The 115,343-nt window shown below is 29.8% G+C and carries 86 protein-coding genes, 2 tRNA genes and 1 pseudogene (2 of these 89 only partly in view); 60 read left to right on the forward strand and 29 right to left on the reverse strand.

The window, feature by feature from the left end; all coding sequences use genetic code 11:
* The 8 genes from IPH62_09675 to IPH62_09710 form a co-directional block, all read left to right on the forward strand.
* Positions 1 to 377: the 3' portion of a hypothetical protein gene (locus IPH62_09675; protein ID MBK7105540.1), read on the forward strand. The gene continues 244 nt to the left of window position 1, outside the view; the window shows 377 of its 621 coding nt (coding positions 245–621); its start codon lies off the left edge, out of view; its stop codon occupies positions 375 to 377.
* Complete coding sequence (locus IPH62_09680) at positions 370 to 1,278, forward strand: DUF91 domain-containing protein (protein MBK7105541.1); 909 nt, start codon at positions 370 to 372, stop codon at positions 1,276 to 1,278. The genes IPH62_09675 and IPH62_09680 overlap by 8 nt, the downstream gene beginning before the upstream one ends.
* A gap of 5 nt (positions 1,279 to 1,283) precedes the next feature.
* Positions 1,284 to 1,658, forward strand: a complete 375-nt coding sequence (locus IPH62_09685; protein MBK7105542.1) for a hypothetical protein — start codon at positions 1,284 to 1,286, stop codon at positions 1,656 to 1,658.
* A 169-nt stretch (positions 1,659 to 1,827) separates the two neighbouring features.
* Positions 1,828 to 2,292 carry a mobile mystery protein A gene (locus IPH62_09690; protein ID MBK7105543.1) on the forward strand — a complete coding sequence of 155 codons (465 nt, stop codon included), beginning with the start codon at positions 1,828 to 1,830 and terminating at the stop codon, positions 2,290 to 2,292.
* The gene (locus IPH62_09695) at positions 2,283 to 2,879 is read left to right on the forward strand and encodes a mobile mystery protein B (protein ID MBK7105544.1); all 597 of its coding nucleotides are present in this window, start codon (positions 2,283 to 2,285) and stop codon (positions 2,877 to 2,879) included. The genes IPH62_09690 and IPH62_09695 overlap by 10 nt, the downstream gene beginning before the upstream one ends.
* A 598-nt stretch (positions 2,880 to 3,477) precedes the next feature.
* The gene (locus tag IPH62_09700) at positions 3,478 to 3,801 is read left to right on the forward strand and encodes a hypothetical protein (protein MBK7105545.1); all 324 of its coding nucleotides are present in this window, start codon (positions 3,478 to 3,480) and stop codon (positions 3,799 to 3,801) included.
* Between the two features lie 276 nt (positions 3,802 to 4,077).
* Positions 4,078 to 4,335 (forward strand): hypothetical protein, encoded by a 258-nt coding sequence (locus IPH62_09705; protein MBK7105546.1) that lies wholly within the window; start codon positions 4,078 to 4,080, stop codon positions 4,333 to 4,335.
* A 110-nt stretch (positions 4,336 to 4,445) separates the two neighbouring features.
* Positions 4,446 to 5,129, forward strand: a complete 684-nt coding sequence (locus IPH62_09710; protein ID MBK7105547.1) for a hypothetical protein — start codon at positions 4,446 to 4,448, stop codon at positions 5,127 to 5,129.
* Positions 5,130 to 5,322: 193 nt separating this feature from the next.
* On the opposite strand, the gene IPH62_09715 is transcribed toward IPH62_09710, so the two are convergent.
* Both IPH62_09715 and IPH62_09720 read right to left on the reverse strand, forming a co-directional pair.
* Complete coding sequence (locus IPH62_09715; GenBank protein MBK7105548.1) at positions 5,323 to 5,655, reverse strand: YegP family protein; 333 nt, start codon at positions 5,653 to 5,655, stop codon at positions 5,323 to 5,325.
* A gap of 671 nt (positions 5,656 to 6,326) precedes the next feature.
* Positions 6,327 to 6,400: transfer RNA gene (locus IPH62_09720), tRNA-Asp, on the reverse strand.
* A 240-nt stretch (positions 6,401 to 6,640) separates the two neighbouring features.
* Here IPH62_09720 and IPH62_09725 point away from each other — a divergent pair.
* A pseudogene (locus IPH62_09725) lies at positions 6,641 to 7,781 on the forward strand (integrase).
* Between the two features lie 213 nt (positions 7,782 to 7,994).
* On the opposite strand, the gene IPH62_09730 reads toward IPH62_09725, so the two are convergent.
* The gene (locus tag IPH62_09730) at positions 7,995 to 9,134 is read right to left on the reverse strand and encodes an ATP-dependent 6-phosphofructokinase (protein MBK7105549.1); all 1,140 of its coding nucleotides are present in this window, start codon (positions 9,132 to 9,134) and stop codon (positions 7,995 to 7,997) included.
* Between the two features lie 60 nt (positions 9,135 to 9,194).
* Positions 9,195 to 10,112 (reverse strand): ribonuclease HIII, encoded by a 918-nt coding sequence (rnhC, locus tag IPH62_09735; GenBank protein ID MBK7105550.1) that lies wholly within the window; start codon positions 10,110 to 10,112, stop codon positions 9,195 to 9,197.
* A gap of 119 nt (positions 10,113 to 10,231) precedes the next feature.
* Here rnhC and IPH62_09740 point away from each other — a divergent pair, with 119 nt between their 5' ends.
* The 8 genes from IPH62_09740 to IPH62_09775 all read left to right on the forward strand — a co-directional run bounded on the left by IPH62_09740 (position 10,232) and on the right by IPH62_09775 (position 26,052).
* Positions 10,232 to 13,468, forward strand: a complete 3,237-nt coding sequence (locus IPH62_09740) for a hypothetical protein (protein ID MBK7105551.1) — start codon at positions 10,232 to 10,234, stop codon at positions 13,466 to 13,468.
* A 19-nt stretch (positions 13,469 to 13,487) separates the two neighbouring features.
* Positions 13,488 to 14,126 (forward strand): response regulator transcription factor, encoded by a 639-nt coding sequence (locus tag IPH62_09745; GenBank protein ID MBK7105552.1) that lies wholly within the window; start codon positions 13,488 to 13,490, stop codon positions 14,124 to 14,126.
* A 125-nt stretch (positions 14,127 to 14,251) separates the two neighbouring features.
* Entirely contained in the window at positions 14,252 to 14,833 is a 582-nt protein-coding gene (locus IPH62_09750; protein MBK7105553.1) for a response regulator transcription factor, read from the forward strand.
* A gap of 184 nt (positions 14,834 to 15,017) precedes the next feature.
* Positions 15,018 to 16,955, forward strand: a complete 1,938-nt coding sequence (locus tag IPH62_09755) for a T9SS type A sorting domain-containing protein (protein MBK7105554.1) — start codon at positions 15,018 to 15,020, stop codon at positions 16,953 to 16,955.
* A 110-nt stretch (positions 16,956 to 17,065) separates the two neighbouring features.
* On the forward strand, positions 17,066 to 18,601 hold the full coding sequence (locus IPH62_09760; protein MBK7105555.1) for a hypothetical protein: 1,536 nt from the start codon (positions 17,066 to 17,068) through the stop codon (positions 18,599 to 18,601).
* A gap of 65 nt (positions 18,602 to 18,666) precedes the next feature.
* Positions 18,667 to 21,477 (forward strand): TonB-dependent receptor, encoded by a 2,811-nt coding sequence (locus IPH62_09765; GenBank protein ID MBK7105556.1) that lies wholly within the window; start codon positions 18,667 to 18,669, stop codon positions 21,475 to 21,477.
* Between the two features lie 20 nt (positions 21,478 to 21,497).
* Positions 21,498 to 25,040 (forward strand): hypothetical protein, encoded by a 3,543-nt coding sequence (locus IPH62_09770; protein ID MBK7105557.1) that lies wholly within the window; start codon positions 21,498 to 21,500, stop codon positions 25,038 to 25,040.
* 10 nt (positions 25,041 to 25,050) lie between these two features.
* Positions 25,051 to 26,052, forward strand: coding sequence for a PorV/PorQ family protein (locus tag IPH62_09775; protein MBK7105558.1), 1,002 nt, complete (start codon positions 25,051 to 25,053; stop codon positions 26,050 to 26,052).
* A gap of 7 nt (positions 26,053 to 26,059) precedes the next feature.
* Here IPH62_09775 and IPH62_09780 read toward each other — a convergent pair whose 3' ends face one another.
* Together IPH62_09780 and IPH62_09785 are read right to left on the reverse strand one after the other, a co-directional pair.
* Positions 26,060 to 27,937: a tetratricopeptide repeat protein gene (locus IPH62_09780; GenBank protein MBK7105559.1), complete on the reverse strand. Its 1,878-nt coding sequence runs from the start codon at positions 27,935 to 27,937 to the stop codon at positions 26,060 to 26,062.
* Between the two features lie 8 nt (positions 27,938 to 27,945).
* On the reverse strand, positions 27,946 to 29,916 hold the full coding sequence (locus IPH62_09785; GenBank protein ID MBK7105560.1) for an SGNH/GDSL hydrolase family protein: 1,971 nt from the start codon (positions 29,914 to 29,916) through the stop codon (positions 27,946 to 27,948).
* A 93-nt stretch (positions 29,917 to 30,009) separates the two neighbouring features.
* Here IPH62_09785 and IPH62_09790 point away from each other — a divergent pair, with 93 nt between their 5' ends.
* Both IPH62_09790 and IPH62_09795 read left to right on the forward strand, forming a co-directional pair.
* On the forward strand, positions 30,010 to 34,110 hold the full coding sequence (locus tag IPH62_09790; GenBank protein MBK7105561.1) for a T9SS type A sorting domain-containing protein: 4,101 nt from the start codon (positions 30,010 to 30,012) through the stop codon (positions 34,108 to 34,110).
* Positions 34,111 to 34,264: 154 nt separating this feature from the next.
* On the forward strand, positions 34,265 to 34,423 hold the full coding sequence (locus tag IPH62_09795; protein ID MBK7105562.1) for a hypothetical protein: 159 nt from the start codon (positions 34,265 to 34,267) through the stop codon (positions 34,421 to 34,423).
* A 79-nt stretch (positions 34,424 to 34,502) separates the two neighbouring features.
* On the opposite strand, the gene IPH62_09800 is transcribed toward IPH62_09795, so the two are convergent.
* Complete coding sequence (locus IPH62_09800; protein ID MBK7105563.1) at positions 34,503 to 34,646, reverse strand: hypothetical protein; 144 nt, start codon at positions 34,644 to 34,646, stop codon at positions 34,503 to 34,505.
* A 150-nt stretch (positions 34,647 to 34,796) separates the two neighbouring features.
* On the opposite strand from IPH62_09800, the gene IPH62_09805 reads away from it, so the two are divergent.
* The 19 genes from IPH62_09805 to IPH62_09895 all read left to right on the forward strand — a co-directional run bounded on the left by IPH62_09805 (position 34,797) and on the right by IPH62_09895 (position 65,052).
* Positions 34,797 to 34,883: transfer RNA gene (locus tag IPH62_09805), tRNA-Ser, on the forward strand.
* A gap of 1,151 nt (positions 34,884 to 36,034) precedes the next feature.
* The gene (locus IPH62_09810) at positions 36,035 to 38,221 is read left to right on the forward strand and encodes a T9SS type A sorting domain-containing protein (protein ID MBK7105564.1); all 2,187 of its coding nucleotides are present in this window, start codon (positions 36,035 to 36,037) and stop codon (positions 38,219 to 38,221) included.
* A gap of 1,758 nt (positions 38,222 to 39,979) precedes the next feature.
* Positions 39,980 to 41,398 (forward strand): T9SS type A sorting domain-containing protein, encoded by a 1,419-nt coding sequence (locus tag IPH62_09815; GenBank protein MBK7105565.1) that lies wholly within the window; start codon positions 39,980 to 39,982, stop codon positions 41,396 to 41,398.
* 148 nt (positions 41,399 to 41,546) lie between these two features.
* On the forward strand, positions 41,547 to 44,522 hold the full coding sequence (locus IPH62_09820) for a TonB-dependent receptor (GenBank protein ID MBK7105566.1): 2,976 nt from the start codon (positions 41,547 to 41,549) through the stop codon (positions 44,520 to 44,522).
* Between the two features lie 10 nt (positions 44,523 to 44,532).
* The gene (locus IPH62_09825) at positions 44,533 to 46,497 is read left to right on the forward strand and encodes a hypothetical protein (GenBank protein MBK7105567.1); all 1,965 of its coding nucleotides are present in this window, start codon (positions 44,533 to 44,535) and stop codon (positions 46,495 to 46,497) included.
* Positions 46,494 to 47,519, forward strand: a complete 1,026-nt coding sequence (locus tag IPH62_09830) for a PorV/PorQ family protein (GenBank protein MBK7105568.1) — start codon at positions 46,494 to 46,496, stop codon at positions 47,517 to 47,519. The genes IPH62_09825 and IPH62_09830 overlap by 4 nt, the downstream gene beginning before the upstream one ends.
* Positions 47,520 to 47,568: 49 nt before the next feature.
* Positions 47,569 to 48,816, forward strand: coding sequence for an ROK family protein (locus IPH62_09835; protein ID MBK7105569.1), 1,248 nt, complete (start codon positions 47,569 to 47,571; stop codon positions 48,814 to 48,816).
* Between the two features lie 26 nt (positions 48,817 to 48,842).
* Positions 48,843 to 49,928 (forward strand): Gfo/Idh/MocA family oxidoreductase, encoded by a 1,086-nt coding sequence (locus IPH62_09840; protein MBK7105570.1) that lies wholly within the window; start codon positions 48,843 to 48,845, stop codon positions 49,926 to 49,928.
* An 11-nt stretch (positions 49,929 to 49,939) separates the two neighbouring features.
* The gene (locus IPH62_09845; protein ID MBK7105571.1) at positions 49,940 to 51,583 is read left to right on the forward strand and encodes a family 20 glycosylhydrolase; all 1,644 of its coding nucleotides are present in this window, start codon (positions 49,940 to 49,942) and stop codon (positions 51,581 to 51,583) included.
* Positions 51,584 to 51,609: 26 nt separating this feature from the next.
* Positions 51,610 to 53,076, forward strand: coding sequence for a Na+:solute symporter (locus tag IPH62_09850; protein MBK7105572.1), 1,467 nt, complete (start codon positions 51,610 to 51,612; stop codon positions 53,074 to 53,076).
* Positions 53,077 to 53,082: 6 nt separating this feature from the next.
* Positions 53,083 to 54,408, forward strand: a complete 1,326-nt coding sequence (locus tag IPH62_09855; protein ID MBK7105573.1) for an amidohydrolase family protein — start codon at positions 53,083 to 53,085, stop codon at positions 54,406 to 54,408.
* Positions 54,409 to 54,410: 2 nt separating this feature from the next.
* The gene (locus IPH62_09860; protein ID MBK7105574.1) at positions 54,411 to 55,646 is read left to right on the forward strand and encodes a T9SS type A sorting domain-containing protein; all 1,236 of its coding nucleotides are present in this window, start codon (positions 54,411 to 54,413) and stop codon (positions 55,644 to 55,646) included.
* Between the two features lie 5 nt (positions 55,647 to 55,651).
* Positions 55,652 to 56,788, forward strand: coding sequence for a DUF5009 domain-containing protein (locus IPH62_09865; GenBank protein ID MBK7105575.1), 1,137 nt, complete (start codon positions 55,652 to 55,654; stop codon positions 56,786 to 56,788).
* Positions 56,789 to 56,808: 20 nt separating this feature from the next.
* Positions 56,809 to 57,558 carry a glucosamine-6-phosphate deaminase gene (locus tag IPH62_09870; GenBank protein ID MBK7105576.1) on the forward strand — a complete coding sequence of 250 codons (750 nt, stop codon included), beginning with the start codon at positions 56,809 to 56,811 and terminating at the stop codon, positions 57,556 to 57,558.
* A 28-nt stretch (positions 57,559 to 57,586) separates the two neighbouring features.
* Positions 57,587 to 59,626 carry a family 20 glycosylhydrolase gene (locus IPH62_09875; GenBank protein ID MBK7105577.1) on the forward strand — a complete coding sequence of 680 codons (2,040 nt, stop codon included), beginning with the start codon at positions 57,587 to 57,589 and terminating at the stop codon, positions 59,624 to 59,626.
* Between the two features lie 688 nt (positions 59,627 to 60,314).
* Complete coding sequence (locus tag IPH62_09880) at positions 60,315 to 60,719, forward strand: T9SS type A sorting domain-containing protein (protein ID MBK7105578.1); 405 nt, start codon at positions 60,315 to 60,317, stop codon at positions 60,717 to 60,719.
* Between the two features lie 35 nt (positions 60,720 to 60,754).
* Positions 60,755 to 61,771 carry a Gfo/Idh/MocA family oxidoreductase gene (locus tag IPH62_09885; GenBank protein MBK7105579.1) on the forward strand — a complete coding sequence of 339 codons (1,017 nt, stop codon included), beginning with the start codon at positions 60,755 to 60,757 and terminating at the stop codon, positions 61,769 to 61,771.
* Positions 61,772 to 61,786: 15 nt separating this feature from the next.
* The gene (locus IPH62_09890) at positions 61,787 to 63,223 is read left to right on the forward strand and encodes a sodium:solute symporter family protein (GenBank protein ID MBK7105580.1); all 1,437 of its coding nucleotides are present in this window, start codon (positions 61,787 to 61,789) and stop codon (positions 63,221 to 63,223) included.
* Positions 63,224 to 63,249: 26 nt separating this feature from the next.
* A complete protein-coding gene (locus IPH62_09895; GenBank protein MBK7105581.1) occupies positions 63,250 to 65,052 on the forward strand; it encodes an alginate lyase family protein in 1,803 nt (600 codons plus the stop codon).
* 637 nt (positions 65,053 to 65,689) lie between these two features.
* Here the strand turns inward: IPH62_09895 and IPH62_09900 are convergent.
* On the reverse strand, positions 65,690 to 66,562 hold the full coding sequence (locus tag IPH62_09900; GenBank protein MBK7105582.1) for a metallophosphoesterase: 873 nt from the start codon (positions 66,560 to 66,562) through the stop codon (positions 65,690 to 65,692).
* Between the two features lie 185 nt (positions 66,563 to 66,747).
* Here IPH62_09900 and IPH62_09905 point away from each other — a divergent pair, with 185 nt between their 5' ends.
* From IPH62_09905 to IPH62_09955, 11 genes are read left to right on the forward strand one after another with little or no spacing between them, the layout of a single operon-like run.
* Positions 66,748 to 67,755, forward strand: coding sequence for a hypothetical protein (locus tag IPH62_09905; GenBank protein ID MBK7105583.1), 1,008 nt, complete (start codon positions 66,748 to 66,750; stop codon positions 67,753 to 67,755).
* A gap of 3 nt (positions 67,756 to 67,758) precedes the next feature.
* The gene (locus IPH62_09910) at positions 67,759 to 68,553 is read left to right on the forward strand and encodes a glycosyltransferase family protein (protein ID MBK7105584.1); all 795 of its coding nucleotides are present in this window, start codon (positions 67,759 to 67,761) and stop codon (positions 68,551 to 68,553) included.
* A complete protein-coding gene (locus IPH62_09915; GenBank protein ID MBK7105585.1) occupies positions 68,543 to 69,400 on the forward strand; it encodes a transketolase in 858 nt (285 codons plus the stop codon). Before IPH62_09910 ends, IPH62_09915 begins: the two co-directional genes overlap by 11 nt.
* The gene (locus IPH62_09920) at positions 69,390 to 70,325 is read left to right on the forward strand and encodes a transketolase (protein ID MBK7105586.1); all 936 of its coding nucleotides are present in this window, start codon (positions 69,390 to 69,392) and stop codon (positions 70,323 to 70,325) included. Before IPH62_09915 ends, IPH62_09920 begins: the two co-directional genes overlap by 11 nt.
* The gene (locus tag IPH62_09925) at positions 70,303 to 71,637 is read left to right on the forward strand and encodes an aminotransferase class III-fold pyridoxal phosphate-dependent enzyme (protein ID MBK7105587.1); all 1,335 of its coding nucleotides are present in this window, start codon (positions 70,303 to 70,305) and stop codon (positions 71,635 to 71,637) included. Before IPH62_09920 ends, IPH62_09925 begins: the two co-directional genes overlap by 23 nt.
* Positions 71,637 to 72,440, forward strand: a complete 804-nt coding sequence (locus IPH62_09930) for an SDR family oxidoreductase (protein ID MBK7105588.1) — start codon at positions 71,637 to 71,639, stop codon at positions 72,438 to 72,440. Before IPH62_09925 ends, IPH62_09930 begins: the two co-directional genes overlap by 1 nt.
* Positions 72,441 to 72,487: 47 nt before the next feature.
* Entirely contained in the window at positions 72,488 to 72,964 is a 477-nt protein-coding gene (locus IPH62_09935) for an HAD-IA family hydrolase (GenBank protein MBK7105589.1), read from the forward strand.
* A complete protein-coding gene (locus tag IPH62_09940) occupies positions 72,965 to 73,864 on the forward strand; it encodes an N-acetylneuraminate synthase family protein (GenBank protein ID MBK7105590.1) in 900 nt (299 codons plus the stop codon).
* A 3-nt stretch (positions 73,865 to 73,867) separates the two neighbouring features.
* On the forward strand, positions 73,868 to 74,665 hold the full coding sequence (locus IPH62_09945) for a sterol desaturase family protein (protein MBK7105591.1): 798 nt from the start codon (positions 73,868 to 73,870) through the stop codon (positions 74,663 to 74,665).
* Between the two features lie 6 nt (positions 74,666 to 74,671).
* Positions 74,672 to 74,995, forward strand: a complete 324-nt coding sequence (locus IPH62_09950) for a multidrug efflux SMR transporter (GenBank protein ID MBK7105592.1) — start codon at positions 74,672 to 74,674, stop codon at positions 74,993 to 74,995.
* A 6-nt stretch (positions 74,996 to 75,001) separates the two neighbouring features.
* Positions 75,002 to 76,747, forward strand: coding sequence for a lysophospholipid acyltransferase family protein (locus IPH62_09955; GenBank protein MBK7105593.1), 1,746 nt, complete (start codon positions 75,002 to 75,004; stop codon positions 76,745 to 76,747).
* A 5-nt stretch (positions 76,748 to 76,752) separates the two neighbouring features.
* Here the strand turns inward: IPH62_09955 and IPH62_09960 are convergent, their stop codons facing one another.
* The 10 genes from IPH62_09960 to panB all read right to left on the reverse strand — a co-directional run bounded on the left by IPH62_09960 (position 76,753) and on the right by panB (position 88,018).
* The gene (locus IPH62_09960) at positions 76,753 to 77,058 is read right to left on the reverse strand and encodes a hypothetical protein (GenBank protein MBK7105594.1); all 306 of its coding nucleotides are present in this window, start codon (positions 77,056 to 77,058) and stop codon (positions 76,753 to 76,755) included.
* Between the two features lie 318 nt (positions 77,059 to 77,376).
* The gene (locus IPH62_09965; protein ID MBK7105595.1) at positions 77,377 to 78,438 is read right to left on the reverse strand and encodes a phytase; all 1,062 of its coding nucleotides are present in this window, start codon (positions 78,436 to 78,438) and stop codon (positions 77,377 to 77,379) included.
* Positions 78,439 to 78,492: 54 nt separating this feature from the next.
* Complete coding sequence (locus tag IPH62_09970) at positions 78,493 to 81,231, reverse strand: TonB-dependent receptor (GenBank protein ID MBK7105596.1); 2,739 nt, start codon at positions 81,229 to 81,231, stop codon at positions 78,493 to 78,495.
* A 209-nt stretch (positions 81,232 to 81,440) separates the two neighbouring features.
* Positions 81,441 to 82,586, reverse strand: a complete 1,146-nt coding sequence (locus IPH62_09975; protein ID MBK7105597.1) for a glycosyltransferase — start codon at positions 82,584 to 82,586, stop codon at positions 81,441 to 81,443.
* A gap of 27 nt (positions 82,587 to 82,613) precedes the next feature.
* On the reverse strand, positions 82,614 to 83,882 hold the full coding sequence (locus IPH62_09980; GenBank protein ID MBK7105598.1) for a glycoside hydrolase family 1 protein: 1,269 nt from the start codon (positions 83,880 to 83,882) through the stop codon (positions 82,614 to 82,616).
* A gap of 250 nt (positions 83,883 to 84,132) precedes the next feature.
* Positions 84,133 to 84,474, reverse strand: a complete 342-nt coding sequence (locus tag IPH62_09985) for an aspartate 1-decarboxylase (protein ID MBK7105599.1) — start codon at positions 84,472 to 84,474, stop codon at positions 84,133 to 84,135.
* The gene (locus IPH62_09990; protein MBK7105600.1) at positions 84,474 to 85,253 is read right to left on the reverse strand and encodes a type III pantothenate kinase; all 780 of its coding nucleotides are present in this window, start codon (positions 85,251 to 85,253) and stop codon (positions 84,474 to 84,476) included. The genes IPH62_09985 and IPH62_09990 overlap by 1 nt, the downstream gene beginning before the upstream one ends.
* Positions 85,254 to 85,263: 10 nt before the next feature.
* On the reverse strand, positions 85,264 to 86,484 hold the full coding sequence (coaBC, locus tag IPH62_09995) for a bifunctional phosphopantothenoylcysteine decarboxylase/phosphopantothenate--cysteine ligase CoaBC (GenBank protein MBK7105601.1): 1,221 nt from the start codon (positions 86,482 to 86,484) through the stop codon (positions 85,264 to 85,266).
* A complete protein-coding gene (gene panC / locus IPH62_10000; protein ID MBK7105602.1) occupies positions 86,471 to 87,232 on the reverse strand; it encodes a pantoate--beta-alanine ligase in 762 nt (253 codons plus the stop codon). Before panC ends, coaBC begins: the two co-directional genes overlap by 14 nt.
* Entirely contained in the window at positions 87,233 to 88,018 is a 786-nt protein-coding gene (gene panB / locus IPH62_10005; protein ID MBK7105603.1) for a 3-methyl-2-oxobutanoate hydroxymethyltransferase, read from the reverse strand.
* Positions 88,019 to 88,609: 591 nt separating this feature from the next.
* Between panB and nadB the strand changes: the two genes are divergently transcribed.
* Genes nadB through nadA form a run of 3 tightly spaced genes read left to right on the forward strand, consistent with a single transcriptional unit; the run spans position 88,610 to position 92,000 of the window.
* Positions 88,610 to 90,196, forward strand: a complete 1,587-nt coding sequence (gene nadB / locus IPH62_10010) for an L-aspartate oxidase (protein MBK7105604.1) — start codon at positions 88,610 to 88,612, stop codon at positions 90,194 to 90,196.
* A gap of 4 nt (positions 90,197 to 90,200) precedes the next feature.
* Positions 90,201 to 91,046 (forward strand): carboxylating nicotinate-nucleotide diphosphorylase, encoded by an 846-nt coding sequence (nadC, locus tag IPH62_10015; GenBank protein MBK7105605.1) that lies wholly within the window; start codon positions 90,201 to 90,203, stop codon positions 91,044 to 91,046.
* A gap of 15 nt (positions 91,047 to 91,061) precedes the next feature.
* The gene (nadA, locus tag IPH62_10020; GenBank protein MBK7105606.1) at positions 91,062 to 92,000 is read left to right on the forward strand and encodes a quinolinate synthase NadA; all 939 of its coding nucleotides are present in this window, start codon (positions 91,062 to 91,064) and stop codon (positions 91,998 to 92,000) included.
* Between the two features lie 363 nt (positions 92,001 to 92,363).
* Here nadA and IPH62_10025 read toward each other — a convergent pair whose 3' ends face one another.
* On the reverse strand, positions 92,364 to 92,927 hold the full coding sequence (locus tag IPH62_10025; GenBank protein ID MBK7105607.1) for a toprim domain-containing protein: 564 nt from the start codon (positions 92,925 to 92,927) through the stop codon (positions 92,364 to 92,366).
* 557 nt (positions 92,928 to 93,484) lie between these two features.
* On the opposite strand from IPH62_10025, the gene IPH62_10030 reads away from it, so the two are divergent.
* The 7 genes from IPH62_10030 to IPH62_10060 all read left to right on the forward strand — a co-directional run bounded on the left by IPH62_10030 (position 93,485) and on the right by IPH62_10060 (position 100,341).
* Positions 93,485 to 93,694 (forward strand): cold-shock protein, encoded by a 210-nt coding sequence (locus tag IPH62_10030; protein MBK7105608.1) that lies wholly within the window; start codon positions 93,485 to 93,487, stop codon positions 93,692 to 93,694.
* A gap of 141 nt (positions 93,695 to 93,835) precedes the next feature.
* Positions 93,836 to 94,252, forward strand: coding sequence for an ATP-binding protein (locus IPH62_10035; protein ID MBK7105609.1), 417 nt, complete (start codon positions 93,836 to 93,838; stop codon positions 94,250 to 94,252).
* 26 nt (positions 94,253 to 94,278) lie between these two features.
* Positions 94,279 to 95,811 carry a sel1 repeat family protein gene (locus IPH62_10040; GenBank protein ID MBK7105610.1) on the forward strand — a complete coding sequence of 511 codons (1,533 nt, stop codon included), beginning with the start codon at positions 94,279 to 94,281 and terminating at the stop codon, positions 95,809 to 95,811.
* 182 nt (positions 95,812 to 95,993) lie between these two features.
* Positions 95,994 to 97,457, forward strand: coding sequence for a HAMP domain-containing protein (locus tag IPH62_10045; protein MBK7105611.1), 1,464 nt, complete (start codon positions 95,994 to 95,996; stop codon positions 97,455 to 97,457).
* A gap of 6 nt (positions 97,458 to 97,463) precedes the next feature.
* A complete protein-coding gene (locus tag IPH62_10050; protein ID MBK7105612.1) occupies positions 97,464 to 98,996 on the forward strand; it encodes a response regulator in 1,533 nt (510 codons plus the stop codon).
* Positions 98,983 to 99,762 carry a hypothetical protein gene (locus IPH62_10055; GenBank protein ID MBK7105613.1) on the forward strand — a complete coding sequence of 260 codons (780 nt, stop codon included), beginning with the start codon at positions 98,983 to 98,985 and terminating at the stop codon, positions 99,760 to 99,762. The genes IPH62_10050 and IPH62_10055 overlap by 14 nt, the downstream gene beginning before the upstream one ends.
* 240 nt (positions 99,763 to 100,002) lie before the next feature.
* Positions 100,003 to 100,341 carry a hypothetical protein gene (locus tag IPH62_10060; protein ID MBK7105614.1) on the forward strand — a complete coding sequence of 113 codons (339 nt, stop codon included), beginning with the start codon at positions 100,003 to 100,005 and terminating at the stop codon, positions 100,339 to 100,341.
* An 84-nt stretch (positions 100,342 to 100,425) separates the two neighbouring features.
* Here the strand turns inward: IPH62_10060 and IPH62_10065 are convergent, their stop codons facing one another.
* The 8 genes from IPH62_10065 to IPH62_10100 form a co-directional block, all read right to left on the reverse strand.
* Positions 100,426 to 101,802, reverse strand: coding sequence for a sigma-54-dependent Fis family transcriptional regulator (locus tag IPH62_10065; protein MBK7105615.1), 1,377 nt, complete (start codon positions 101,800 to 101,802; stop codon positions 100,426 to 100,428).
* 2 nt (positions 101,803 to 101,804) lie between these two features.
* Positions 101,805 to 103,835 carry an ATP-binding protein gene (locus IPH62_10070; GenBank protein ID MBK7105616.1) on the reverse strand — a complete coding sequence of 677 codons (2,031 nt, stop codon included), beginning with the start codon at positions 103,833 to 103,835 and terminating at the stop codon, positions 101,805 to 101,807.
* Between the two features lie 12 nt (positions 103,836 to 103,847).
* The gene (locus IPH62_10075; GenBank protein ID MBK7105617.1) at positions 103,848 to 106,922 is read right to left on the reverse strand and encodes an efflux RND transporter permease subunit; all 3,075 of its coding nucleotides are present in this window, start codon (positions 106,920 to 106,922) and stop codon (positions 103,848 to 103,850) included.
* Positions 106,923 to 106,936: 14 nt separating this feature from the next.
* Positions 106,937 to 108,154 carry an efflux RND transporter periplasmic adaptor subunit gene (locus IPH62_10080; protein ID MBK7105618.1) on the reverse strand — a complete coding sequence of 406 codons (1,218 nt, stop codon included), beginning with the start codon at positions 108,152 to 108,154 and terminating at the stop codon, positions 106,937 to 106,939.
* Positions 108,155 to 108,184: 30 nt separating this feature from the next.
* Positions 108,185 to 109,447, reverse strand: coding sequence for a TolC family protein (locus IPH62_10085; protein MBK7105619.1), 1,263 nt, complete (start codon positions 109,445 to 109,447; stop codon positions 108,185 to 108,187).
* Between the two features lie 79 nt (positions 109,448 to 109,526).
* Positions 109,527 to 110,363: a DUF4405 domain-containing protein gene (locus IPH62_10090; GenBank protein MBK7105620.1), complete on the reverse strand. Its 837-nt coding sequence runs from the start codon at positions 110,361 to 110,363 to the stop codon at positions 109,527 to 109,529.
* A 74-nt stretch (positions 110,364 to 110,437) separates the two neighbouring features.
* Positions 110,438 to 111,553 carry a hypothetical protein gene (locus IPH62_10095; GenBank protein MBK7105621.1) on the reverse strand — a complete coding sequence of 372 codons (1,116 nt, stop codon included), beginning with the start codon at positions 111,551 to 111,553 and terminating at the stop codon, positions 110,438 to 110,440.
* 23 nt (positions 111,554 to 111,576) lie between these two features.
* Entirely contained in the window at positions 111,577 to 112,044 is a 468-nt protein-coding gene (locus tag IPH62_10100; GenBank protein ID MBK7105622.1) for a hypothetical protein, read from the reverse strand.
* A 351-nt stretch (positions 112,045 to 112,395) separates the two neighbouring features.
* On the opposite strand from IPH62_10100, the gene IPH62_10105 reads away from it, so the two are divergent.
* Positions 112,396 to 113,085: a DUF2202 domain-containing protein gene (locus IPH62_10105; protein ID MBK7105623.1), complete on the forward strand. Its 690-nt coding sequence runs from the start codon at positions 112,396 to 112,398 to the stop codon at positions 113,083 to 113,085.
* Positions 113,086 to 113,191: 106 nt separating this feature from the next.
* On the opposite strand, the gene IPH62_10110 is transcribed toward IPH62_10105, so the two are convergent.
* Positions 113,192 to 114,610, reverse strand: a complete 1,419-nt coding sequence (locus tag IPH62_10110; GenBank protein MBK7105624.1) for an amino acid permease — start codon at positions 114,608 to 114,610, stop codon at positions 113,192 to 113,194.
* A gap of 484 nt (positions 114,611 to 115,094) precedes the next feature.
* Positions 115,095 to 115,343: the 3' portion of a hypothetical protein gene (locus IPH62_10115; GenBank protein ID MBK7105625.1), read on the reverse strand. The gene runs 231 nt beyond the window's last position; only the last 249 of its 480 coding nucleotides appear in the window; the start codon falls outside the window, past its right edge; it ends in the stop codon at positions 115,095 to 115,097.

Here is a 115,343-nt window from a genome sequence, read left to right on the forward strand (position 1 = left end):
CTCAAATAATTTTTGTACTAATGGCTTTTATAGTACTTAACATGGGTTATAATTATAGACAGGATCAAAAAGTTAATTATAATATTCGTATCAAAGCTTTAGGAAAACCTTTAAATGATATTATTTTCGATGTAAAAGGATTTAAACCAGCCGAGCTGAATTTCTTAGATTTTTTACCTGGTTTTCACAAAATATTTTATTTGATTCTACTGACTTTTGAGTTTTTATTTTTTATTTCAATTCTGATTAGGTTTAATAAATTTCTTCATTATAATTCTCGTCTTTTTGTTATAATATTTCTTGCACCAATATTAGTTTCGTTAATAAGTTATCTATTTTATTTCAATAAATATAATACGCGTATAAAAAATGTCTGATATTAAACTCTTTCAAATCAAAATTAATTCGGTAAAAGAATTAGAAGGTAAATCTGTTCAAGTCGAAAAATCCCTTCAATCGTTAATTGAGAAAAACTTAGAAACATTTCTTGGTGTTAAATTTTTAGCATCAGAATATTCCACTGGACAAAAACATGCTGGTCGTATAGATACACTTGGAATAGATGAAAATAATTGTCCTGTAATTATTGAATATAAACGTGCAACAAATGAGAACGTAATTAATCAAGGATTATTCTATTTAGATTGGCTTCTAGATCATAAAGCAGAATTCCAATTACTTGTACAAAAATCACTTGGTTCAAAAATCTCAGAAGCAATAGAATGGTCTTCAGCACGTACAATCTGTATCGCTGGCGATTACACAAAATATGATAGTTACGCTGTTGATCAGATTAACCGCAACATTGAACTGTACCGCTATAAAAAATTTAATGATATACTTCTTTTAGAATTAATAAATTCTATCTCTGTAAATTCAAAACCGGAGAAACAAATAAAAGATAAATATGAACCCAAACGATACAGTACCGTTTCAGAACTGTTGGAAAAATCATCAAAAGAAATAAAAGATTTATTTCATATAGTCAAAGATTATTTGATGGCACTTGGAGACGAAATTCAATTCAAAGAATTAATGTATTACTTTGCATTCAAAAGAATAAAAACATTTGCATCAATAGAAATTCATCCTAAATCAAATAACATTATTATCTATGTTTATATAGATGCAGCAGCAATAAAATTAGAAAAAGGATTTACAAGAGACGTATCAAAAATCGGTCATTTAGGAGTAGGCAACATAGAAATTAGAATTAACAACATTGATGATTTCGAAAAAGCCAAACCACTAATAATTAAAAGCTATGAGAGAAGTTAAATTCAATAGGAGTCATTATGCTGTTTGATATTGATAGCGGTCAAGAAGTAAATTACATACCTCATCAAAATAATTTCAATTTATGGCGTAGTAGATTATCTGAAAAAGAATTTGATTCAATAACTGATAAGTTAAACTCACTCATTGATAAAGATGAAATCCACACCTCAAGTTGGATTCCCGGTAATAACTGGTCCAATACTGTTTTTGAACCAATTTACGCAAAAGCTTGCAATATGGATGAAAATTTATCTGGCTTATGTTTTGGTTTATTCGTGTGGTATGTTTTTCAAGAACGTGATGATGAATGGTATTTTGGTCGTTTTGAAAAAGACGGTTTTCCAATTAAAGGTATGACATATTTTAGGAAAAAATCCTAAAAATCTTTTTTATTCTGGTAAATTATTACAAAAATACCTGTATTTAACGCTTATCTTAGAAAATTTTCATATTATATTTATTATTTATCAAGGTCATAACCATAATTATCCCTTGACAAAATAAGGCTATAACCTTATTTTAGGTTAGCATTTTTAAGGATATAACCTTATGAAAAATTTGAACAAATCCCTTGCTTTAGAGCAATTAGATAAAAAAATGAAAAAATTATCTTCATTAAGTGATATTTCCCTTCCTTCAAATGGCTGGGTTAATCTCATTAGAACAACTTTAAATATGTCTCTTAAACAACTTGGCAAAAAACTAAGAATCACTTCCCAAAGTATTAGAGAAATTGAAGCTCGTGAAGCAGATAAAAAAATTACTTTGGAAAAATTAAACGAAGTTGCAGAAGCACTAAACCTTAAACTTGTTTATGGTTTCATTCCTAAAGATGGTTCTCTAGAAAGAATGATTGATAAAAGAGCTTTGGAAATTGCCAAACAAATTGTTCTTAAAACTTCACATACTATGGCTCTTGAAAATCAGCAAAATGAGCCTTCACGCATTAAAAAAGCAATTAAAGATCGTGCTCAGCAAATTAAAAACGAAATGCCAAAATACTTATGGGATTAGAACTAAATTATATCAGCGGTCAAACTCCGCTTGATGAAGATGAAAAAGAAGGGCTTCTTATTAAAACAATTTCTACTCGTGGTGAACTTGATGAATTTGAACAACTTAATATTGAAGAAGCAAAAGTCTGGTTGCTAAAAACTAAACTTAGTATCGCTAGAATTGTTTCGGAAGAATTTATAAAAGAACTACATACTAAAATGTTTGGTACTGTTTGGAAATGGGCTGGCACATATAGGAATTCAAATAAAAATATCGGTGTAGATAAATTTGAAATTCCTATTCAAGTAAGACATTTAATAGACAATACAAAATATTGGCTTGAGAATAAAACCATCTCAGAAGATGAAATCGCAATTCGTTTCAGTCATAGACTTGTTCAAATACACCTTTTCCCAAATGGTAATGGTCGTCACTCAAGATTAATCGCAGATGTTCTAATCAATAAAGGATTTGGGAAGGAAGAATTTACTTGGGGAAGCACAAACCTTACTGCTGCTGGTGATACAAGAACTCAATATTTAAAAGCTTTAAGAAATGCTGATGAAGGAGACTTCACCGCCTTAATTACCTTTGCCAGATCATAAACTTTTTTGAACATTTCATAACATCACACAAGTAAAAAATCACAAAAGAATTACATTATTCATTCTAAGATTTACATTTGTGGAATCACTTCACCCTGATATTGTCAGCCAGTTTTACATAATGAACATTATTTAACTAACTTTGGTCAGTCCCAACTTTTCAAACTCAATTACAATCATAGCCAAATAATGTGGCATTATGTAAACTCGGCACTTGCCCGCTTGCAATTTATTTTCACCTTTCACTTTTGCCTTTTCACAACATACAATTTCAGCGGTCAACAAAATCGCTAATCCATCGCTTCATTTCAGCGGGTTAAAAAGCATCTGCCCGCTTCCATTTCGCTTATATGTATTTATGGGCTTCGGGTCGTGCTTAATTATTAAAAATTAGTTTTTGGCACTCCACTCATTCCGCAAAAGTATTTTTATTTTTTTGTGTCTCAAATCTTGGTTCTCAAATCTTTCGTCTATTGTTCAAAATACATTTGCTCCATTTCGTCTGCCTCGCCCTTTTTAGTTAATTTTGATTTTTAAATTTGACACTATTATATATTAGTCTTATATTTGTTAGTATAATAATATAAGGTAAAGTAAAATGATAAATTATTCACCACATCAATTTTCTGACTTATTCAATACACCTTTTGGTAAAGATTTATGGGGTTTCCTAAATGAGCATGATAATATTATTAGAATGATAACCGCTTCTGATTTACAGCGTCCAGCTGTTGAACCATTATCAGAGGTGCTTTTAAGTAGATTTGGTAAAAAAATAAAAGATGATAGAACCAAACAAATGATAGGTCATATGGTTCGTCAAATAATGGAAGCCTATCATTATTATTATGTGTCAAATAATATAAAAATTAGATTTGGTTCTGTTTTTAATAGAGCATCAAAATATTCTCGTAATAAATAATAAGCAGTAAGGTTCAATTTTTGTCGCATAACTGGACACTTTGGACACAATTTTTCCATCAATTCAATTACTAATTAAAATTGCTAAAATTTCCGTCCTTTCCGTCCAATAAATATGATCCAATTGATCAAAATTCTTAACATAATTATGTATAATAAATATTATCTCTGTAAAATTCATTGAAAGTCAAATAAAGGAAATACAAACTATAATATAGATTGTTGTAAAATTTATATTCAGTACTTAAATTATTAATAAATAGTTTAGACTTTATAAATGAACAATACATTAGATATAAACTCAATTGTTGCCACAAATTATTTTCAACATTTGCGCTCATTAAAATTAATTGATGAAACGGAATTACGAAATCTTAAAATCAGAAATGAATACAAAGAATTAAGAGAAAAATTTTCATCGTCTAATTCTTTTGAAATATTAATGTCTAAATATTCACTTTCTGATTCTACACTTAATACAATATTATTCCGTAAAAGAAATTCAAAGTTAAAAATTCCATTAGTATATTCTTAGCCTATAACAAGCCCATAATAAGCCTCACTTTCAAAACATTACAGTGTGTTATAATATTTTAATTTATAGTATTGCACCATATTTTTAACAAATCAAAAAGAGGTAAAAAAATGGCTATTGTAAATGGAAATGTATTAGGTAACTTGCGCGGTAAACTTGGTAATCTTTCTGCAAGAACTGTAGAAGGGAAAACCATTTTAGCAGCACGACCTTCAAGTTTCAATGTCAACTATGATCCATCGGTAGTTGAAGTTCGTCAAAAATTTGTTGTAACTGCAAATCTTGCTAAAAACATATTTGCAAATCCTACTCTAAGTGAAATCTGGAAGAACTTAAAAGAAAATGGTATTTCAGTATTTAATACTATTTTCAAAAAGAACTTTCAATATTCGGCTGTTGATAAACCTACTCTTAATAATATCATTACACCAGATGGTTTTAATCCTCCGGTTACATCTGCGTTGGTTAATGCTTCTCGTTTAACTGTAGAGTTAAACGCTCTTGATTCTGCAGCCCTTATTTCTACTGCGGAAAAATCCATTACATTGGTATCGTTGGTAGTTTATCATAATCCAATATCTCCAGATGATGAAGCATACAAAATTATTAAACTAAGTAAAGATGAATTAAATTTTGATTATTCTTCAGCTTATTCTGTTACAGTTGATTTAGATGTAATTCAGCAAGCAGTTGCAGCTAAATATCAAAATAAAATAATTTATGTGGCACTTGCTTCTAAGGATGTAACTGGAAAGATTATTCAATATTCAGCAACATATTCCCATAACGGTTAATTTGTTAAACTAAGCTCCTTCATTTTGAGGGAGCTCTTTAAATAATTCAACTCATTTCTACCCTTCGCCCTTATTCATTCGGTTCACTCACTCATAAAGGCTCTCAAATATCTTACATCGTCATCATTCAATGTAGCTATGTTGCTATCGCTCCATAACTACATACAAGCATATTTATTTTACATCCTTGTTTTTAGGCATTATCTTTAATAGTTGTAGTAGTTCCATTTACTTTAACAGAAGCGATTCCATTCTCCATTGCAGTTACTGATGAATACATTTCGCTTCTTCCTAAAATTTCATTGTTGACTGCTTTAAGAACAAAATATGGTTCATTTCTGGATGATTTTCTCCTTTCATATCTAGCATCATTCGTACAATTATTCTGTACGGCTTTTATACCATTTTGCGCAGAAGCTTTAGTAGTATAACGTTCACTTGTTAAAATAGTTTCGTTGTTTCCAGCTTTAAGATTAAACATAAATTGACCATCGGTACTTTTTTTAAGTTCATAATAACCAGCCATAATTACCTCGATTTAATTGTTAGCTTATTTAACTAAAAACTTAGAATTAAAAATATCTTAATATGTTAACTAAATAAATAAATTATAGATAATAAAAGTTTTATCTAAATTAACTTACCTTTATAATAATAGCAAGATTAAATTTAATCCTTATATTTAGCTTTATTTATTATTTTACAGCTACCCAAAACACCACTTTAGTATGTTACTCCTAAAGTCGTAACTTTAAAGCATATTATGCCCGCTAAAATAAAAGCTTAGTCTTTACCTTTCATATTCATAAATCGGGCAAGGGTATATAAACGAAGTAGGGTAAAACTCTACTTCGCCCTTGCCATACATAATAAATTTAATCTTTACATTGTCACAATAACCTAAAATAAATTCGCCGGAAAGTTTGTAGCGGGCAAAATATGTTTTTTGCGGAGTGATCTATATTTTTGAATTCAGCGATATTATAATATTATTGATAAAAAGGTAAGTAATCACTAATTTAACTTTAGAATGACATTAAATTTAACTAACCATATTAACCAACCAATTAAGTCAAGGATGTATTGGCAAAAAGTCGGTACACAGTCGGTACATTTTCGGTACAATGATAGTGGGATTTTAAAGAAGTGCAGAAATAAAAAAAGCCTCAAAACAATCTGTTTTGAAGCTTTTTTATGCGGGGCCGACGAGACTCGAACTCGCGACCTCCTGCGTGACAGGCAGGCGTTCTAACCAACTGAACTACAACCCCAATAACAAAAAACTAACAAGTCTTGAATATAATTTTTGTTGCGCTTTAACTTCCATCAGTTGACAGATGAACTATGACTTCAATAAAAATAGTTGCTAAAAATAATATTTTTTACTCAAAAAGCAAAGTATTTTGATATCTTCTTAAAAATATCGAATTGACTCACAATTAAAGTAACCGAAGTTAATTAGGAAAACAATACGTTGCCTCATAATATAAGTAACCGAAAAAAGCGGAAATATTATGAGCAAAAAGTCGAAACAAGAGTATATTGCAGCTATACGAGCAAGATATTTAAGTTCAAATAAGGCAGAAAAACAGAAACTTCTTTATGAAATATGCACTACTTGTGGATATAATAGAAAATATATAATAAGGGTATTGAATAAAAAAAGAAATAAAAGGAACCCCAAAGAAAAAAGCCGGCAGAAAGAAAAAATTTGCTCACAATGAGATAATAGCAGCATTAAAGAATATTTGGAAATCAACTAATCTTATTTGCTCAAAAAGATTAAAATATGCAATACCACTATGGCTTCCATTTTATGAGGGAGAACTAACAGAAGAAAATAGAAAACTTCTTCTCAGAATTTCACCAGCAACAATAGACCGACTCTTAAAACCGATTAGGAATAAATTTAAGAAAAAAGGATTATCAACAACCAAACCGGGTTCTTTAATCAAAAAACAAATTCCAATAAAAACAAACCAGTGGGATGAGAGTTCCCCGGGATTTATTGAAGCAGATACCGTAGCTCATTGTGGAGACTCGATTACTGGTAGTTTTGTCTATACAGTTAACACTGTTGATATTGCCTCCGGATGGACTGAAGCACGTGCTATATGGGGCAAAGGACAACAAGGAACTTTTAAGGCTATTGAATCTATTGAGAATTCTCTCCCTTTCAAAGTTCTTGGTTTTGATTCTGATAACGGTGGTGAATTTCTTAACTGGCATCTATTGGCTTACTTCACGAAACGTAAACAACCGGTTGACTATACTCGTTCACGAGCTTATATGAAAAACGATAATGCACATATTGAAGGTAAAAATTGGACTCACATCAGGCAATATTTTGGTTATCATCGCTTCGATAATATTAAAATTGTTGAGCTGATGAATGATATTTTTACTAATGAATGGTCTTTGTTTTTTAACTTCTTTATTCCTTCTTCTAAAATTATTTCCAAAGTTCGCGATGGCTCTCAAGTTATCAAAAAACACGATCAGCCTAAAACCCCTTTTCAAAGAATTTTAGACTCTACGGTTGTCTCTAAGAAAACTAAAATCCTCTTGACAAATAAACACACAAAATTAAATCCCTTTTTGCTACAAAACTCAATCTCTCGTAAAATAAATGAAATCTTGAAGTTGATTTGACGTTATCAACATATTAACAAAGAAAGAAAAAAAGTAGCAAAAAAAGAAAGAAACAATTATTATTACTTTTTATTATCTATTTGGAATTTTTATGAACTCTTTTTTCAACATTTTTTCTTTACCATAGTTACCTTTTATTTTGAGGCAACTGGATATCATTGGCATTAAATATTATTTAATAAAATATCTTTTACACTCTCAAAAAAATAAATTTTAGTAAGCTCCAATCCATCTTATTACACTATGATCCATCTCTTCTACACCAAAACTTGCACCAACTTGTAATGCTGCATGTACACTTTGATTTTCTGATGTTACTAATTTTTGTCTTTTAATTGCATCTTCAATTTTTACGCTTGTAATATCAGAACCTTTTAGAGCTACCATCATACCAAACATTTTATTCATAGCTAAATTAATTGCATAAGTTCCAAATCTTGTTGAAAGAATTCTATCAAATGGTGTTGGACTTCCACCTCTTTGCAAATGACCTAAAACTGTATATCGAGTTTCAATTTTTGTGTTTTCCGAAATTCTTTTTGAAACATGTTCAGCAATTCCACCAAGTTGAATTGGATCTGTACGTTTAATATCTTTAGCTTTTATTACCATTTCTTCATTTTGAGCTTTTGCACCTTCAGCTACGCAAACTATGCTAAATCTTTTTCCTTGCATACTTCTTTGTTCAACTTTATCGTAAATCACTTCCCAGCTAAATGGAAATTCCGGAAGTAGAATTATATCTGCGCCACCTGCCAATCCGCCGTTTAATGCAATCCATCCGGCATAACGACCCATAACTTCAATTACCATAACTCTATGATGTGTTGATGCAGTTGTGTGCAGTCTGTCCAAAGCTTCCGAAACAACAAAAACAGCAGAATCGTGCCCAAATGTTTGATCTGTTGCTTCTAAATCATTATCAATTGTTTTGGGCACTCCGACAATGTTCATTCCCATTTCGGATAATTTATGTGAGATGTGCATAGTTCCATCTCCACCAATAGCAATAACAGCATCTAAATTCCATGCATCATAATTTTTCATTGCTTTTTTAGAACGGTCCACTATTTGAATTTCATCGCCAATATCTTCCGGCCAATGAAATGGGTCTCCTTTATTTGAGCTTCCTAAAATACTTCCGCCTTGAGCTAAAATACCGGAAACATCTTTGTTGTAAAGCTCAATTGCTTTTCCTTCAACTAAACCTTCAAAACCATCTTGAATGCCAAGAACTGTTAAGCCATTGTCATGAGCTGGTTTTGCTACTCCTCTTATTACTGCATTTAATCCCGGGCAATCACCACCTCCGGTTAAAATTCCAATGCGCTTAATTTGATTTGACTTTGCCATTATTTACCTAATTAAATGTATTTAAATATATATTTTTAAAAGTAATTTCTAAAATATAAACTAATTCTCGAAAATTTTTTGTGCAGTTTTAAAATGCATCTTAACTAATTTTTCTAAAGTTTCTTTACCATACTTAATAAAAATATTTTTTGCTGAAATTTCCACTTCTTTTGAGGCGCCTTTTAATACATTATACCCATCATAATTTTTTTTATTAAACCACTTATTTAATTCATTTCTTGCCAAAATTGAAGCAGCAGCAACTCCCACATATTTCTCAGCTTTTGGAATTTGTATAAAATTTACATTTGCAAAATTATTTTTCAAAGAAATATTTAGAGGTGTTTTACTAAACTGATCAACAATAATTGTTTGCGGTTTAAAAATTGGATAAAGATTTTCTATAACTTTTGAGTGTCCCCAATTTAATAATTTATTTAAATTTTTAAATTCGTTATAAAGCTGATTATATTTTTCCGGGTTAATAATTACAATTGAATAATTTTTAGGGAATTTAGTTTTTATAATTTTTGCAAGTTCATCAATTTTTGAATCATATAATTCCTTGCTGTCTTTAACTCCTAAATTTAAAAGAAATTTTTGAATTTCTTCATTTGCAAAAAATCCGGCAATAATTAACGGACCAAAAAAATCTCCTTTCCCGGTTTCATCTGTTCCAATGTATTCATCATAATTAGCAGCCAAATCATTTCTAAAATCTAAAATGTAATTGCCATTTATTATACCATTTAATTCATCAAACTCTTTAGAAGAATTATTTCCTTGAAGAATAGTTTTTAATCCTTTCTTTCCAAAATAAACTAGAATTTTTATTTTTTGTTTATTCTTTAAAACTTCAACTTCATAATTGTATTGTTTAAGCTCAATTTTACTTGTTTGGTAATTTTCATTCTGAACAATATCAGAAAGTTCAGTAATTTTTTTTAATGCCGAAGTTTGAATTTGATTTTCATTCATAGATAATAATTGAAGAAATTGAATGTGAATTGTAAGTGAACGACAATTTAATTTATATGTTATAAATATAATTATTTATTAGTATTTTAATATATTAAATAGGCACTAAAGAATCTAAAATGCTTTCAAATCAATATTTAAAAATATTATTTTCCACTTTTTTATTTGTATTGATTTTCAATTCGCAAAATATAGTTTTTAGTCAAAGTAATTTTATTTTAAACAAAAATGAAATTTATAAAGATTTAATGTTTGATAGATTATCTATCGAAAATGGACTTTCGCAAATAACCGTTCACGCAATTTTGCAAGACAGCAAAGGATTTTTATGGTTTGGAACTGAAGACGGATTAAATAGATACGATGGTTATGATTTTTTAGTTTATAGAAATGATCCTTCGGATACAAATTCAATTTCCGATAATTTTATTTGGACAATCTTTGAAGATTCCGATTCGAATTTGTGGATTGGAACCAATGGCGGCGGGCTTAATCGATATATTTATGAGACAAATAGTTTCACACATTTTCTAAATGACCCACGGAATAAAAATTCGATAAGCGAAAATAATATCAGAACAATTATCCAAAATAAATTAGGCAATTTAATTTTAGGTGCAAACAGCAAAGGATTATCTGAATTCAATTACAAAAAAAATATATTTAACAAAATTTCACTTGAAAGAAAATCTACAAAGGGAAATGATGCAAATGCAGTAAGAGTTTTGCATTTAGATAAAAATAATATTTTATGGATTGGAACAGAAGGCGGCGGACTTTTTGAGTTTGATCAAAGTAAAAATGTTATTACAAATTATTTAAGCAGCGGAAATGAAAACAGCCTAAGCAGCAACACAGTTTGGGCTTTAACATCATTTGAAAATAATTTGTGGATTGGAACTTACAACGGCGGATTAAATAAATTAAACAAAATCACAAAAAAAATTACGCAATATAAAACAGCAAATTCTAACTCTTTTTTGATAAATAATAATATTACGGATTTAGATTTTGATAATTCTAATATGTTATGGATTTCTACTGAAGGCGGATTAAGTTTATTTGAAGAAAAATCAAATCACTTTATAAATTATTCTAATTTATCTGATTTAAAAAGTTTAAGTAAAAATTTGATAAGAACAATTTTTATTGATAAGAATAATCTTGTTTGGATTGGTACAGTTGGCGGAGGAATAAATAAAGTAAACATAAATAGAAAATTTAAGCATTTTAATCATAATCCTTCCGATGAAAATAGTTTAAGTCACAGTATGATTCGAGAAATTTCTGAAGATTCATTCGGAAATATTTGGATTGGGACTCTTGGAAAAGGTTTAAACAGATTTAGCAAATTAGAAAATAAGTTTCAACATTTTGGAACTTCGATAAATAATAAGTTTAGTTTAAGTGAAAATAATATTACTTCAATTTATGAAGATTCGCCTGGTAATTTGTGGGTCGGAACTTGGTCCGGCGGTTTGAATAAAATTACATTTAAACCAAATTCAAGAAATTCAATAATCGAAAATGTGAAAGTTTTTAAAAATAATCCGAATGATAAAAACTCAATCAGCAATGATATTATCCAATCAATTTTTCAAGATTCAAAAAAGCAATTGTGGATCGGCACAGAAAATGGTTTGGATGTTTATAATGATAAGTTTAAAAAAGTTTTTCACTTTTCAAGCGATGATTCAACTCAGACAAATATCAGCGATAACAGAATTCAATCAAAATGTATTATTGAAGATAGATTTGGAAATTTGTGGATAGGCACTTGGAAAGGTTTAAATCAAATTATTTTCCCTAACAAAAATAATTCGAATGATTTTTCTAATATCCAAATAAATAAATATTTAAATATTCCGGGAAATGCAAAGAGCATTAGTGATAACAGAGTAATTTCGTTATACGAAGACAAATCTAAAAGTTCGGGAAATAAATTAATTATTTGGGCGGGAACAATTGGCGGCGGATTAAATAAAATTATCATAAATGGAAATAATGAAAATCAAAATTATACTATAAAACATTTTACAGAAAAAGACGGTTTACCCAACAATGTTATTTATGGAATTATTGGTGATGAAGATGGAAATTTATGGCTGAGTACAAATAACGGAATTTCCAAATTTAATATTGCGCATGAAAAATTTAAAAATTATGATACGCGCGATGGTTTGCAGAGTAATCAATTTTTTTGGGGAGCTTATCATAAAGCAAAAGACGGAACTTTTTATTTTGGCGGAATAAACGGATTAAATTCTTTTGTTCCGAGTCAGCTAATTGAAAACAATAACGAACCGCCGGTTTATATTACAAATTGCAATATTGTTCCAATTGATTTTCCAAATCAGCAGAAAATCATTAATATCAATTCATTCAGCAAAACAAAAATTATAACTTTGCCTTATAATCAATATAAAATTGATTTTGAATTTGCTGCCTTGGATTATGTAACTCCGGAAAAAAATCAATATAAATATTTCCTAGAAAATTTTGATGAAAGAGCAGCACTTACTCAAAATAACAAAATATCTTATACAAATGTTTCTGATGGAAAATATATTTTTCACGTAAAAGGATCAAATAATGACGGCGTATGGAGTAAGAATGATGTAATGCTAACAATTATAATTAGAACACCATATTGGAAAACTTGGTGGTTTGTTTTATTAATTGCAGCAACAATTTCAATTTTGGTTATTTATTATATTACTTCACAAGTTAGAAATCTGCTTTCGGTAGAAAGATTAAGAACAAAATTAGCTGCTGATTTGCATGATAATATTGGATCAAGCTTAACGGAAATTTCAATTCTAAGTGAAGTAATTAATACAAAACTAAAAAGTAAGGATGAAGAAGTTGTAAAAAATCTGAACAAAATTAGTTTAAAATCTCGTTACTTAATTGATAAAATGAGCGATATTGTTTGGCTTGTAAATCCGCAAAGAGATTCTTTATATGATTTAATTTTACGATTGCAAGATACCTATTCGGAACTTCTTGCAGATACATCAATTTCATTCAGATCGGAAAATTTAAAATCGTTGGAAAAAGTAACTCTTTCTATGGAACACAGACAGCATTTATTTTTAGTTTTTAAAGAAGCAATAAATAATTCAATTACGCACAGCAGTTGTTCGGAAATTTTACTTAATGCAAAAGTTGAACGCAAAAAATTAGAAATGATTTTAACGGATAACGGTAAAGGTTTTATTGTTAATAATAATGATGAAAATTTAGGAAACGGTTTAACAAATATGCAGAAAAGAGCAAAAAAAATCGGCGGAAAATTATTTATAAATTCTGAAGTTGGTAAAGGTACCGTAGTTAAGTATATTGGTCATATTTAGTTAATTAAAAAAGTATTTTATGATAAATGTTGTAATTGTAGAAGACAGCAACACAATTAGAGAAGGATTAAAACTTCTAATAGATGGAACTGAAGGTTATTCTTGTATGGCTGCATTTTCTAATTGTGAAGATCTTCTTGAAGTTGTTGCAAAATTAAAAGTTGATGTAATTCTAATGGATATTGATCTTCCGGGAATTTCCGGAATTGAAGGAATTAGAAGAATAAAAAAAATCTCAGAAGAAATATTAATTTTAATTCTCACAATTTATGATGAAAATGAATTAATATTTGAAGCGCTTTGTGCAGGAGCTTCCGGATATTTGGTAAAAAAAACTCCTCCATCAAAATTGTTGGATGCAATTAGAGACGCTTATGAAGGCGGCGCGCCGATGACAAGCAACATTGCAAGAAAAGTTGTTGATTATTTCCAAAAATCAAAACCAATTCAAAAAGATTTTGAACATATAACTTTAACAAAACGAGAAAAAGAAGTTTTAAGCGGATTAGTTGAAGGAAACAGCTACAAAGCAATTGCCGATGAGTTAAATGTAAGTCTTGATACGGTTAGATTTCACTTTAGAAATATTTATAAAAAAATGCACGTCCACTCACAATCGGAAGCTGTTGTAAAAGCATTAAAAGAAGGCTTAGTATAATCCTACCAATAAATGCAGTAATTAATTTGTAAATTCGAAAATCCTCAAAAAAACTATCCTTTTATGTAGTTACAAAAATATTAAATTCTGAGTAACTTTTGGCTACTAAATCCGAAACGAATTTTATGAAAAAAGTAGTAATTGTTGAAGATGTAAAAAATATTCGTGAAGGTCTAAAAACATTAATTGATACTTCTGCAACATTTAAATGTATTGCCACTTTTGAGAACTTTGAAAAATTTGAAAAGAATTTAAAAAATCTAAATCCGGATATTATTCTTATTGATTTGGATTTGCCCGGAATTTCCGGAATAGAAGGAATTGAAAAACTTAAATCAATTTCAGAAAAATTCATAATTATTGTTCTTACTCTACACGAAGAAAACGATAGAATTTTTGATGCTCTTTCTGCAGGAGCAAGTAATTATTTGGTTAAAAATGCTTCACCCGAAAAAATAATTAATATTCTTGAAGATGCAGCAAATGGTAAAGTTCTTATGAGTTCATATATTGCAAGAAAGACAATTGAATTTTTAAGAAAGAAAAATTCTTTGCAAAAACTTGATAAAAAAGAAGAAGAAATACTAAAAAAAATTACGGAAGGAAACAGTTTAATTGCAATTGAAAATTCATTAAAAATAAGTTCCACAGAAATTAAAAGTAGTTTTAAAAATATTTATGATAAACTCTATGAACTTCAGAAATAGGAATTTATTAAATATACTACCCAAACAGACGGGAATTTTTACTATTTCTTTAAAAATTGATTAAAAAACAGTAGAAAAAGGTAGTTACTATATATAATAGAATTTTGTAAATTTATTTACATGTTCATTTATCAAAAAAAATACATTCAATAAAACTAACTGATTATTAATTCAAGGAGGCATCATGTTAAAAAAAGTAACAAGTATCATACTATTATTGATGTTCGTCTGCTCAGTAAGTAACCTAAAAGCTCAGGATTCACTTGATATATCAGTAACATATCAAGTTGATATGGAATTAGAGTTTTTAAAAGGAAGCTTTGATCCGGCGACAGATACAGTAGAGGTAAGGGGTTCATATTTTGGATGGGGAAGTGAAGCACCAGATATGGTTCAAAGTGCAGTAAATCCAAATATCTATGAACACACTGAAACCCAAAGAGCAACAGTTGGAGATAGTTTACCGGCATATAAATTTTATTATACCCAAGGTAATTGGGAAGGCGGAGATAATAAATATTATCAAATCACACAAGCAGATTATGATAATGGCTATGCAGTAGTAGCAAGACCATTTAATGATGCTACATTAGACGATGTAATAAATCAAGATGCAACAATACTATTTACAGTAAATACAGCAGGAGCACTATCTTCAATTAATAACACAGCATTTACAGCGGTAAATACAGTGCATTTAACAGGAGCAGTAACCCCATTAAAATGGCCTGATGGCGGATGGCCGGATGCTCAAATAGACAGAATGATAGCAATGTATGATAATGGAACTAATGGTGATGAAACATCTGGAGATGGAATATTTTCAGCAAATGTAACATTTCCACAATATACATCATTTAGAATACAGTATAAATATGGAATAAATTATGGAGATGCAGCCAATAATCAAGGTGGAAATGATAATGAAAACGGAGTTGGTGCAGATCATTTCATAAATTTAACAGCTGATTTAGTAACTGCAAAAGTTGAAAATGTTTTTGGTACAATGGGAGACCATAACTTAGTAAATGTCGTTACAAATCAATTGGATTCGATTGATATATCAGTAACATATCAAGTTGATATGGAATTAGAGTTTTTAAAAGGAAGCTTTGATCCGGCGACAGATACAGTAGAGGTAAGGGGTTCATATTTTGGATGGGGAAGTGAAGCACCAGATATGGTTCAAAGTGCAGTAAATCCAAATATCTATGAACACACTGAAACCCAAAGAGCAACAGTTGGAGATAGTTTACCGGCATATAAATTTTATTATACCCAAGGTAATTGGGAAGGCGGAGATAATAAATATTATCAAATCACACAAGCAGATTATGATAATGGCTATGCAGTAGTAGCAAGACCATTTAATGATGCTACATTAGACGATGTAATAAATCAAGATGCAACAATACTATTTACAGTAAATACAGCAGGAGCACTATCTTCAATTAATAACACAGCATTTACAGCGGTAAATACAGTGCATTTAACAGGAGCAGTAACCCCATTAAAATGGCCTGATGGCGGATGGCCGGATGCTCAAATAGACAGAATGATAGCAATGTATGATAATGGAACTAATGGTGATGAAACATCTGGAGATGGAATATTTTCAGCAAATGTAACATTTCCACAATATACATCATTTAGAATACAGTATAAATATGGAATAAATTATGGAGATGCAGCCAATAATCAAGGTGGAAATGATAATGAAAACGGAGTTGGTGCAGATCATTTCATAAATTTAACAGCTGATTTAGTAACTGCAAAAGTTGAAAATGTTTTTGGTACAATGGGAGACCATAACTTAACTGATATTGTTACAGACATTGAAATTATTGATCAATTGCCTACTCAATTCGAATTAGCACAGAATTATCCAAATCCTTTTAATCCGGAAACAACAATAAATTTCCAAATAACAAAACAAGAAAATGTTTCATTGAAAATTTACAACCTACTTGGACAAGAAGTTGCTACTTTAATTAATGAACCAATGGGAGCTGGCGTTTATCAAATTGGATTTAATGCATCAGAATTATCAAGTGGAATATATATTTATTCTATTACAGCTGGTGATTTCCATGCTTCTAAAAAAATGACTCTATTAAAGTAAAATTGATTATTTATTAAAAGCCGATTTAACAATCGGCTTTTAATCTAAATTAGTAATATGTAATTATCATTTCTTTTACTGAATGAATTTATTTAAATAATGAGAATTAATTGTTTAATCAATCTTTAAAATATATTTCTTTTCTATTTATATTTATCTCCATTCTAACTCACATTCCAGTTTTTCCGCAGGACGTTAATGAAAAAGTTATTGCCAGTATTGGTGATAATTATTTGCTGGAATCAGAATTTGAAAATAGATTGAATTTTTCTCCTAAAGAGGGAATTCAGGATAAAAACAATTCAGACGGCATAAAAAAAGAACTATTATATACAATAATTGCAGAAAAATTATGGTCAAATTATGCACAAGAAATTGGGTTTGAAAATAATATTTCTATAATTACTGCAAAAAATGTTATTGAAAAAATGTTAGTCCGTGATGAATTATATAAGCGTGAAATAAAAGATAAAATTTTATTTAATGATGACGAAGTCGAGAAAGCGGAATTTAAATTTAGTAGAATTTTAAAAACAACAATTTATTCATCAGTTGACAAAAATAAATTAATAGAACTTCAAAAATTATTTTCAGCAAACAAAAATTTAGAAAGCATTTCATCTTCAATCGATCCCAATCAAATTATTGTTAAAAATATTGAAATTACTTTTGGTGATCTTCCGGAAGGAATTGAGAATTTATTATATAATTTAGAACCTAATTCTGCTTCTGCTTTAATTCAAATGGATTCAATTTGGAATATTTTTTATATCAACGAAATTATTGATAATAAAAGTATAAATGCAAAAAACAAAAATGATGTAACTAAAAAAATATATAAAGTACTTAAAGTACGTAAAGAAGAAACATATTATAATCGATTTTATGCAGATTTTTTTAAAGATATTACAGTAGATGCCGATGGAAAGTTATTTAATATAATATCAGAAAATTTGAGTACTGTATTTAATAAAAAATATCAAAACGGAATCTTTGAAAAAGATAAAAATGGAAATACACTTATTACGTTTGATACTAATGATCTAAATATGATTTTAGATACATTAGGTACAAATTTAATTAAAGAGCCATTTCTTCTTTTTTCTCAAAACCCTATTGATGTTGAAACTTTTTTAAGAGAAATAAGATTTTTGTCTTTTAATGTAACTTCGCCGCAAATTGATATTATTAAATTGAAATTAAATGAAGAGATAAAAAATTTTATAAAGTATGAATTGCTTGCAAGAAAAGGTTTTGAATTGAATTTGCAATATGATTCAAATGTAAAAAAATGGTTAAAAGTTTGGATTGATAGTTATTTGTATCAAGGAATAAGAAACACAATCTTAAATATTGAAAATACCATCTTAACGGAAAATTTAAAAATAGAAGATATAATAAATAAAAATTCTAGCAATGAAAGTTTAGATAGATATAAAATATTTGTTGATAAAACAATTGAACTTAGTGATAGATATAATATAAATATTGATTGGGAACTTTTTGCAAAAATCAATATAGGCAACATAAATTTATTTGTTTTTAGAAATATAGGTTTTGGAGGAAGAATATCAGGTGTACCAACTTCTGAACCCTTTATTGATTGGTATTTGGAAAAGCAGAAAATAAGTTCACAAAATTTATAACGTTTTTTAATCTCAATTTTGATTGAAAATTCATTACAGCAAAAATTCTTCTGAATGGAGGAAATATGAAATTTAAAATAAGATGTTTTCTTGGTTTGTTTCTTTTTTCAATTAATATTTATGCGGGAACTACTGGCAAAATAGTTGGACAAATTATTGATGCGAACAATGGAGAGCCAATTCCTTTTGTAAATATAATTTTAATGGGAACAAGCCTTGGTGCTGCCTCGGATATTGATGGACATTTCTCAATTTTAAATATTCCTCCAGGAATATATGAGGTTAAAGTATCAGCTATTGGCTATAATTCAGTAATAATGCAAAATGTAAAAGTTTCAATAGATTTAACTACTAGTATAAACTTTCAGTTGAAATCTGAAAGCATTGAACTTGGTGAAGATGTTATTGTTGTTGCAACCAAACCACTTATTCAAAAAGATCTGACATCTTCCATAGCAATTGTTGGTGATGAATTAATTGCCGAATTACCTGTAACTGATATTTCAGATGTACTTTCTTTGCAATCTGGAATTGTTGTTGCGAGTGATGGTGGTCTTCATTTAAGAGGTGGAAGAGCCGGACAAGTTACTTATCAAATTGATGGTGTCCCTGTTACTGATTCTTATGATGGAAGTACAATTGTTGATGTGAACTCAAGTTCAGTTCAAGAATTACAAGTTATCAGCGGTGCATTTAATGCTGAGTATGGTCAAGCTCTTTCTGGAGTTATAAATTTAGTTACAAAAGATGGAGGAAGTGATTTTCACGGAAGTTTTCAAACCTACGTTGGTGACTATATATCAAATAATTCTGATGTATTTTGGAATATAGATAAAATAAATCCTGTAGCAATTCATAATATTGAAGGTAGTTTAAGCGGTCCTGTAATTACTGATAAAGTGTATTTTTTCACTAATTTTAGATACTTATATAATGACGGCTACATTTATGGTCGAAGAACTTATTTACCCAATGATATTTCATTTGAAGTTGATGGAACTGGTGGAGATGAATTCTTTATCACACAAAATGGTGATAATAAATTTGTTTCAATGAATTGGAGTGAGAATTATTTCGGTCAAGGAAAATTATCATATGTAGCTTTATCAGGATTAAAACTATCATTTAATTTTTTATATGATAAAAGAGATTATCAGGAATTTGACTATGGCAGCTATAATTTATTAACTCCTGATAATAATTTGCAAAAATTTGACGAATCTTATTCAAATATCTTCTCAATCAATCATGCTATTTCCGATAAAAGTTTTTATACAATTAACTTAAGTTATTATTACAAAGATTTTCATCAATATTTATATGAGGATATTTATACTGGGGATCCCAATAACCCTACAAAATATGTTGATAATGATATTAGACAAAGACCGGCTCACAATTTTGCAATCGGGGGAACAAATGATCAAAGATTTGAAAGGAATTCCGGAACCTTTAGTGCAAAATTAGATTGGACTTCACAATTAAATAAAGAAATCAATTTGCAATTCGGCGGTGAATTTAAAAGGAATGAATTATATTTTCATGATATAAATCTTGCTCCAATGACTGATGAAAGTGGTCAACGTGTAACACCATACAATGTAATTACTCCGCCACTTACTTCCTTAGATAATGATGAGTATTTGCACAATCCTGTTGAAGGCGCAGCATATGTGCAATCAAAATTTGAAGCATTTAATATTATTTTTAATGCCGGTGTACGATTTGATGTTTTTAATCCCGATGGTCAAGTTCTAAGTGATCCATCTGATCCCAATATTGTTAATCCGCTTAAACCAAGTAATAGATTTAATGATATAAATGGTAATGGAGTTTTGGATGCAAATCTTGGTGAAACTGTTAAAACCGTTGAAGATAGAGAAAATTACTGGTATAAAGATGCCTCTATAAAAACACAATTTAGTCCAAGACTTGGTTTAGCTTTCCCGATTTCTGATGCAGGCGTTATTCATTTATCTTACGGTCATTTCTTTCAATTACCAAGGTATCAATATTTATATGAAAATCCCGAATTTGAAATTGCTGACGGTTCAGGAAATGTTGGATTAATGGGTAATGCTGATTTAAGACCACAAAAAACTGTGAAAGGTGAAATTGGATTGCAGCAGCAACTCAGTGAAGATATGGCAATTGATTTCACAGTATTCTTTGAAGATTTTCGTGATTTGAGCGGAACACAAAATGCTGAAATATTAGTCTTTGGTGGAGATAAAACTTATAGTAAATATCAAAATTCTGATTTTGGTTTTTCTCGCGGGCTAATTTTGAAATTCACAAAACGTTTTGGCGGAGGATTTGCCACAAATATTGATTATACATATTCTGAAACAAAAGGTAATGCTTCTAATCCAGCCGATGCAAGAAATGCAATTACCGGCGGAGCCATTCCGGAAACATTTATAGCACCACTTAATTGGGATCAAACTCATACATTAAATATTTCCGCAGCATATACAAAAATTAACGATTATGGATTTTCAATTATTGGGAATTTTTATTCTGGTCAACCTTACACACCGGGTGTTAATAAAAATACAAGAATTACTCAAAATGGTTTCCCAAGAAATAGTGATAATAAACCATCACAATTTAAAATTGACATGAGGATTTATAAAGATATTTTAATTAGCAATTTAAAACTTACAATTTTTGCTAAAGTATTTAATTTACTCGATTCGGAAAATCCGGTAAATATTAATTCCGATTCGGGGGATCCTTACTTTAGTTTTACAAAACTTGAAGCAGAAAAAATAAATCCCGTACTTTATAATAATACTTTAGACGAATTTTATACCAATGCAAGTTTTTTCTCTGAACCACGTAGAGTTGAACTTGGGGTATCATTTAATTTTTAATACAGCTAGGAGTAACTAATATGAAATTTTGGAAAATATTTATTTCTCTTTTCGTTCTTCTCCAAGTTAGTATTCAAGGACAATATAGTGATCCTTCACTTCGTTCAATTGGTTATCATACTGGAAATAGGACAGGTATTTCTTTTTACAATGATGGACAAATTGCCGGTTTCAGTGTTGGAATCGATATTCGAGGAGAATGGCCACTTGGTTCTGGAGAGAATTATATTGGAGATTGTATTCCTTTAATTGGAGTAGAGTTTATTAATGATTTGAATGATACACTTCATTCAGTTGTAATATCAAGAGGACCAAGAAGAGGGCAATTTGATGAAAAACATCCCACTCAGAATTATTTTTGGGGTTGGAATCCTACACCGGGCTTCAGAAATCCTAATTATCAATCTGTTGCAATGAGTCATTTACCAGATTCATGGCCAATTCAAGGTTGGAATGATCAAGTTGCAAATTCATGGAAAGATGAGCAAGGAAAAACCCAATGGTTTGGCTTCTTTGGTAGAGGTATTGCTAATGCTGATCAAGAATCTTTTTTTGAAGCGGATGATCAGTGGGATGATGAGTTTAATTCACATTTTAGTCCGGATGCCAATGATCCAAACAGAAATGGTATGGGATTAAGGATGAGACAAAGAGGATTTCAATGGTCAAGTTTTCTAGCAGAAGATGCACTTTTTTGGCTTTATGATATTACAAATGATGGAACAACAACTTATAGAAAAGCAAACTTTGGAACAATTGTTGGAACTTTAGCTGGAGGGGATGGGGATAGCCAAGATGATTTAGGTACATTCGTAGTAAATGAGTCAATAACTTACTCATATGATGCCGACAATAGCGGAAATAAGGGGCAAGAAGTTGGATGGGTTGGGTACGCATTTTTAGAATCACCAGGAAATCCGTTTGATGGAATAGATAATGATAATGATTCAAAGGGTGCTTCCCCAAGATTTGTTTCAAATGATTTTTTGGCAAAAGTTTATAATGCAGGAGATAAAATTGTACTTATAAGTGAGAATGGTAATCAAAGTTATGAAAGAGAAGTTTATACGGTTAGATCTAATACTGATACAGTATTTTCTTTGGGAAAACAGTTTATCATTGAACCAGGCATAAGTTCATTTAGAGAAGGACATATTGCAAGAACAGTAAATGGAATTGCGATACCGGATATTACAGCTAATGACGGAATTGATAATGATCTTGATGGATTAATTGATGAAAATGAAACTGTGCATTACCTAACAAGAGTTAAACGATTTGATTTGCCGGTAAGTTATATTAATTATATCACTGGTGCAGGTCTAAATGACCCACTTATTGATGAAAAAAGAGACAATGATATTGATGAAGATGGTGATTGGACAGCTGAATTTGATGATTTGGGCGAAGATGGTTTGGGATCTGAAGATGATAGTTACCCTGGTCCAGATAGAGGAGAGGGAGATGGAATTCCAACGCAGGGTGAACCTAATTTTGGTAAAACAGATCCTGATGAATCAGATCAAATCGGATTGACAGCTTTTAACTTTTTCGAAAATAGTTCTTCACCTGACTTGAGTATCGATTCATTAGTTTGGGATAGAATGACTCCAGGCAGATTTGATATTATTCCTGGTCAACCACAAGATGGTGATTTCATTTATGCTTCTGGTTATTTTCCTTTGTTCCCCAAAACAACTGAAAGATTTTCAGTTTCTTTGCTTTTTGGTGAAGATGAAAATGATATTAATAATAATAAGGACATTGTTCAAAAAATTTATAATTCAGGTTATGTTTTCCCGCAAGCTCCGCAAAAACCGGAATTAACAATTTCTCAAGAAGATGGTAATGTAGTTTTATATTGGGAAGGCGAACCTTCGGAAAATTCTAGAGATTTTGTAAGTAAGGAAAAAGATTTTCAAGGTTATAAAATTTATAGATCTACAGATGCAAATTTTAGAGATAATAGGACTATTACAAATGCATTAGGAGTTTTATCTTTTGATAAACCTCTTGCTCAATTTGATTTGGTTGATTCTTATAGTGGATTTTATTACCCAAGTCCGGATTTACTAGAAGCATTTGGAGGAGTAACATATTTCTTAGGTGAAAACAATAATGGTCTTGAATCAAATGACGGCATAACAAATATATTTGTTGATACTACCGCAATTCCCGGTCAAACATATTATTATGCTGTTACTGCATATGATAGAGGAGATGAGGAATTAGATGTTTTTCCGGAAGAAAATTCAAAATTTATTTTTAGATCAAATACTGGTGAAGTAATTACTGATATTAATACCGGATTTATTACACCTGGAAGAAGACCGGCTGGTTATGTTTCTGCCGATGCATCAGAAATGACTAAGTCTGAAAACTTTATTGGTACCGGCAATGGATTTGTTGAAGTGATCGATGATTCAAAAATTAGGGATGGATTTAATTATAAAGTAATATTTCAAGATACTTCATTAATAAATTTAACCGCAAATTGGTCGTTAATTGATTTGCAGACTCCGGATACTGTTTTAATACCAACTAATAACGAAGTTATTGTAGTTAATCCACTAGAATCAATAAGTTTTCCTGAAAATATTGATACAATTTTTGTTAATAATGAACCATTTGCAGTAAAATCACCCGGTTCTTATACAGCATCATTTGATACTTTAGTTAATAAATTTGAAAATTTTAGAGGATCTACTCCGGTTAGACATGGTTTTAGAGTGCAACTACTTAATGACCCAATTGCATTGGATTCAGCACATACTGGATTTGATGGAGTAATTGATACTTTGCTCCCAAATTTTGATATAAAAGTTTTCAAATCGAACCAAAGAGACGGTATTGGTTTTCCTGGTAATTATAAAATTGAATTTTTCCCAGAAGTTGTTGGTCAATCTGTAGCAGATACGTTATTCCCTCCAACACCATCTAATATAATTCCTGTTCGCAATATAACATTTAAGGTAACAAACCAAACAACGGGACAAGTTATTGATGTTGTACATAATATAATATCTACATCAACAAGTATAACCTATAATATGTGGTTTAAGGAAAATATTAATGGTGAATACTGGCGAACATGGTGGGTAATTTTTAGATATTCGAAACCTAATATTCCATTACCAAAAGATGGTGACTTTTTATTAACGTTTTTTAAGCAGTTTAATAGTAGTGATTATTTTACTTTTTCAATGAAAGGTGCTACTTTAGAAGAAGAAATTGCGAAAGAAAATTTAAATAAAATAAGAGTTGTGCCTAACCCATATGTTGTAACTCATTCAGCAGAGCAAAGTTTGTTGAGTACTCAAACAAGTGGCAGAGGTGAACGAGAAATAAGATTTACCTACGTTCCTCCTGGTTCTAAAATTTCAATTTTTACTGTGCGGGGAGAATTAATTAAAACTTTATACCATAATGATCTATTCTCAGGAGATGTATTTTGGAATTTAAGAACAGAAGAGAATATTGATGTTGCTTATGGAATATATGTTTATGTTGTTGAAGCTCCTAATATAGGTACTAAAATTGACAAATTTGCTCTTATCAAATAGTGGGGATAAAATGAAGAAATTTATTATCATATATTTATTTAGTATTGGATGCATGTTTTCCCAATCAAAAGTTGGATCAACAGCAGCACCATTTCTAAATGTTGCAATTGGAGCTAGACCAATTGCAATGGGTGGTGCTTTCTCTGCTACTGCAAATGATGTAAGTGCGCTTTTTTGGAATCCTGCTGGAGTTTCAAGAATAAATGGTAGTGAAGCATTATTTTCATATTCCAATTGGTTTGCAGACATTAATTATAATTGGAGTGGAGCTGCAATAAATCTTAGTGACATGGGAACTTTAGGTTTAAGTGTCACATATTTGGATTATGGAGAAATGGAAGTTACAACACTTTCCGAACAAGATGGTACAGGTCAAATGTTTGAAGCTACTGATTTAGCTTTAGCATTATCTTATGCATATAATTTAACCGATAAATTTTCAGTCGGCGGATCTGCAAAATATGTTCAGCAAAGGATTTGGAATTCTTCGGCTTCATCTATTGCCTTTGATTTAGGAATATTATATTATTCAGATATTATGGGTATTAGAATTGGAGCATCAATTTCCAATTTTGGTCCTGATATGAATATTGACGGTAAAGATCTACTTGTTCAACATGATATTGATTTGCAAATCGAAGGTAACAATGATGAAATTCTTGCAAGATTAAATACAGATGCTTATCCATTACCGCTATTATTTAGAATTGGATTGGCTGCCGATATAATAAATACTGAGGATCATGTGTTTACAATTGGAGTAGATGCACTTCACCCAAACGATAATGATGAATCTTTGAATGTTGGTGCTGAGTACGTACTATATGATTTGATTGCTTTAAGAGGTGGTTATAAATCATTATTTCTTGAAAATTCTGAAGAAGGTTTAACTTTTGGCGTTGGTATTAAATATACTTTTGCTCCTGGTTTAGGAATCTATTTTGATTATGCTTACCAAGATTTTGGAATACTTGATTATACACAAAATTTTACTCTTGGACTTAGATTTTAAATTAATTTTACAAATTATTTTTTGAAGCCGACTTTTTAGGTCGGCTTTTTATTTGTGTTAAAAGCTGTTCACGTAATAATTTTGCATTTGGATAATCAGATTTTAGATCAATACATGCAGTTATTGTCTTAAATGCCTTTTCAATTTGATTTGTTTTAGCATATGCGATGCAAAGGTTATATAATACTTGAGGATCATTCTGGTTTAGTTGTGCACTCTTTTCAAGAAAATTGATGGCTTCTAAAGACTTACCTTGAGATAAATAAATATTTCCCAACCATTTTATTGAAAAATCATCTGGATTTATTGCAAACCGTTTTAATAAGAATGTTAATGCATTATTATATTTTTTTTGATGTATCAGTTCTTGTGCTGCAAAATTATAATAAGTTAATTTATATGGAAATTGTGAAATAAGTACATTCATTTCCTTAATAAATTTATCAATTTTATTTGCAGAAAGATAATATTGATAAGCCTTTTGGTGTGCAATTTCCCAATTTAAATTATTCTTAACTATTTTTAGCGCTAAACTATCAATATGAGTTTCAATATTCAATTTATCAAATATTGTTGGATCTTTTTTTTCAACAAATGGCCAATCGTTAAATAGATTAATTATTCTAAAATTAGAAGCAATAGAATCCAAATCTGAATTAGCAAAATTAACTTTAACAATACTGTCTTGTTGATTATTCGGAAGATTTTTATTTTCGACCAATAGTAATTTATTCTCTATAATATTTTCATAAAGTAATCTTCCCATAATGAAATGTCCTTCCAATGTTGGATGTAAATGATCAATCATTATATTATTACCTATAATCCCGTTAGGGCTTAGTTTGCTTAATTGTTTAGAAAAATCAACTTTGAAGCATTTGTGTTTTTTTGATAATTCTAAAATTACTTTGTTAAAATCTGAAGGAGCTCTGAATCGTAAACCATCTAAATCTTTTGCCAAAAAGAGTAGCGAATCAGCAATTTTATAATTACCCAATTTTAATTTATTTAAACCCAATTGATAAATTTCTAATGCTGATTTATCGGAATTTTCATTTAAATCAACGAATGGTTTTTGATCCAGAATATTGCTTGCTAAAGTTCCAATAATTGTTGGTACTTTTGCTTCTGCTAATTTTAAAAGAATTTCATCTATATTATTTCTGAATTGTTCGACACCTTTTTTATAAATATCTGAATTGAGTTTTATTGCTTTTTCTGATGCCATTCTTGCCATCAGTGTTGTTCCTTCAGATTTTATCTTTTTGGGAACAAATAATTCTATTGTTCCGTTAATGAGATTCTTTAATAATTGAGTTATTCTGAAATTATTAAGATAAAGATATGCATCAATAATAAATTTTGAATTACCTACAGATTCAGTTGATCCAACTCCCAAAGCCCCGTAATATTCATTATGTCCTGAATAAATTATTACTAAATCGGGTTTTTGTTCAATAACTCCGGGTAATAAATCAACAATTGTATTAGTGTTTGAAGCTGTAATTCCTAAATTTATTACTTCAATGTTTTTAGATGGATTTACTAAAATAAGTCTGTCTCTTAAATATCTTGAAAAACTACCATTTGGTTGATATGGAAATCCTGCTGTAGAACTACCCCCAAAAACAAATACTCTAAATGTATTTATGCTTTTTTGTTTATTAAATGAATCATGATTTGAATGCGGGTAGTTTTTTATGTTAGAGAAATATCTGGCTCCAATATCTGGATTGAGAATTAATTTATCTTCTGTTATTTCAACCCATTGTTCTAAGTTTTTTCCGTAATTAATAAGATTGAGTGAAATTTCTAAAAATACTATTAACAGAATAGGAATTATTATTGCAACAAGATAGAACCATAAGGGTGCTTTTTTCTTCATCTTAGAAATTATTTATTTAACAATTTTGAAAGCTGAGTTTTAAGAATATTTGCATTTTTATAATTCGACGAAATTTTAATACATTCCAAAACATATTTATAAGACAAATTATAATTTTTTTTATTGTAATAAACTCCAGCCAAATTGAATAAAACTTGAGGATCCAATGAATTAAATTTGTAACTCTTTAAGAGATATTGTAATGCATCATCATTATTGTTGTTTGATATATTCATTATTCCTAGCCATTTTGTATTAAAAGCATCGGGTTCAATTAGGTAACTGGCATTTAACAACTTTCCGGTATATTGATATTTTTCATTTATTATTAAATCACTAATTAAATCATTCAGTCTTTTATGTTCAGTTGGAAATTCGTCAATCAGTGCCAATAATTCTTTAACATAAAGTTCAAATTGATTTTGTCTAAAATAGTTACTTGATAATTTGAGACGAGCATCTAATCTTGATAAATTACCATCTAAAACAGCTTTAGCAATTTGAGTTTCATAAGAATTAATTTTAATAAGCCTACTATTTTCAATTTTATTTTTTGTGTCTATAAATGGCCAGTCATTTTTTAATGTTTTTACGCGAATATCTGCAATGGTGGAATCGTATTTTGTAAAGTTGTAATTCACTTTTACAAGACTATCCAAATCAGATTTTATTGAGTAATTTGAAAAATAATCTTTCACTATTCTCTCAAAGAAAATTTTCCCAATAATTTGATAACCTTCTAAATTTGGATGAAGATGATCAACCATAAGTTCATTGCCAATTATTCCATCTCTACTTTTTGAATTTAGAACAGAATCTACATTAACGATTGAAAAATTAAATTTGTCTGCTAAAGAATTTATTATTTCATTAAATACTTCAGGAGCTCTAAATTTTAAACCATCTAAATCTTTAGCAAATCTGAATAATGAATCAGCTTTAGTAAAATTTTTCTCTTCTAGTTTTGATAAAGCTTTATTAAAAATTTGTTGCGCATTACTATCCGAATTTACATTTGAAGAAATGAAAGGTTTTAAATCTTTTAAGTTTGATGCAAGTGTCCCGACAATTACAGGAATATTATTAGACTTAAATAATGAAAAAATATCTTTTAAATTTTCTTCATATTGCTCTATACCTTTAAAAAATAAATCAGAGTTAAGCTCAATCAATTTTTCACCGGCAAGTTTAGACATTAAGGTTCCATCATTTGACTTAATTTCTGATGCATTTTTAGATTTAACATAATTTACCAAATTTTCAATAAGTTGAAATAATCTTAATCCCTTAAGTTCTAAAACTATTTTGATTAAGAATCTACTATTCCCAATTGACTGATTTGAACCAACACCCAAAGCTCCATAATATTCGTTATGACCCAAATACAATAAAATGAGATTAGGTTTCTTTTTAATTATACTTGGGATTAGATCAAGAATTGTGTAAGAATTAATAGCAGCCATACTGATGTTAGCTACTTCAACTTTTTGTTCGGGGAAAGCAATTTCAAATGCTTTTCTGATATATTTTGAAAATGAACCGGAATTTTGATATGGATAACCGGCTGCCGAACTAGCTCCAATTGTGATAATTCTAAAAGAACTATCCGGTTTTTCTTTAAGCAGAAATGACTCGGTTGGAAAAGGAATATTTTTAATCCCAGTGAAATATTTTAAAGAAATCTCCGGGTTTAAAATTTCATATTTATTATCTAAACTTATCCATTCCTCAAAATCATTACCATAGTTAAATGCTCTTAAAGAAAATTCAACAATAAGTATTAGTAAAAAGGGTAGAAAAATAATTACGAAATAATACCAAAATGGTGTCTTTTTTATTGGTAGTGTGCTTAAAAAATTTTCTACTTCTTCTATGTTTAAATTTAGATATTCTGCAATTTTCTTAGCTGATTTTTGACCTCTTATTTTTATAATAATATTTTTTTGTTGATTGGTTAACATCAATAAATATAGTCTCATTCCATAATAATATTAAAATGAAAGATATATTATTTATCACTGAATTTCAGTAAATTTATGTACTTATTTGAACTCTAATTTGGAGGCAACAAAATGAATTTTTCAAAAAAAATAATTTTATTTTTAATTGTTTTTTCTACTCAATTATTTACTCAAACAGTTCCTATTACACTTCATTATAAACCAATTATTGATCAATTTACTACATTAAGATTAGTTGGTAATTTTAACGGATGGAACAATAGCGATCCAACTATGGTAATGACTGATCTTGATGGAGATGGAGTTTATGAAATAACAAAAGAGTTTGCTACTGGAGTTGAACATATGTATAAATTCGTTTTTGATGCAAACTGGTCTTTTGCATGGAACGATCCTGATAATCCTAAAATTAAATTAACAGATAATAATAATTCAATATTAAATGCTACAGATCCAATGATAACGTATTTATTGCCGCGAGATAAAAATTCCGCTGGAAATATGTATGTTGATACAACTATAACTGGTGAACCTATTAGAGCAATTTTTGCATATACCGCCGCCAACCCGATTGATTTAAATTCTTTAAATGTTACAATTGATAATGTTACAATAGAAAATCCTTCTCAATATTATAATGAAGCAGAGAAAGAATTTAACTATCAACCAATAATTGCTTTATCAGAAGGTGAACATACAGTTGTTGTTTCGATAAGCTCTAATGCTGGAACAACCTCTAAATCTTCTACTTTTATGAGAACTCCAGGTCTCACTATATATAAAGCGCCGCTAGATTTTTATTTTGATGAAAATAATACTGGTACTTCTGTAATTCAAAATATAAACTCAGTTGCACTCGTTGGTGATTTTAATAATTGGAATGAACTTTTTGATCCTTTGCAAGATAATGACAACGATGGTCTATGGGAGGTTACTTCACATTTAGAGAAAGGTAATTATGAATATAAATTCAAATTAAATAACTCTCTTTGGATAAATGATCCTGACGAACCCAATTTTAGTACAGTAAGTGATAATAATATTTTTACGATAGTTATAGATTCAATTCCTTCAATTAAACTTATATCGCCTAATGAAAGTTCAGTTTTTAATCAAGAAGGTATAGAAATAAATTTTAAAGCTTTATTAAGGGCTGGCGTAAAATCAAGTGGGATTGATGTTAATTCTATTTTAGTTGATTTAGATGGTACTTCGGTAACACATACTTTTGCTTCTGATTCAAATATCGTTAGTGCAAATATTGTCTTAAATGGAGAAGGGAACCATTTAGTTACCATTAGTTTTTCAAATAATGAAGGATTATTAACAACCGCAAGTTATTCGTATGGTGTTTATTTGGGCACTACTGGATATTACTATGCGGACGCAATAAATGATGAACCTTATTCTTACCCTTCTGGTGTGTCAGAGGGGAGTGCAGATATTATTTCTCTTTTAATTGATGAGGTTTCAACACACGATTCACTAACTTTTTCAATTTCTTTAAAAGATATTACAGACCGCAGTAGAGTTGGAATAATAATTACTAATCCTGTATCAACAAGTATTGATGATCCTTTATCTCTTGATATATTAACAGAGAATTGGGAAAATAATGGAATTTTTATTCCAATTGGCGCACCGAATAATGCTTATGAAAATCAAGAAAACGAAAATAGAGTTTGGCTAAACTTGAATTCACTCGGCAGTCAATTAGAAATAAATTCAGATGCAATAAATTCTGATAAGTTTAATTTTGCAATTAGTTTGGCATATCTTGATAGTTTATTAGGTAGTTGGACAAGAGAACGTAATTTTTATTTGTTCTCTTATTTAGCCAACGAAGATAAAAGCGGTAACGGTTTTGAAGTTACTTCTGCCGAAGGCGGATCAGATGATTTAGAAGATCCCGATATTTACGATGCAGCGTTTTTCAGAAGTGGATTTTGGCAAGGTAGAGTTTTTGCAAATTATATTCCCACTGGCGGTAAAATGGGTCCAAGATTAGTTTCTCTTGCAGGTGATAAAAGAGGAAGAAAATCTTTTTCGGCGGGTGATATTTCTGATAGTTTAGAAACATACGGTCCGGCAATTACTTTTTTAACTCCTTCTGTTAGTTATTGGAAGTCTGATTTAACAGTGAAAGGTACTTTAAGTGATCCCGAAATAACAAACATAACATTTTCATTTAATGGAAATGAAACAACTGAAAATGTTATTGATTCTCAATTTAGCGTTCCTGTAAAACTTGAGGAAGGTGACAATATAATTTTTGTTAAGGCAACTGATAGTAAAGGTTTTGAATCAACTTCAAAAAATCTAGTTTTAACTTTTGTGAAAAATCATGATCCGGAAGTAAAAATTATTGGATTGGTAGAGGGTAGATCTGTTACATTAACAGCTGAAGCAACTTCTCCAGATAGTTTATTATTCACATATTATTGGACGGATGATGACGATATTAACCCTGCAAATTTAATAGGAGCATCCGCAAATCAAACAATAAATTTTAATCTCCCTCAAAATGAAGGTGAATATTATATTAATGTTAGAGCAAGAGATTCTCAAGGACGACTTGCATATGCCCGACAAATGATTGTAGCAAAAAATGATTCGGTTTATATAGCAGACATAAATGATCATTCAGCCTGGATTGATGACGCTATATTTTATGAAATTTATCCCAGAACTTTTAGCTCTTCTTCAAATTTTCAAGGAATACAAAACAAAATTCCGGAAATGTTAGATCTTGGAATAAATGCGGTTTGGTTAATGCCAATCTATAAAGGACCAACAACTCATGGATATGAAATTACTGATTATTATGATTTTGAAGAAGACTATGGAGATTCAGAAGATTTTAAAAATCTTGTTACTGCACTTCATAATTCAGGTATAAAAGTAATTCTCGATTTTGTAGTAAATCATACTTCCATTCAACATCCATTTATGCAAAACACTTTACAATATAGTTCAAATTCACCATGGGCTGATTTTTATATTTGGGATGGAGAGCCTGGTAATTCTAATTACGAATACTTTTTTGATTGGGCAAGTTTACCAAACTTGAATCATAATAATGAAGATGTTCGAAAATATTTCATTGATGTTGCAAAATACTGGGTACAGCAATTTGATATTGATGGCTACAGATGTGATGTAGCTTGGGGAGTTGAGCAAAGAAATTCGGACTTTTGGCAAGAATGGAGAACAGCTTTAAAAAATATTAAACCCGAACTTTTTTTAGAAGCAGAAGCTTCATCTTCTGAATCGGTTTATTATCAAAATAGATTTGATTCTGCAAACGATTGGGACCTGAGAACCAAAATTCTCAATGTTTCTAATGGTACGCTGGCTATTGATGTTTTTGATGCTGAATTAAGAAAGAACTATCCAAGTTATGCAAGACCATTTAGGTTTTTGGAAAATCATGATGAAGTGAGAGTTGCTTCTTCTTATGATACACAAAGGTCAAAAATGATGCATACTATAATTATGACTTCCAACGGAATTCCTCTAATTTATTCTGGCGGTGAAGTTGGTGAGCATACAAATAGAGATATGATTGATTGGAGTGATCCAGATAGTTTAAGACCATATTTCAAATCAATTATTAACCTCAGAAAAAAATATTTAACAAATCCTGTTCTAAATAGAATAACTACATCACTTCCTTCCGATGTTTATGCTTACATGTCAACTTCTGAAGAAAATAATGTTTTAACAATTGTTAATTTTAGGGATTCCGATAAAAGTGTATCTATATATATTGGCGATCTTCCTGAAGGAACAAAATATCTTACTAATCTTATTGATGGAAATGTAATTGATCTTCAGCCAGTTAGCGGACCAGTCTTTATTGATTTAAGTTCTTTTGAAGCAAAAGTTTTTTATTTAGGTGAAGAGCCGGTTAGTGTTGAGTCTAACCAAACGAATAATTTAATAATTGATGAATTTAAATTATATCAAAATTATCCAAATCCTTTTAACCCAACAACTAAAATAAGTTTTCAAATACCAGAACAAAATCATGTTGTTTTAAAAATTTATGATGTTTTAGGCAAAGAAGTACAAACACTATTAAATAAAGAAATGAAGAAAGGTAAATTTGATATCGATTTTAATGCATCAAACTTAACAAGCGGTGTTTATTTTTATAGAATTCAATTTGGAAACAAAATCGAAACAAAGAAATTATTATTGATGAAATAGTTTATTAAATTAATTAAAGGACAGATTTTATAAATCTATTCATTTTTCAAAAATGATTTCAGCATATTATTTAATTAAAATTGTAATTTCTATTTTACAAAAGGTTATAATTTAGAATAATGAACTAAAAAGTATTTAGAAATAAGGAAAATTTATGAGTAAAGTAAGAATTATAGTTGAACTTTGGGAATTTCTTAAAATAAGAAAAAAATGGTGGTTATTACCTATTGTGTTCTTTCTAGTACTTTTGGGTGTACTTATTGTGCTGACTCAGGGTTCAGCATTAGCACCATTTATTTATGCAATTTTTTAATTTTTTTCTTTTATTATTAGTAACAAGTAAAATTACAATTGAAAATTTTGATTAGTGTTTAAAAACTAATGTCAACTAATTATTCAATTGAAAATATCTTATACCAAACTGCGGATTTGGCCCAACTTGGAACTCTTTCTACTTTTTTTGAAATGTTTTCTGAATTGCATGAAAAAGTGGAAAGGAGAAATAGAAAAATAAATACGAGTGAAATTTTTTTCATAAGAACTCCTTTTTAGCGAATAATAATCCAATAAAATTACTAAAAATTGGTTATAAATTATTTTCTATTTTTCTTGGTCTTGATAAAAAAAATATTTAGTTTTTAACTCTTTACTTAAGAAAATTCATTAATTTTCGAATATAAGATTTTGGAGAGTTGGCAGAGTGGTTGAATGCGGCGGTCTTGAAAACCGTTAAGGATGTAAGTCCTTCTGGGGTTCGAATCCCTAACTCTCCGCATAGAAATTAAGAAGCCCGAATACAGTAAAAATAAGCTATTTTCGGGCTTTTCATTGTATAAACTACCGTTATAACCGCCCAAAATGACCCTCTGTGATATGTGTTGGGCACTTTTGGGGCATTAAATTCAAATCAAAATTTTCAATTTGTCCATATGCGATCCATTTAAGTCACCCAATTTATTTCATAAAATTTTAATTAATTCTTCAAAAAATTTATCGTTCCTATGATTAAATCAAAACCCTATTTCTTTCAAAAATATAAAAAGATAACTTAGTTTTGTACCTCGATAATTATACAATCTTGTTCTTGCAAATCACCAAAAGTAATTTATCTGGAAAGGAAAACTATTTATCTTTCTGACAAGAGTTCTTGAACTAATTTGGTTTTGTTTAAAAGCATACGAAGCTTCTTTACTTGTGATTCTTGATCTTTTTAATTGGATAATTTACTATTTATGATGACCATACTGAAGTAAATTTTGTTATTTTTATAATCTATTTGAATTCTTGTGTTATTTTTTATTAAAACATAATCAAATTGAATATAACTCTAAAGGAAAATTTAAATGCTATTATCTATATTATTGAAACAGTAAATAATATAGTAAATATTATTTGTACTTTAAAAGTGTATTAATCCAGCAAAGTTTTTACTACAAATTCGATTTGACATTTTATCCGTAAAACTCAAAATTCTCATTTAATAATTACAAAGTTTTATAAATCATGAATTTTCAATCTCTTTTTTTTAGCAAAAAAATATTAAAACTTATAATAATTGTAAAAAATATAAAAACAGTATTATAAATCTATCGTTTTATCGTAACTTATTATAAATAAAATAAAAAGTTCTTGACAATTGTACCTTAAATGGCTACTTTATTATTGAAAAAATAAAATTATAGGACTTGGATATTTTTTTATAATCTTATAATAAATTCTGAAAGGTACAATTAGCAAAATCAAGATACTAAAATCTTTTTAAAAAAAAGGGAGGCGGAATGAATAATGATTACTATTGTGTTAATAACACAACTTAAGTTTTTTACATTGATTTTAATGATAAAAAATCACGGTGTGAAAATCTTAAAACAATATTTGTAAATATTCCTCAATCAAAAATCTCAGTATTAAGTGGAGATAGAATATGAAGAAACAAAAATTTTTAATCCCTCTTTTACTCTTAATTTCATTTACCTTACTTTCAATTTCAGAAAGTAAAGCCCAAACAAAAGTTTTAGATAATTTTGAAAATTATGCAACCAATGGTGAGCTTGGTCAGCATTGGAGGGTTTTTGGATATGCATCAAAAGATTTTGAAGTAATTATCGATACTGCAGCAAAAGCCGCACCTGGTGGTGATAACTATCTAAAATATGTTTACAGTTCAACTGAAAGCACTTGGGGCGGTGTTCTTGAACGATTAACAACAGATGCCGCATTTTTTCCACTCGATTTAAGCACAACAAAAGCTGGTATTCAATTTTACTTAAAAGGCGATGGTACTAATAATAAAATTAGATTTAGATATTACAACCAAGTTGATACTTTCTATGCTATTTGGAGATCTAATCCTATATCATTAAAAGATTCATCGTGGCATGTAGTTTACGTGCCATTTAAATTAGATGTTACAGATAAATATGGCATGCACTTGTGGGATGGAAATGGACTTTTTTCCGAAAATGAAGATGATTTGCTAGCTAGCCAAAGTGCTATCACTCGTTTCCAAATAAATATTGATTATCCAGACACAAATGATACAAATACTCATAGAATTTACTTTGATGATTTCCGCGCTGTTGATTTTATGCCGCCTGTTGGTGTAAATGCAATTAAAATAAGTGATTATGAAGAATTCACTGCTTCGGCAGATTTTCAAGAAAAATGGCAAGGTTTTGGCTATGGCACTTTGGATTATGAATTAGGTCGTGACAATTTAGCGCCAGAAGGCTATAAATATGCGCAATGGATTTTTCAATTGGAAGAAAGAACAACTTGGGGAGTAGCTTTCAGAAATCGTCAAGTTCTTTTCAAGCTTCCAAATTTGTCCAATGTTAGCCCGGAAGGTGGAATTCAATTTTTATTGAAAGGTGATGGAACAAAAGATTTATTCCTATTTAGATTTATGGATACAGAAATAAATTATTGGGGCTCAAATTGGATTTCTGTTGAAGATACTAATTGGAGAATGGTAACTATTCCGTTGAAGGCTAGTGCAACAAATGGGTTTCGTTGGTTAGGAAACAGTCCAGATTACACCTGTTGGGATTGTGAGATTGGAACCGACGAACAATTAAAAACAAGCATGGGTAAACTAATAGAAATGCGTGTGGATAAAAGATTTTTTACAACTCCTATTCCTCCGTATATTCCAGATTCTTATCCAGCATATATTGATACAGTAACTCGCTCAATTTGTGTAGATGGAATTTATGCAGTTGATAAATTTCCTGCTTTACAACCAAAAAATGCAGATGATTTTGAAACTTATTCTGACGCAGAAAATTTAAAAACTGTGTGGAATCTTTTTGGCACTGGTGGTGTTGATTTAACTCTTTCTCAAGATACAAAAAGTGGTTCACAATCAATGGCTATTAAATATAATGGATCATTAGGTTATGCTGCAGTTAGAAAAAGAAATATTATTCCTGGATTAGATTTTTCATCGCTTAAAGCGGGAATGCAATACTGGTTAAAAGGTGACGGGTCTAACAACAAGATAACCTTACGATTAATGAGTGGAAATGAAATGTGGGAAAGCGCACCATTCGAATTGAAAAATACCGATTGGAGTCATGTTGGGGTTAAATTTAAAGCAGATACACTTGAAGGATTCAGATATTTAGGAAATAATCCTGATGAACCAATCTGGTCGTCTGACATTGGTACCGACGAACAACTTTATGGAGATATTGCAAATATTGATCAATTAAGATTCTATATAAGAGAACCAGAGATAACAAATATTGAACATACTGTAATTATTGATAAACTCGAAGGTGTAGATGAATTTTCACAAAATATTGTAATTACTGATGTTAAGAATGATAGGAAAAATAATTTACCTAACCATTATGAATTGATGCAAAATTATCCGAATCCGTTTAATCCAAGTACAAAAATAAAATTTAGTTTGAAAAACTCTGAATTTGTTTCGCTAAAAGTATATAATATGCTTGGACAAGAGGTATCTACAATACTAAATGAATCCAAAAAGGCAGGGCAATATATAGTTGATTTTATTGGGGCTAATTTAGCTAGCGGAATGTATGTATATCAATTACGAGCAGGTTCATTTGTAAGTGCAAGAAAAATGATGCTAATCAAATAATAGAAAAAGGTTGAAGAGAAATGAATATTAAATTATTCATTTCTCGTGTTCATTTAAATTTTGTGACTAGAGAACTGTAGTATTGTTTAACAACTTAATGTCGTTAATTTTTATAATAAATATAAAAAGTTCAGTAAAAAGCGATTTTATTGAGATAAAAACTTCATTAGTTGAAATAAGTTGTTGTAAAAATAAAATATCGTCAATCTTAATAAATAATGAATTCAGCAAAGTAGCATTGAACAATATGAAAATCATAATTCAATATTGCTCATTTAAGTCTATAGGAGGATTTTAATGAAAAAGTTTAAACTGCTATTATTAAGTATTTTCTTTATTCCACTTTTATTGGTTGGACAAAATGTATTATCTAATCCAGGCTTTGAAGAAGGAGCAGATTCAAATGGTATACCAATAGGATGGATTGGTTACGCTCAAGCCGGCGCTAGTATAGAGTTTATGAGTGATGGCAACGCTCACGATGGTTCAAATTGGGTAAAATGCACAAGTACCTTGGGCGGTTACTATTTATTGTATCAAGCAACATTTCCGGCAAAAGAAGGGGATGTTTGGAAGTTAAGTTCGTACTTTAAAGATTTATCACCAGTTTATCCAGGAGCAAATTTTGCTGCATTGAAGATCTCTGCTAAAAGTATAACTGGTGCAACTTTTCAAGCATGGGAAATATACCCAGATAGTGTAACAACAGAATGGGTTAATTATTCAAATACCAAGACAATGCCGGAAGGCACTGCGTATGTACAAGCTGTAATTGTAATACATGCTGCAGACAGCGCACCAGAAGCCGTTTATGGTATTGATGATGTTTCTTTTGAATTGATACCCGATATTGGTGAAAACAATGTTCTGCTTAATCCTGGTTTTGAAGAAGGGGCAGATTCAAATGGTGTTCCTTTAGGTTGGATTGGATATGCACAAGCCGGTGCAAGTTTTGAATTAGTAAATAATAGTGCTACTGCTTATTCCGGCGATTATTGGGCTAAATTGACCAGCACTCTCGGTGGATATTATTTGTTGTATCAAGCAACAGCTCCAACTAAACAAGGTGATGTTTGGGAATTTAGTTCATTTATAAAAGATGTTTCTCCCGCCGATCCCGGGACTGTTTTTGCAGCATTAAAAATTTCAGCTAAAAGTGTTACTGGCTCAACTTTCAAAACATGGGAAATCTTTCAAAATGATGTAACAAATGAATGGCAGAAATTTTCAAATATTCAAGCTATGCCAGAAGGTACTGAATTTATACAGGTCGTCATAGTAGTGCATGCTGCAGATGGAGCACCTGAAGCTTCTTATGGATTTGATAATGTTAAATTAGAATTAATTTATGAGGAACCAACTGTATCTGCAAGACCTAATTATTTGGCTAATCCTGGTTTTGAAGAAGGAGCAGACTCAAATGGAATACCAATAGGATGGATTGGTTATGCGCAAAACGGTGCAAGTTTGGAAGTTATAAATGATGCAGCAACTGCCCATACTGGCGAATATTGGGTAAAATCAACAAGTACGCTCGGAGGTTATTATTTATTGTATCAAGCCACGTTCCCAACTAAACAGGGGGATATTTGGGAGCTTAGTTCATTTATCAAAGATATTTCTCCAGAATATCCTGGAGCTAGTTTTGCAGCATTGAAGATTTCAGCAAAAAGCGTTACGGGTGCAACATTCCAAGCTTGGGAAGAATACCAAGATACTGTTTCAACATACTGGAGAAAGTTTTCGAACACAAAGGAAATGCCGGAAGGAACTGCTTTTATTCAAGCCGTAATTGTAATACATGCAGCTGATGGTGTTCCTGAAGCTTCTTATGCTTTAGATGATGTAAGTTTAGAATTACTTAATCCTGTTGAAGATGAATCTAATTATTTAGCTAATCCAGGATTTGAAGAAGGTGCAGACAGTAACGGAGTACCTTTAGGATGGCTGGGTTATGCACAAGCTGGTGCTAGCATTGAATTTATGAATGATCCTCATAGTGCTAATAGCGGAGTTAATTGGGTGAAATGCACAAGCACTGAAGGCGGTTATTATTTATTATATCAAAATACATTTCCAACAAAAGAAGGTGATGTTTGGAAATTAAGTTCATACTTTAAAGATTTATCACCGGTTTATCCAGGTGCAAATTTTGCAGCATTAAAGATATCAGCAAAAAGTATTACTGGTGCAACTTTTCAAGCATGGGAAATATATCCGGATAGTGTTACTACAAAATGGGCAGAATATTCGAATACCAAAACAATGCCAGAGGGTACGGCTTATATTCAAGCTGTAATAGTAATTCATGCTGCTGATGGGGCACCTGAAGCTGATTACGGAATTGATGATGTAAAACTTAAATTAATTGCGCAAAAAGATCCTGCAAATTATTTAGCTAATCCTGGTTTTGAAGAAGGAGCAGATTCAAATGGTGTTCCTTTAGGTTGGATTGGATATGCGCAAGCTGGGGCAAGCTTAGAAGTAATGAATGATGCTGAAACAGCCAACACTGGTGATAATTGGGTAAAATGCACAAGCACTGAAGGCGGTTATTATTTATTATATCAAAACACATTTCCAACAAAAGAAGGTGATGTTTGGAAACTAAGTTCATATTTTAAAGATGTTTCACCATCGGATCCGGGAGCTGTTTATGCCGCCTTAAAAATTTCTGCAAAAAGTATAACAGGACAAACTTTTCTTTACTGGGAAGAATTTCAGGACAGTGTTACTTCAGATTGGTTAAAATGCAAAAATACTAAGGTAATGCCTGAAGGCACCGCATATATTCAGGCAGTAGTAGTAATTCATGCTGCAGATAGTATGCCTACAGCAAGTTATGGAGTAGATGATGTAAGATTGATTAACAAAGGAATAATTGATGATGTTAAAAATTATGACATAATACCTCAAAAATATGTTCTTGAACAAAATTATCCAAATCCGTTTAATCCATCTACTACAATTAGGTATAGCATAAAACAACAAGGAAAAGTATTATTAAAAATTTATAATATCATTGGGCAAGAAATAGCAACGTTAGTTAATGAAATTAAGAATGCAGGTAATTATGAATTCAATTTTGATGCAAGTAACTTAGCTAGCGGAATGTATATATACCAATTGCAATCTGGTTCATATGTCGATGTTAAAAAGATGGTTTTGTTAAAATAATTTATTTGAGATTCTGTCTATTTAGATAGAATCTCAATCTATTTTTATTAAATACTTTTTTATAATTCCTTTGATTTGTATTGACAAAATATGAATTATAATAGCTTAGAAGTTTAATTATTTCTTAATAAAATTTTGAGTGTTTGGTATGATCAATCACTTATTGAGCAAAAGCTTTTTCCATATTCAATTTATCTATTTAATATTTTTATTTGGATCTGAAGGGATACATGCATCTAATACTGGTAAAATAAATGGATTAGTTATAGAAGCTGCAACTAAAGAACCTTTAATTGGAGTTAATATTTACATAGAAAGTTTAAATAGAGGAACCGCTTCCGATATCGATGGAAAATTTATTATCCTTGCAATTCCTCCTGGCAGTTATGATGTAAAAATATCATACATAGGTTATCAAACTGTTATAGTAAGTGATGTTAAAATCATAATTGATAGAACAACTAACATCGATGTTGAAATGAATAAAATTTCCATCGAATTAGAAGAAGAAATTGTAGTAAGTGCAAGAAAACCTCCTATTGCGATGGATGTTTCTTCAAGTAAGCGAGATATTGAGATTGCAGAAGTGGAAACGGTTCCAATGATTGATTTTAATAGTTTACTCAATCTTCAGCCAGGAACTATTTACAAACCAAGAACTAATGATTCTCAGGAACAAATAACAAATGAATTATCAATAAGGGGTGGCACAGGGGTTGGAGTTTTTGTTGATGGCTTAAATATAACAGAAGCATTATCAAGTGGATCGTTAACCAACTTTAATCTAAGTTCTCTAAAAGCAGCTGAAATTCTGACTGGTGGTTTTAATGCAGAATATGGAAACATTAGATCAGGTGTTATAAATGTTGTAACAAAAGACGGCACCGAAAAATATCAATTTAGTGCAGATTTAAAATACAGCCCTGCTGCAAGAAAACATTTTGGTGAGTCAATTTTTGATCAAAAATCTGCTCCGGAATGGCTTTTATATGGATACGATGATGCACTTTACGGCAATGATGGAACTCATGATCCAAATAATCCAGATAGTTATTGGGAATATTTTTCAATATATGATACTGTTTATGGATTTACTCCGGAACAAGCTCAAGAAGTGTGGAAATATCAACATAGAGAAAGAGATTATGGACATAAACCGGACTATATTATTGATGCAAGTTTAGGTGGGCCAATTCCATTTTTAAACTATGTAACTGATGCAAATTTATTAAAATTCTTTACAAGCTTACGATATGAATACAATATGTTTGCAATTCCATTATCAAGAGATCATTTTGAAGACTTAAACTGGTTTTGGAAATTTACACTTAATCCAGGTTCGGCAATGAAAATTAATTTTCAAGGAACATATCAGCAGAACTTATCTAGCACGACATATAATACTCCACAAGTTTCAGTAACAACAACTGAACAGTCTATTTACAGTATGCAGTATCCACTTACAAAATATTATCAGGCTATGAGATCTGTTGCAGACAGGTATAGAAATCAATTTGCTATAAATCTTACTCATGCCTTTTCTGAAAACTCATTTTATGATTTTAAAGTTTCATATTTATTACGCAGATCTTTCGTAAATCATGCTGATTTAAGAAGTAATGATATTGTATTTACCGTTGGAAATGTTGGATTTAACGAACAACCTTATGGCTGGACACCGTATGATGTTGCAGATTTTGGGGGAAGAGAAAGTGAGTTTGGAATTACAACTTCGGGTTATTCATTCATACTCGGTGGCCATGGCAAAGAAAGGGATTATTCCAAAGAAACTCTAATAAATACAAGATTTGATTTAGTTAGTCAAGTAAATAAATTTCATCAAATAAAAACTGGTTTTGAATTTAATTATGATGATATGGATATGGATCACGGTCTTGTTCAGATATCTCCGCCACTAATTAAACATGATAAATTTAGACAAATACCAATTAAACTTGCCGGTTATGCTCAGGATAAAATAGAGTTTAGCGGAATGGTTGCAAATCTTGGTGTAAGATTTGATTATACCGATAGAAGAGGCACTTATTATACTGATATGTTTACAGATTATTTTACGCTCGATAGTTTAAGTTTAGCTCCAAAAAAGAAAATTGATCCATTTTTTTACGTAAGCCCCAGAATCGGTATTTCACATCCAATTAGTGAAAGAAGCAAATTGTTTTTTAATTATGGGCACTTTTATGATGAGCCGGGCGTTCTCTATCTATATAATAAAAGAGAAAGGTATGGCGGATTTTATGATAGAATTGAAAACACTAATTTAAAACCACAAAGAACAATTGGTTATGAACTAGGCTTTGAACAACAAATAGGTGATGAATATTTATTACATATTTCAGGTTATTATAGAGATATCACTAACCAAATTAAATGGGTGACATATTATTCGGAAGCTGGAAATACAATATCATCATATACAAATGGAAATTATGCAGATTCAAGAGGATTAGAAGCCATTTTTGAAAAAAAACTAGGTCAATTTTTTATAGGTAACTTGAGTTTCGATTACTTAATTACTTCATCTGGCGATTTTGGTGAAGCTGTTTTTTATGAAGATGTATTAAAAAGTCCAGTTGAAAGTAGTAGTAGTCAATATACGCCAGGAGCTCAATACTCAATACTTGCAAATTTAACTTTTAAGACTCCTATAGATTTTGGAAAAGATATTCTTGACTTTGATCTATTTGGAGATTGGGTACTAAACTTTACACATGAATATAGAAGTGGAAAAACATTTACATATAATCCAAAAAATCTACCTGGTGTTAATAATAATCTGAGATGGAGACCTCATCAAAATACAAATTTAAGATTATCAAAAGGTTTGAATATAGAAGGTATTAATTGCCAAGTTTATCTTGAAGTTTACAATTTATTTAATGTAAAAGAATTAAACAGTAATCTGAGATCATTATTATTGCCTTATTTGAAACTTTACAACGAATATTTAGAATCGTTAATTCTTCCCGAAGAAGGTGGAAATGATCAACCAGGGGATTATAAAGCAGATCATATAAAGCTACCAAATCCTGGTGATATCCCAACTCAATTGCTCTTCAATAGTCCTAGAGATATTTATTTTGGGATAAAGATTAATTTTTAATGGAGCTTGTATGAAATTGAATTTAATTATAAAAGTAACTTTAATTTTTCTTGCATTTCAATTATCACTTGTTGCCCAAAAGAAATTTGAGCATCACATAAATCGTTTGGCATTAGAGGTTAGTGAAAATGGGGCATCACTCTATAGAGATAATACAATTCTATATCCAACTTGGCCATATGATACAAGATATTATAATTTCTCATCAAGGAAAATGTATATTGAATCTTGGGGTGTATGGATGGGTGCAAAGAACTTTATGGGTGTTGGTGACACAATTGCAAAAGATGCATTTGTTGCTTGCGGAAATATGTATTTGGATATTAATAATATTGTTCCACTAAGTTTGCAAAAAAGAATTCGTTATCCATATCCTACCGTAAGAATTGATGACGGTTCAGGAAGACTTAAAGTAGAAAGTTTTGATGATGTTAATTTAGTAACTTCATTAATATGTGATGAACAAATTGAAAGTGTCTGGACAACTTCATTGGGAATTACAGTTCAATTAAAAACTTATGCATACGCAGTCGAAGGTCATAAAAATTATATTATCTATGATTATAAATTTCTAAATACGGGAAATGTAGATTCGGACGATCTTACTAAGGAATTAAATAAACAGCTTAATGATGTTTATTTTGGGATTTCATTTTCTACAGATATAAAACCCAGATTTGGCGGAACAGAGATGGATGATAACTATGAATATTTTGGTTCAACTTATGATGATTGGGTAAAGGGCGATAAAACTGCAGATTCTACAAGGGTTTTAATTGCGTGGGATGGAGATCATGTTGATACTGAAAATTATGATCCGGATCCAATTACACAAGAACCAAGAGTACCGGGTTATTATGGTTTGGGCATTCTTCATGTTGATAAACAAGCTATTGATGATTTGGAATCCGGTTCTTCAGATGATCCTTCTCAACCCAAAAATGTAACCGATGCATCCGGTCTTGAATCAAGCCCAAGCACACAAATTCAAAAATTATCTCAAGGAGGAAATGAAAATTTTGCCAGTTATGGTGCGGGTAATTTTTTAATGAGTTTTGGACCATATAATATTCCGGTAAACGAAGATGTGCGAATAGTATTAGTTCAAGTTATTGATGGCATTTCAAGAGAAAAAGCTGAAGATCTTGGAATGAAATTATTGAATGGAAATATTACTAAAGAAGAATATAATTCCGAAGTATCAACAGGCAGAGATTCCTTATTTAAATCACTTAACGGAGCAAAAATTGCTTTCAAAAGAAAATATAATATTCCCGATCCCTTGCCATCTCCCGATTCGATTTATGTTGCCACAGGAATAGGAAATATTAAAATTAATTGGTCAAAAAGTGCTGAAAGTGCAATAGATCCTGATTCTAAAAAAGCAGATTTTGCTGGATATAGACTTTACAGAGCTGCAATATCTCCTGAAAATAAATGGGAAAAAATTCTTGAAGTTGGAGGAAATACCGGACTTCCGATTGTACACTCATATATTGATTCAAATGTAATAATGGGATTTGATTATTATTATGCTGTTACAGCATTTGATGATGGTTTGAATAATTATCTAAAACCTGGACAACCATTAGAAAGTTCAAAGCTTACATCTACGGCTTATGTTGGAACCTCGGCCGCAATGGAACCTCAAGCAAGTCACAATTCATTTAAGAAAAATCTTCGGGTTGTTCCAAATCCATTTAATATACGCTCAGTCAATTATGGCGATCCCAACAATCCAAGTGATTTAGAAAATAATAAATTATTATTTGTCGGACTTCCGGGTATTTGTAAAATTCGAATTTTTACGGTAGCCGGTGATTTAGTAAAAACAATTTATCATACAAGTGGATTAGGTTCTGAAGAATGGGATCAAGTTACTGATTCAAATCAATATATTGTAAGCGGAATTTATATTGCACATGTAGAATCCGAATTGGGAGATGAAATAATAAAATTTGTGGTGATAAGATGAAAAAACTAAAGATCTTTCAAATCACTTTTATTTTAATTCTTACATCATCCAAATTTTTTGGTCAAGATAATTTTAATAAAGTTGCACAAAGCGGAATGCAGTTTTTAAAAGTAGGTGTAGGCGCTGAAATGGTAGGAAGAGGCGAGGCAGGTATTTCAAATATTAAAGGTGTTTCTGCAATGTTCTGGAATCCTGCTGGTTTAGCTGAACTTGAAGGCAACGAATTTATTTTTAGTCACAATGCTTGGATTGCAGATATTTCAATGAATGCTGTTGGAATTGGAATGAATTTATATGATTGGGGAACATTTGGGATTAATTTGGTTTGGATGGATTATGGTGAACTATACAAAACTTCGGTTGCTTCATCAATTGAAGAATCTGCACAATATGGTTACGTTGACGAAGGCACATTTTCACCTTCAGATTTAGCTGTTGGACTAAGTTATTCTAAAAAAGTTACCTCACAATTTTCATTTGGCGGACAAATAAAATATATTTATGAAAATTATGGCAGTAATAGAACCATAAATACTACTGGAGAAATTAAGAATACAAATAATACAATGTCTGCTTTTTGTTTTGATTTTGGTACACTTTACTATCCGGGATATGAAAGTTTGGCTTTATCAATGACAATACAAAATTTCTCAACAGACTTAAAATATCAACATGAAACATTTAGCACACCGCTTACTTTCAAAATAGGACTTTCAATGAATATGCTTGATTTTTTTGATGATAAATCGAGTAACGAATTATTATTTGCTATTGATGCTTTGCATCCAAGAGATTATTCGGAAAGATTAAATATTGGATTAGAATATAGCTATTTAGGTATGTTTAAGTTAAGAAGTGGTTACAGATTTAATTACGATGAAGGGAATTTTACTGCAGGTGCAGGGATTAGATATTCACTTTCAAACTCACTTGGTTTAAAAATGGATGTAAGTTATATTATTATGTCATCTGGAAGATTTTCTTGGCCGTTACAATTAACTGCCGGATTAATTATGTTCTAGAAATTTTAAAATTATGAAAGTGTATGGATTAATTAATGAGAGTAATTAAATGCAAAATACAAATCAAAGTACTATAAAAGGTCAAACCCTTTTACGCCAAAGAAATGTTACCGTTGTAGTTGGAAAAATTAGTTCAGATGGTCCAATTACTCAAAGAGAAATTGTTAATTCAACGGGAATAAGTTTTGCGAAAGTAAATACAATTACTTCAATATTGAATAAAATTGGATTAACTATTGAAAATGGCAAAGAAGAATCAAATGGTGGAAGAAGATCAACATTATTTGATATTAACCCAAACTATAGATATGCAGTTGGAATTCAATTATCACATACCAGAATTCAAACAATTATTGGAAACCTAAAGGGTAAAATTTTATTCGAAGAAAACTTTTCATATGATAAGAATGTTGGAAAAGAAGCCGTTACAAATTTAATGTTGGAATCGATTGAAAGAACAATAAATAAATCAAATATTCCAATGAATAAATTCTTGGGAATAGGAGTTGCAATTGCCGGTTTATTTAATCCGAATGATGGAACCGCATTACCTTTTCCGCACCTAGTAAAATGGGGAAACGTTTCGTTCAAAGATATTATTGCCGAAAAGTTTAATCTTCCTTGTTATGTAAATAACGTGGCAAATGCCGCTGCTCTAGCTGAATTAAATTATGGTTTAGGAAAAGGAATTAATAGCTTCTTGTATCTTAATGTTGGCTCCGGACTTGGTATGGGAATTATCTTTGATGGAAAATTATATGAAGGTATTTCAGGATCGGCGGGTGAGTTCGGTCATATATCGGTTGATGATCACGGTCCACTTTGTGAGTGCGGAAACTTAGGCTGTTTGGAAGCAATTGCAAGCACACAAGCAATAGTTAAACAAGCGCAAACTCTTTTGCAGCAAGGTGTAGCTTCAAATATACTAACTATTGTAAATGATGATATTACAAAACTCGATTTTGATATAATCTGTAAAGCCGCAAACGAAAGTGACAAGCTTGCATTTAATCTTATTGATAAAATGGGACAAAATCTTGGTGAGGGTATTGTAACAATAATAAATTTGTTTAATCCGGCAAGAGTAATTATTGGCGGGAAGATTAGTTGTGCACGAAATTTAGTTACAAATTCAATTATGAATATAGTACAGAAAAGAGCTTTGGAAATACCGCGAAGACATACTGATATTGTGTTTTCTCAAATGGGCGGGCATTCCGGCACTATTGGTGCAATAGTTCCGGTAATTGAAAAATTCTTTAAAGAACAAATAAATATATGGATTGATGAAAATTAATTTTTTTTCAAAAAACTGATACAAGTATGAAAAAGATAAAAATTGCAACAGTTGGGGTTGGTCGTTTTGGAATATATCATCTACATGCCTTTAAACAACTAGAAGATTTTTATGATATTGAATTGAAAGCAGCATCAGATTTGGACGAAGCTAAACGTAATTTAGTTAAAGATCAGTTTGGCATTCAGGTTTACGAAAACTTTATTGAAATGATTGATAAAGAAAATTTAGATGCAATTTCAATTGCTACGCAGGATCATCTTCATAGGGAAATAGCTCTGTATGCTTTATCAAAAGGGCTCCATGTATTTGTTGAAAAGCCGCTTGATATCTCAAGCTATGGTTCTTTTGAAATGATTTCGCTTGCAGCAAACAATCAGTTATTACTTCAAATTGATTTTCACAAAAGATATGATCCGTTTCATATTGAAATTAAACAGTTAATTGATCAAGGCAAGTTTGGTAAATTCCTTTATGGTTATTGTTATATGGAAGATAAAATTGTTGTTCCAAGAGATTGGTTTGCTGATTGGGTTAATAATACATCTCCTATATGGTTTTTAGGATCAAACTTTATTGATTTGATAAGTTGGATGATGAATAGTAAAGTTGTTAGTGTTTATGCAAAAGGTCAAAAAATAAAACTAAAAGAATTGGGATTTGATACATACGATTCGATACAAAGTATGGTAAGTTTTGATAATGATGCTGTTATAACTTTTGATAGTTCGTGGGTATTACCAGAACAATTTTCTTCAATTGTTAATCAAGGTTTTCGACTTGTGGGAACAGAAGGTATTGTTGAAGCTGATTCTCATAATAGAGGGACAACATCTTGTTTTACATCTGAATCCGGCATACGTAATCATAATTCCGGATTTATGCATTCAGGCAAAAATGTAAATGGAAAAACAATTTATGAAGGATATGGAATAAAAAGTATTCAGCATTTTGCAGAGAATTTATACTTTTTGAAAAATGGAGGATCACTTGACGATTTGAAAGGTACGTATCCTTCTGGAGCAGATGGTCATGAAGTTACAAAAGTTACCGAGGCAATTCATCTTAGCTTGGAGTATGGAGAAAGTATAAATTTGAAAATCTTGAAATAGGTCAATACATAATGCTTAAAAGATTTCTTTTCTATAAATCTGTTTATTTTTTTTCAATCCTATCAGTCATTAATCTTAATGCGCAAGAACCCCTAATTATTTTTCATTTCGATTTTAATTCAGTTTCTCTAAAAAAAGATTATATACAAAAGTGGCTTAAAAAAGCTTCTGATATGGGTTATAACGCTGTATTGTGGGAAGTTGAAGATGAAATAAAATGGGAAACTTGTCCGGAATGTGTTAGTCCGGATGCTTTTTCAAAAGATGAATTTAAAGAAATATTAGCTTACTCTAAAAGTTTAGGTTTAGAACCAATTCCACTATTACAAACTATCGGACATGGTGAATATGTTTTACAAAATGAAAAATATTTTCCGTTAAGAGAAGATTTAAATCGTTATGATTGTTATTGCACAAGCAATAAAGATGTAAAAAAATTCCTAATGAAATGGGTAGATGAATATTTAGAATTATTTGGCGAACTAAAATATTTTCATCTTGGCGGCGATGAAGCTTACGCATTTGCATCTTGCAAAATTTGCAAAAGCACTGCCAACGAAATAGGCGAAAATAAATTATATGCTGATTACTTGACCGAGATTGCAAAACCAATTCTTGATAAAGGAATTAGACCAGGCGTGTGGAGTGATATGTTATTAAGTAATCCGAACGAAATAAATGTATTACCAAAAGAATTCATTATTTGGGATTGGAATTATTGGGATGGTGATTCAGCACTGGAAAGAGTTATGGTTTGGGGAAAAGGCAGATTCGCAAAAGATGAAATTGATAAAACAATTATTGATAATTTCCCGGAAATATTTGATAACAATAAAAATTTACGATCTTTTTACACAAGCGATTTTCTAAAAAGAAATGGTTACGATGTTGTTCTTTGCAGTACTTCTCGTTCACATGGTGATGGTTTTTTTGCGGGTAGAAATAATCTGCATTCGGAAAATATAATTGGCGCTGCGCGAAAATCTTCTAAAGAAAATTTATTAGGAACGTGCGTAACTAATTGGGCTGTTCGTATTCCAAATTTTGAAACTCAAGAACAGTGGTTTTATTTAGCCCCATTAACTATTAAAAATCCTTCTTTTACTTATAATGAGTTAATTAAAACAACCTCAATTGCACTATTTGATTTTAATGGTACAGAATTATTTGATGATTTTAATAAAATTGGATTTTCATTTCCTCTTGCAAATACTAATACTACCGGCATAATGTGGACTGGACTTAAGGATTCTAAACCGGCACCTAATAATTATATAAATGAACTAATTGCTAGATGGAAAGCAAATGAGCAATTCAGCACAAATGCTGAAATAATAAAAAGTTCAGTTGATATAATTGCTAAGGGTATTTACGATTTTAATTTGCATATCCCAAAAGCTAATAGCGGATTCGAGATACTAAACAATTGGTCAAAAGCCGGATATTTTAATTATTGGCAATCAATTATTGCAAATGAAATTATTAATGTTGAAAGTGGAAAATCATCAAACAAAAAAGAGGAATTTGTTAAGCTACTTTATTCATTAAAAAAAGAATATATAAACTGGGCTTCAAGTTGGATGACAGATAAATCTGCCGATCAAAATGCATGTCTAATTTATGACTCAATCATATATTATTTTCTAAACCAATGATTTACTAATTCCTTAAAGAGAAAAAAATGCAATTAGAAAATGCTGATTATATAGTAATCTTAATTTATACGATTCTTGTTTCATTCATTGGATATTACGCAAAAAGAAAAGTAAAAAACATTGAAGATTATTTTGCCGGAGGAAGAAGTGTTCCATGGTGGATGGCTGCAATTTCACATCACATGAGCGGTTATAGTGCATTTGCTTTTGTGGGTCATGCTACAATAGCATACATGAGCGGTTTCTCTATCTGGACATTTTTTGCTGTACCTATTTTTATCGCAATGATTATTGGAGCTTATGTTTGGGCGCCAAAATGGGTGAAATTAAATGTCGTTACTCCAATTGAATATTTGGAGCAAAGGTTTGATTTGAAAACTCGTAAACTTTTTGCATGGAGCGGAATTAGTATAAAATTTATTGATGAAGGTGTTAAACTTTATTCACTTTCGATAATCGTACATGTTGTTTCCGGTTTTCCAATTGAAGCTACAATAATTGGCTGCGGTTTGGTAACAATGATTTACATTATGTTTGGCGGTCTTTGGGCAACAATGCTTACAGATTTAATGCAATTCGTTGTTCAGTTTGCAGCTTCATTTATACTTGTTTACTTAGTGTTAAATGCTGTTGGGGGTTGGTCAAATATGTGGAAAAGTTTACCCGAAGGACACTCCTCATTATTTAGTGATGCAATTTCACCTTGGTTCATGTTAGTTTATTTATTTGTTATAATATTAAGTTATAACGGCGGTACTTGGGGATTAGCTCAAAGGTTTTATTCAATAGGTAAACCTTCGGATGCAAAAAAGGCTGCAATATTATCCGCACTTTTATATTTAATTTATCCTTTAGCAATTTATATTCCAATTTGGTCTGCGCGGTTGGTAATAGGCGAAATTGAAAACCCGGAACATGCTTACGTTCTTGTTGCACAAAAGTTTTTTAGTCAAGTATCTCCCGGAATGATTGGATTGTTTATAAGTTCAATATTTGCCGCAACAATGTCAATGATAAGTGCCGATTTAAATTCATTATCAGCAGTATTTACAAAGGATATTTATCAAAGATCCATCAATGCAAATGCTTCTGAAAACAAACTTGTTAAAATCGGTATGATATCAACAATAGTATTTGGATTACTAACAATTGTTTCAGCTTTAATAACTATACATCTTGAAGGCGCCTTTAATACAATGGTTGAATGGTATGCGGCAATTCTGGGACCGATCTCAATTCCATTATTATTTGGAATGATATTTAGAAAGCCTACTTGGCGTGGTGCAATTTATTCTTGGGCTTCCGGGTTTATCGCGTTTGTACTTGTTAAGTTCATTATTCCAATGTTTACCGGAATACAAACCGAGTTTGCACATTATACCGGAGCAGAGCTATTAGTGTCTTTTACAGTATTTTATTTTGAAGGAAAAATAAATAAACAAACTCCAGAAGAAATACAAAGTGTTAACCGGTTATTTGAACGAATAAAATAGAATAATATGAAGTTACAAATTATTAATGGAAAAATACTTGTTCCTTCCGGAGTTGTTAACTCTAATCTTGAAATAGAAGATGGTGTTATAACTTCCGTATCGGATAAAATTAAGAAAGACAATTCCGCAAAAATTATTGATGCAAAAAATAAATTTATTTTGCCGGGTTTTATTGATCTTCATACAAACGGTATAGCCGGCTTTGATTTAACTAATGGATTATACAATTCTGAAAAACAGTCGTTTTCAATAATTAAAGAAGATTATTTAAACGGAATAGAAACATCATTAAAGGCTTATGCAAAACGTGGTACTACTCTTGTTGGCTTTACTACTCTCGAAGCATCAATAAAAAAAATGAAGAAAATCTTCCAATATATTGCCGAGTTTAAAGATTATTCCAATTCAAAACTCAATGATATTTTTTATGGCATTTATATGGAAGGTACCTTTATGAAAGATAAAAAATTTAAAGGTGCTCATGACTCAAGATTCTTTTTTGAGCCATCAATAAAATTATTTAATGAATTTCAAAAAGCAGCAAAAGGAAATATAAAAATTGTAAATGTTGTTCCGGAATGGGGAAAACCAGCTTTAAAATTAATTGAATATTTGAATAAACAAAATGTTAATTGTGCTGCAGGCCATACCGGTGCAACCGGTAATGAATATTCTGCCGCAATAAAAAAAGGACTAAATCTTGCCATTCATGTTTTAAACGGTCCATCATCAACATCCTACAAACCATTTGATAATGGAGGAGCGCTTGAAGCATTTTTAACTTCGGAAAAAATGTTTCTAGAAATTATTCCGGATGGTTATCACGTAAGTAAATCATATATACTTGATATAATAAAAAGAAAGGGAATTGATAAATGTATTGCAATTTCGGATAGTATGTTTTCAACAAATATGAAGGGCGTAAAACAATTTAAAATTAATAATGTGAAAGGTAGAATAAGTAACAACGGAGAATATATTCATATTGTTGGAAAAGAAAATATGAATTCCCTTTTTGGTAGTACTTTAACTATGGATAAAGCATTTGCAAATTTATTAACTTGGTTTACACAATCTATTGTTGGCGTATGGAATAAATCACACGAACCTCTTAGTTTTGAATCTGCACTTGTAAATGCATCAAAAATGTGTTCCGAAAATCCGGCTAAACTACTTGGTATTTATTCAAATGAAAAATCAAATCAAATAATTCCAACCGGAAGCATTGAAGTTGGGAAACGTGCAGATATAATTTTATCAGAAATTACTAAAAATAGAAAAGGTTATAAAATTAATATCTCAAAAGTTTTTCTAAAGGGTGTTGAAATCTAAAAATGAAATATAAATCTAATCTTAAAATTATTTTATTTGTTTTGATACTATCAAACATTATCGTTTTCCCGCAAAAGCAAAGAGCAATGTGGGTTTGGAATAGTTCAAATGAAGTGAATAATATTATAAATAATTTAGGAGAATACAGAAAACAATTATTTGATTTTTGCAAAAGTCCGCATGGAAATTCTGATAAGAAAATTACGCACTTATTTTTTAGCTGCAGCGGTGCAATTTATTCATACCAAGAAAATCTAAAAAATTTTATTGCAGAAGCCTCGGATAGCGGAATAACAGTTGAATATCTCGATGGTGATCCGACTTGGGCAACGTATAAACAATATAATGGTTTTGATAGAATTGCAAAAGTTTTAGAATTTAATGCAAATTCAAAAAATGAAAAAGAAAAACTAAAAGGTATTCAATTTGATGTTGAACCATATTTATTAACTCAAGCGAGAGGATATCAACCGCCACATTGGGATACAGATAAAATGACAGTATGGGAGACTTACGTAAATTATATGGATAGCTGCCAAACATTGGTTGATAACGGAGATAGTAATTTAATATTTGGTATTGCAATTCCACGTTGGTATGAAAATCAAGTTGGATTAAATGAACTCAAAAGGCTTCAAGAGAAAGTTGATTACGTTGCAATAATGGATTATAATGAAAATGCCGGAGTTATAATTAATGATGCAGCAAACGAAATTAATTATGCGGAAGAATTAAATAGAAAAGTATGGATTGGTGTTGAGACTCAAGAAATATCACCGGAAACAGTTTCTTTCTATGAAGAAGGTGTTTCATTTATGGAATCACAACTGGATAGTGCGTTGTCTGTATATGGAACAAATGAAGTCTTTTTAGGCTTTGCAATCCACGCATATAAATATTATAGATTGTTGATTGAAAACCCAACAGCAGTTGAAATAGATAATAACATTCAAACACCAAATGATATTTTACTTAATCAAAATTTTCCTAATCCGTTTAATCCAACAACTAAAATTAAATATTCGATTCCGATAAACGAAAAACGTGAAACGTCAAACGTGAAAATATTGGTATTTGATATTTTGGGAAAAGAAATTGCAACGTTGGTAAACCAAAAACAAAATCCGGGAAATTATGAAGTAACATTTGATGCGAGCGAATTTAACAGCGGGGTCTATTTTTACAAAATAATATCCGGAAATTTTATTGAAACTAAGAAAATGATTTTGATGAAATAATTTAAATGAAATTTGAATCTCAAAAATTATCCCAAACCAATAGACTCGCATCAATTGATGCATTTAGAGGAGCAACAATTGCCGGAATGATAATAGTAATTAATCCCGGTAGTTGGAAATATATTTATCCACCGCTAAGGCACGCAGATTGGCATGGATTAACATTAGCTGATCTAGTTTATCCTTTCTTTTTATTTATTGTTGGAGTTTCAATAGTTTTTTCGTTCTCAAAAATTTTAGAACAAAATACTTCAAAGAAAAGTATTTATCTTAAAATTATTAAAAGAACTGTATTACTTTTTTTATTAGGAATGTTTATTAATACATTCCCGGGTTTTGATATAATTAACATACGTATAATGGGTGTCTTACAACGAATTGCACTTTGCTATTTAATTGTATCAGTAATCTTTTTAAACACAAAATTACCAACACAAATATTCCTTTCAATTTTATTCTTATTTATCTACTGGGCAATTATGGAATGGGTTTTTATTCCGGAAGTTGGATACGGTTTTTTTGAAAAAGGGAAAAATGCCGCAGCTTATTTAGATAAATTTTTATTACATGGTCATATGGGATATTATGAAAAAATGGGCGAACCGGAAGGATTTGTAAGTACGTTACCTTCACTTTCCACAACAATGTTCGGATTGTTTGCCGGATATTATTTAAAGAAAAATAAATCACCAAATAAAACAATATTTGCATTTTTATTTTTTGGAATTTTGGGAGTACTTTTAGGATTATTTTGGTCAATTTGGTTGCCAATCAATAAACATCTTTGGACAAATTCCTACACATTATTAACAACTGGTTTAGCTTTAATTGTTTATTCATTGTTTTATTATTTAATAGATGTTCTAAATTATAAAAAAATAGTAAAACCCTTTATTGTTTTTGGTGTGAATGCAATCTTGGTTTATGTACTTTCTATAGTAGTTGCCAAATTAATTAATTTACCAAAATTTTTAACTGAAGACGGAAATTCTTATCACATGAAAGCACTTTTTTACAATAATATTTTGGCTCCAATATTTGGAAATTTTAGTGCTTCATTAATATTTGCTTTATTGTATACTTCAATATGGTGCGGGTTGATGTGGATATTGTACAACAAAAAAATATTTATAAAAGTGTAAAAAACTTTAAGGTTTTAAAAATGAAAGTTGATAATCTATTTGTCGAAATATATAAAACAAGAGCGGAATGTGGTTTTGCATCGGCAAATGAAATTGCAAAAAAAATAAAAGAATTATTGTATGAAAAAGATTCTATCACAATGATTTTTGCTGCTGCTCCATCACAAAATGAAATGTTAGAAAACTTAATAAAAATAAGCGAAATTGATTGGAATAGAATTACCGCTTTTCATATGGATGAATACGTTGGCATTGATCCCCAAGCTCCGCAAGCGTTTGGTCAATTTTTAAGAGATAGAATTTTTGATAAAGTTCCATTTAAACAAATACATATTATTGAAACAAAAGGAAAAGACATCAATAATGTTTGTGAGGAATATTCAAAATTGTTAAATGAAAAACCAATTGATATTGTATGTATGGGAATTGGGGAAAATGGACATATTGCATTTAATGATCCGCCTTTTGCTGATTTTAATGATTCAAAATTTGTAAAAGTTGTAGAATTAGATGAAGTATCAAGACAGCAGCAAGTTAACGATGGTTGCTTTAAGAAAATTGATGACGTACCAAAGCAAGCAATAACATTAACAATTCCAGCGCTTTTTTCTGGACAATATTTATTTGTAATTGTTCCGGGAAAAACAAAAGCTAAAGCAGTTAAGGAAACTTTACGCGGACCAATTACAGAAAATTGTCCCGCAACAATTTTACGAAATCATAAAAACACTAAACTTTATTTAGATATTGATTCATCAGCATTATTATAAATAACAAAAAACAAAACGAATAAATACAATGAAACAAATTAAATTCTTTCCTCAAATATTATTTTTTATTTTTATTCTTTTTTCTATTTGCAACGCAAAAGACAAAAAATCAAACCTTTATTTAATGCCTTGGCCGGAAAGTATTCAAATTAATTCCGGAAGATTTCTTTTATCAAAGGATTTTGTAATATCATTAAATAATGAAAATGAAAACCTATTTAAATCCGCACAAAGAGCGTTAAAGATTATTGCCGATAAAACTGGAATATTTTTTGAAAATCAATTTCCAAAAATTAATTCTTCTGAAATTACATCTCTAAATGTTAATATCAAAAATGTTGAAGATCTTAAATTAGGTTTAGATGAATCTTATGATTTAGAAATTTCACAAGAAAGAATAATAATTAATTCTGCAAATCAAGTCGGAGCAATGCATGCATTATCAACTTTGGTGCAGCTAATTGATTCAGATAGTAACGGATATTTTCTGCCAAGTGTTCAGATAATAGATAAACCCAGATTTCAGTGGAGAGGTTTGTTAATTGATGTCTCTCGGCATTTTGAGCCAATCGAAATTATTAAAAGAAATTTAGATGCTTTGGCTGCTGTAAAAATGAATGTCTTTCATTGGCATTTAACGGACGATCATGGATTTAGAATTGAATGCAAAGCTTTACCAAAATTGCATGAAATGGGTTCTGACGGTAATTTTTTCACTCATGAACAAATTAAAGAAATAGTTGAATACGCTGATGAAAGAGGAATAAGAGTTGTCCCGGAGTTTGATTTACCGGGTCATGCGACAAGCTGGTTAGTTGGATATCCGGAATTTGCAAGTGCTCCGGGACCATATACAGTTGAAAGAAATTGGGGAATTTTTAATCCAACTTTAGATCCGACAAATGAAAAAATTTATGAATTTCTTGAAACATTTTTTACAGAAATGAGCACACTTTTTCCTGATAAATATTGGCATATCGGAGGAGATGAAAATAACGGAAAGCAATGGGATGCAAATCCTAAAATACAAGAGTTTATGAAAAACAATAAAATGAAATCAAATCATGAACTTCAGAATTATTTTAATGTACGAGTAGATAAAATTCTTTCTAATCTTAATAAAACAATGGTTGGATGGTATACGGATGAAATGCCGGATTTATCTAAAGATTATATTGTGCAAGCTTGGAAAGGCCGAGTTTCGTTATATGAAACTGCAAAAAACGGTTACAGAAGTTTACTATCGCACGGATTTTATATTGATCTAGTTCAAACAACAGAATATCATTATTTAAATGATCCAATTCCACCGGACTCAATTTTAGCAGATAGTGTTAAGGAAAAAATTCTTGGCGGAGAAGCAACAATGTGGGCGGAATTTGTTGGTCCGGAAACCATTGATTCAAGAATTTGGCCGCGTACAGCAGCCATTGCAGAAAGATTGTGGTCACCAAGCGAAGTTAATAATCTGCAAAATATGTTTGAGCGATTAGATAAGGTGAATCTACAACTTGAAACTTACGGACTAACTCATATAAAAAATTATGAAATGATGATGAGAAGAATTACCGGGAATTACGATGTTGAAATTTTGAAGAACTTTGTGAATGCAATTCAGCCGCTTTATACGTACTCAAGAGATCATCCGCATGTATTTAAATCATTTTATCCGTTATCAAGAATAGTTGATATTTCTCAACCGGATCCAAAGCCGGCAAGGGAATTCAAATTTCTTGTTAATGAATTTCTTGAACAAAAAAGTTTAGATCAAAAAAAATATAATTCAATTAAAAATCAATTAGAATGTTGGCGAGATAATCATATAAAATTACTTCCCATAATTACAAAAACCCCGATTCTAAAGGAGATAGAAACGCTTTCAGAAGATTTATCAAAAGCAGCAGAAATTGGATTGAAATCGCTAGACATTTTGTTAAATAATTCCAAAGCTGATGAAAAATGGAAATCCGAAAGCAACGAAATTTTAAATAGCATAGAAAAACCAAGAGGAGAAGTTGAGTTAGCCGTAAAAAAATCAATAGAAAAATTATTTCAAAAAGTAGAATAATATTTACAGTGTTTAAAATTTTAAAAATTAAGGTACAAAAATGAAAAAGTTAATTATGATTTGTTTTGTTTTTTTATTTCAGTTATTAAATGCGCAACATATGGAAATTGTTGTTGAAGAAGGGGACACATTAATAATTCATCCAATTGGGGATTCGATAACCAGAGGCACAGTTGGAATTACATATAGACAATATTTAAAGGAATTATTAAAGAATATTAACATTCCAATAAATTTTGTTGGTGAATGTATAAATGCCGCAAACTCCGGATCTGTATGGGATGACTATCCAGAATTATTCAATATTTTAGAAGGTGATATTGAGCATGATGGTTATGGTGGACTTAGAATTGATCAACTTACTGATATGACATATAATACTCGAGGTTATCCAAAGAAAACAATAGAGCAATTGGTGGAAGATAATCCTGCTGATATAATTTTATTAATGATTGGTACAAATGATATAATAAGTAGCTATCAATTAAGTACTGCTCCAGCAAGATTAGATACAATAATAAGTAGAATATTAAGATCAATGAATGGACATTTAATAGTATCATCAATTCCACCCACACCATTACCAATTGCAAATGGAAAAATACAAACATTAAATGCATCTATTCCAAGCATAGTTGATTCTCATTTAGTGCGAGGTGATAAAATTTCATTTATTGATATTAATGCAATGATGGATAATGATGATATTTCTGATGATGCTTATCATCCCGATAGTTCAGGTTATGTTAAAATTGGAACTGGCTTTTATCAAGCAATTACAAACATTATTACTGATGTAAAGCAAGAAAAAAAAAACGATGAAACTCCGACAAAATTTGGATTAAAGCAGAATTATCCAAATCCGTTTAATCCCTCAACAAAAATTGTCTTTTCATTACCGGTAAAATCTCATGTATCCCTAAAAGTGTATGATATATTAGCAAATGAAATTGCAACTCTGGTTAATAGTGAGAAGGGTAAAGGCAACTATGAATTTAATTTTAATGCATCAAATCTAACAAGCGGTATATACTTTTACAGATTAATAACGGATAATTTTACCGAAACCAAACGAATGATTTTACTAAAATAAATTTTATTATTTAAAAGAAATTTAAAGAGGAATATATGAAAGCTCCCGTTGGATTTGGTCTAATTGGCTGTGGAATTTGGGGTGAAGTTCATGGATATACTTATGCGGTTTCGCCCAATTCAAAATTGGTTGCGATTTGCGATCAAAATTTAGATAGAGCTAAGAAATTAGAACAAAAATTTGATGTAAGTTATATTTACAATAATGTAGATGAATTATTAAAAAATGATGAGATTACTGCTGTTTCAATAGCAACTCCGGATTTTACTCATACTGAATTAATTTGTGCGGCACTTGAAGCCGGTAAACATGTAATTGTTGAAAAACCCATGGCAACAACAATCGAAGACTGCAATAGAATTTTGAAGTTGCGAGATGAGAAGAAATTAAAACTGATGGTTAATTATAGCAATAGATGGAAAACGCCCTTTATTCATGTTAAAAGACTTATTACTTCCGGTGAACTTGGTGATTTAATGATGGTAAATATTAAACTTAATGATACGATTTATGTCCCCACCAAAATGTTAAGCTGGGCTTCAAAATCAAACACACTACATTTTCTAGGAACTCATTTAATAGATTTAATTCGCTGGGTATCGCAATCGGAAATTAATAGAGTTTATTCAGTAAGCCGATCGGTTGTTTTAAAAAGTATGGGAATTGATACTCCAGATTTTTATCAGTCAATTCTTGAACTAAACAATGGCGGAACAGTTTATATGGAAAATAACTGGATTATAGCCGAAAGTGCGCCGAGTATTTATGAATTTAAAGCTGAATTTATCGGATCAAAATCAACTGTAAAAGTTGATATTAGTCATAATAGAATGATTGAAAAATATTCACCGGAAGGATCAGCAATGCTTGATGTAAATGACAAATATGATTTAGCCGGTAATCCGCAAGGTCAAGTTTCCATTCAACATTTTATAGATTGTATTATAAACGATGCAACACCTTTGGTAACTGCAGAAGATGGGTTGGAAGCAACTAAAGTAGTAGTTGCTTTAGAAAAATCAGCTCAAACAAAACAACCAATTAATTTGTAATTCAAAAACAAATAAATGTTAGAACTTAACCTTAATTGGATACTTATAATTAGTTTTCTTTTACTAAGCCTTGCAATTGGAATTTGGGCAAGCAGGGGGAAAGATGAACATATTGATGATTTTCTTGTTGCCGGAAGAAAGATAAAGTCTTTATGGGGATTAGCCACTTTAAGCAGTACCGAAATGGGTTTGGTAACTATTGTCTATTTTTCGCAAGAAGCTTTTCAAAATGGATTTGTAGCTTTAGTTACTGCTTTTATTGCCGCAATAACAATGTGGATTATTGGCAAAACCGGTTTTGTAATTGAAAAATTACGTGCCTTAGAAGTAAGAACCGTACCGGAATATTTCTCATTACGTTATTCAAATAATATTAGAATTATTGCCGGAATATTAACATTTCTAACCGGAGTTCTTAACTTGGGAATATTTCTTCAGGTTGAAGGAAGATTTCTGTGTATAATACTTGGTTTGCCAATTGATAGTCTACCTATTGTTATGGGAGTTTTACTAATTTTTGTAATCATTTATACTTCGCTTGGCGGAATGTATTCTGTTATTGTTACAGACGTTTTTCAATTTTTTCTGATTCTATTGGGAATAGTCATTACTTCATATTTTGCATTTGGACAAGCCGGAGGAATTACTGGAATGGTTGAAGCGGTAAATACAAATATTGGTCAGTTGGGATTTGATGTATTTCATTCTCCCAAATATGGAATTGTATTTATTATTTGGACAACGCTTTATTATATAAGCGGATGGTCATCTTGGCAACCGGTTGTGCAAAGAACACTAAGCATGGAAAGTGTAAAATCCGCTCTTAAGTTATTTAGAATAACAAGTGTATTTATGTTCTTTAGAGCAAGTATGCCAATTTTATGGGGAATCGCTGCTCTTGCAATTTTAGGAAAAGTTGAAAATACTCAAACTGCTTTACCAGTAATGCTATTAAAAGTAATTCCAACTTGGATGCTGGGCTTTATAATAATAGGATTTTTAGCAGCTTCAATGTCAACGTACGATAGTTATTTACTTTCTTTCAGTGCCATTTTAACTCAAGATATTATTAGTCCAATTATTAAAAAGGAAATTCAAGATAATAAAAGAATTCTGTTTACCAGAATAGGAATTATCATTATTGGTTTATTCATTTTCTTTTGGGGTGTTTATTATGAATTTACTGATACAGTTTTTAGAATTATAGTTTTAACCGGATCGCTTTCCTATGCTGGAATTATCAGTAGTTTAACTGCCGGCATTTATTGGAAAAAGGCTAATGCTTTTGGTGCATATTTAGCGTTTATTTTAAGTGCGTTACCGCCAATTTATTCATTAATAAATACAGAAATTGATCCGGTTAATGCGGGTTTGTTAAGTTTTATACTTGCTCCAATTGGAATGATTGCAGGTACTTTATTTTTCAGTTCAAAAACAAAAAATGTAAAATAATATTTCTATAAAGTTGGAGATTATTGATGAACGGGAATTTTTCAAATAATTATTCAAGAAGAAATTTTATAAAAAAATCCTTATTAGGCACAGGTATTGTTGTCTCCGGATCCTTGTTCCCGCAAATTATTAATGCAAAAAAAATATCTAGTTCTTCAAATGATTTGAATAATCTGGACGAAGGTAATTTCCCGTTCTATAGTTTTATAAATGAATATAGTTTCGGGGAATTTATTCCCAAAGACCAAGGCGGAAAGTTTATTCAAATGGAATTACTTGGTACCGAAAAGGATGAGGAAATAGTAGAACTAATAAATAAAGAATTTATTGATAATCATTTAGGTGTTCCAAACGATTGGGGTATTTTTGAAAAAACAGAACTTGAAAAAAGTGTTTGGTTTAATAGATTTTACTATCTACCCTCATTTGCCAGATTGTATTTTATTGATAAAAATCCAACTCATTTAAAATTTATGATGGAATTATTAAGAAATTGGATAAAAGAAAATCCGGTAGAAGGTCCGTCTAAATCTAAATACAATTGGTTTGATATGCAGGTTGCATGGAGATCAATAAATTTATCTTGGTGCTATTATTTAGGAAAAGAAGGTTTAACCGATTCTGATAAAGAAGTTATTTATAATTTACAGCGACATCATGCTAAAATTCTAATGAAAGATTTTGGTAAAAAGGAATTAAACGAATTTAATCACCAATCTCATGGAGCCCTTGCAATTCTATATTTGACAATTTTATTCCCGTCAATTCCAGAAGCAAAAGAACTTTTGCAGACCGGAATTAAAATTATTAATCATCATGTAAAAAATGCTTTTTATGAAGACGGTGGAAATGTTGAACAAATGTTTGGTTATTATCCTTTTATGACAAGTGTATTCAGAGATGTTTATTTACTTTTTAGAGAAAATAATGTTGGTGATTCAGAGCAAATTCGTCCACTATTAAAGAAAATGTATAATTACTTAAAAGTTATTGCACAGCCGGATAATACTGTTCCCCCAATAAATGATTCATATGAAGAAACGGTTTCTTTTATTTTACCAACTTTGACCGGAATAATTGGCAATAACAATTTACCCTTGGTAGAACAATCAACATATTTTAAAGATTCACAAATTGGTGTAATTAGATCAAATCCAAATTCTAAAAATTCTTGGTATATAAATTTCAATGCTGCAAAACTTATTGGATCGCACTGCCATGCAGGAAGATTAGCGTTTAACTTTTGGCTTAACAATAAACCAATATTAACTGATAGCGGCTGTTGCAATTATGATAATCCTTTACTTGTTAATTGGTACAGAACCTCTGAAGCTCATAATACTGTATTAATAAATGGAAAAAGTGATTATGAAACATCTCGAAAAGAAATTCAATGGGCTGCCAAAAGATATACAGAAAATAATATTCAGAAATTTATTATAAGTGATGAATACAAGCTGTGTCGAATGATTTCGCCGGAAACTGATGCTACGAATTCAGGTATTAGATGGACAAGGGATGTAATACTTGTTATTGATAAATATTTAGTAATTCATGATTATTTTGATACAAATAACGAAAATGATTATGAAACAATTTTCAGATTTGATAAATGTAAAGTAACTCAACAGTTAGGAACTAATAATTTAATAATAAGCAATGATGAAAAAATACTTCTAACTTCTTTAACAAATGCAAAATCAATAGAATTAAAATTTTCTAAAGATTACTTAAGTAAACATGCTGAAAATATTATAACAGATACAGCAAAATACTTAACAAAAGGAAATGGTAAAATTCATAATTCATATATAATTTGTTCTATGTAAAACCTAAATGATAATGGAATTTTTAATATTTGTTCATCTCATAGTGTAATTGAAAATGGTTACATTATCGAAATATCGGATTCAGATCAAAAAGTACAAATAATTTTTACAAATGAAGAAATTGATGTGAATATTGTTCAGTTGAAAGGCTTTAATTGAGACTGTAAAAATTTGTTTTTATTAAACATCAAACCCATTTCGCAAATTGATAGAAAAGTATTTTTTAAGAAATTTCGGAACCAATAACATTTTATTGCATTGCTTTACTAACCAAATAAGTAAACTTATAATTCAATTAAACTCTATGTCTTCAGAAGAAGCAATAATTTTATATTCCAATCACCTTTTAAATAACTAAAACTAATAATGAGAATATTCAAAAATGAATTAATTTCATTAAGAAGTACTTACCACACTTAAAATTAACTCATGTTTTTGCTACTGTATTTTCGTTTCTAAAAAAATTAGAATCCGGTTTTCATACCAGACGGTACCGTCATTTTAATAGTCCGGTTTAAACTTATTTTCAGTAATGAAATGAAATTTATTCGAGTAGATCCAGATCAGATTGGGGGTGGGTAATGGAACCTAAATCCTTGACAGCGATATTAAAATCTAAATTATATTTTTAAGTTATTTAGTCTTGCAATTCCATATCAAATTTTGCGGATATGATTTTCATCAAATCTGTATCTAAGTAATTCAAAAAATGGATATCATCTTCATTATCAATAGATCCTCCGGCATTAAAAAAATCTATCCCTAATCTTGAATAGTTTTTATTCTCATGGCTATGACCATGCAGTACTAAACCAATTTCATTTTTGGTAAACAATTTAAGAAGTTTTTTCTTCCCTCTAAGTTTTAATGTGTATCCTTCAATTTTATTCCATAAATCATTACTTGAACTTTTTGCCTCAAAATTATTTTTATAAAAATGATGATGTGATAAGATTATTTTTTTGTGTTTTTCAATTCTTTTATCACTCAAAATCAACTTTATATTTGTGAATTCTTGTTTAGAAACTCTTCCATTTGATGCAAAGGGATTTTTTATTACGGAATAAACGTCATTTGTATTAATTCCGATTAAAACAATATCATCAATAATTTTTGCAAAAGGGAATACACTTCCATCTTCAGGGAAAATACAATCAATAAATAATTCTTCAAAGTAATTTACAAATCGCAAAACTTGATCATTATAATTTGTCGTTTTGCATCTTTCGGGAAAATTTATTAAATCCTTAACAGAATAAACGCCGCCAAAAATATCATGATTTCCAATTATAACGGTTGTTTTCTTTGAATCAAGTAAATTAAAATCTTTTAAAATATTTCTAAAAATCTTAAAACTCTCCTCATCCGCATCGTGTGCAATATCGCCGGTTACAATTAAATGATCAAATCCATCAATTACGGCTTGAGTTAAAGCAGTTCGTGTCTTCTCAATATTATTTTTATGATAGTATGGATTTAAGTGAAGGTCGGATAAATGTAATATTCTCATTTCTATAAAAAGTTTTTACAAAAGTAAAATTTGAATGTTAACTTAATTTTATCCCAATATTAATTTAATTTTAACAAAACGAATTCCAACAAAATTTCTTAATCATTTCTTAACATCAAAGTAATTATTCAGTAACATATTCAAACTAAATTTCCACAATCAAAAATCAACTCCTAATTGGTTTTATGCGAAACAAAGCGTTATTTATTTGCGGCTCCATGAATCAGACCACAATGATGCACAAAATATCGAAGCATCTATTGGGGTTTGATTCATATTTTACTCCGTTTTATGATGATGGAACAATTGGATATTTGGCGGAAAAAGGATTTTTGGAATTCACAATTTTGGGTAAAAAGGTTAGACGAAAAACGGAAAATTACCTTATAAATAATAAATTAAATATTGATCCGGATAAAAGAAACAATGAATATGATTTAGTATTTACATGCTCTGATTTAATTATTCCGCATAATATAAAGCATAATAAAATCATTCTGGTGCAAGAGGGAATGACTGATCCGGAAAATTTGATGTATTATTTTGCAAAATATTTTGGATTTCCTCGTTATTTAGCAAGCACTTCTACAACTGGTTTATCCGATGCTTATAAATTATTTTTTGTTGCTTCGGAAGGTTATAAAAATCTTTTTATTAAAAAAGGTGTAAATCCGGATAAAATTGTTGTAACCGGAATTCCAAATTTTGATAATGTAAACGAGTTTACTGAAAATGATTTTCCATATAAGAATTTTGTTTTAGTTGCCACTTCAGATTCCCGCGAAACATTTAAGTATGAAAATCGAAAGAAATTTATTTTGGATGCATTAGAAATTGCTAATGGGCGTAGGCTTATATTCAAACTTCATCCAAACGAAAATTTTAATAGAGCAACAAAAGAAATTAAAAAATATGCTCCCGATGCTTTGGTTTATACGGATGAAAATATAAATCACATGATTGCAAATTGTGACGTACTAATTACAAAATATTCCACGGTTGTATATATTGGAATTGCATTAGGAAAAGAAGTCCATTCTTATTTCGATATAAATTTATTAAAAGAATTAACTCCAATTCAAAATGATGGAAAATCTGCCGAACTAATTGCACTTAAATCACTTGAATATTTTTACTCACCTAACTTATCGTTAGAGATGAAAAATCTACAACTAGAATTGAGAAAGACATAAGTCATGTTAAAAATTGTAACTATAATTCAAGCTAGAACGGGATCAACTCGTTTACCAAATAAAGTATTGTTTTACGCGGCAGGTAAACAATTGCTTTTACATATGGTTGAAAGAGTTAAAAAGTCAAAATATTCAGGCAGAGTAGTTGTAGCAACAACATCAAATGAAGAAGATAATATAATTGAAGAATTATGTGAGAAAAATAAAATTGACTTTTACAGAGGGCACTCAACTGATTTACTAGATAGACATTATAAAACTGCGCTAAAATTTGATGCTGACATTGTGGTAAAAATTCCATCTGATTGTCCATTAATTGATCCTCAGATTATTGATCGTGTAATTGGATATTTTTTAGAAAATATTGATTCGTTTGATTTTGTAAGTAATTTACAACCGCCATCTTATCCAGATGGGAATGATGTTGAAGTTATGACAATGGATACTCTACGATATATTTGGAAAGAAGCAAAAAAAGATTACGAACGAGAACACACAACTCCATATATCTGGAATCATCCCGATGTATTTGATATAGGTAATGTTAACTGGAATACGGGTTTTGATTTTTCAAAAAGCCACAGATGGACTTTGGACTACGAAGAAGATTATACATTTATACGAATGATCTATGAAGAATTATATCACAACAATCCAAATTTTAGTTTATATGATATACTTGATCTGATTGAAAATAAACCATACTTAGGCAGAATTAATAATAAACACGTTGGAAAATTTTGGTATAACGATCAAATAACAATTGCACCAAAAATGAGATTAGAATATGGACAATAAAAAATTAATTGAATATAAAGAAATTGCGAAAAATGTTAGAGAACATATTATCACTTTAAGTAATAATGGCGGGGCTTTTATTGGGTCTGCGCTTTCTTGTTCTGATTTAATTGTTTATCTCTATACAGATTTTTTAAATGTTAGTAAAGATAAACTCCAAAGTAAAAACAGAGATTACTTTTTCCTATCAAAAGGACATGCCGTTCCAGCTTTATATGGAATGTTTATTGAATTAGGCTGGTTAGAAGTTGAAAGATTAAATAATCATTTACAAGTAAATGATGATATTTATTGGCATCCAAATACAAAAATTCCGGGAGTTGAATTTCATTCAGGCTCACTTGGTCATTCGCTATCAATTGCTATTGGAATTGCAATAGACTGTAAACTAAAAGAAACCCAAAATAAAATTGTTGTGCTAATGGGAGATGGTGAGTTGAATGAAGGATCTATTTGGGAATCATTATTAATTGCGCATGCATACAAATTAGATAATCTCTTAATCATTATTGATCGAAATCAAATTCAAGCAAATTTACTTACAGAAGAATTAATTCCACTTAATCCGCTTAATCTAAAATTTGAATCTTTCGGATGTACGGTTAAATCAATAGATGGACATAATTTTATTGATATGAATGAAGCATTAAAAGAATTTCCGTTTGAAATAAATCGTCCGTCGGTTATAATCGCAGATACAACAAGAGGCAAAGGAATTAGAAGCATTGAAAATAAAATTAATAAATGGTTTGTTGAGAACAATGATTATAGCGTGATTGAGTATATAAATGAACTGAATATGACAAATGAATTTGAATTTAAAATGAGTAACTTAAATGAATTATGAAGAAAAATTAATAGAACTCGCTCATAAGAATGAAAGCATAATAATTCTTACTGCAGAAAATAGAGCTTCAATTAGAAATTTACCCAAAGTAATACCAAATAAATTTATTGATACCGGAATTAATGAGCAATCGCTTGTTGGTATATCAGCGGGCTTAGCTTTAAGAGGAAGAACACCAATAGTACATGCTTTAGCCGCATTTTTAACAATGCGATCGTTTGAATTTATAAGAACCGATATTGGATATCCAAATTTAAATGTAAAACTTATTGGCAATTTTGCAGGATTACTCTCAGAAGGAAACGGACCAACACATCAAGCAATAGAAGATATTGCATTGATGAGATGCATTCCAAATATGAATATATTCTGTCCGGCTGATATGGATGATATGATAAAAGGACTTTCTACAATAATAAATTACAACAGACCTTTTTATATAAGATATAATGATTTGCCGACAATTGTGAATCACGAAGAGTTTGCACTTGGCAAAGCCGAAGTATTTGGTGATGGTAATGAAATAGGAATTATAGTTTATGGAACATTATTTAACGAATCATTTAAAGCAAAAGAAATTCTTGAAGCTGAAGGTTATTCGGTAAGACTTGTTAACTTAAGAACGATTAAACCAATTGATGAATATGAAATTTTGAATACAGTGAATAATTGTAAAACAATTATATCAATTGAAGATCATTATCAAATTGGCGGGCTATATTCCATAATATCGGAAATTTTAGTTAAAGAAAAACTTATCTCAGATTATTTAGCAATTAACTTACAAAATAAATTTTTTAAGCCCGCAAAGTTAAACAACATCTTAAATTATGAAGGTTTTAGTGCAATTCAAATTGCAAATAGAATAAAAGAACATTTAGTAAAAAAGGAAAAAAAACTCAATGTCCAATGGAGTAATGTTTAATAGTAGTTATCCGTCAATTAGAAAATCTAATGAATATTATAACAGAGCAGTAAATTTAATTCCCTCTGTTACACAAACACTTGCTAAAGGTCCAACTCAATATATAAAAGGCATAGCGCCAAAATATTTAGTAAAAGGAAATGGATCACATGTTTGGGATGTGGATGGAAATGAATACATCGATTATAATATGGGAATTGGACCAATTTCATTGGGATATAATTATAAAAAAGTTAATGATGCAATTTCTAATCAACTTAAAGATGGAATAACATTTTCTTTAATGCATCCGTTAGAAGTTGAAGTTGCTGAATTGTTAAATGAAATTATTCCCAATGCAGAAATGGTTAGATATAGTAAAACCGGTGCGGATGTAACAAGTGCAGCAATTAGATTAGCCAGAGCTTACACAGGAAAAGACAAAATATTAGTCTGCGGTTATCATGGATGGCATGACTGGTATTCGAATATACTTCCTCCAAATAAGGGAATTCCAAAAGTAATAAGCGAATTAACTCACACATTTAATTATAATGATATTGAATCGTTGAAAAAATCAATTGATGAAAATACAGCCGCTGTGATTATTGAACCAGTTGTATTTGATGAACCTAAAGATAATTTTTTATCTCAAGTATCTGAACTATGTAAAGAAAAAAATATTGTTTTAATATTTGATGAAATGTGGACTGGTTTTAGAATTTCACTTGGCGGTGCTCAAGAATATTTTAATGTAATTCCGGATCTTGCAACATATTCAAAAGCAATTGCTAATGGAATGCCTATTTCGGTTCTCACCGGTAAAAAGGAAATTATGCAATTAGCGGAAAATGATATTTTCTTTTTTACAACTTTCGGAGGAGAAGCTTTGTCTCTTGCAGCAGCTAAAGCAACGATAGAAGAAATAAAAGAAAAAGATGTAATCAATTACTTGGGAATTCAAGGGAAAAAGTTAAAAGATGGTTTTAACAGTTTATGCGAATTATTTGATTTGGATTTTATTTATGCTATTGGCTATAACTGGAGATCTATGATAAGAATAAAAAATGATTTAATGGATCCATTAATTATAAAATCCTTTATTCAGCAAGAAATGATTAAGAGAGGAATACTTTGGTCGGGTTTTCACAATATGTCATTTTCACATACGGATGAAGATATAAATTATACGCTTAATGTTTATGAGGATGTTTTAAAATTATTGAAGGATGCAGTTTCCAAAAATGATATCGAAAGCAGATTATTTGGTGAACCGGTAAAAGCGGTTTTTAGAAAAACTGAAAACTTTAATATAAAACCGGTTTTAAAATAATGGAGTTATTTTCTTTAAATAATAAAGTTGCTGTTGTAACCGGTGCTTTAGGATTATTAGGTAAAAATCATTGTGAAGCTTTAGCCGAAGCCGGTGCAAATGTAATTGTTGCCGATATTGATGAAGCAGAATGTAAATTGTTTTCTAAAAATTTAAAAACTCAATCATCAGGATTTGCACTTGATGTGACCAACGAGAAATCAATTCAAAATTTATTGGAAAATGTTTTAGCAGTGTTTAATAAAGTTGATATACTTATAAATAATGCTGCAATAAATGATATGGTAGAAAATCCAAAAAATATTTTGGAAGAATCTCAATTTGAAAATTATTCTTTACAAAAATGGCAACGTTCAATTGATGTTAATTTAACCGGAACATTTCTTTGTTCTAAAATTATCGGCAGCCAAATGGTAAAACAAGGAAATGGAAATATTATAAATATTGCATCTACTTATGGAGTAGTTGCCCCAAATCAAAATTTATACAAAGATAAAAATGGAAATCAAATATTTTATAAACCGCCGGCATATTCAGTTACAAAAGGTGCGGTAATTTCGTTTACAAAATATTTGGCTTCTTATTGGGCAGAAAAAAATATCAGAGTAAATTGCCTTTCTCCAGGTGGAGTTAAAAATAATCAAAATGAAGAATTTATAAATGAGTATTCATACAGAACGCCATTAGGCAGAATGGCAAATCCGGATGATTATAAAGGAGCAATAGTATTTCTTGCTAGCGATGCTTCAAATTATATGACCGGAGAAAATTTAATTGTTGACGGTGGATGGACAATTTGGTAAAGGAAAAATATATGAATGAGCTAAGTACAAAACTAAAAAAAATTAAAATGTTATTAACAGATGTTGATGGAGTTTTAACAGACACTGGCGTTTACTATTCCGTTTCAGGCGAAGAATTGAAAAGATTTAGTCTGCGAGATGGAATGGGAGTTGAAAGGCTAAGAGAACTTGTTAAAGTTAAAGTTGGAATTGTTTCCGGGGAAAAGTCTTTACTCGTAAGAAAACGAGCTGAAAAATTAGATATCGAAGAAATTCATCTTGGTGCTAAAAATAAAATTAAAGTGTTAAAAAATATTTGTAAAGAAAGGGGTTTGGAATATAATCAAATTGCTTACATAGGTGACGATGTAAACGATTTAGAAATTATTGATGCAGTTGGAGTTTCAGCTTGCCCTGCTGATGCAATGAAAAATGTAAAAGAGAAAGTTGATATTGTATTAGAAAATATTGGCGGAAATGGTGCATTTAGAGAATTTGCTGAAATAATTATTGAAGAGAAATTAAAAAATAAAGAAGAGGACTAAATGAATAGATCAAATATAATTCGTATCGGAAATAAATTTATTGGTGATGGACAACCGGTTTATATAATTGCAGAAATTGGAATTAATCATAACGGATCTTTAGATAACGCTAAAAAACTAATAGACGGTGCTGTGTTTGCCGGATGTGATGCTGTAAAATTTCAGAAGAGAACTCCGGAAATTTGTGTACCCGAAGATCAATTTTATATTGAAAGAGATACACCGTGGGGTAGAATGTCATATATTGAATATCGGCATAGAGTTGAATTCGGATTTTCAGAATATGAAAGCATTGATCAATATTGCAAAGAAAAAAACATTCACTGGTTTGCTTCAGCATGGGATGTTGAGGCTGTAAAGTTTCTAGAGGAATTTAACCCAATAATGTATAAAATATCATCTGCTTCATTAACCGATGATGAACTTCTTAAAAAAGTTAAAAAGACTGAAAAACCAATAATGATTTCAACGGGAATGTCATCACTTTATGAAGTTGATAAAGCAGTTGAAACATTACAAGAATCTCAATTGATGATTGCGCAATCTACGTCTAACTATCCATGTAATTTAAACGAGTTAAATATAAATGTGGTAGAAAGTTATAAAAACAGATATCCAAAAATACCGATTGGATATTCCGGACATGAAACTGGGTTAGCACCAACTTATGCTGCAGTTGCTAAAGGTGCAACTTTTATTGAAAGACATATCACACTTGATCGTGCATCTTGGGGAAGTGATCAAGCTGCATCTGTAGAAATAATGGGAATGTATAGATTAGTAAAAGATATTAGAGATATCGAAAAAGCACTTGGTGATGGAATTAAAAAAGTTTATGACAGCGAAAAAAAATCAATGTCAAAATTAAGAAAGAACATTTCAGAAAAATTATATGCATAGTTAATGAATTTATTTAACTTTCAATTTTTATCATTCGGCTTACTTTCGCTTTTTGCAATTGTTGTAATAATTTTGGAAAGATTTTTTCCTTACAATAAAAATCAGCTTTTTTTTAGAAAAGGATTTTGGACAGATTTAATTTTCTATAATTTTATTCAATCTTTTGTACTTGGAATTTTAATTTCTTTTTTAATTGTATTTATTGATAACTCAACCCATTTATCTAGATTAAAAATTATTTCAGATTGGCCAATATTTTTACAACTTTTATTTTTTATTGTTACGCACGATTTGTACATATATTGGTTTCATAAACTTCAGCATAAAAATAAATATCTTTGGCGACTTCATGAAGCGCATCATTCTGCAAAAGAAGTCGATTGGATTTCCGGTGTAAGATCACACAGTTTTGAAATTTTAATTAATCAAACAATTGAATTTCTTCCAATATTATTATTGGGAGCTCCTCCTCAAGTTGCTGTAGCAAAAGGATTGATAAGCGGGGCATGGGGAATATACATTCATTCGAATATCAATGTGAAATCGGGAGTTTTACAATATGTAATTAATGGTCCGGAAATGCATCGACTGCATCATTCAATTGGTAAGGGAAGAAATAAAAACTTTTCTACAAAATTAGCAATTTGGGATTGGATTTTCAGCACTTCATATTTCCCGAAAAATGAGAAAGCAAAAGAATATGGACTAAAAACATTCTTCCCAGAAAATTATTTCCGGCAATTTCTTTTCGCATTTCGAAAATTTAAAAACGAAAAAATTATAAATGTAAAAGGGAATTAAATGCAAATAAATTGGTTTTACTTATTGTTAGCCGGTTTCTTGGAAATTGGCTGGGTAATCAGCTTAAAAAAAACAGAAGGTTTCACAAAACTAATTCCAATTATATTTTATGCACTTTTCGGATTTTTTGCTGCTTACTTTTTTTCCAACGCATTGAAAACAATTCCAATTGGAATTGCTTATGCAATATGGATGGGAATTGCAGTAATAGGTACAACAATTGCAGAAAGTCTAATTTTTAACTCAACGATTAATTTTGCTAAGGTATTTTTTGTTGTTCTAATTTTAATTGGAGCAATAGGTTTAAAATTATCTTCAAATGTGGAGTAAAAATTTATGAGTAAACTTGATTTGAATTTTGTTATAACTAATCACTATCCAAACTTTGAAAAAATATCTAACTGGAAAAAACAATTAATTTTAGGAATAGTTAAAAGAGTAATTCATTTAGACGAAATAAATAAAGTTCTTGAAACAAACTCAGATACATATGGGGTTGAATTTATTGATAATTTATTTGAGCAGCTTAACTTTTCATTTAATATATCAAACAAGGATTTAAGAAAAATTCCATCGGAAGGAAGATTGATAATTGTTGCAAATCATCCAATTGGAAGTTTGGATGGATTGGCTTTGTTGAAATTAATATCAGAGATTAGGGAAGATGTAAAAATTATTGCAAATTCAATTTTATATGAAATTGAAAACTTGAGAAATCTGTTTTTACCTTTTAATTTGGATTCAAAATTAATTCAAAGAGAAAATATAAAATCAATTGATGAAGCTTTGCAAAACGAGCATGCAATAATTATTTTTCCAGCTGCTGAAGTATCAAGATTAAAATTCTATCATATCACAGATTCAAAATGGCATAAAGGTGCAATTCATTTTGCTAAAAAAAACAATTCTCCAATTCTTCCAATTTACATTGATGCTAAAAATTCATTACTATTTTATTTGGCATCAGCAATCAATAAATATTTTTCAAGATTCTTATTAGTTCACGAATTGTTTAATAAGAAAAATAAAACAATCTCAATTAAAGTGGGAAATCCAATACCGGCAAAGGTTTTTACTTCGCATATTATTGAAGATCAATCTCAGATTGCATTATTGAAAAAACATGTTATGAGAATTAGAAAAGATAGAAAAGGAGTTTTCGTAACCGAGAAAAATATTATTCATCCAATTCCAAGAAAATTTATTAAACGTGAATTAATAAACTCTGAATTATTAGGAGAAACATCAGATAGAAAAAAAATATATTTGTGCGAATATTCTAAAGCTCCAAATACATTAAATGAAATTGCACGTTTAAGAGAAATTACATTTAGAAAAGTTGGTGAAGGAACCGGCAATAAATTAGACATTGATCGTTTTGATAAAATTTATAAACACATTGTTGTTTGGGATGAAAATGATTTGGAGATTGTCGGCGCATACAGATTAGGATTAGGTAGTGAACTAATGAATGAATTTGGCATTAAAGGATTTTATACTTCAACACTATTTAAATATTCCGAAGATTTTATTAATACTTATTTGAATTCATCATTAGAGCTTGGAAGAAGTTTTATCCAAAAAAAATATTGGAAGACAAATGCGCTTCACTATCTCTGGCAAGGAATTGGAGCGTTTTTATATAAACATCCGGAAATTAAATATATGTTTGGCGGAGTAAGTATTAGTAAAAATTATAATCAAACAGCAACTGAAATGATTGTTTTTTATTATTCAAAATGGTACGGAAATATTAAAGATTCTGTTCATCCAAATAAAGAATTTAAAATTTCTGAAAAAACTTATTCTAATTTAAGTGAAGAATTTATTGGGAATTCACCAATTGAAGATTATAAAATTCTAAAAAATATGTTAAAACCATTTGGATTTACTGTTCCAACTTTATATAAACAATATACGGATTTGTGCGAAATTGATGGTGTGAAATATTTGGGATTTGGAGTTGACGATTCTTTTGAAATGTGTGTCGACGGATTTATATTAATTGATGTTGAAAAAATTACAAAGGAAAAAAGATTAAGATATATTGATGTTCATTCTGGAGAACAAGCTGTTGCTTAGTCTTCTTATTCTTTTGAAGGTAAACCAAGTTTAGTTAATAGTTCTTCAAGGTCTTTAACAAGATTAAAACTTTTTGCTTTTACATCATTAAAAGTTTGTGAGTAAGATTCAGTTTTAGAACTATCCCAATTCAACAGTCTTTGATTGTAATTCTTAAAAGGTTCGTTTTCATATCTCTTTGGTTTTGAATCTTCCAGATTGCTTGCAGCTTTTCTCGCACTTAATTCAGAATAATCCCAAGTTAAATCAAAAAGCGAAAATAGAATATTTCTAACTTTCTTCCATTCTTCGTCATTCAAATCTTTTTTCATTATTGTTTATGAACTAATTAAAATCGTGAGAAAATTTTTTAGTAAAATTATTAAGTAAAAATAAAAATGATCCAATCAATGAATGATAAACATCAATGATTTCAAAGTTTATTGTTGACGCAATGTTTGTGAAATAAACAAAAAATTTAATAAAAACTATACTTGAGAAAAAAACTGAGAATCCTTGAAGGCTGATAGTAAGTATTTTTGTGAAATTCATCGTTGTAATTAATATTATTTTCTAAACTAAATATAAATTACAAATGTTAAGTTATAATGAATTTAATTTTAAGAAATCGTTAAAATTATTTTGATATCTTAATCACTTAATTTTACTCTTTTCAATATTTCTGATAAATTAAAAGAAGAAATATTCTTATCATTATTCACAGCAAAAAAAACGCCTTTTGGAAAATTCGTTAATGATTCTTGAGTCAGCCAAATTCCATCCGTATTAGTTGTTTTCGTCGATTTAAAAAAGCCAATATGTTCGAAAGTTTTCCTATCAAAAAAATGAAATGTATTTGAAACGGAATCTTGGTCTGTTGCAACCCAAAAACCTTGGTTATCTTTCTCTTTATATAAAGCAATACCCTCAACTTGGGTTTTAAATAAACCACGCCCAACTATTTTATTTTTAAATATACCATCAAAGTTATAAATCTTGATACATGTTTCATCTTCTTTTTCTTCAGCAATAAGTAAATTATTATTTTCAAAATCTCCATTAATTGATTCAACAATTCTTAATACTCCGTTTCCAGTAGTATCACCAAATTTCTTAATTAGTTTTGTTTGAAATTGATTGTTCTCAAACTTCATTTCATATAAGTGAATTCTGTTACCTAAATCTTTATCTATAGGAATTTGTTCATCTGCTGTTTCATAATTATCTGTTACATAAATATTGTATGATTTTTCATTTTTATGAACATAAATTCCATAGGGTTTTATTAAATCACCAATCCCAATAAAATTAACAAAATTAAAATCTGGCAATTTTAAGATTTGCAATCTGGCATTATCTCTTTCTACAATAAATAAAAGAGAATCAATTGCAAAAATTCCATTTGGTCTTGAAAACTGAAGTGGTTCGTTACCGCTTGCTCCAACGTATTTTACAAAATTACCAGTTGCTGCATCATGAACAATAAGTCTATCTGTTGCTTTTGCTGTTGTAATTAGCCAAGCAGTTTTATCATTAAGTTTCCAGAAAGTAGGGGAATCAATATTGTCAGCTTCGTTCGCTGTTGTTTGATAATATTCGGATACTATAAATTCTTTTGCAGTTTTGTTAGAAACAATATTTTTATCTGTACAAGAATACAAAGAAATGATTGATAAAATTATTGCCAAAGCATTATAAAATATTTTTTTCATATTTTTCTCAAAAAATTTTAAGCGGACAAAAAATTAGTCCGCCTAATTATTTTATTACAAATCAAATTTAATTCCAGCGTTAAATCTTAAATCGTAATACTCAGCTTGATAAGTTCTTTTTTGTGTTCCGGCATAATATCGTAAAGGCTGATTTGTTAAATTATTGGCTTCAATAAACAACCTTAAATTTGGAGTAAATGCATATGAGCCATTGAGATCAAGTCTAACAACACTATCATAATATCTTTCTAAACCGGGAGTTAAATCTAATTCATCCGGATCTAAATATGCAGCAGTATAATTAAAGGAAATTCCTAAAACTATTTGCTCATTTTGATAAGTTAAATTTGCATTTACAATATGTGGAGAAGTTCCGGGCAATTCAATATCCTTTTTGCCTTCAACTTGATCATTAAGTACTGGGTTATCCGTATTTGAATTAGTAAAAGTATAGTTTGAATAAAAATTCAAATTCTTAAAAATACTTCCAAGAAAATCTAATCTTCTTTGAAATGCAAATTCAACACCAAACAAATTTGCTGAGGCGCCATTACGAGGTTGGAAAAATTCATCATATGTATTGCCGGAAATATTATCTGCATAATCTTCTTCTGAATAAACATAAATATAATCATCTATGGATTTATAAAAAATTCCACCGGATAAAATTCCTACACTTTCTAAATATTTTTCCGCATTCAAATCGAAATTCATAGAAGTTGTTGGTTTTAATGAAGGATTACCAATTGCCAGCTCTTCATTATCTTCGGCGATTGCTCTATATGGAACAAGATCATAATAATTTGGTCTTGCAATTGTATTTGTCCATGCAAATCTTAAGATTGTATTTTCATCATAATTAAATTTGAAATGAATACCCGGAAGGAAATTAGAATAATTATCTTTTCCTGTTGTTGAAGTAACATCTTCTGTTGCTTCATCAAATTGATAACCTTTAAAATCAATATCGGTTTGTTCAAATCTAATTCCGGCAATCATCGAAATACTATTCCCTAAATTTTGATTTAACTGTAGATAACCGGCAATAACATTTTCAGCTGCATTAAAATTAGATGCGGCATATTCATCCGGTTTATCTTCTTTTTCAAATAAGGAAGAATTATCTAAATCCAATGACCCAATACTTTCAGCCGATGTTAATGTTCCAACTTTATAGTCTCCGGCTAAAAAGTTTGGATTTGTATAATCTTTTGTTGCCCAATCTAAAATACTTGCCGGTTCTGATAAAGGTGTATATTCAAAAAAATTATTATCTCGTTCCTTATCTTTATTTTTAAGTCTAGCACCAATTTTCAATTTATTGTTAAACTTACCGGAATTTAACAAAGGAATTTCAAAATTTACTTTTGCATTAAAATCTTTTTCTTCTGTAAATTGGTATTCTTCACTGATTTCATCTAACACATATTGAGAAAGCGAAACACTTTCTAGTGGTTTGGGAGTTTCTAAATCAGATAAGTCAAATTGTACTTCAACATCTTCAGCAGCCCATGTTATATATCGCTCATTTGGTCTTTCTTCTGAAGCCCTTGATATTCCGGCAGACCAATCAAGTTTTATATTTCCATCAAAAGCATGATCTCCAGATAAAGATAACGTAAACATTTTTTGATTTTCTAATCGAGCATTTTCACTTGTATCACCGCTTATTCCACCTTTTGTTTGTCTTTCAATTGTATCATCAGAGTAAGTTACTCTGTAACGATTTTCCCAATCTTTTCTGTTTGAATAAATCCCTTTTAGATAAATGGTGTTGAATGGATTTATCCTAAAATCTAAAGTTCCACCTATACTTTGTCTTAATCTTCTAATTTGATATTCACGAATTTCCCATTCATCAATAATAATATTACCTTCATCATTATCCCACGCACCTTCGGTATTGTCTGAGCCTAATTCATGATCATGATAAGAACCATTTAATAAAATACCAAATACGTCATCAGCAAATCTTTGTCCTACCGTAAAAGCTCCGTTAAATGCTGCTTTTTCTGAAAGTTGATTGTAATTTCCACCTAGTGTTGTTGACAATCGTAATTTATTTGGTGCCCCTTTTGTAATTAGGTTAACCGATCCACCAATAGCATCAGCATCCATTTCGGGAGTGACAGCTTTATTTACTTCAATGGTTTGAACCATATCGGATGGAACTAAATCTAACTGAACATTTCTTATTTCAGCCTCAGCGGATGGAATTCTTTCACCATTAATTGTAAAAGAATTTAAACGTGGTTCTGTTCCTCTTATATTTCCAAATCTTGCTTCACCTTGATCATAATTAACAGTTATTGAAGTAATTCTTTTGAGTGCATCGCCAATATTTGCATCTGGGAATCTTCCAATTTGATCTGATGAAACAATGTTTGTAATATTCATATTTTCTTTTTGCTGATTCAAAGCTTTAGCTTGACCAATTAATTGATCGCCTAAAACAACAACTTCCTCGCCAAATAAAATTCCGGAATTAAGAATAACATTTAATTCCAAAGTTTTGTTTTCTAAAACATCAATGTTAATTTTTTTTGTTTGATAACCGAGATAAGAAAATGTAATTTCATAATTGCCGGTATTGAGATTTGAAAAGACAAATTTTCCATTTTCATCTGAAGTAACACCTTTTTTTAGTGCTTCGATGTATATGTTTGCACTAACCAAAGATAGATTATTCTCATCGGTTATAATTCCTACAATTTTCCCGTTTTGAGCAAAATATAAATTTGTTACAAGTAGAAAAAAAATAAACACTTTAATAATTTGTTGCATTTTTTGCATATCGACCTCAAGATAAATTTTACACTGCAAAATTTACTGAGCCAGATAAGACTATATGTTAAATGAAAGTTAAGTGTTTGTTAAGTAATTATTAAGCGTTAATTGTAATACGCCTATTAAATATTATTCATTGGGGGATGATTTTTAAACTGCGTTAAATATTTCATAATTTAGAAAAATATTTATAGTTATTAGTTTTAACTAAAATGTTAAATTGGTTGAAGCAGAGAATCTTTTCTAATTTTGAAAATATTATTTCTCCAATTTATTTCGGAATTTATAAATGGTATGTACCATAATAAACCAATAATCAAATCTTTTATTGGAATTAATAATAGATAATAAAATTTCAAATCAGATTTAATAATTTTTAACGTAATGAAATCCAAAAATATTTTGAGTGAACTTACAATAAAAAATTGTGTAAAACCAAAATTGCTAAACAATACTAAAGCTAAAATAAAGCTAGCTGATATTGGGTTTGAGAAGGCTTCCAACAAATATGTGTTCAGTCTGATTTTAGCGCGCATTTTTGCCCATCTTGAATGACGATTTAAGAATTTATTCAATGTCAAATTTTCATTTATATTATCTACAAATGTTGAGGATGTTTTTACTTTATAACCTAATTCTTCAACTTTTACACCCATTAAATAATCTTCTGCCAAATAATTTCTAAATGCTTCAAATCCACCAATTTGATTCAAAATTTTTCTAGGGATTAAAATTGATTTGCCAATAACAATAGAGATTTTTGCAATTCTTGAAGCCGTAAATACACTTGGAAGCATAAACGAATTTAAGTGAATATTTTCAAAAATTGAAGGGATGTTTCTTGCGCCAACTCCACGTATTGATGCGGTTACAAGTCCAACATTTTTATCATTAAATTCACTCAATAAAGATTTTAAGAAATTTGGTTCAACACGAGTATTGCTATCACTAATTAAAATAAAACTCCCTTTTGATTTTGGATACATATTATAGAGATTATTTATTTTAGGATTTAGACCAATCATATAATTATCAATTACAATTTTAGTTTTAATCTTAGAAAATTCAGAAGATATATTTCTAATAATTTCTATTGCCGGATCGTCTTTGGTATGAATTCCAAAAATAATTTCATAATTCGGGTAATCAAGATTATAAAATGATCTCAAATTATTTTCAAGCTGATCATCAATTCCTTTAATTGGTTTCAGAATACTCGTAGAAGGATAATTATCTTTTTCTAAAATATTAGTATTAACTTTTTTCGAATACTCTTTTTTTAAAATGATTATAGATAATATTTGATAAATAATTCCAATTGAAATAATTATAGAGAAAATTATTATAAATAAATTTTCCATATTATATCCTAAAATTATTTGCAATTATTATTGTTTAAAAACTTCATCTTTCTGTTGAGAATATTTTTTTATTAAATCTGAATAGTATAAAGCACTTGGTTTAATAATTCTTCTGAAATCGTTATCATAGTCAATTTTAATAAGTCCAAATCTTTTTGATTTGCCTTTTAGCCATTCATAATTATCAATTAAACTCCAGTAAAAATATCCGGTAATATTGTATTTATGTCTTGCTCTATTAAGAATTTTTAGGTGCCGTTTTAAAAAATATTTTCTTAAGTCCTCATCTTCCGTTGCAATTCCATTTTCAGTAATAACTATTTCTTTACCAGTCTTTGCTACAAATTTTATAATTTTTTTTAATCCTTTGGGATAAATTTCCCAGCCCATATCAGTCTCAGGTTCTTTAGGAAAAAGAAAAACCGGATTCCTCAAATTAAATTTGAATTGACTATAAATTCTGTAGTAATAATTTATTCCCCAAAAATCTATTTTATTATCAAGTGGAATAGGTTTATCATATTTTAATATTGCAGGGAACCAATGTGTAATTCTGTTTTTTTGAAATGCTTCCAACAACATTTTGTTGAAAAAAGTATCAACATTATCTGTTACTTTTTTATCAAGAAAAAACCAATTTCTTGCTTCTTTGAAAATTATAAAGTGTTTAGCGATTCCCAGCTTTGCATTAGGGTTTCTCTTTTTTAGATAGTCATAAATACAAATATGAGCTTCCATCATATTGTAAATTGCATCCATCATTAAATTTAAGTCTTTATAACCAGGAGGAAATTTACCATCACCATACGCTGCTAAAGCCCAAACAATTGGTTCATTGAAAGAAATCCAATAATTTATTTTATCCGCAAATAAATCAATAATTATTTTTGCAAAATTGCAGAAAGTAGAAACCGATTCTTTTTTATGCCAAGGTGAAAATTCATGAAACCATTTTGGATGAGAAAAATGATGAAGAGTTAAAAATGGTTCAATATTATTTTCGAGTAAATAATCAATCATTTCCGAATATTGCTTTAAAGCCTTATCCGAATATTTATTTATTTCCGGTTCAATTCGTGACCACTCAACAGAAAATCTATATGAATTTAAATTAAGTTCTTTTAGGAAATCAAAATCATTTTTCCAAAGATTCCAGTGGTTGCTTCCATTTTCGTATAAAGGATTTGAACCGTTATTTCGAAATTTGCCAAGATTTTCCCAATCGGTAAAATCATTTGAAATATTTCCTTCTATTTGAAATGCTGAAGTTGAAGTTCCCCAGAAAAAATCTGTCATTTATTTCTCTTTTCTTTAAAATTTTTGATGATTGCATATTTATACAATACAAGCAAAAATTAGTTTTATACTTATCAGATTAAATAGCAATAGAAATGTAGGTGTGAGATGTTAAACCAATATTAATTCAATATTAACTAATTGTTAAAAATTTATTAGTAAATATCTACTTAATTAACATTGATAAATATATTTTTGCATGCAAAATATCTTTCGATAAAAGCAAATGAATAATTAATAAAAACAATAATTATATTAAACTATTAGTACTGTCAACTAATATTATATTAGGTTTGTAAGATTTTATTTTCTCATTTTTAATCAAAATATAACTAGCAATAATTATATGATCACCGATTTGAACTAATCTTGCAGCGGCTCCATTTAAACTAATTTCTCCATCTTCACCTTCTATAACATAAGTTGAAAATCTTTCACCATTATTTATGTTATAAACTTCAACTTTCTCATATTCAACAAGATCGGCAGCAATCATTAGTTTTTTATCAATACTTATTGAGCCTTCGTAATTTATATCAGAACCCGTAACTGTAGCTCTGTGAATTTTTGATTTTAATAAAGTTCTTAACATTATTTATCCTTATTATTCATTTGAAAAGCTTCATGTAAACCAATAAGTACAAGATCAGGAACAATAATATCAAAAATATTTTCAGCTTCGAATAAACTTGAAAAACCTCCCGTAGCAATCATTATTGAATTTTCATCGTTAAATGCTTCTAAGTTTATTTGTTTTCTTAAATTCTCGACAATGGATTTTTGTCCAAAATACAAACCGGAACGAATACTTTCTTCGGTACTGCGTCCTATCACACTTTGTGGTTTAAAGATTTCCACGTTTGGTAACTGCGCAGTATTTTTATTTAATGATTCCATTGATAATCTTATTCCGGGAATAATTAAACCGCCTAAGTATTCTTTTGATTTTGTTATTACATCAAAAGTTGTAGCGGTTCCAAAATCAACAATAATTGAGTTCTGATTCGGAAATAATTTTTGTGCGGCTATTGCGTTTGCAATTCTATCGGTGCCGACTTCAAGCGGATTTCTATATTTAATTTTTAGACCGGTTTTTACACCAGCTTTTAAAATAAACGGATTAATATGAAAATATTTTATACATCCGCTAACTATACTATGTACAACATCCGGAACAACACTGCATATAGAAACATTTTTTATTGCATCTAACTCAATTTTATTTTCTCTTAATACAGTTCTAAGAAACAATCCAATTTCATCTGAAGAAAATTGTCCTCTTGAAGTTTTTCTAAATTGAAATTTAATTTTTGAATTTACGAAAACCCCACCATGAATTTGTGTATTTCCAACATCTAAACAAAGAACCATATTTTATCCTTTAAATATTTAAAATTTGTGAAATATTTTTTCCAATATTGACCGATTCTTTTACTGTTTTTACAAATCCGTTTTTATTGTAAAAATTAAATTCATATTGAATATTCTTTCCTCGGGAAGACAAATCATTTTGAATAACTAAATCAGAATTAGAATTATTTAATAAATCATTTACTTTAGAATTAATTTCATTTAAATCATTTGAATTTGTGAACTTAAAAGAAACAAGTTTTATAGAATTATTTTGAGAATATTTTTTTAATTGGTTTACAATTTTGAAGTTTGGTGAGAGCTTAAATAGAATTTCACTGTTTGCAGAATCCAATTTTTGTTTTAAAGGTAATTCATAATTTTCTTTGTTGACAATTATTTCTTTAATTGAATAATCACTTACTGCAGCATTATGAATTAAGAGATCATAATTATTATTTCTTAATATATTTTTTAGCAAATTATTTAAAGAATCAAAATTTGTATAAGTAATATCCTCAAAATTTCCCAATGGGATTTTGGAATCTGCACTGTGAAGAAAAGTAATGTTATACTTATTATCAATAAAATATTGTGCAATTTTAGATGCAGTTGTTCCGGTGCTTAAATTTGTTAAAAATCTTATACCATCAATATTTTCTTTTGTACCGCCGGCTGTTATTAAAATCCTCTTATGCGAATTATTATTTTGATTCTTTAATTTCGATTCAATTAAATCATAAATTAAATCCGGTTCCAACATTTTACCTTTTCCAATATCTCCACAAGCTAAATAGCCTTCATTGGTTTCGGTAATATAAATTCCCCAACTTTTTAATAAAGCTAATGAATTTTGAGTCGAAGGATGTTCAAGCATTTTTGTATTCATCGATGGAACAATAACATATGGTTTAGTAAAATCATGAGCTAAGAAAAGAGAAGTTATTAAGTTATCGCCAATTCCACTTGCAAATTTGTTAATTGTATTTGCAGTTGCTGGTGCAAGAATCGTTAAATCTGCCCACTTTACTAAATCAATGTGTGACATCATTTTACCGTTTTCAAATGGATCTTCGTGAACTTGGTTTCCAGATAATCCTTCCAGTGTAGCAATACCAATAAAATTTAGTGCTTCTTTTGAAACAGCAACTTTAACTTCATAATTGTTTTGCACTAATTTTGAAATAAGCATTGCTGTTTTATATGCTGCAATTGACCCACTTATCTTTATAAGAATTTTATATTTTGACATTATCAATTAACCTCACATTTCCTAAATAAACAGCGCCAAAAAGTCTATCAAATTTTTCTTCTATGTAATCAATTTTAAAACCGGATTTAATAAGCTCAGATTTCTTTTCTTCAATAGTTTTATGCGACATTAAAATTTTTGGAAATTCTGAAGCAATAATTCTGTTTTCTTGAGTTAACAATATATTTCTTGAACTTAATGCCAAACCATCTTTATCTCTAAAGGTTGGACAAGAAATAATATTTACATCCATAAATAATGCTTTTACCATATTTCTAATAAGTAAAAACTGTTGATAATCTTTTTCACCGAAATATGCATTAGTTGGTTTTATGATATTAAAAAGTTTTGAGACAACAGTTAATACGCCGTTAAAGTGACCTTTTCTTGTAGCTCCGCATAAATCTAAACTTAAATCATTTTCCGTAATTTTGAATTTATAATCATCAGGATATATTGTTTCATAATTAGGAAGAAATAAATAATCTACTTTATTCTGTTCTAATATTTCAATATCAGCATCAAAATTTGCTGGATAATTTTTTAAATCATTTTGATCATTAAATTGTGTTTGATTCACATAAATACTTACTACAGTAACTTTATTTTCTAATTTTGATTTTTTTATTAATGAAATATGTCCCTCATGCAATGCACCCATTGTAGGCACAAAACCAATATTTTTATTCTTTAGTTTATGCGATCTTACAATCTCTGTCCATTCAACCGGATAGTAAAATATTTCCATTTAAAAGCTTTCTTTTTGTGATGGATAAATTTTCATTTTAACTTCTTTATTAAATTCATTTAATGCAGATTGAAATAATTCATATCCATTTAAAAATTTCTTTAAAAATTTTGGATTGAATTCATTGTTAAGGCCTAACAAATCTTGCAGAACCAGTACTTGTCCGGATGTATGCGGACCAGCGCCAATACCAATTGTAGGAATTTCTAATTTATTTGTAATTTCTTTTGCTAATTCCGAATATAATAATTCTAATACAATTCCTGAACATCCAGCATTTTCTAATTCAACTGCTTGAGTTAAAATTAGTTCAAATTCTTTTATAGATTTTCCTTGAACTTTATATCCTCCAAATTTATTTATTGATTGCGGAGTAAGTCCAAGATGACCAAATACTGGAATTCCGGAATCAGTTAATATTTTTATATATTCAATGGTACCGAAAACGCCTTCAATTTTAAGTGCTTGTGCGCCGGCTTTCATCAACTTATCAACTGATTCCATAAAAACGTGGTTACCTTTTTGATGAAGTAAAAAAGGCAAATCGGCAATTAAAAATTTATCAGTTCCTTTTCTTACTGATTTTACATGCGTTTCAATCATTTCAACTGAAGCATTTATTGTTGAGTTGAATCCATGCATTACCATTGCAGAACTATCACCGACTAAAACAGCGTCAATTTCGGAATTATCAATTATTTTTGCACTCCAGAAATCATAACAAGTTACAATTGAAATTGGTATCTGATTATTTTTATTTAATTGAAAATCAATTATGCTATTCATGATTCTTACTTTCAAATTTATTTGAATAAAAAAATTGATATGTTCTTTGATTTTTGTTCAGATAAAGAATAATGCAAATTGAAATTAAGAATGTAAATAAGAAATGTTGTAAGATTTGGTTTTTCATTTAAGGTACCTGTCAATTTGATCAAGTCCAATATTATAAATTATAAAAATTGTAATCTTCTCATATAGAGATAGATTCAAATATTGAGTTCAAAAATAGATTTTATAGACTAATAAAACAAGATAGAAAATATTACTAACTCTAACAAAATTTGATTTTATGAATAGCACATAACGAACTTCATTTTAATCTTATGAAAATAGGTATTGCTTTTAATTTTCTAAGAATTCATAAAAATATTAATAGTGTTTTAGAAATTAGAGAAACAATATTTTTCAAGTGCAAATAATTAGTTTATTGAATTTAATTCTTAAAGATTATTGAATTTATTAATAACTTTTATTTGAAAACACTTTATTAGAATTTTTATCTATTTAACAATAATTTAATATTAAAAAAATATTTTAGTAATATTTATGATATAATCTTCTTTTTTAATTTATTTTTTTTGATAAAAAGGGAAAATGGAAAAACAAATAGTCAAATCAGATTTTCTTATTATTGGAAGCGGCTTAGCTGGATTAACTTCTGCAATTTACGCATCTGAATATGGTTCTGTAAATTTAGTTTCAAAAAGTAAATTTAATATTAGCAGCACATATTGGGCACAAGGGGGAATTGCTGCTGCAATTGATAAATCAGATTCACCAGAAATACATTATCAAGATACAATTATTGCCGGTGGTGAATTATGCAATAAAAAAATGGTTGAAATTTTAGTAAACGATGGAATAGAAAGAGTTAATGACTTAATAAAATGGGGAATGGAGTTTGATAAAGTTAAAAATCAATTACATCTTGGTTTAGAAGGCGGACACAGCAATAGACGAATTCTTCATGCTGGCGGCGATGCGACTGGAAGTAAAGTAGTTGATTTTTTATCGAAATTGGTGCAATCAAAAAAAAATATTAATATATTTCAAAATACTCAAGTGCTTGAATTACTAAGTGAAAATGAAGTTTGTTATGGTGCAAATTCATATTCATGGGAATCTAAAGAACAATATTTATTTTATGCTCCAATTACAATCCTCGCAACTGGTGGCGGCTCTGGAATATTTTCTCGTACAACAAATCCCTACACATCAACCGGTGATGGAATTAGCTTAGCATATAATATTGGTGCTGAAATAAGCGACATGGAATTTTTACAATTTCACCCAACTGCATTTTACTCGGAGAACGATCAAACCTTTCTGATTACTGAAGCAATAAGAGGTGAAGGTGCATATTTAGTAAATGGGGAAGGAAGAAGATTTATGAAGCATATTCATCCCAAAGGAGAATTAGCGCCAAGAGATATTGTTTCAAAGGCAATATTCTATGAGTTACGAAATTCAAAAATAAAATCTGTATTTCTCGATCTTACACATTTGGATGCAAACAAAATTAAAGAAAGATTTAATTCCATTTATGAGAAAGCTATTGAATATAACATCGATATTACAAAGAATTTAATACCGGTTTCACCAGCAGCTCACTATATGATTGGAGGAATTAAAACTGATTCCGAAGGAAGAACAAATATTAAAGGATTATTTGCATGCGGCGAAGTATCAGCAACCGGTGTTCATGGAGCAAATCGTTTAGCAAGCAATTCACTTTTGGAATGCTTAGTTTTTGCGAAAAGATGTGTCGAAATTAGCAGCGATGAAATTACAAATATTTCAGATAGTGTTTTTAACAAATCACTTGAAAATATTAATTACAAAATTAATAATTCAATAGTGAATAATTTTTTAAGTTTTAAGAATAAAATTGCTACATTATTAAACAACAATGTTGGAATTGTAAGAAACAACGAACTATTGAATTCTGCACTTGAGGAATTAGACAACTACAAAAATTTTGCTGATCAGAAAGAATTTGAATATTATTCATTTAGAATAAAAAGTATTATTGATATTAGTGAAATGATAATTAAAGCTGCACTGCAAAGAGAAGAAAGCCGCGGAACGCATCAAAGAAGTGAATTTACAAAATCACATGAAAAATTTCTCGGACATTTTATTTTCAGAAAAGATTCTCCAATTAGATTTGACAAAGAATAAAAGTATGAGTAATGAAAAAGAATATTTACAAAACTTAGAAGCATTAATAAATTTAGCAATATCAGAAGATATAAAAACGGGTGATATTACTACAGAAGCTATTATTCCAATATCAGACAATGCAGAAGGATTTTTGAAATCTAAAAATGATGGAATTGTGTGTGGATTACAAGTTGCAGAATTAGTATTTAAAAAATTTGATATTAATCTAAATTGGAAAAGTAATTTTAATGATGGAGAAAAAATTATTAATGGTTCAATTCTTGCAAATTTTTCTGGGAAATATAACTCGTTACTTTCTGCGGAAAGAATTGCATTAAACTTTATCCAAAGAATGTCTGCAATTTCTACAAAAACATTTCAATTTGTAAATGAATTAAAAGGTACAAAAACTAAATTACTTGATACAAGAAAAACAATTCCGGGTTATAGATTGTTGGACAAGTATGCCGTTAAAATTGGCGGAGGAACCAATCACAGATTTGGTTTGTATGATCTTGTAATGATAAAAGATAATCATATTGAAGTTGCCGGCAGTATTACAAATGCGGTTAATCAAGTTAGAAATACTTACCAGAATAAATTTAAAATAGAAGTTGAAACTAAAAATTTAAATGAAGTTCAAGAAGCTTTAAATTTAAATGTTGATATAATTATGCTTGATAATATGTCAATTGATGAAATGAAAACGTCAATCAAATTAATAAATGGAAAAGCATTAACAGAAGCTTCCGGTAATGTAACATTGGAAAAATTAAAATCAATTGCAGAAACCGGAGTCGATTTTATTTCGGTAGGAGAATTAACACATTCAGTTAAAGCATTTGATATTGGTATGTATATTAAATAATGAAAGAATTTTAAAATGGATAATTCAGAATTAATTAATGAAATAAATAGATTACGAAAAGAAAAAAATACAGTAATACTTGCGCATAATTATCAAATAGGCGAAATTCAAGATATAGCTGATTTTGTTGGAGATTCTCTTGGATTAAGTCAGATGGCTGCTAAATCAGAAGCTGATATGATTGTCTTTTGCGGTGTTCATTTTATGGCTGAAACAGCTTCGATTCTTGCACCAGAAAAAAAAGTTATTATTCCCGATTTAAATGCCGGATGTTCACTTGCTGATACTATAAATGTTGAGCAATTAAGAAATTGGAAAAAAGAAAATCCGGATGCAGTTGTTGTTTCTTATGTAAATACAACTGCTGAAGTAAAAGCTGAAACTGATTACTGTTGTACTTCATCAAATGCAGTAAAAATTGTTAATTCCATACCGGAAGAAAAACAAATACTTTTTCTGCCCGATCAGTATTTAGGAAATTATGTTAAATACATAACAACTAGAAATATTAAGATATGGAAGGGAGCTTGTCATGTTCATGAAAAAATTGGTGAATTAGATTTTGACATAGCTGAAAATAAATTTCCAAATGCGGAGTTCCTTATTCATCCGGAATGCGGTTGTTCAACATCATGTATGTTTAAAGCTTCACAAAATCCCGATTTAAAACTAAATATTTATTCTACTGAAGGAATGTTAAGAAGAGTTAATGAATCGGATTCAGATGAATTTGTTATAGCTACGGAAATTGGAATTTTACATAGAATGAAAAAAAACAATCCGGAGAAAATATTTCATCCGGCAAGCGACGCTTCTATTTGTGAATATATGAAAATGAACACAATAGAAAATTTGTATCAATCATTATTATTTGAAAAATATGAAGTAAAAGTTGATAAAGAAATTGCTGATAAAGCAAGGCTATCTATTCAAAGAATGATTGAAATATTTTAGCTTGCTAAATTATGGTTTTTAATTGCAGATTTTCTGTAGATATTGGTTGGCTCTAACTCTGATCTGAAAAGGGGAATGATAGTTCAGATATCCGAAAAGTACTAGTAGTATTCACAACTTTTCTAGAATATCCGTAAAATTAAAACTGGAAATATTCATATCATTATTTACAGAAAAAAATGAACCTTTGGGAAAATTTTGTTGGCAGACAATGTTCATCTCTAATAAATGTAAATGATCCAGAAGGATGGAACGGTTTTATAGTATCAAAACGCTTTATTTTCAACTAAAATTTTATAAAACGACTTCGCGTAAATATTTTCCTCACCTTATTTTTGCCTTCAAAATTGCTAATAAAAAAAATCAGATTCCGGTTTTCATACCAGACGGTACCGTCTTTTTAATAGTCCAGAAACCATAAGCCTTAAAATATTCATTGGGATCTTTCACGTTTCCATAATTTACCGGATCAATAACATAAGGAATAATATTGCTGTTCTTAAGTATCAACTCAACTGCTTCCAATGTATTTTTTGGTCCGACTTTATCATTATCAAATGCAATAACAACATTTTTTATCTTTCTTGTTCTTGACCCTTCTAAATGTTTCTTGCCAAACATTCCTTGTCCTACTGCAGTAATATTATTCATTCCCAAAGTTTGAAGGTATATCGCATCGAGATATCCTTCCACAACAATTAAAGTTTGTTCTGACTTGTCAACTTTATCCAACCCGAATAAATCATCTTTGGCAAGTCCCGGTGTGCTGTCCCATCTCACACAATCATGAGGTTTACCATCAAAAGTAGTAACAGTTATTCCCTTAGGAGCGGTAGCTCTTTTCATAAATCCGGTTATAAATCCTTCCGAGCTACGGTATGGAAAAGCTAATCGAAAATTATCACCGAAGTATCCTTGAAGTTTCAAACCCGAAGACCGTAATGCTTCCGTCTCTGCGGTGAGTAAGCAATTTAATTCCGGAAGCAATTAGAAATGCAGACAAATAAAAATTCTTATTTTCATAAATGCTTTGCATAGAGTTATCTCCATTAGAATAAAATGGATAATTTCCCTTTTTCCTTAATTTGTAAGACATTGATTATTTTATTTATTACTGAGGTTTATAGAAGAAATTGAAAGATTTATTTTCACCACTTAATTAGAAAAAACAAAACCTATCAACAAATCGAGTATAATAATACTATAATATCCGATATAGTTTATTTAGATGCAGGTATTTCTAGAATATTTTTACTATACATTTTTTTGGGCACAATATTATTAAAAAAGCTTGATTTTAGAAAAAAAAGTAAATAAGTTTACTGACTTGGAGAGTACCTAACTCTCCGTAATAACTTCTAAAGAGGTTATATAAATAAGTAAGTGGTTGATCAGCAATTTTCAAGGTAGTATTTTGTTTTTGTGGTTATTTTGAAGCTCTGTTCAACTCCTTGTTTTATCATTATTTAAAGGAAAGCTGTAAAATGGCAGAGCGTAAAGAAGGAACCGTAAAATGGTTCAACAATTCAAAAGGTTATGGCTTTATTCAACAATCTGAAGGTGAAGATTTATTTGTTCACTTTAAATCTATTGTTGGAGATGGTTATAAATCTTTAAAAGAAGGCCAAAAAGTAGAATTTACTGTTGGTGAAGGTCAAAAAGGTCCTCAAGCTCAGGATGTAAAAATTTTATAATTTTTATTTCTTTTTGATGCATTTTTTTAATCCAGCTTTTTGCTGGATTTTTTTTGTCAACTAGTTTTAATTATTATATTTTTGATACTTAAATTTCGATAGTTAAAAATGTTTTTCCATTTTCGATAATCATTGTATTAAATGAACACGAAAAAATTTATTATTAATAGTGAATACAAGAATGTTAATTCAGTTTGTTTTATTACAAAAACATTCTGCGAAGATCATTTTATTTCTGAAAACAGTATTAGAGAAATTGAATTAAGTCTTGCCGAGGCTTTAAATAATATTATTAAACATGCATATAAAGGCGAAGAAAATAATACAATTGAAATTTCACTGGAAATAATCAGTAATAAGTTTAAAGTAATTTTATCGGATTTCGGAATAGAACGTTCTAACCTTAACAAACCGACTCTTGAATTTGACCCAAACGATATTGAAAGCCTTCCCGAAGGCGGTATGGGCTTATTCATAATTGAGCAGCTTATGGATGAAACAAATTATTTACGCGATGGGAACAAAAATATTTTCACTATGGTTAAAACCATAAAATAATGCCGAATAGTTTCTGTAACCATCTTATGTATAAAAAAATTCTCCTTTTAATTATTCTTTTCCCCGCAGTAATTTTTTGCCAAGAAAATGTAAAAAGTGAAGTTATTAAAAAAACCGGATTACAATATAAAACTCCCTTAATAAAACCTAAATATCCAAACTATAATTTAGCCGCTGCATTTGTTTTAACAGAAAAAGCAAAAAGCGGTGATCCGTTTGCTCAGCATGAATTAGGAATAAGATATATTCTTGGAATAGGCGTTCCTATTGATTCCACTAAAGCTGCAGAATGGATTGGCTTGGCGGCATCAAAAAATTTACCCGCAGCAAATTTTAATTATGCAATAATGTTAAGTAACGGAATTGGAATTGAATGGAATCCATTTAAAGCATTTAAGAATTTTAAAGTAGCTGCAGAAAGCGGAATGGAGCAAGCCCAATATATTTATGGGTTGCTTCACACAGATAATCTTATAGTAAATAAAAATTTAGATGAAGCTTACAAATGGTTAAAAAAGGCTGCCGATAGAGGTTTTGAGGAAGCTAAACTTGTTTTAGAGGAATTTAAAAAAAATGGAATTGCTATTGCTAATGATTCAACAAAATATGAAAATTCACAACCCAAGCCTACAATAAATGAAAATTCTTTTACACTTGAAGATTATAATTTAGATTATTTTGATTTTAAATCTGATACTCTTTCCGAAGATGAAGAAAAAAAATATTTAAATGAAATTTTAACTTCCCAAAAAAGTGAAGTAAAAAAAATGTTAAATATTAATCCCGATGAATTACAAGAACAATTAAAAGACACATCAGCATTGGGTTTAATAGATTATGCAGCTGCATCGGGAAGTCCCGAAGCATTATTAATAAATGCTAAACTTTATGATCAAGGAATTGGAATTGAAAAAAATAAAATTCTTGCAGCCGCAAATTATTTAAAAGCATTTAGACTTGGCTCATTTAAAGCAGCCGAACCTTTATTGAAAATTTCACGAAGTAACAATTTTTATAATCTTCTTAAAAATGAAGTAAAAAATAATAATCCAGAAGCAATGTATATTTGGGCTGGATTGATTGCATTAGGAATGGATTACTCCCTAACGGAAACCGAAGCTTTTGATTTGCTAAAAAAAGCAGATAAGCAAAATCATATAAATTCAATTATAGAATTGGGTTTAGCTTATTATACCGGAACTTTAGTTAATAAAGATTCGCTTAAAGCAATTGAATATTTTGAAAAAGCCGTAAAGTTAGGAAGTAGTGAAGCAGAAGTTAGATTAGCATTCCTAAAAATTAATTCCGAAAAAAATAATACAAATTCCGAATTTCTAAAATCATTAAAAGAATACGCAAATAAAGGATCTGTTTTAGCAGAAGCTGCGTTAGCTAATTGTTACGAAAAAGGAATTGCAGTAAAAATCGATAAAATTCAAGCTGCAAAATTATATAGACAAGCCGCACGAAGAGGTAATGAAGCTGCCTATACTTCACTTAGAAAAATGTATGATACGTTAAGACCAGATGGTGAAGAATTTCAAATTTTTATAGAGTAAAAAAGTAAAATCTTCAACACTTTTTATTTCTAATAATTAATCAAACATCTCTCAAATAACAAATTTCTTATCCGATAGTATATTAAATATTTTTTAAAGTTTGCTAAAACCTAAATTATAAAATTGTTTATGTATTTAGGAATTTCTGAATTTTAATGTTTAATTGTTGCAAAAACTAAATTATGAAGCAAAAATACAAATTAAATATTTCTCTAAAATTTAAACTCACATCACTTTTTACAATTTTATTGGGACTTTTCTCATTATTTATTTTTATCTATTTCCCGGAAAAATTTGAGCAGGAAAGAATTGAAAGCTTGCGAGAGAAAGCAAATTCTGTTGCAAAAATTGCGGCATATGGAATTTCTTCCGGATTATATTTTCAAGAAAACAATACTTCCGTTGATGAAATTGAAGCTTTAATTAAAAATGAAGAAATTAGATATGTAGTAATTGAAAAAGCAGATTCTCTCTTTTTCGATTTCAATTACTTTACTGCAGTAATGAATAATTATACTAAAATGGAAGGAAATGGAATTTCAGAAAAATGGGAAATTATGAAAATCCATGCTCCAATTTTAATGGGCAGCGAAACGGTTGGTAATATTTATATTGGTTACTCTTTAAGATTGGTTTATGATAAAATTGAAGAACTAAGATTCAGTATTGGAATTGTAAGCTTACTATTATTTATTGTTGGAAGTATTCTTGTTTATTTAATTGGAATGTATTTTACAAAACCTTTAACAAAATTTGTTAATACGGTAAACAAAATTAGAGACGGCGATTATACACAACGAGCCGAAGTTGTTAGCAATGACGAAGTTGGATATTTAGCAAATTCATTTAATGAAATGGTAGAAAAAATTGCCGGTACAACTGTTGAAATGGAAATTATTAATAAAGAATTAGAAGCCCGCGTTGTTGATAGAACCGTTGAACTTGAACGTGCTTTAAGATCACTTCAAAAAGAAAATGATGTGAGAAAAAAAGCCGAAAAAGAAATTGGCAAATCGTTAGAAGAAAAAGAAGTTTTGCTAAAAGAAATACATCATAGAGTAAAAAATAATTTACAAATAGTTTCAAGCTTATTCTTTTTTCAATCTAAAAAAATTACAGATCCGGTTACTTTAGAAATGTTTAGAGAAGGACAAAATAGAGTCAAATCAATGGCTCTAATCCATGAAAGACTTTATCAATCCGGTGATTTAGCAAATATAAACTTCAAAGAATATGTAAAAAAACTTACAAACTATTTATTCCAATCATACGGTGTTAATCAAAATAAAATTAAGTTAAAAACCAACATTGCCAATATTGAATTAAACGTTGATATGGCTGTTCCATGCGGATTAATTATAAATGAATTAATCTCAAATTCGTTAAAGCATGGATTTGATAATGAAGCAAGCGGTGAGATAAGAGTTGATATGGGTCACAATGAAAACAATAAACTAATATTAAAAATAAGCGATAATGGAAAGGGACTGCCAAGTGATTTGAAGATTGAAGAATCGGATTCTTTAGGACTTAGGTTGGTTAACAATTTAACAATTCAACTAAATGGCAAAGTAGAGTTTTATAATAAAAATGGTACAACTGTTAAACTCGTTTTCGAAGATCCTAAATATGCAAAAGCAGGTTAACTAATTATGGATAAAGCAAAAATACTTGTCGTTGAAGATGAAATAATTATTGCCATGGAAATTGCCGAGCGCTTAAAGGCAATGGGTTATGAAGTTATGCGAATTGTTTCAAACGGACAAATGGCAATCGAAAATGCAATAAGGGAAGAACCCGATTTAATCCTTATGGATATTATGATTCAAGGTGAAATTGATGGAATTGAAACTGCCACAAAAATCAGATCATTTTCTGACATTCCGGTAATATACTTAACTGCAAACGCCGATGAACCAACACTACAAAGAGCAAAAGTTTCTGATGCGTTTGGATATCTTATAAAACCATTCGAAGAAAGAGAATTAAACACAACAATTGAAATGGCTTTGTATAAACACAAAATGGAAGCAAAGCTAAGAGAAAATGAAGCAAGATTTAGAAGTCTGGTGCAAAATTCAACAATGGGAATTTTTAGAACAAAAATTGATGGCTCTCTCGTTTTAGTCAATCCGGCATTAGTAAAAATTCTTGGTTACTCAAATTCAACTGAATTATTAAATATTAAAACTCATTCATTATTAAAAAATGGAATTGAAGGCTGGAATAATTTAATTGATAAAATAAAATTTGAAGGTGCAATAAACAGCAATAAACAAATTGTAAAAAAGAAAGACGGATCATTAATTACTGTAAGTATAAACGGTAATTTAATTAAAGGTGATAAGAACGGAATATTTTTTGACGGAACAATTGAAGATGTTTCAATTCAAGAACAACATCAAGCTCAATTAATTAGAGCTAAAGAAAAAGCTGAAGAATCTGATAGATTAAAAACAGAATTTTTAGCTGGAATGTCTCACGAAATTAGAACTCCCATAAATACAATCCTAAGTTATATTTCTTTGCTTCAAAACGAACTAAATCAAGATGAGGCATCAACTTATAAAGAATTATTTCATGCAATTGATTTAGGAAGCAGACGTTTAACAAGAACTATTGATTCAATTTTAAATATGGCACAGTTTCAATCTGGCACTTTTGAAACTTTCCGCACGCAAATTGATTTGGTTTCTGATATTCTAAATAACCTTTATGAAGAATTTAAACATACAGCGAAACAAAGAGGTTTGGAATTAAAGTTTTCCAACACTGCGGAAAGAACAAATATTTTAGGTGATAAATATTCACTTTCTCAACTATTTGTAAATCTAATTGATAATGGATTGAAATATACAAAAGAAGGTAACGTAGAAATTATTGTTTATAATGATGAAAATGGAAATTTAAGTGTTGATATACAAGATACGGGAATTGGAATTTCAGACGAATTTCTTCCAACTCTTTTTGAACCATTTACGCAAGAGGAAAGCGGCTATAGAAGAAAGTTTGACGGAAATGGCTTGGGCTTAGCATTAGTAAAAAAATATTGCGAATTAAATGACGCTTTTATAAAAGTTAGCAGCAAAAAGGGAATAGGCACAAAATTCAGTATAAAATTTTCTAGTACAAATAGTAATAATATTTATAAAGGCAGTAAGGAATTGAAAAATGAAAATATTTAGTAAAGTTTTAGCCGTAATTATACTTGCAATATTTTTCGGCTGTTCGGAAAGTCCATCGGATTCAAATGATCCGGCAGCAAATGATAATTCTGAAGAAATAGCAAAATATTTTCCAATCGAGGTTGGAAAATCATTTACATATAATGTTGATTCTTTGGATTTAATTTCGGGAAATTATGTACAAATTGGACAAAGAACTTTATCCATTGATAAAATAGAATCGGATTATTTTGTTTGCAGCGAAATTTATAATTATCTGCAAGGATTAAATCTTCTAACAAAAATTAAAGTTTCGGAAAACTCAATTGAAATTTTAGCTGATACAACAGGATCTTCAGAACTAATTCCAGATTCATTGGGAATAACTGTAAAACTTGAATTAGATGAATCCTTTAAAGTTGTTGAATTTCCACTTGAACTTAATTCTACTTGGGAAGTTTATAATGCATATGCGTCAATGGGAACTGCGAAGTTTAAAGTTTTTACTCTAATTGCAAAATATTTAGGCGAAGAAAATATTGAGCTGAATTCTGAATCCGAACAAATTCCCGCAATAAAAATTGAATATATAGTTACAATAAATATTCCGGATATGAGTAATATTCTTGCAAGTAAAATTCAAACATATAAAGCAAATGTATGGCTTGCAGAAAATTTAGGAATTGTAAAAATGGAAGGATGTGCACTTTTTGTAAATTCAATTTCCGGAAATAATTTTGATATGTCCGATTCAAACAAAACTATGAAACACACTATAGTATTATAAAAGTCTATCTCACTAATGTAAAAATGCTAATCATAATTTTATGGTTGGCATTTTTTTTATCAACAGAATATAATTCAAATCAATTCGACACATAAGGCGAACTACCCGACCGATAAGTAAATAAGAATCAATAACATTTCAAATTTTCTTCGATTTAATTAAAAAATCGAATTATAAAAAATGGCACGTTATTTTCTTTGTTTAGAGCATAACAATAATCAACAAACAAAGGAGTACAAAATGAAAAGTATAATCAATCTTGCAGCTATGTTATTAGTTTTAACATTTTTAAGTTCAACAGTTTTTGCACAAGAAGATATCGTTGTTCCGGTAACAGATGATGTAGTTCATGGAACAAACTGGGTTGATGCAGACGGTGACGGAATTTGTGATAATTTTGGTACTGATAATCAAGGTAAAGGTACTGGAAATGCTTATGGATTAAAAGACGGAAGTGGAACACAAGTAAGACCACAAGACGGTACTGGTTATGGTAAAGTTAGTGGTGCTGGTTCTGGAACCGGTGTTTGCGATGGAACTGGTTCAAAAGGAACAGTTAAGAGATCCGGTAGAAACTAAAAAAATATTTTTGGTGAAGAAAAAAGAGAAGCCTAAGCTTCTCTTTTTTTTGTTTAAAAATTATGAATAAAAAAATCTAATTAATTATTCCTTCGTATAAATAATATTTAAAATTTCAATTCTTGATCTCAAATGACGTTCGGTAATATTCAGCAATCGTGCCGCGGCACTTTTATTTCCGTTTGTTCTGCTAAGTGATTCTAATATAATTTCTTTTTCAAAAGATCTAACTTTGTTTTCGTAACCGTCTTCTAAATTTGTTGTATCAAAAATTTTTTTCTCAGAAATTTTATTTATAAGATTCGGAAGATCAGACTTTGTAATATAATCAGATCTGCAAAGTACAACGGCTCGTTCAATAATATTTTCTAATTCACGAATATTTCCGGGGTAATCATATTTCATTAAAATATCTAATGCTTCCGAAGAAACAGATTGCACATTTTTTTGATTTATTGCGGAATGCTTTTTTACAAAATGATCAATCAAAATTGGTATATCACTTTTTCTTTGTTTTAATTTTGGCAGACAAATTGAAACAACATTTAATCTATAAAATAAATCTTCTCTAAATTCACTTTGCTTAATCATTTCTTCAAGATTTCTATGAGTAGCAGTTATAATTCTAACATCAACATTTATTGTTACGTTTCCGCCAATTCTCTGAATTTCATTGAACTGAATTGCTCTAAGAAGTTTTACTTGAGCCTGCAAAGGGATATCGCCGACTTCATCAATAAATAAAGTTCCTCCGTTAGCTTCTTCAAATCTTCCAATACGCAAATTTGTTGCACCGGTGTAAGATCCTTTTTCATGTCCGAACAATTCACTTTCCAGCAAATTTTCGGAAAGTGAAGAAATATTTACGGTTACAAAAGGTTTGTCTTTTCTGGGACTTGCGAAATGAATTGCTTTTGCAATTAATTCTTTTCCGGTTCCACTTTCACCTCTTACCAAAACAGAAGCCTTGCTGTTCGCTACGCGGGCGGCAGTATTTAGAACTTCTTGCATTATTCCGCTTTCAGAAATTATTGAATCAAACTTGAATTTTTCTTCAAGTTGCTGCTTTAATAATTTATTTTCCGAAAACAAAAATCTTTTTTCTCTAATTCGGTTTAATAAATTTTCAAGCTCGTCTAAATCAATTGGCTTAGATAGATAATCATACGCGCCGGCTTTCATAATGCTCACCGCATCTTCAACACTTCCGTAAGCCGTAATAACAACCACATCAATTTCCGGATTAAATTCTTTTACATTTTTCAAAACTGTAAAACCATCCCAATTAGGCATTCTAAAATCGGTTAGTACAACATCAATAAAATTGGATTGAATAATGCTAAATCCTTTCATTCCATCCGATGCGGTAAAAACTTCGTATTCTCTTCTTACTAAAAAACTTTTTAACGAATGTAATTGCGATTCTTCGTCATCAATTATTAGTACTGATAATTTTTTCATAATTAATTTGATTTGTTTGTAATTGGAAATTGAGGTAATATAATTATAAAACTTGTACCTTTATTTTCTTCGCTCTCAATTGAAATAGTTCCGCCGTGTTCAAATATTATTCTTTGAACCAAACTTAAACCAATTCCGGTTCCTTTGGCTTTTGTCGTAAAATATAAATTAAAAACTTTATTTAAAATATGTGTCGGAATTCCATTTCCGTTATCAATAATTTCAATTCTAATTTGTTCATTTGTTTCAAGAAAAATTTTAAGAATTATTTTCCCACCATTATCTATTGCATCAAAAGAGTTTTGAATTAAGTTCATTAACACTTGCTGAATTTGATTGCGGTCCCAATTTACAATTCCGTTCCATTCAATAATTTTTTCAAACGCAATAAATTTTTCGATTAACATTGGCATATATTGATCTTCTATTTGTTTAATCAAATCTGATAATTGAAATTCTTTTAAAACAATTTTCTCCGGTTTTGCAAATCTTAAGAAACTATTTATCGTTTCATTTATTCTTTTAACTTCTTTGTTTACTAAACTTGCAAGTGTGTGAAATTCTTCGTTTCGTTCAATTGGTTCAAAATCTTTGTTTAATTGCTGAGTGATTGTGCTTATTGTATTTAAGGGATTTCTAATTTCGTGAGCAACTCCCGAAGCAAGTTCGCCCATTGCAATAAGCCTTTCCTTCCGCTGAATTTGATCTTCTAATAATTTTTGTTGAGTTAAATTTCGAATAACTAAAATTGTGTTCGGCAAATTATTCTCGGTGAAAAACTCACTTCTTGAAACAAGTAAATATTTTTTATGATTATTTATTGTGCATTCAATTTGTTTTAATCCTTTTGAAGAATTCAACAAATCATGATATTCATCGGGCGAAATCAAATCACTTAATTTTTGTGAATTTAGAGTAGGATTAATTATTTGAAATAATTTACGTGCGGCAGAATTAATAATTTTAACATAATTATTTTCATCAAGAACAATAACACCATCGCTTACATTTTGAATTACTTTATTTGAATAACCTTCCATTACGTTAAACTTTTTTTGAAGGAGATTAAAATTTTGTTTTGTGAATATATAAACTAAAAGCAGTGAACCAAGTACAAATAATATTATTCCGATTATAATTAATCTTCTAATTATTCGTTGATTAATTGCATTCAAAGGTTCAAGTGAAATTCCTAATCTAAATAATCCAACAATTCTGTTATTATGTGCAAAGGGATGAACAGCTTCAAAAATTTGTAATGAATCAAGATCAATCGTCCGCCAAGCAAAAGTAGAATCAATGAGTGATTTATTTAGGAAATCCGAATCTTCAATATTTTCGAGATTGGAAATATTTCCGGAAGCAGCTAAAACGTCATTAGAGTTTTGCAATACGGCATAAACAAGATTTTTATTAGCCGTTAGTTTTTTTAATAAACTTCCAAATCCAATTTGTTTTCTGAAATTTAAAATTTCTTCAGCATCTAAATTTAGAACAATTGCACTTCTGTTTTTTGCAGCTACGGCAATCGCAAATCTATATCCACTTTCGAATCTTGCTTGTTTTACACCAAGAAAAAGTGTGTCGATTAATCCGTTAAATATTGGAGAAAGAATTTCTTTGGGTTCAAATTTTGGCTCTAAATCCGTATGAATTGGATTATGGTTTGTAAATAATTTTTTGCCGGATTTATCAAAAATATTAATTCTGTAGATTTTATTTTGATCGGCAATACGTTTTAAAATTTCATTGTTAATTTGATTTTTATCAAGCAATAATTTTATAAGATTGGCGTTATTTAATAAACGATTCTTAAGTTCAGAATCAATTGATTCATAAGAAAGTAAAGCATTTGTTGAAGCGGCTAAAGTAGTTTCTAAAAGAGAATGTGATTGTTCAGCCATTAAATCATACAGCTCTTTTTTACTTTGGTGAAATTCAAAAAGAGCTGATGTTATTACTAAAATTGCAACGGCAATAAAAATCAGTATAAAACTTTTAGGCTGAAGATTTATTTTATTTAAAATATTCACATAGAGTAAGTATTATTTTTTAATTTCTTTTTTATTTTCCAACCAATAATAAATTGTTGGAAGCACCATTAAAGTTAATAAAGTTGCAGTAATCAATCCACCAATAACTACAGAAGCTAAAGGTCTTTGAACTTCGGAACCCGGACCGGTATTAAATGCCATCGGAATGAAACCAAGACTTGCAACTAATGCAGTCATTAGAACCGGGCGTAATCTATTTGCAGAACCTTCAATTACGGCTTCTCTCAATGAAAAACCTTTTCCTCTAAGTTCATTTAGATGTGCAATTAAAACAATTCCGTTTAATACGGCAACGCCAAACAAAGCAATAAAACCAACACTTGCAGAAACCGAAAGATACAATCCTCTAATCCATAATAAAAATATTCCGCCGGATAATGCAAATGGAAGATTAATTAAAATTAACATTGCATATCGTATTTGTCCAAACATCATATACATTAAGCCGATAATAATTAAAAGCGAAAGCGGAACAACAATCATTAAATGATTCATTGCTCTTTTTTGATTTTCAAAAGAACCGCCGTACTCTAAAAAATATCCTGGTGGAATATTTGCTTTGGCATCAATTGCTTTTTGCAAATTATTAACATATGTGCCAATATCAATTCCAACAAGATTGATACCTAAAATTAATCTTCGCCAACCATTTTCACGCGCAATTTCTCGCGGTCCTTCTTGCGAAACTATTTTGGCAACTCTTTTAAGAGGAATAAAATCACCGCCGGGCAAATAAACGGGAACGTCCATAATTTTTTCAAAAGAGTTTCTAACATCTTCCGGAAATCTCACAACAATATCATATCTTCTTTGTCCTTCAAAAACTTCGCTTGCAACTTGTCCGCCAATTCCGCTTTCAATTACAATTTGAACATCATCAACATTTAATCCATAATATGCAACTGCATCTCTATAAATTTCAATTGTAATATACGGTTGACCGATTGTCTGTTCCAAAAAGAAATTATCGGTTCCCTTTAATGTTGGAATTATTTCTGCTAATTTATTCCCAATATTATTTAGTACATCAAGATCTTCACCATAAATTTTTACGGCTACATCTGACTTAACACCACTTGTAAGTTCATCAACACGCATTGCAATTGGCTGCGTAAAATTATATGAAAGTCCGGGCTCGGTTTTTAAATATGGTTCAATCTTTTCAATTATTTTTTCTTTAGTAATTCCATCACGCCACTCATCCATAGGTTTTAATATTACCCAAATGTCAGTTTGGTGAACACCCATCCAATCATTTGCTAAATCCGATCTTCCGGTTTTGGGCACAATTGTTTTTATTTCCGGAATATTTTTCAATAATATTCCCGATAACCAATTTGCATTTTCTACAGATTCATTCAAAGTTACGGAAGGCATACGGATTTGTTCAATTAAAATTGAGCCTTCATCGAGTTCCGGTAAAAATTCAGTTCCCAAAAAGAACATCAAAAAAATTGAAATACCAAACACGCTTAGCGCAACTGAAATAATTTTATTTCGTTTAACTAAATATTTTTCTAAAAAGTTTTTGTACTTTGGTTTTAGCCAATCAATTAAATAATTTTTTCTAATTTTTATACCTTTTCTAAAAATCAATGCGGAAATTGCCGGAACGTAAACCAATGCTAAAATGAGAGAACCTAAAACAGCGGCTGCCACTGTAATTGCCATAGGTCTAAATAAAATTCCTTCCATTCCTTGAAAAGTCATAATTGGAACGTAAACCATAAGGATAATTAAAACTCCGAAAAATATTGGGCGGGAAACTTCTTTTGATGCTGATAATATTGCAGAATCAACGGATTCATCTTTACTTTTTGTTTGGAGTTTATGTACAATATTTTCAACCATAACAACAGAGCCGTCAACTACCATTCCAAAATCAATTGCGCCTAAACTCATTAGATTTGCCGCTAAGCCAAATTCTTTCATTCCTATAAATGCAAATAACATAGAAAATGGAATTACTGAAGCTACAATTAATGCCCCCGTAATTTCGCCCAAAAGCAGAAGTAGTATTGCAACAACAAAAAATCCGCCTTCAATAAGATTAACCCAAATTGTTGAAGTGGTTCTTGCAATTAATTCAGATTGGTCATAGAACTTTTCAATTTTTACATTTTTGGGTAAACCTTTATTTATAGTTTCAATTCTTTTTTCAACTTCTTCAATTACGTTTTTTCCGTTTCCGCCTTTTAGCATCATTACAATACCGGTTACAATTTCACCTTTTCCATCTTGAGTTACAGCGCCTTGTCTTAATTGTTTTCCCAAAGAAACATCGGCAACATCTCTAACATATACGGGTTTATTATTTTTGTTTGATATTATAATATTCTCAATATCTTCCTTTGTTCTTATTTGTCCAAAACCTCTAATTATATATTGTTCTCTATTATGTTCTAAATAATTTCCGCCCGATACACTGTTGTTGTTTTGTATTGCCTCTGTAATTTCTCTTAATCCCAAATTATAAGATCTCATTTTTCCCGGAATTGTAATTACTTCATATTGTTTTACGAATCCGCCAAAAGCTGTTATTTCTGTTACACCTTTTACTGTTTTTAATTGAGGAGCAATAAGCCAATCTTGCATATCACGTAATTCTGTTAAGGAATATCCGTAACCGCGAACAACATATTGATAAATTTCTCCCAAAGCTGTTGATATTGGTCCAAGTTGAGGTGCGGAAACTCCCTCCGGCAATTCATCTTGAATTGATTGAATTCTTTGGCTTACCATTGATCTTGCAAAATATGTATCTGTGCCTTCTTCAAACTCAATTGTTACAGCAGATAATCCAAATTGTGAAATGGATCTAACTTCAGAAACATTTGGCAAGCCGTTCATTGCTGTTTCAATGGGATAGCTTACTAATTTTTCAACGTCGAACGGAGAATATCTTCCGGCTTTGGTTATAACCAAAACTTGATTTGGCGTAACATCGGGTAAAGAATTAATTGGTATATTGAAAAAAGCCGAAAGTCCGGCAACAGTCATTAAAATCACTAATGAAATTGCTACAAACTTTTGCTTTAAACTAAATTCTATAACTTTACTTAACATATTAATTTTTATCCTTATTCATCTGCATAATCTTCAAATCTTAATAATGCTTTTAAACTAAATATTTGATTGACCGCTATTTCTTCATCTTCATATAATCCAGCGGAAACAATTGCCGATGATTCATAAATTCTTTTTAATATTACCGGTCTTTGTTCAAATCGTGTTTCGGTAGCTTTTACGAATACAACAGACTCATCTCCATCGTAAGCAATTGCGCTAAGTGGAATAGAGATTATTGGTTCCGGGCTCACAATATTAATATCGACTTTTAGATTTTCTCCGGGTTTCGGCCAATTATTTTTTGTATCTAAAATTGAATTGATAACTATTGATTTATTTGTTTCATCCAAAGCTGGATTTATTGTAGAAATATTTCCTTCAACAAAATTTAAAACATTATTTTTTTGCGATACCTTAATTTTATTTCCGGCTTTTACATTTGCTCCGTCTTCGGGTGAAACATAACCTCTAACTAAAACTTTGCTTAAATCAATAATTGAAAGCATTTTATCGTAAGCAATTACGGATTGCCCAAGATCTATTAAATGTTGATCTATTGTTCCATTTATTGGAGCTATAATTTTTAAACTTGGATTTATAGATGATGAGTTTATAAAATTACTAATTTCTTTTTCCGAAGTGCCGACTGCTTTAAGTTTAGAATAAGCGGCTCTTAGTGCTGCATTTGCTCTCGTAAATTCTGCTTCAGCTTTATCAAGATCACTTTTGGATGATATTTTCTTTTCAACCAATAATTTTATTCTTGTAAGTTTATTTTCTTGATATGTTTTATCGGCATTGGTTTGCAAATATTCTGCAACAAGATTACCGTATTCAATACTTTCAAGTTCAAGCAGAACTTGTCCTTTTCTAATATTTTCACCTTCATGTGCGTAAATTTTTGCGACTCTTCCATCAAGCGGGGCACTGATTATAGAAATATTTTCCGGTGCCGGAAAAACAAATCCCGGTACGCTCAAAATATGTGTAGCAATTTCTTTTGTAATTAATTTTGTGCTTATTTTCAATTCGCTAATTTGCGCTTGATCCAATTCAATAAATTTTACTTTGTTACTTTTCTTTTCCGAAATAGAAGGAGGAGCCTCAACCTCATTGGTGTTTTCGGTTTTTACTTCATCATTATTACATGAAGCAATTGCGATAAGTAAAAATATCATTACCGCAAAATATTTAATTGAGTTTAAGAAATTATTTTCTAGTTTGTTCATCTTTATTCCTAAAATTTTAACAAATTTATATCAATAAATTACTTCAGCATCCAAATATTTTTCCAATTGAATTATTTGCTGATAATAATTTTTTAATGCATTGTAATAATTTATTTCACTATTTAAATAAGTCTGCTGAGCATCTAAAAGTCTTAATAAATCAAGCTCGCCTAATTGATATCCTATTAAAGTTAAATTCTGAAGCTGATCAGCCAAATCTCTAATTGTATTTTCATATCTTTTTATTTTAGCTTTACTGGTTTCATAACCATGCCAAGCATTTTCAATTTCTGTTTTGATATTTAATTTTGCTGCTTTTAAAGACCATTCAATTTCTCTATTCTTCGCTTTTGCTTTTTGAATATTTCCGTTTTGATTAAACATAAACCAAACCGGAATACTCAAACCAATTTCGTAACCTTTAAATTTATATCCGGCACCAAAATCTTGATTGAAATAATTAAAATTTAAATTCGGTAAAAACGAACTCCACGCTTCATTTATATTTTGCGAAGTTGATTCTAATAAACTATTATAGCTTAAAATTAAAGGTTGATTTTCAAAATTTGTTAAAACATCAAGTTGATTAAATCCATCAAAATTAATTCTTAGACTATCTTCAAATTCAATTTCATATTTTTGATTTGCCGGTTCCAACCCAATTATATTAAACAATTCATATCTTGCTTTGTGAAATTCTTGTACGGCATCCTCATAAAAATTTTGTGCTTCTGAAAGCTGTATTTCTGATTTCATCATTTCAAGTTCGGCAATTTCACCGGCTTCAAGTTTTGATGTTGCGGCTTTCTTTAATTCTTCTGCAAGATTTATTTGTTTTTCTCTTAAGCTCAAAATTCTTTTATTATATAAAACATTCACGTATTTAATTTTAACATTTGCAGTCAATTGAATTGTTTCATTTTTAAGCTGATGATTTAACGCTTCCTTTTCGTTAGAGATTTTACTTAAGCGAAAATATGTTGTTAAAGGAAAATCAATTGATTGTTCCAAATGCCATCTTTGTTCCAAAAAAGAATTTGAAATATTTTTATCAATTCCTTCGCGAGCATAGGTTAGAGTTGGTGAATAAAGTCCGAACGAACTCCACCATTCTCCATTATTAAAGTTTAGTAATTCGCGGGTTTTATTTAAATCCGGATTATGATTTAGTGCAAATTCTATTGAATTTTTCAGAGTAAGTTTTTGGTTTAATATCGAGTCAGCTTGCGAAACTGATTGGCTAAATAAAATTGTTGTTTGAAATAATATGAATAAAAAATATTTTATTTTCAAAATGCAGATCCTCCGATTAGGACAACTTATCTTTTTCATTTTGCAGTTGGATGAATAAAGAACAAATACGATTCAAAATTTACATTTTTAATTTCTTGTTAACTATAATATTGTAAACATCAATAGGAAGTAAGTTATTTTCATTTGCAATATTTTTTAATTTATCAGATGCATCGGCAGAAATATTTTTATTCCTCAAATTCTGCAGAGCACTTTCAATATTGATATTTAATTCACTGCAAACTTCTTCAATAGTTTTTCTTCCGTAACCTTTTTGATTTTGTAAATTTCCCACAACTTCATTTTTTTCATTTTTAATAATATTGTAAAGTTCATTTGGAGTAAGTTTATTTGTTTCTGCAATTTCATTCAGTGTTAAACTTTCGTTTGAAATAAGAATGTTTGAATCTTGCAATTTATCTTTAATCTGTTTAACCGGAATATTTGTAATTTTTGAAAATTCAGAAAGAGTTAAAATTTCAGCATGAGCAACCGGCGGGGAATTTATTTCATTTTCCCAAGATTCTTTTAAGTATTCGCCAAACTCTAAAAAATTACTAAACGGAGGAATATTATTTAATGTTAGAAGTAATACTAAGAAACTTATAATAACGGATAATGCAAATTCTACTCTAATTTTTGGAACCGGTTTTTTATGCGATTTAAGATAAAACATTAAAGTTTTCCAATTAAAATAAATGTGAAAACTTCCGGCAGCAATAAATAAAAAAGTAAAAATTGTATGAATTGACTGCCATTGTGTTTTTGTGAAACCAAAAACAGCCCAATAAGACCAATTTGCAACTCTTCCCGGAGGTGCAAAGAAAAGAACTATTCCGGAAATTAACATTACTATAAATGAAATTGCTATATAAAAACTAATAAATTTTCTAAAATTAAAATTTGTAAATGCCATTAATTCATTTGCCTTAAAACGTAAAAGTAAATTTTATTCTGATTTTTGAATTGCTAAAATTATTTTTCATTCAATTAAAACTGATAATCAAAACTAATATTAAATTGACTGTTAGTGTACTTATACCAATAACTATTTGATTTGTTAACTATATTTAAGTAAGAAAGTGAAACATCAATAAAGCTTTTTGTTAAATTAAATTTTTTTGAAAGAGAGAGTTTAAATAAACTTTGATCATCATTGCGTAATATAGTTGAATCAAAATTTTCGGGATCAATATAAACTCCTTGCGATGGATATTCTTTTTGTAGGAATGAATAAATTCCTTTAAAAATAATTCCTTCTCCTAAAAGCTGAGTTAACTGTGCAGTAATTGTATTTCCTTCATAACTTGTCGGGTCATCAAAATATTGTGATTCATCGCCATAAATGTAATCTAACTGTCTAATGTATTTGGCAGTTCCGCCAACAATATTTTGCTGCGAATATTGAATTGCCAATCCGGTGTTTTCAAACACTGATTGAGCAACTCTACCGTACATATAAATTTGACTTGTAAATGCACTTGATGAAAATGATTGTTCTAAACTATCTCCAATTAATAATGGATCATTTAAATTTGTTTCAAAATAATTTTTGTAATTATAATTTACTCCGCCGATGATTGTTGTTTTGGTTTCAAAACTTTTATTAAAACCAAAACGCACAGAACCAAGTAAATTATCCAAATCATCTAAATATGAATAATTTGTTAAACTTAACGATGCACTTACAAATCCATTTATTTCAGCAAATAAAAATTTGTACTTAGCATAAGCATTATAGTTTGAATAATTGTAAAATTCATAATTTACACTATTTATTCTTTGTTCTAAAAATAATCCGTAAAGTAAATTATCCGAAGAATTCCAAAGACCAAGTTGATGCCAAAAATAATTTCTATCGGCAATTTCATGGAACATAGAATAATTTCCATAATATCCAATTCCCAAAGATTCATGTTTATATTCTAATCCAAAATCCAAAGTACTGATAAATGTAGAAATTGGAATTGGTGAATGAAATGGATTGTCTGAATATTCTTGTTCCGTTGCTAATCTAAAATTCCACTGGCTGAACAACTCACTTGTAAATGCGAATGAAACTATAATTAATAATTTAACAACAGTTGATCTTCTAAAATTTTTCATAAAATAAATGTTTTAGTGAATAATTAATTTCCTCTGCCGCCTCTTCCTTTTCTTGATTTTGTTGAGCCGTCGGTATTTTCAACATTGTTTCCGGCGCCGTTTACATTTCCATTTTGTGCTCTTACGGAATTCTTATTTAAACTTCCGTTGGAATTAAAACCGTTTCGCGCTCCATTTCCATTTCCGGTTGCATTATCATTAATTCCATCGCCGTCTTCATCAACAAAAGAGTTTTTTCCCGGACTAACATAATCTTCATCAAGTCCGTTAGGAATTCCGTCACCATCGTGATCCGGTGCGTTATCATTATAACCGTCACCGTCTTCATCAACAAAATTTTTGCCATGAAGTTTTTGAGTTTGTTTACCGTTATTAACTTTTGCTTTAATTTGTTTTTGATTTTTAACTGCGTTTGAGTCTTGCCCAAAAGCGGTAGAACTAATAATAATTAGTCCGGTTAACATTAACCAAAAAAGTAAGTTTTTTTTCATTTTAGCCTCAAGTTTTTTCAATTACCTAAATTACTTATATAAAGAATTATGCCAAATCAAATATCAAATCTGAAAAAAATGCATTTAAGAAAATGCATGATAAATTACTTAAAACATCTTAAATCAATGAAATTTCTGTGTTTTTAAAATGAATTAAAAAGTGCAATATATTTTATTTACTATTAAATTTTTAATGAATTATTATAAGCAACATTTAAGTCGATTAGTTCGACTAAATTGTCGGATCAATCAAATAAAATTTAACATATTTAAATAATTTTTATCGAAAATCGCTTATTACAATTTGGCATAACTGTTGAATGTTTGATCGAAAAAATAAAGGAGCGACAAATGAAAAACTTTAAAAAATCTTTATCAAAATTGCTTATAATATCTTTTGCATCACTAATTATTTTATCTGCATGCAATTCACCGGTTGAATCAACAAATGATAATTATTCGGAAGATATATCTGAAATTTTGAAAGATATGGAATTGGAAGATGTTAATCCCACCGAAATGGAAGGATTAATTTTTATGCGCGAAGAAGAAAAACTTGCACGTGATGTATATTTGGTTTTATATGAAACTTGGAATGTACAAATATTCAGCAATATTGCAAAAAGTGAACAAAAACATACAGATGCTATAAAAATATTATTGGAAAAATATCAAATTGAAGATCCGGTTATTACAGATGAAGTTGGTGTTTTTCAGAATGCTGATCTGCAAACTTTATATAATTCGTTGATTGAAAAAGGTAAAGTATCGTTAGTTGAAGCGCTTAATGTTGGTGCCGCAATTGAAGAAATTGATATTTTAGATTTAGAAAAAAATCTTGCACAAATTGATAGTGAAGATATAACTTTGGTATATAACAATTTAATGCGCGGTTCACGAAATCATTTGAGAGCTTTTGTAAAAAATTTGAGTGCACAGGGGGTTGAATATCAAGCTCAATACTTAGAGCAAGCACAATATGAAACAATTGTTTCTTCTGGCGTCGAGGGAGGCTCAAGAAGAGGCAGAGGACGAAAATAGGGTTGATTAGTTCCTCATGATTAGTAAAGGAAACCTCCTTCGGGAGGTTTTTTATTATCCCGCAAAAATAATCTAATGAATTTTAGATTAAAACTTTCTTTCGGAATCAAACGTTACTTTTATTCTTTGCTAAATATTTCCAATAAAAATAAAATGGTAAACCGGAAATTATCAATATCAATCCCATTGCGGCATCTTCGGAATCGGAAACAACAGAATTAATTAAAAATAGAAATGAAAATGCAACAAAAATTAATGGTAGATAAGGATATCCCCAAACTTTGAATGGACGATTCACGTTCGGCATTTTCTTTCTAAGAATTATTACACCATAAGCGCCCAGCATATAAAATAACCAAGCCGCAAAAATTACATAATCGGTAATTGTATCAAAAGAACCGGAAAGAACGAGTACGCTTGACCAAAGTCCTTGAATTAAAAGTGAAGTGTGAGGTGTTCCAAATTTTGGATGAACTTTTCCAAGAAAGTTGAAAAATAAATTATCCTTAGCCATTGCAAACTGAACTCGTGCGGATGCTAAAATACTTCCATTAAGTGCGCCGAATGTTGAAATAATAACAGCAATAGAAATTATAGAAGCGCCGGATGGACCAAATAAAATTTCCATTGCCGAAGCCGCAACCAAAGGAGAATTTTTCATTACATCAATTGGAAGAATATATAAATATGCAATATTGATAATAACATAAATTGCCATTACAATTACAGTTCCGTAGAGTAAACCTAAAGGAATGTTTCTTTGAGGATTTTTCATTTCACCGGAAATAAAAGTTACATTATTCCATCCGTCATATGCCCAGAAAGCACCGGCGAGGGCTAAACCGATTGCTGAAATTAATCCGCTTGAAGTATTTTGCACAAGATTAAATCCGCTGTAAATATTTGAGAATGAACCATCTCCAATTGTGATAAGTAAAATGGCCAATAATGCAATTGCGGCAATTTTAATAATTGTTACAATTGTTTGAACAATTCCGCCGAAAATTACACCGAAGTAATTTACAGTTGTTAGAAAAATGATACAAATAATTGCGACTGCTTTCGGACCAAATTCAAAAAACGGATGAATATCACCAACCAGCGGCATATAAAAAGTAATATCTTGCAAACTTTGGGGAAGCTGAGGATATTTTATAAAATATCCCAAATATTCACCAAATACGTAAGCAATAGCCGCTTGACTTCCGGTTTGAATTACGGAAAGTACCGACCAGCCATAAATAAATGCAACTCCGTCTCCGTACATTTTTCTAAAGTAAACATATTGTCCACCGGTTGAGTCAATAATTCCCGCAATTTCAGCATTTACTAATGCGCCAATAAATGTAATTACTCCGGCTAAAATCCAAATTAAAATTAGTAATTCCGGTGAGCCTAATTGCCCAGCCATTGTGGCTGGTTTGCGGAAAATACCAGATCCAATCATTGATCCGGCAACAATCATAATTGAAGCAGTTAATGTTAAACTTCTAACTAATTCAGTTTTGGGAGATGAGTTTTTCATAGAAATTTAGAGTTATTAATTTTGGTTTGAATTTAACGAAATTTATTAAAAATCCATATTGCAAATTTTTAAAGTGAAAAGTCAAAAGTCAAAGTTGAAACGTTGAAAAGTAAAAACGTAAGGAAAACAAAAATTAAAAAGAATTTAACATTTTAGTGGTTGAGTTTATTGTAATATTAGGAATCTGTTGAAATAAAAAAGATTGCTTTGTAAAAAATGTTCGCAAAGTAAAACGTTGTTATTTCTATCTCAACAAGTTGTAAGAAGCTATAAAAAGAGAATCAGTCATTTCGAGCGGAGCGAGAAATCTCATAAATTTGTTTTGAGATCTCTCACAAAAACATTCGAGATGACAAATTCTGTCATTGCGATATCGATGTTTTTGATCGGAAAATAAATCACAAAAAAAGTAAATATTTAAAAAGATCTGATCTTTTCAAAAGATCGTATCTTTGAATAAAAATTTTCCAATTAACTAAAATTTTTATGTAACTATTTCTAGCACTAATTTCTCAACGGAACATTTAATACCGGGAGATAAAGTTTGTAAATAATGATCTTGAGTTATAAAAACAATTTCTTCAGATAATTCTTTGTGCTTTTTTGCAATTTTTAATATAAATTTAAATGCGGTTATCCTAACCGATGGAGCTTTATTAATTTGTTCCCATAAATTCATGCAGATATTAAAAATTTGTCCTTCATATTTTTCTTTTATATCCATTTTTAACAA

This window comes from Ignavibacteriota bacterium (assembly GCA_016708125.1).
GTDB lineage: Bacteria > Bacteroidota > Ignavibacteria > Ignavibacteriales > Melioribacteraceae.

What these genes read in the sequence shown, in the direction of transcription:
- IPH62_09715 (MBK7105548.1), bottom strand. Translation starts at nt 5,655, where the DNA reads ATGGCTGGTTATTATGAACTTAAAAAAAGTACCGATGGTCAATTTATG.
- IPH62_10045 (MBK7105611.1), top strand. Translation starts at nt 95,994, where the DNA reads ATGAAGCAAAAATACAAATTAAATATTTCTCTAAAATTTAAACTCACA.
- IPH62_09870 (MBK7105576.1), top strand. Translation starts at nt 56,809, where the DNA reads ATGAAAGTTGATAATCTATTTGTCGAAATATATAAAACAAGAGCGGAA.
- IPH62_09765 (MBK7105556.1), top strand. Translation starts at nt 18,667, where the DNA reads ATGAAATTTAAAATAAGATGTTTTCTTGGTTTGTTTCTTTTTTCAATT.
- IPH62_09705 (MBK7105546.1), top strand. Translation starts at nt 4,078, where the DNA reads ATGAACAATACATTAGATATAAACTCAATTGTTGCCACAAATTATTTT.
- IPH62_09680 (MBK7105541.1), top strand. Translation starts at nt 370, where the DNA reads ATGTCTGATATTAAACTCTTTCAAATCAAAATTAATTCGGTAAAAGAA.
- IPH62_09925 (MBK7105587.1), top strand. Translation starts at nt 70,303, where the DNA reads ATGTCCAATGGAGTAATGTTTAATAGTAGTTATCCGTCAATTAGAAAA.
- IPH62_09770 (MBK7105557.1), top strand. Translation starts at nt 21,498, where the DNA reads ATGAAATTTTGGAAAATATTTATTTCTCTTTTCGTTCTTCTCCAAGTT.
- IPH62_09880 (MBK7105578.1), top strand. Translation starts at nt 60,315, where the DNA reads ATGATGGATAATGATGATATTTCTGATGATGCTTATCATCCCGATAGT.
- IPH62_10065 (MBK7105615.1), bottom strand. Translation starts at nt 101,802, where the DNA reads ATGAAAAAATTATCAGTACTAATAATTGATGACGAAGAATCGCAATTA.
- IPH62_09930 (MBK7105588.1), top strand. Translation starts at nt 71,637, where the DNA reads ATGGAGTTATTTTCTTTAAATAATAAAGTTGCTGTTGTAACCGGTGCT.
- IPH62_10090 (MBK7105620.1), bottom strand. Translation starts at nt 110,363, where the DNA reads ATGGCATTTACAAATTTTAATTTTAGAAAATTTATTAGTTTTTATATA.
- IPH62_10035 (MBK7105609.1), top strand. Translation starts at nt 93,836, where the DNA reads ATGAACACGAAAAAATTTATTATTAATAGTGAATACAAGAATGTTAAT.
- IPH62_09915 (MBK7105585.1), top strand. Translation starts at nt 68,543, where the DNA reads ATGGACAATAAAAAATTAATTGAATATAAAGAAATTGCGAAAAATGTT.
- IPH62_09800 (MBK7105563.1), bottom strand. Translation starts at nt 34,646, where the DNA reads ATGAAAAAAATTTCACTCGTATTTATTTTTCTATTTCTCCTTTCCACT.
- IPH62_09710 (MBK7105547.1), top strand. Translation starts at nt 4,446, where the DNA reads ATGGCTATTGTAAATGGAAATGTATTAGGTAACTTGCGCGGTAAACTT.
- IPH62_10030 (MBK7105608.1), top strand. Translation starts at nt 93,485, where the DNA reads ATGGCAGAGCGTAAAGAAGGAACCGTAAAATGGTTCAACAATTCAAAA.
- IPH62_09865 (MBK7105575.1), top strand. Translation starts at nt 55,652, where the DNA reads ATGAAATTTGAATCTCAAAAATTATCCCAAACCAATAGACTCGCATCA.
- nadB (MBK7105604.1), top strand. Translation starts at nt 88,610, where the DNA reads ATGGAAAAACAAATAGTCAAATCAGATTTTCTTATTATTGGAAGCGGC.
- IPH62_09750 (MBK7105553.1), top strand. Translation starts at nt 14,252, where the DNA reads ATGAAAAAAGTAGTAATTGTTGAAGATGTAAAAAATATTCGTGAAGGT.
- IPH62_09940 (MBK7105590.1), top strand. Translation starts at nt 72,965, where the DNA reads ATGAATAGATCAAATATAATTCGTATCGGAAATAAATTTATTGGTGAT.
- IPH62_09975 (MBK7105597.1), bottom strand. Translation starts at nt 82,586, where the DNA reads ATGGAAAATTTATTTATAATAATTTTCTCTATAATTATTTCAATTGGA.
- IPH62_09855 (MBK7105573.1), top strand. Translation starts at nt 53,083, where the DNA reads ATGAAGTTACAAATTATTAATGGAAAAATACTTGTTCCTTCCGGAGTT.
- IPH62_09970 (MBK7105596.1), bottom strand. Translation starts at nt 81,231, where the DNA reads ATGCAAAAAATGCAACAAATTATTAAAGTGTTTATTTTTTTTCTACTT.
- coaBC (MBK7105601.1), bottom strand. Translation starts at nt 86,484, where the DNA reads ATGTCAAAATATAAAATTCTTATAAAGATAAGTGGGTCAATTGCAGCA.
- IPH62_09825 (MBK7105567.1), top strand. Translation starts at nt 44,533, where the DNA reads ATGAAATTGAATTTAATTATAAAAGTAACTTTAATTTTTCTTGCATTT.
- nadC (MBK7105605.1), top strand. Translation starts at nt 90,201, where the DNA reads ATGAGTAATGAAAAAGAATATTTACAAAACTTAGAAGCATTAATAAAT.
- IPH62_09955 (MBK7105593.1), top strand. Translation starts at nt 75,002, where the DNA reads ATGAGTAAACTTGATTTGAATTTTGTTATAACTAATCACTATCCAAAC.
- IPH62_10060 (MBK7105614.1), top strand. Translation starts at nt 100,003, where the DNA reads ATGAAAAGTATAATCAATCTTGCAGCTATGTTATTAGTTTTAACATTT.
- IPH62_09980 (MBK7105598.1), bottom strand. Translation starts at nt 83,882, where the DNA reads ATGACAGATTTTTTCTGGGGAACTTCAACTTCAGCATTTCAAATAGAA.
- IPH62_10105 (MBK7105623.1), top strand. Translation starts at nt 112,396, where the DNA reads ATGAAAAACTTTAAAAAATCTTTATCAAAATTGCTTATAATATCTTTT.
- IPH62_10050 (MBK7105612.1), top strand. Translation starts at nt 97,464, where the DNA reads ATGGATAAAGCAAAAATACTTGTCGTTGAAGATGAAATAATTATTGCC.
- IPH62_10110 (MBK7105624.1), bottom strand. Translation starts at nt 114,610, where the DNA reads ATGAAAAACTCATCTCCCAAAACTGAATTAGTTAGAAGTTTAACATTA.
- IPH62_09690 (MBK7105543.1), top strand. Translation starts at nt 1,828, where the DNA reads ATGAAAAATTTGAACAAATCCCTTGCTTTAGAGCAATTAGATAAAAAA.
- IPH62_10075 (MBK7105617.1), bottom strand. Translation starts at nt 106,922, where the DNA reads ATGTTAAGTAAAGTTATAGAATTTAGTTTAAAGCAAAAGTTTGTAGCA.
- IPH62_09810 (MBK7105564.1), top strand. Translation starts at nt 36,035, where the DNA reads ATGAAGAAACAAAAATTTTTAATCCCTCTTTTACTCTTAATTTCATTT.
- nadA (MBK7105606.1), top strand. Translation starts at nt 91,062, where the DNA reads ATGGATAATTCAGAATTAATTAATGAAATAAATAGATTACGAAAAGAA.
- IPH62_09885 (MBK7105579.1), top strand. Translation starts at nt 60,755, where the DNA reads ATGAAAGCTCCCGTTGGATTTGGTCTAATTGGCTGTGGAATTTGGGGT.
- IPH62_09935 (MBK7105589.1), top strand. Translation starts at nt 72,488, where the DNA reads ATGTTATTAACAGATGTTGATGGAGTTTTAACAGACACTGGCGTTTAC.
- IPH62_09900 (MBK7105582.1), bottom strand. Translation starts at nt 66,562, where the DNA reads ATGAGAATATTACATTTATCCGACCTTCACTTAAATCCATACTATCAT.
- rnhC (MBK7105550.1), bottom strand. Translation starts at nt 10,112, where the DNA reads ATGAATGAAAATCAAATTCAAACTTCGGCATTAAAAAAAATTACTGAA.
- IPH62_09745 (MBK7105552.1), top strand. Translation starts at nt 13,488, where the DNA reads ATGATAAATGTTGTAATTGTAGAAGACAGCAACACAATTAGAGAAGGA.
- IPH62_10100 (MBK7105622.1), bottom strand. Translation starts at nt 112,044, where the DNA reads ATGAAAAAAAACTTACTTTTTTGGTTAATGTTAACCGGACTAATTATT.
- IPH62_09945 (MBK7105591.1), top strand. Translation starts at nt 73,868, where the DNA reads ATGAATTTATTTAACTTTCAATTTTTATCATTCGGCTTACTTTCGCTT.
- IPH62_09960 (MBK7105594.1), bottom strand. Translation starts at nt 77,058, where the DNA reads ATGAAAAAAGATTTGAATGACGAAGAATGGAAGAAAGTTAGAAATATT.
- IPH62_09835 (MBK7105569.1), top strand. Translation starts at nt 47,569, where the DNA reads ATGCAAAATACAAATCAAAGTACTATAAAAGGTCAAACCCTTTTACGC.
- IPH62_09785 (MBK7105560.1), bottom strand. Translation starts at nt 29,916, where the DNA reads ATGAGACTATATTTATTGATGTTAACCAATCAACAAAAAAATATTATT.
- IPH62_09920 (MBK7105586.1), top strand. Translation starts at nt 69,390, where the DNA reads ATGAATTATGAAGAAAAATTAATAGAACTCGCTCATAAGAATGAAAGC.
- IPH62_09730 (MBK7105549.1), bottom strand. Translation starts at nt 9,134, where the DNA reads ATGGCAAAGTCAAATCAAATTAAGCGCATTGGAATTTTAACCGGAGGT.
- IPH62_09875 (MBK7105577.1), top strand. Translation starts at nt 57,587, where the DNA reads ATGAAACAAATTAAATTCTTTCCTCAAATATTATTTTTTATTTTTATT.
- IPH62_09840 (MBK7105570.1), top strand. Translation starts at nt 48,843, where the DNA reads ATGAAAAAGATAAAAATTGCAACAGTTGGGGTTGGTCGTTTTGGAATA.
- IPH62_09790 (MBK7105561.1), top strand. Translation starts at nt 30,010, where the DNA reads ATGAATTTTTCAAAAAAAATAATTTTATTTTTAATTGTTTTTTCTACT.
- panC (MBK7105602.1), bottom strand. Translation starts at nt 87,232, where the DNA reads ATGGAAATATTTTACTATCCGGTTGAATGGACAGAGATTGTAAGATCG.
- IPH62_09695 (MBK7105544.1), top strand. Translation starts at nt 2,283, where the DNA reads ATGGGATTAGAACTAAATTATATCAGCGGTCAAACTCCGCTTGATGAA.
- IPH62_09740 (MBK7105551.1), top strand. Translation starts at nt 10,232, where the DNA reads ATGCTTTCAAATCAATATTTAAAAATATTATTTTCCACTTTTTTATTT.
- IPH62_10055 (MBK7105613.1), top strand. Translation starts at nt 98,983, where the DNA reads ATGAAAATATTTAGTAAAGTTTTAGCCGTAATTATACTTGCAATATTT.
- panB (MBK7105603.1), bottom strand. Translation starts at nt 88,018, where the DNA reads ATGAATAGCATAATTGATTTTCAATTAAATAAAAATAATCAGATACCA.
- IPH62_10095 (MBK7105621.1), bottom strand. Translation starts at nt 111,553, where the DNA reads ATGAAAAATTTTAGAAGATCAACTGTTGTTAAATTATTAATTATAGTT.
- IPH62_09905 (MBK7105583.1), top strand. Translation starts at nt 66,748, where the DNA reads ATGCGAAACAAAGCGTTATTTATTTGCGGCTCCATGAATCAGACCACA.
- IPH62_09895 (MBK7105581.1), top strand. Translation starts at nt 63,250, where the DNA reads ATGAACGGGAATTTTTCAAATAATTATTCAAGAAGAAATTTTATAAAA.
- IPH62_09815 (MBK7105565.1), top strand. Translation starts at nt 39,980, where the DNA reads ATGCCGGAAGGAACTGCTTTTATTCAAGCCGTAATTGTAATACATGCA.
- IPH62_09990 (MBK7105600.1), bottom strand. Translation starts at nt 85,253, where the DNA reads ATGGTTCTTTGTTTAGATGTTGGAAATACACAAATTCATGGTGGGGTT.
- IPH62_09795 (MBK7105562.1), top strand. Translation starts at nt 34,265, where the DNA reads ATGAGTAAAGTAAGAATTATAGTTGAACTTTGGGAATTTCTTAAAATA.
- IPH62_09820 (MBK7105566.1), top strand. Translation starts at nt 41,547, where the DNA reads ATGATCAATCACTTATTGAGCAAAAGCTTTTTCCATATTCAATTTATC.
- IPH62_09860 (MBK7105574.1), top strand. Translation starts at nt 54,411, where the DNA reads ATGAAATATAAATCTAATCTTAAAATTATTTTATTTGTTTTGATACTA.
- IPH62_09780 (MBK7105559.1), bottom strand. Translation starts at nt 27,937, where the DNA reads ATGAAGAAAAAAGCACCCTTATGGTTCTATCTTGTTGCAATAATAATT.
- IPH62_09985 (MBK7105599.1), bottom strand. Translation starts at nt 84,474, where the DNA reads ATGTTAAGAACTTTATTAAAATCAAAAATTCACAGAGCTACAGTTACG.
- IPH62_09965 (MBK7105595.1), bottom strand. Translation starts at nt 78,438, where the DNA reads ATGAAAAAAATATTTTATAATGCTTTGGCAATAATTTTATCAATCATT.
- IPH62_10040 (MBK7105610.1), top strand. Translation starts at nt 94,279, where the DNA reads ATGTATAAAAAAATTCTCCTTTTAATTATTCTTTTCCCCGCAGTAATT.
- IPH62_09845 (MBK7105571.1), top strand. Translation starts at nt 49,940, where the DNA reads ATGCTTAAAAGATTTCTTTTCTATAAATCTGTTTATTTTTTTTCAATC.
- IPH62_09700 (MBK7105545.1), top strand. Translation starts at nt 3,478, where the DNA reads ATGATAAATTATTCACCACATCAATTTTCTGACTTATTCAATACACCT.
- IPH62_09830 (MBK7105568.1), top strand. Translation starts at nt 46,494, where the DNA reads ATGAAAAAACTAAAGATCTTTCAAATCACTTTTATTTTAATTCTTACA.
- IPH62_09755 (MBK7105554.1), top strand. Translation starts at nt 15,018, where the DNA reads ATGTTAAAAAAAGTAACAAGTATCATACTATTATTGATGTTCGTCTGC.
- IPH62_09775 (MBK7105558.1), top strand. Translation starts at nt 25,051, where the DNA reads ATGAAGAAATTTATTATCATATATTTATTTAGTATTGGATGCATGTTT.
- IPH62_09910 (MBK7105584.1), top strand. Translation starts at nt 67,759, where the DNA reads ATGTTAAAAATTGTAACTATAATTCAAGCTAGAACGGGATCAACTCGT.
- IPH62_09890 (MBK7105580.1), top strand. Translation starts at nt 61,787, where the DNA reads ATGTTAGAACTTAACCTTAATTGGATACTTATAATTAGTTTTCTTTTA.
- IPH62_09850 (MBK7105572.1), top strand. Translation starts at nt 51,610, where the DNA reads ATGCAATTAGAAAATGCTGATTATATAGTAATCTTAATTTATACGATT.
- IPH62_10080 (MBK7105618.1), bottom strand. Translation starts at nt 108,154, where the DNA reads ATGAACAAACTAGAAAATAATTTCTTAAACTCAATTAAATATTTTGCG.